Annotated in this window: 92 protein-coding genes and 3 tRNA genes (2 of these 95 running past the window's edge); 19 read left to right on the plus strand and 76 right to left on the minus strand. The window is 52.1% G+C overall.

The genetic code is table 11. The features are described from left to right. Window positions 1-602: the 5' portion of an aspartate--tRNA ligase gene (aspS, locus tag HMPREF0733_RS09630; RefSeq protein WP_013399132.1), read on the minus strand. It extends 1,171 nt beyond the left edge of the window; 602 of the gene's 1,773 nt are visible here — the first part of the coding sequence; its start codon is at window positions 600-602; its stop codon lies off the left edge, out of view. 142 nt (window positions 603-744) lie between these two features. Continuing rightward, window positions 745-2,112 (minus strand): histidine--tRNA ligase, encoded by a 1,368-nt coding sequence (hisS, locus tag HMPREF0733_RS09635; RefSeq protein WP_013399133.1) that lies wholly within the window; start codon window positions 2,110-2,112, stop codon window positions 745-747. Between the two features lie 282 nt (window positions 2,113-2,394). Here hisS and HMPREF0733_RS09640 point away from each other — a divergent pair, with 282 nt between their 5' ends. Next, window positions 2,395-3,666 (plus strand): DUF349 domain-containing protein, encoded by a 1,272-nt coding sequence (locus HMPREF0733_RS09640; protein WP_238382381.1) that lies wholly within the window; start codon window positions 2,395-2,397, stop codon window positions 3,664-3,666. Window positions 3,667-3,813: 147 nt separating this feature from the next. Here the strand turns inward: HMPREF0733_RS09640 and HMPREF0733_RS09645 are convergent, their stop codons facing one another. The 14 genes from HMPREF0733_RS09645 to HMPREF0733_RS09710 form a co-directional block, all read right to left on the minus strand. Continuing rightward, window positions 3,814-6,219 (minus strand): RelA/SpoT family protein, encoded by a 2,406-nt coding sequence (locus HMPREF0733_RS09645; RefSeq protein WP_013399135.1) that lies wholly within the window; start codon window positions 6,217-6,219, stop codon window positions 3,814-3,816. A gap of 252 nt (window positions 6,220-6,471) precedes the next feature. After that, window positions 6,472-7,569 (minus strand): protein translocase subunit SecF, encoded by a 1,098-nt coding sequence (secF, locus tag HMPREF0733_RS09650; protein WP_004004751.1) that lies wholly within the window; start codon window positions 7,567-7,569, stop codon window positions 6,472-6,474. Between the two features lie 2 nt (window positions 7,570-7,571). Further along, window positions 7,572-9,266, minus strand: coding sequence for a protein translocase subunit SecD (secD, locus tag HMPREF0733_RS09655; RefSeq protein WP_013399136.1), 1,695 nt, complete (start codon window positions 9,264-9,266; stop codon window positions 7,572-7,574). Between the two features lie 89 nt (window positions 9,267-9,355). Then, on the minus strand, window positions 9,356-9,694 hold the full coding sequence (yajC, locus tag HMPREF0733_RS09660; RefSeq protein WP_013399137.1) for a preprotein translocase subunit YajC: 339 nt from the start codon (window positions 9,692-9,694) through the stop codon (window positions 9,356-9,358). 296 nt (window positions 9,695-9,990) lie between these two features. Then, window positions 9,991-10,977, minus strand: coding sequence for a Holliday junction branch migration DNA helicase RuvB (gene ruvB, locus HMPREF0733_RS09665; RefSeq protein ID WP_172461396.1), 987 nt, complete (start codon window positions 10,975-10,977; stop codon window positions 9,991-9,993). Window positions 10,978-11,115: 138 nt separating this feature from the next. Continuing rightward, window positions 11,116-11,736, minus strand: a complete 621-nt coding sequence (ruvA, locus tag HMPREF0733_RS09670) for a Holliday junction branch migration protein RuvA (RefSeq protein ID WP_013399138.1) — start codon at window positions 11,734-11,736, stop codon at window positions 11,116-11,118. Between the two features lie 123 nt (window positions 11,737-11,859). After that, window positions 11,860-12,525 (minus strand): crossover junction endodeoxyribonuclease RuvC, encoded by a 666-nt coding sequence (ruvC, locus tag HMPREF0733_RS09675; RefSeq protein WP_013399139.1) that lies wholly within the window; start codon window positions 12,523-12,525, stop codon window positions 11,860-11,862. Between the two features lie 115 nt (window positions 12,526-12,640). After that, window positions 12,641-13,399, minus strand: coding sequence for a YebC/PmpR family DNA-binding transcriptional regulator (locus tag HMPREF0733_RS09680; protein ID WP_041321796.1), 759 nt, complete (start codon window positions 13,397-13,399; stop codon window positions 12,641-12,643). A gap of 190 nt (window positions 13,400-13,589) precedes the next feature. Further along, window positions 13,590-14,351 (minus strand): type 1 glutamine amidotransferase, encoded by a 762-nt coding sequence (locus tag HMPREF0733_RS09685; protein ID WP_013399141.1) that lies wholly within the window; start codon window positions 14,349-14,351, stop codon window positions 13,590-13,592. Beyond that, window positions 14,351-15,637: a Mur ligase family protein gene (locus HMPREF0733_RS09690; RefSeq protein ID WP_013399142.1), complete on the minus strand. Its 1,287-nt coding sequence runs from the start codon at window positions 15,635-15,637 to the stop codon at window positions 14,351-14,353. The genes HMPREF0733_RS09685 and HMPREF0733_RS09690 overlap by 1 nt, the downstream gene beginning before the upstream one ends. 162 nt (window positions 15,638-15,799) lie before the next feature. After that, on the minus strand, window positions 15,800-16,840 hold the full coding sequence (locus tag HMPREF0733_RS09695; RefSeq protein WP_013399143.1) for a DUF2797 domain-containing protein: 1,041 nt from the start codon (window positions 16,838-16,840) through the stop codon (window positions 15,800-15,802). 57 nt (window positions 16,841-16,897) lie between these two features. After that, window positions 16,898-17,695, minus strand: coding sequence for a DUF6318 family protein (locus HMPREF0733_RS09700; protein WP_244864725.1), 798 nt, complete (start codon window positions 17,693-17,695; stop codon window positions 16,898-16,900). Between the two features lie 386 nt (window positions 17,696-18,081). Beyond that, complete coding sequence (locus HMPREF0733_RS09705) at window positions 18,082-18,651, minus strand: HIT family protein (RefSeq protein ID WP_013399145.1); 570 nt, start codon at window positions 18,649-18,651, stop codon at window positions 18,082-18,084. 48 nt (window positions 18,652-18,699) lie between these two features. Further along, window positions 18,700-19,719, minus strand: a complete 1,020-nt coding sequence (locus HMPREF0733_RS09710; RefSeq protein ID WP_013399146.1) for a potassium channel family protein — start codon at window positions 19,717-19,719, stop codon at window positions 18,700-18,702. A 222-nt stretch (window positions 19,720-19,941) separates the two neighbouring features. Between HMPREF0733_RS09710 and HMPREF0733_RS11475 the strand changes: the two genes are divergently transcribed. Next, on the plus strand, window positions 19,942-20,829 hold the full coding sequence (locus tag HMPREF0733_RS11475; RefSeq protein ID WP_013399147.1) for a DNA alkylation repair protein: 888 nt from the start codon (window positions 19,942-19,944) through the stop codon (window positions 20,827-20,829). Continuing rightward, window positions 20,771-21,538 (plus strand): heterodisulfide reductase-related iron-sulfur binding cluster, encoded by a 768-nt coding sequence (locus HMPREF0733_RS11075; protein WP_244864727.1) that lies wholly within the window; start codon window positions 20,771-20,773, stop codon window positions 21,536-21,538. Before HMPREF0733_RS11475 ends, HMPREF0733_RS11075 begins: the two co-directional genes overlap by 59 nt. A gap of 207 nt (window positions 21,539-21,745) precedes the next feature. Here HMPREF0733_RS11075 and HMPREF0733_RS09725 read toward each other — a convergent pair whose 3' ends face one another. The 4 genes from HMPREF0733_RS09725 to thrS form a co-directional block, all read right to left on the minus strand. Continuing rightward, window positions 21,746-22,201 carry a hypothetical protein gene (locus HMPREF0733_RS09725; RefSeq protein ID WP_041321797.1) on the minus strand — a complete coding sequence of 152 codons (456 nt, stop codon included), beginning with the start codon at window positions 22,199-22,201 and terminating at the stop codon, window positions 21,746-21,748. A 64-nt stretch (window positions 22,202-22,265) separates the two neighbouring features. Then, window positions 22,266-22,523, minus strand: a complete 258-nt coding sequence (locus HMPREF0733_RS09730; RefSeq protein WP_013399150.1) for a hypothetical protein — start codon at window positions 22,521-22,523, stop codon at window positions 22,266-22,268. Window positions 22,524-22,941: 418 nt separating this feature from the next. Beyond that, a complete protein-coding gene (locus HMPREF0733_RS09735) occupies window positions 22,942-24,153 on the minus strand; it encodes an STAS-like domain-containing protein (RefSeq protein WP_169310262.1) in 1,212 nt (403 codons plus the stop codon). 421 nt (window positions 24,154-24,574) lie between these two features. Further along, window positions 24,575-26,611, minus strand: coding sequence for a threonine--tRNA ligase (gene thrS, locus HMPREF0733_RS09740; RefSeq protein WP_013399152.1), 2,037 nt, complete (start codon window positions 26,609-26,611; stop codon window positions 24,575-24,577). A gap of 311 nt (window positions 26,612-26,922) precedes the next feature. On the opposite strand from thrS, the gene HMPREF0733_RS09745 reads away from it, so the two are divergent. Continuing rightward, on the plus strand, window positions 26,923-29,826 hold the full coding sequence (locus tag HMPREF0733_RS09745) for an FAD-binding and (Fe-S)-binding domain-containing protein (RefSeq protein WP_013399153.1): 2,904 nt from the start codon (window positions 26,923-26,925) through the stop codon (window positions 29,824-29,826). A gap of 491 nt (window positions 29,827-30,317) precedes the next feature. Here the strand turns inward: HMPREF0733_RS09745 and HMPREF0733_RS09750 are convergent, their stop codons facing one another. The 5 genes from HMPREF0733_RS09750 to HMPREF0733_RS09775 all read right to left on the minus strand — a co-directional run bounded on the left by HMPREF0733_RS09750 (window position 30,318) and on the right by HMPREF0733_RS09775 (window position 35,449). Further along, entirely contained in the window at window positions 30,318-31,421 is a 1,104-nt protein-coding gene (locus HMPREF0733_RS09750; RefSeq protein WP_174258204.1) for a hypothetical protein, read from the minus strand. 64 nt (window positions 31,422-31,485) lie between these two features. Beyond that, entirely contained in the window at window positions 31,486-32,238 is a 753-nt protein-coding gene (locus HMPREF0733_RS09755) for a DUF6318 family protein (RefSeq protein WP_041321798.1), read from the minus strand. Window positions 32,239-32,987: 749 nt separating this feature from the next. Then, window positions 32,988-33,311 (minus strand): ArsR/SmtB family transcription factor, encoded by a 324-nt coding sequence (locus tag HMPREF0733_RS09765; protein WP_244864729.1) that lies wholly within the window; start codon window positions 33,309-33,311, stop codon window positions 32,988-32,990. A 390-nt stretch (window positions 33,312-33,701) separates the two neighbouring features. Further along, window positions 33,702-34,592 (minus strand): fumarylacetoacetate hydrolase family protein, encoded by an 891-nt coding sequence (locus tag HMPREF0733_RS09770; protein ID WP_013399158.1) that lies wholly within the window; start codon window positions 34,590-34,592, stop codon window positions 33,702-33,704. 158 nt (window positions 34,593-34,750) lie between these two features. Next, window positions 34,751-35,449, minus strand: coding sequence for a lipoate--protein ligase family protein (locus HMPREF0733_RS09775; protein WP_041321800.1), 699 nt, complete (start codon window positions 35,447-35,449; stop codon window positions 34,751-34,753). A 252-nt stretch (window positions 35,450-35,701) separates the two neighbouring features. Between HMPREF0733_RS09775 and HMPREF0733_RS09780 the strand changes: the two genes are divergently transcribed. Further along, window positions 35,702-37,201, plus strand: a complete 1,500-nt coding sequence (locus tag HMPREF0733_RS09780; RefSeq protein ID WP_013399160.1) for an anion permease — start codon at window positions 35,702-35,704, stop codon at window positions 37,199-37,201. A 336-nt stretch (window positions 37,202-37,537) separates the two neighbouring features. Continuing rightward, entirely contained in the window at window positions 37,538-39,013 is a 1,476-nt protein-coding gene (locus HMPREF0733_RS09785) for a glycoside hydrolase family 1 protein (RefSeq protein ID WP_013399161.1), read from the plus strand. A 111-nt stretch (window positions 39,014-39,124) separates the two neighbouring features. Here the strand turns inward: HMPREF0733_RS09785 and HMPREF0733_RS09790 are convergent, their stop codons facing one another. Together HMPREF0733_RS09790 and uvrA are read right to left on the minus strand one after the other, a co-directional pair. Then, window positions 39,125-40,183 (minus strand): GNAT family N-acetyltransferase, encoded by a 1,059-nt coding sequence (locus HMPREF0733_RS09790; RefSeq protein WP_013399162.1) that lies wholly within the window; start codon window positions 40,181-40,183, stop codon window positions 39,125-39,127. Continuing rightward, window positions 40,180-43,068 (minus strand): excinuclease ABC subunit UvrA, encoded by a 2,889-nt coding sequence (uvrA, locus tag HMPREF0733_RS09795; RefSeq protein ID WP_013399163.1) that lies wholly within the window; start codon window positions 43,066-43,068, stop codon window positions 40,180-40,182. The genes HMPREF0733_RS09790 and uvrA overlap by 4 nt, the downstream gene beginning before the upstream one ends. A 177-nt stretch (window positions 43,069-43,245) precedes the next feature. Here uvrA and HMPREF0733_RS09800 point away from each other — a divergent pair, with 177 nt between their 5' ends. Next, window positions 43,246-44,019, plus strand: coding sequence for an MBL fold metallo-hydrolase (locus HMPREF0733_RS09800; RefSeq protein ID WP_013399164.1), 774 nt, complete (start codon window positions 43,246-43,248; stop codon window positions 44,017-44,019). Between the two features lie 611 nt (window positions 44,020-44,630). On the opposite strand, the gene HMPREF0733_RS09805 is transcribed toward HMPREF0733_RS09800, so the two are convergent. Together HMPREF0733_RS09805 and HMPREF0733_RS09810 are read right to left on the minus strand one after the other, a co-directional pair. Then, entirely contained in the window at window positions 44,631-46,343 is a 1,713-nt protein-coding gene (locus HMPREF0733_RS09805) for a formate--tetrahydrofolate ligase (RefSeq protein WP_041321801.1), read from the minus strand. A gap of 227 nt (window positions 46,344-46,570) precedes the next feature. Further along, the gene (locus HMPREF0733_RS09810) at window positions 46,571-47,611 is read right to left on the minus strand and encodes a zinc-dependent alcohol dehydrogenase family protein (protein WP_041321802.1); all 1,041 of its coding nucleotides are present in this window, start codon (window positions 47,609-47,611) and stop codon (window positions 46,571-46,573) included. 180 nt (window positions 47,612-47,791) lie between these two features. Here HMPREF0733_RS09810 and HMPREF0733_RS09815 point away from each other — a divergent pair, with 180 nt between their 5' ends. Next, on the plus strand, window positions 47,792-48,172 hold the full coding sequence (locus tag HMPREF0733_RS09815; protein ID WP_013399167.1) for a MerR family transcriptional regulator: 381 nt from the start codon (window positions 47,792-47,794) through the stop codon (window positions 48,170-48,172). Between the two features lie 181 nt (window positions 48,173-48,353). Here HMPREF0733_RS09815 and HMPREF0733_RS09820 read toward each other — a convergent pair whose 3' ends face one another. The 7 genes from HMPREF0733_RS09820 to HMPREF0733_RS09850 all read right to left on the minus strand — a co-directional run bounded on the left by HMPREF0733_RS09820 (window position 48,354) and on the right by HMPREF0733_RS09850 (window position 55,823). After that, complete coding sequence (locus HMPREF0733_RS09820; protein WP_238382356.1) at window positions 48,354-48,842, minus strand: CTP synthase; 489 nt, start codon at window positions 48,840-48,842, stop codon at window positions 48,354-48,356. A 229-nt stretch (window positions 48,843-49,071) separates the two neighbouring features. Next, window positions 49,072-50,049 carry a class 1b ribonucleoside-diphosphate reductase subunit beta gene (gene nrdF, locus HMPREF0733_RS09825; RefSeq protein ID WP_013399168.1) on the minus strand — a complete coding sequence of 326 codons (978 nt, stop codon included), beginning with the start codon at window positions 50,047-50,049 and terminating at the stop codon, window positions 49,072-49,074. A 126-nt stretch (window positions 50,050-50,175) separates the two neighbouring features. Further along, on the minus strand, window positions 50,176-52,356 hold the full coding sequence (nrdE, locus tag HMPREF0733_RS09830) for a class 1b ribonucleoside-diphosphate reductase subunit alpha (protein WP_013399169.1): 2,181 nt from the start codon (window positions 52,354-52,356) through the stop codon (window positions 50,176-50,178). Next, window positions 52,329-52,859 carry a class Ib ribonucleoside-diphosphate reductase assembly flavoprotein NrdI gene (gene nrdI, locus HMPREF0733_RS09835; RefSeq protein WP_013399170.1) on the minus strand — a complete coding sequence of 177 codons (531 nt, stop codon included), beginning with the start codon at window positions 52,857-52,859 and terminating at the stop codon, window positions 52,329-52,331. The genes nrdE and nrdI overlap by 28 nt, the downstream gene beginning before the upstream one ends. Window positions 52,860-52,928: 69 nt before the next feature. Then, window positions 52,929-53,156, minus strand: coding sequence for a glutaredoxin-like protein NrdH (gene nrdH, locus HMPREF0733_RS09840; protein WP_004004799.1), 228 nt, complete (start codon window positions 53,154-53,156; stop codon window positions 52,929-52,931). A gap of 799 nt (window positions 53,157-53,955) precedes the next feature. Continuing rightward, the gene (locus tag HMPREF0733_RS09845) at window positions 53,956-55,059 is read right to left on the minus strand and encodes an App1 family protein (RefSeq protein ID WP_013399171.1); all 1,104 of its coding nucleotides are present in this window, start codon (window positions 55,057-55,059) and stop codon (window positions 53,956-53,958) included. 272 nt (window positions 55,060-55,331) lie between these two features. Then, the gene (locus HMPREF0733_RS09850; RefSeq protein ID WP_013399172.1) at window positions 55,332-55,823 is read right to left on the minus strand and encodes a hypothetical protein; all 492 of its coding nucleotides are present in this window, start codon (window positions 55,821-55,823) and stop codon (window positions 55,332-55,334) included. A gap of 144 nt (window positions 55,824-55,967) precedes the next feature. Here HMPREF0733_RS09850 and HMPREF0733_RS09855 point away from each other — a divergent pair, with 144 nt between their 5' ends. Then, window positions 55,968-56,924, plus strand: a complete 957-nt coding sequence (locus HMPREF0733_RS09855) for a polysaccharide deacetylase family protein (protein WP_013399173.1) — start codon at window positions 55,968-55,970, stop codon at window positions 56,922-56,924. 211 nt (window positions 56,925-57,135) lie between these two features. Here HMPREF0733_RS09855 and HMPREF0733_RS09860 read toward each other — a convergent pair whose 3' ends face one another. The 5 genes from HMPREF0733_RS09860 to HMPREF0733_RS09880 all read right to left on the minus strand — a co-directional run bounded on the left by HMPREF0733_RS09860 (window position 57,136) and on the right by HMPREF0733_RS09880 (window position 61,478). Then, a complete protein-coding gene (locus HMPREF0733_RS09860) occupies window positions 57,136-57,777 on the minus strand; it encodes a DsbA family oxidoreductase (RefSeq protein ID WP_013399174.1) in 642 nt (213 codons plus the stop codon). 69 nt (window positions 57,778-57,846) lie between these two features. Further along, a complete protein-coding gene (locus tag HMPREF0733_RS09865; RefSeq protein WP_013399175.1) occupies window positions 57,847-58,752 on the minus strand; it encodes a polysaccharide deacetylase family protein in 906 nt (301 codons plus the stop codon). Window positions 58,753-58,861: 109 nt separating this feature from the next. Beyond that, window positions 58,862-59,440: an excalibur calcium-binding domain-containing protein gene (locus HMPREF0733_RS09870; protein WP_013399176.1), complete on the minus strand. Its 579-nt coding sequence runs from the start codon at window positions 59,438-59,440 to the stop codon at window positions 58,862-58,864. 269 nt (window positions 59,441-59,709) lie between these two features. After that, a complete protein-coding gene (locus tag HMPREF0733_RS09875; RefSeq protein ID WP_004004809.1) occupies window positions 59,710-60,177 on the minus strand; it encodes a P-loop NTPase family protein in 468 nt (155 codons plus the stop codon). A gap of 23 nt (window positions 60,178-60,200) precedes the next feature. Beyond that, on the minus strand, window positions 60,201-61,478 hold the full coding sequence (locus HMPREF0733_RS09880) for a glutaminase (RefSeq protein WP_013399177.1): 1,278 nt from the start codon (window positions 61,476-61,478) through the stop codon (window positions 60,201-60,203). Between the two features lie 306 nt (window positions 61,479-61,784). On the opposite strand from HMPREF0733_RS09880, the gene HMPREF0733_RS09885 reads away from it, so the two are divergent. Further along, entirely contained in the window at window positions 61,785-62,558 is a 774-nt protein-coding gene (locus tag HMPREF0733_RS09885) for an SDR family NAD(P)-dependent oxidoreductase (RefSeq protein ID WP_013399178.1), read from the plus strand. A 244-nt stretch (window positions 62,559-62,802) separates the two neighbouring features. On the opposite strand, the gene HMPREF0733_RS09890 is transcribed toward HMPREF0733_RS09885, so the two are convergent. From HMPREF0733_RS09890 to HMPREF0733_RS09935, 10 genes are all read right to left on the minus strand, one after another. Continuing rightward, window positions 62,803-62,875, minus strand: a tRNA-Ala gene (locus HMPREF0733_RS09890). A 161-nt stretch (window positions 62,876-63,036) separates the two neighbouring features. Next, the gene (rsfS, locus tag HMPREF0733_RS09895; RefSeq protein WP_013399179.1) at window positions 63,037-63,468 is read right to left on the minus strand and encodes a ribosome silencing factor; all 432 of its coding nucleotides are present in this window, start codon (window positions 63,466-63,468) and stop codon (window positions 63,037-63,039) included. A gap of 71 nt (window positions 63,469-63,539) precedes the next feature. Beyond that, window positions 63,540-65,498 (minus strand): hypothetical protein, encoded by a 1,959-nt coding sequence (locus tag HMPREF0733_RS10820; RefSeq protein ID WP_013399180.1) that lies wholly within the window; start codon window positions 65,496-65,498, stop codon window positions 63,540-63,542. Beyond that, window positions 65,491-66,240 (minus strand): nicotinate-nucleotide adenylyltransferase, encoded by a 750-nt coding sequence (gene nadD / locus HMPREF0733_RS09905; RefSeq protein WP_013399181.1) that lies wholly within the window; start codon window positions 66,238-66,240, stop codon window positions 65,491-65,493. The genes HMPREF0733_RS10820 and nadD overlap by 8 nt, the downstream gene beginning before the upstream one ends. A 17-nt stretch (window positions 66,241-66,257) precedes the next feature. Then, window positions 66,258-66,488, minus strand: coding sequence for a hypothetical protein (locus HMPREF0733_RS09910; protein WP_004004816.1), 231 nt, complete (start codon window positions 66,486-66,488; stop codon window positions 66,258-66,260). A 142-nt stretch (window positions 66,489-66,630) separates the two neighbouring features. Further along, window positions 66,631-68,229 (minus strand): GTPase ObgE, encoded by a 1,599-nt coding sequence (gene obgE / locus HMPREF0733_RS09915; protein ID WP_013399182.1) that lies wholly within the window; start codon window positions 68,227-68,229, stop codon window positions 66,631-66,633. Window positions 68,230-68,387: 158 nt separating this feature from the next. Further along, on the minus strand, window positions 68,388-68,645 hold the full coding sequence (gene rpmA, locus HMPREF0733_RS09920) for a 50S ribosomal protein L27 (RefSeq protein ID WP_004004819.1): 258 nt from the start codon (window positions 68,643-68,645) through the stop codon (window positions 68,388-68,390). A gap of 40 nt (window positions 68,646-68,685) precedes the next feature. Continuing rightward, window positions 68,686-68,997, minus strand: coding sequence for a 50S ribosomal protein L21 (gene rplU / locus HMPREF0733_RS09925; protein ID WP_006887214.1), 312 nt, complete (start codon window positions 68,995-68,997; stop codon window positions 68,686-68,688). A 405-nt stretch (window positions 68,998-69,402) separates the two neighbouring features. Then, window positions 69,403-73,017: an Rne/Rng family ribonuclease gene (locus tag HMPREF0733_RS09930; RefSeq protein ID WP_013399184.1), complete on the minus strand. Its 3,615-nt coding sequence runs from the start codon at window positions 73,015-73,017 to the stop codon at window positions 69,403-69,405. A 470-nt stretch (window positions 73,018-73,487) separates the two neighbouring features. Further along, a complete protein-coding gene (locus HMPREF0733_RS09935) occupies window positions 73,488-73,727 on the minus strand; it encodes a nucleoside-diphosphate sugar epimerase (protein ID WP_238382412.1) in 240 nt (79 codons plus the stop codon). 159 nt (window positions 73,728-73,886) lie between these two features. Here HMPREF0733_RS09935 and ndk point away from each other — a divergent pair, with 159 nt between their 5' ends. Further along, on the plus strand, window positions 73,887-74,300 hold the full coding sequence (gene ndk, locus HMPREF0733_RS09940) for a nucleoside-diphosphate kinase (RefSeq protein ID WP_013399187.1): 414 nt from the start codon (window positions 73,887-73,889) through the stop codon (window positions 74,298-74,300). An 87-nt stretch (window positions 74,301-74,387) separates the two neighbouring features. Here ndk and HMPREF0733_RS09945 read toward each other — a convergent pair whose 3' ends face one another. From HMPREF0733_RS09945 to ileS, 4 genes are all read right to left on the minus strand, one after another. Continuing rightward, the gene (locus tag HMPREF0733_RS09945; RefSeq protein WP_013399188.1) at window positions 74,388-75,062 is read right to left on the minus strand and encodes a vitamin K epoxide reductase family protein; all 675 of its coding nucleotides are present in this window, start codon (window positions 75,060-75,062) and stop codon (window positions 74,388-74,390) included. Between the two features lie 200 nt (window positions 75,063-75,262). Beyond that, window positions 75,263-75,703, minus strand: coding sequence for a DUF4233 domain-containing protein (locus HMPREF0733_RS09950; protein WP_239653040.1), 441 nt, complete (start codon window positions 75,701-75,703; stop codon window positions 75,263-75,265). Between the two features lie 24 nt (window positions 75,704-75,727). Then, a complete protein-coding gene (locus HMPREF0733_RS09955; RefSeq protein WP_013399190.1) occupies window positions 75,728-77,296 on the minus strand; it encodes a bifunctional folylpolyglutamate synthase/dihydrofolate synthase in 1,569 nt (522 codons plus the stop codon). Window positions 77,297-77,487: 191 nt separating this feature from the next. After that, window positions 77,488-80,835, minus strand: coding sequence for an isoleucine--tRNA ligase (gene ileS / locus HMPREF0733_RS09960; protein ID WP_013399191.1), 3,348 nt, complete (start codon window positions 80,833-80,835; stop codon window positions 77,488-77,490). A 1,054-nt stretch (window positions 80,836-81,889) separates the two neighbouring features. Between ileS and HMPREF0733_RS09965 the strand changes: the two genes are divergently transcribed. Then, window positions 81,890-82,402, plus strand: a complete 513-nt coding sequence (locus HMPREF0733_RS09965) for a DUF3995 domain-containing protein (protein ID WP_244864731.1) — start codon at window positions 81,890-81,892, stop codon at window positions 82,400-82,402. Window positions 82,403-82,663: 261 nt separating this feature from the next. Here the strand turns inward: HMPREF0733_RS09965 and HMPREF0733_RS10825 are convergent, their stop codons facing one another. Beyond that, on the minus strand, window positions 82,664-83,467 hold the full coding sequence (locus HMPREF0733_RS10825) for a DUF6318 family protein (RefSeq protein ID WP_013399195.1): 804 nt from the start codon (window positions 83,465-83,467) through the stop codon (window positions 82,664-82,666). A gap of 135 nt (window positions 83,468-83,602) precedes the next feature. Then, window positions 83,603-83,944, minus strand: coding sequence for a nitrite reductase small subunit NirD (nirD, locus tag HMPREF0733_RS09975; RefSeq protein ID WP_004004830.1), 342 nt, complete (start codon window positions 83,942-83,944; stop codon window positions 83,603-83,605). Window positions 83,945-84,459: 515 nt separating this feature from the next. Between nirD and nirB the strand changes: the two genes are divergently transcribed. Continuing rightward, on the plus strand, window positions 84,460-87,147 hold the full coding sequence (gene nirB, locus HMPREF0733_RS09980; protein WP_013399197.1) for a nitrite reductase large subunit NirB: 2,688 nt from the start codon (window positions 84,460-84,462) through the stop codon (window positions 87,145-87,147). 10 nt (window positions 87,148-87,157) lie between these two features. Continuing rightward, on the plus strand, window positions 87,158-88,051 hold the full coding sequence (cobA, locus tag HMPREF0733_RS09985; RefSeq protein WP_013399198.1) for a uroporphyrinogen-III C-methyltransferase: 894 nt from the start codon (window positions 87,158-87,160) through the stop codon (window positions 88,049-88,051). A gap of 137 nt (window positions 88,052-88,188) precedes the next feature. Here the strand turns inward: cobA and HMPREF0733_RS09990 are convergent, their stop codons facing one another. From HMPREF0733_RS09990 to HMPREF0733_RS10005, 4 genes are all read right to left on the minus strand, one after another. Then, window positions 88,189-88,950: a sirohydrochlorin chelatase gene (locus HMPREF0733_RS09990; RefSeq protein ID WP_013399199.1), complete on the minus strand. Its 762-nt coding sequence runs from the start codon at window positions 88,948-88,950 to the stop codon at window positions 88,189-88,191. A 177-nt stretch (window positions 88,951-89,127) separates the two neighbouring features. Continuing rightward, complete coding sequence (locus tag HMPREF0733_RS09995; protein WP_013399200.1) at window positions 89,128-90,909, minus strand: LPXTG cell wall anchor domain-containing protein; 1,782 nt, start codon at window positions 90,907-90,909, stop codon at window positions 89,128-89,130. Window positions 90,910-91,248: 339 nt separating this feature from the next. Further along, window positions 91,249-92,046: an SDR family oxidoreductase gene (locus HMPREF0733_RS10000; protein ID WP_041322129.1), complete on the minus strand. Its 798-nt coding sequence runs from the start codon at window positions 92,044-92,046 to the stop codon at window positions 91,249-91,251. Between the two features lie 199 nt (window positions 92,047-92,245). Further along, window positions 92,246-92,542: a hypothetical protein gene (locus tag HMPREF0733_RS10005; RefSeq protein WP_037230985.1), complete on the minus strand. Its 297-nt coding sequence runs from the start codon at window positions 92,540-92,542 to the stop codon at window positions 92,246-92,248. A gap of 538 nt (window positions 92,543-93,080) precedes the next feature. Here HMPREF0733_RS10005 and valS point away from each other — a divergent pair. Both valS and HMPREF0733_RS10020 read left to right on the plus strand, forming a co-directional pair. Then, entirely contained in the window at window positions 93,081-95,813 is a 2,733-nt protein-coding gene (gene valS / locus HMPREF0733_RS10015) for a valine--tRNA ligase (protein ID WP_013399204.1), read from the plus strand. A 278-nt stretch (window positions 95,814-96,091) separates the two neighbouring features. Beyond that, complete coding sequence (locus HMPREF0733_RS10020) at window positions 96,092-97,549, plus strand: LssY C-terminal domain-containing protein (protein ID WP_244864894.1); 1,458 nt, start codon at window positions 96,092-96,094, stop codon at window positions 97,547-97,549. 77 nt (window positions 97,550-97,626) lie between these two features. Here HMPREF0733_RS10020 and HMPREF0733_RS10025 read toward each other — a convergent pair whose 3' ends face one another. From HMPREF0733_RS10025 to HMPREF0733_RS10065, 9 genes are all read right to left on the minus strand, one after another. Then, window positions 97,627-98,274: a mycothiol-dependent nitroreductase Rv2466c family protein gene (locus HMPREF0733_RS10025; RefSeq protein ID WP_013399206.1), complete on the minus strand. Its 648-nt coding sequence runs from the start codon at window positions 98,272-98,274 to the stop codon at window positions 97,627-97,629. A gap of 72 nt (window positions 98,275-98,346) precedes the next feature. After that, a complete protein-coding gene (gene clpX, locus HMPREF0733_RS10030; protein ID WP_041322136.1) occupies window positions 98,347-99,642 on the minus strand; it encodes an ATP-dependent Clp protease ATP-binding subunit ClpX in 1,296 nt (431 codons plus the stop codon). A gap of 333 nt (window positions 99,643-99,975) precedes the next feature. Then, entirely contained in the window at window positions 99,976-100,650 is a 675-nt protein-coding gene (locus tag HMPREF0733_RS10035; RefSeq protein WP_013399208.1) for an ATP-dependent Clp protease proteolytic subunit, read from the minus strand. Between the two features lie 17 nt (window positions 100,651-100,667). Continuing rightward, complete coding sequence (locus HMPREF0733_RS10040; protein WP_041321804.1) at window positions 100,668-101,306, minus strand: ATP-dependent Clp protease proteolytic subunit; 639 nt, start codon at window positions 101,304-101,306, stop codon at window positions 100,668-100,670. 276 nt (window positions 101,307-101,582) lie between these two features. Then, window positions 101,583-102,884 (minus strand): trigger factor, encoded by a 1,302-nt coding sequence (tig, locus tag HMPREF0733_RS10045; RefSeq protein WP_041321805.1) that lies wholly within the window; start codon window positions 102,882-102,884, stop codon window positions 101,583-101,585. Between the two features lie 96 nt (window positions 102,885-102,980). Then, window positions 102,981-103,055: transfer RNA gene (locus tag HMPREF0733_RS10050), tRNA-Pro, on the minus strand. Between the two features lie 490 nt (window positions 103,056-103,545). Further along, window positions 103,546-103,616, minus strand: a tRNA-Gly gene (locus HMPREF0733_RS10055). Window positions 103,617-103,697: 81 nt separating this feature from the next. Next, window positions 103,698-104,582, minus strand: coding sequence for an Fpg/Nei family DNA glycosylase (locus HMPREF0733_RS10060; RefSeq protein WP_013399211.1), 885 nt, complete (start codon window positions 104,580-104,582; stop codon window positions 103,698-103,700). A 227-nt stretch (window positions 104,583-104,809) separates the two neighbouring features. Next, on the minus strand, window positions 104,810-105,298 hold the full coding sequence (locus HMPREF0733_RS10065; RefSeq protein WP_041322138.1) for a ribose-5-phosphate isomerase: 489 nt from the start codon (window positions 105,296-105,298) through the stop codon (window positions 104,810-104,812). A gap of 446 nt (window positions 105,299-105,744) precedes the next feature. Here HMPREF0733_RS10065 and pepN point away from each other — a divergent pair, with 446 nt between their 5' ends. Continuing rightward, entirely contained in the window at window positions 105,745-108,294 is a 2,550-nt protein-coding gene (pepN, locus tag HMPREF0733_RS10070) for an aminopeptidase N (RefSeq protein ID WP_013399214.1), read from the plus strand. Between the two features lie 161 nt (window positions 108,295-108,455). On the opposite strand, the gene HMPREF0733_RS10075 is transcribed toward pepN, so the two are convergent. Genes HMPREF0733_RS10075 through HMPREF0733_RS10085 form a run of 3 tightly spaced genes read right to left on the minus strand, consistent with a single transcriptional unit; the run spans window position 108,456 to window position 110,328 of the window. Beyond that, window positions 108,456-108,941 carry a GNAT family N-acetyltransferase gene (locus HMPREF0733_RS10075; RefSeq protein ID WP_013399215.1) on the minus strand — a complete coding sequence of 162 codons (486 nt, stop codon included), beginning with the start codon at window positions 108,939-108,941 and terminating at the stop codon, window positions 108,456-108,458. Between the two features lie 47 nt (window positions 108,942-108,988). Further along, entirely contained in the window at window positions 108,989-109,456 is a 468-nt protein-coding gene (locus HMPREF0733_RS10080; protein ID WP_013399216.1) for a globin domain-containing protein, read from the minus strand. Next, window positions 109,453-110,328: a DUF8185 domain-containing protein gene (locus tag HMPREF0733_RS10085; protein ID WP_013399217.1), complete on the minus strand. Its 876-nt coding sequence runs from the start codon at window positions 110,326-110,328 to the stop codon at window positions 109,453-109,455. Before HMPREF0733_RS10085 ends, HMPREF0733_RS10080 begins: the two co-directional genes overlap by 4 nt. A 34-nt stretch (window positions 110,329-110,362) precedes the next feature. On the opposite strand from HMPREF0733_RS10085, the gene HMPREF0733_RS10090 reads away from it, so the two are divergent. Further along, window positions 110,363-111,259 (plus strand): acyl-CoA thioesterase, encoded by an 897-nt coding sequence (locus HMPREF0733_RS10090; protein ID WP_013399218.1) that lies wholly within the window; start codon window positions 110,363-110,365, stop codon window positions 111,257-111,259. Window positions 111,260-111,451: 192 nt separating this feature from the next. After that, window positions 111,452-111,745, plus strand: coding sequence for an antibiotic biosynthesis monooxygenase family protein (locus HMPREF0733_RS10095; protein ID WP_013399219.1), 294 nt, complete (start codon window positions 111,452-111,454; stop codon window positions 111,743-111,745). A 371-nt stretch (window positions 111,746-112,116) separates the two neighbouring features. Here the strand turns inward: HMPREF0733_RS10095 and cas4 are convergent, their stop codons facing one another. The 3 genes in view from cas4 to cas3g are tightly spaced (each overlapping or abutting the next) and all read right to left on the minus strand, a layout consistent with a single transcriptional unit that may run on beyond the window. Then, complete coding sequence (cas4, locus tag HMPREF0733_RS11565) at window positions 112,117-112,923, minus strand: CRISPR-associated protein Cas4 (RefSeq protein WP_013399220.1); 807 nt, start codon at window positions 112,921-112,923, stop codon at window positions 112,117-112,119. After that, window positions 112,920-113,969 carry a hypothetical protein gene (locus HMPREF0733_RS10100; protein ID WP_013399221.1) on the minus strand — a complete coding sequence of 350 codons (1,050 nt, stop codon included), beginning with the start codon at window positions 113,967-113,969 and terminating at the stop codon, window positions 112,920-112,922. The genes cas4 and HMPREF0733_RS10100 overlap by 4 nt, the downstream gene beginning before the upstream one ends. After that, window positions 113,969-115,343, minus strand: partial view of a type I-G CRISPR-associated helicase/endonuclease Cas3g gene (gene cas3g / locus HMPREF0733_RS10105; RefSeq protein WP_013399222.1) — the 3' end only. The gene runs 1,394 nt beyond the window's last position; only the last 1,375 of its 2,769 coding nucleotides appear in the window; its start codon lies beyond the right edge, outside the window — the gene reads right to left on this strand; it ends in the stop codon at window positions 113,969-113,971. The genes HMPREF0733_RS10100 and cas3g overlap by 1 nt, the downstream gene beginning before the upstream one ends.

Consider the following 115,343-nt stretch of genomic DNA (forward strand, 5'->3'; position numbering starts at 1 on the left):
ACCTGCAGGAGCTGTTTAAATAGCTGGGGTGACTGCGGCAACGCATACCAAGAACCAGGTGCCAAACGCGCAGGAACCAGGAAGTCACGGGCACCTTCGGGTGTTGATCGGGTAAGAGTGGGGGTTTCAACCTCTAGATAACCGTCATCAGCAAGCAGGTTGCGTGCCGCGCGGTTAGCGTCGGAACGCAGGCGCATGATGCGAGCGGGTTCGGGGCGGCGAAGATCGAGATAACGGTAGCGCAGACGCGCCTCTTCACCAACTTCAACATGCTCGTCAATCTGGAATGGAAGCGGTGCCGCAGTATTAAGAACCTCGACCGCAGAAACTTCAACCTCAATTTCGCCGGTTGCAAGATTCGGGTTTTCATTTCCCTCAGGGCGCTTGGTCACCTGACCGGTTACACGCAGAACGTACTCATTGCGTAGGTGCTCAAAATCATCTTCGTTATGGAACACGCATTGGGTAACGCCCGCGCGATCACGCAAATCGACGAAAGCTACGCCGCCGTGGTCACGACGACGAGCTACCCAGCCGGTGAGGGTTACGGTTTCTCCGATGTTGGCGGCGGTGAGCTCGCCATTGGTATGGGTGCGAAGCACTGCATTCCTTTCATTGCAGGCACCTCACGACTATAGACAGTAGCCGGGTGCATGCGCTTGATTTTTAAGATACGCACACTGCGTGCGCATTTTCCCATTGTAATGCCGCCACTCACTATAGTGTGGCGACACCCGCAATATTTTATGAGCCGATGCTCTCGGCAGGCACTACACGCACGTTCAGGTCTTCTTCTGGCGGCATCCAGATCGCGGGGTCCGCAGCAACTTGTTCCCCCGAACGAATATCCTTGACCTCGTGCGCCAGCTCGCCGTCATCCTCCGTCGAAATAAACCAGACGAAGGGAATACCGCGTTTTTCAGCATATTTGATTTGCTTACCAAATTTTGCTGCGTTCGCCGAAACTTCACAAGCGATACCGCGCGACCGGAGTGCATCGGCGACATCATTAGCGGCAGACCAGCCTTCATCATTAGTGAGGGCGATAAATACCGCAGAGGGAACCTTACGGGTAGCCTGCGCAAACCCCTGCGAGAGGATGCGCGCCACCAGGCGGGTTACCCCAATTGACAGCCCAACTCCGGGATAGGTTTTCTTCCCGTTCGAGGCTAGTGACTCGTACCGACCGCCCGAACAAATCGACCCTAACGATTCATGCCCCACAAGCACAGTCTCGTATACGGTACCGGTGTAATAATCCAGCCCGCGCGCGATAGAGAGATCAGCAAGAACTTTTCCGGGGGCACGGCGGGCAGCCTCATCAATAACTTCGGCAAGCTCGATAACACCCCGATCAAGAAGTTCATGCTCAACCTTGTACTGCTCAGCGAGTTCACGGACCTGAGCCGCAAAAGATGAATCCTCAGTACGAATCTGCGCAAGCTCTAGGGCTGCTTGAGCCTGCTCTTCAGAGGCACCAGCTTCACGCTGAAGTTCCTGCGCCACCGCATCCGCACCAATTTTTTCAAGTTTGTCAATGGAACGCAGCACCGCGGCTGTATCGGTAAGTCCTAGCCCACGATAAAAACCCTCCGCAAGTTTGCGATTGTTCACCCGAAGTTTGAAATCGGGAATAGGAAGTTTTGAGAGTGCATCCACGACAACGAGAGCGAGGGTCACGTCATAGCGGAAAGGCAGTTCACCATCACCCACAACATCAATATCAGCCTGGGTAAACTCGCGTGCACGCCCCTCCTGCGGGCGCTCGCCGCGCCAAACTTTCTGAATCTGGTAGCGAGAGAACGGGAAATTCAGGTACCCAGCGTTCTCAACCACGTACCGCGCGAAAGGCACGGTCAGATCGAAATGCAGAGCAAGTTTTTCTTTAGCTTTAGTGGCGTTATCATCCAGCAGGCGAGAGATCGAGTAAACTTCCTTATCAATATCACCCTTGCGAAGAAGCTGCTCAATAGTCTCAACCGAACGGGTCTCAATCGAAGAAAAACCGTGAAGCTCGAAGGTCTTACGCAGAGTGTCAAGAACATGGTTCTCAACAAGTCGTTCAGCCGGTAAATACTCCGGAAAACCAGACAGCGATGCCTTGCGAGCCATATGCTTCTCTCCTTGAAATCGTGGTATCAGATGTGCGCCATATTGTGTGACGCGCACAGCCTTTTAATCATAACAAGGATGCGCCCACAGCGAACCGCAAAACTTCGCGCCTATTCTGGCGCGTCACATGCCGCTATAGGATGTATAAACCGTATACACCCGCTATGCTGTATAGATGCGCTATATGTTTCGGACTATAGCCATGAGACGTTTCCCCGGCATGACATAGAGCCTATTCTTCCGATGGGTTTTTCATGCCCCTAGTGAATGAGAGTTATAGCGGTGACTATTAAATCCGACGACACCCAGGTAAACCTTGAGCAGGCACGTAAGTTTGGTCGTGTATCCGATGACGGTCATGTTTTTGTGATTGTTGAGGGTGAAGAGTACGCCGTAGGGCAGTTGCCCGGTGCATCCGAAGAAGAAGCCCTGGCATATTTCGCCCGCAAGTTCGAGAACGTTGAGGCACAGGTCTCTCTGCTCGAATCGCGTGTTGAGAATAATTCCCCGGCGGCAGATCTGCAAAAGGGTATCACCTCCATCGGTGCGCAAATTGGTGTGCGCAATATGGTGGGCGATTACGCAAGCTTGCAGGAGCGCCTGTCCGCATTGAACGAACGCATTATTAAGCTGGGCGAGGCTCAGCAGCAGGAACGTGCCGAGAACCGTGAACGTGCTCTGGCGGCGCGCGAAGAGATCGTTGCTGAGGCTGAGCAGATTGCGGCTCAGGATGTTGAGAAAATCCATTGGAAGAATTCTCATGCCCGTATGAACGAGCTCTTCGATGCGTGGAAACAAGCACAGCGTGAAATTCATTTGGCAAAATCAGTTGAAGACGAGCTGTGGAAACGATTCCGCGCCGCCCGCACCACCTTCGACCGCAACCGTCGGGCGCATTTCTCGCAGCTTGACGACCGTAACGCCCGCATCAAACGCGCGAAGGAAGAGTTGATCGCTCGCGCTGAACAGCTGTCTTCTTCAACCGATTGGTCTGAGACCTCACGTGAATACGGCAAGTTGATGCGTGCTTGGAAGGAAGTTCCGCGCGGTTCTCGCCGTGAGGACGATAAACTGTGGGCGCGTTTCCGTGCCGCTCAGGATGTCTTCTTTGATGCCCGCAACGCCGCCGAAGCACAACAGGACGAAGCATATGCCGAGAATCTCAAGGTTAAAGAGGCTCTCCTAGTTGAAGCTCGCGCCCTGTTGCCGGTAACCGACATTTCTGCCGCTAAAAAGGCTTTTGAGAAGATCCTTGATCGTTGGGATGCAGCCGGTCGAGTTCCGCGCGCAGATTTGCGCCGTATAGATTCTGAACTTCGTAAGATTCAGGATGAAATCAACGGTGCAGAAGCCGCTAAATGGAAGAAGAACGATCCCGCTAAGGCAGCCCGCGCAAACTCGCTGCTCACCCAGATCCAGGATTCGCTCGCCGAGCTTGAGTCTGAGCTACAGGCAGCACAGGCCTCCGGCGATGCTAAGAAGATCGCCAAGGCGCAGGAGGCTTTGGAGGCGCGCCGCGCCTGGGCAGCGACCCTTGAAGGTTTCAACGCCTAAAGCTTGTTCCTTCCTTTCTTACGAAGGTACAAAAATTCCGGGTGGTTCCCAATCGGGAGACCCCGGAATTTTTGTGTTTATCTGCCAAGCTATGCCCTGCTTACACGCTTTACACCCTGCGCAGATTTTCACGCACCTACTGTAAGACTATGCAGCCGCTGGCTTGGCACCGGTGAGACGATACGCCTTATAGACGCCCGCAACGTTGCGCACAACGTTCAAGACATGCTCCAGCATAAACCTGTCCCCTAGCTCAACCGCAAACCGGTCGATGACGGTACGATCCTCAGAGGTGTGCACGCGCGCATCCAGAATGCTTACTCCGGCCTCTGAAATAGCTCGGATGAGGTCGCTGAGCAGACCCTTACGGTCCAGGCCCTCCACCTGAATCTGCACGCGGTACATGGCGTCCGGGGATGAAGCCCACTCCACCGTGGTAATACGGGGCTCCTCATCGGCATTACGCATATTGGGGCAGTCGCGCCTATGTACTGAAATACCGTTATACCGAGTCACCATGCCAATGATGTCATCGGGCGGAACCGGTGTGCAGCATCGTGCAATCTTCGTCAGCACGCCCTCGGCACCTGGAACGACCACGCCGTTATCGCTGACGGCACGGTGAGTCTGCTTAAGCAGGGTCTCATCAAAGTCGCTAACCTCAACCTCAGATTCTTCAATCTGGTCGCCATTATAGAGCTCGACAAGAGAGTCAATCACCTGCTTTGGCGATATTTCGTTCTCACCAATTGCTCGGTACAGCGTTGCAACGTCATTCTTGTGCAGCTGTTGAGCTACCTGCGTCATGAGCTCTGGGCTCATCATCTTCTGCAGCGGCAGCTCATTATTGCGCATGCTCTTAGTGAGAGCTTCACGCCCGCGATCCAGAGCCTCAAGACGGCGTTCTTTTGCGAAATGCTGACGAATCTTTGTTCGCGCTCGCGATGAACGCACGAATTTGAGCCAGTCCTCGCTAGGGCCAGCGTCCTCATTTTTGGTGGTCGTAATTTCGACTGTTGAACCCGTGGGCAGCACTGTATGAAGTGGCACTAGGCGCCCATTCACCTTAGCGCCAACGGTACGATCCCCCACTTCAGAGTGAATAGCGTAAGCAAAATCTACGGGGGTTGACCCGGCGGGAAGAGCGATTGCTTCACCGTCGGGGGTGAGCACCACGATCTCATCGGTATCGAGAGTTTCCGCCAGAGACTCGTAGAATTTATCTGACTCAGGGTTGGAATTAGAGATTTCGGCAATAGACTGCAAAATCCCCACATTCATGGCAGAGGTATGCGCTCCCGGCTCGTGTTTCTGCTGGGTTATTTTCTCACCCCGCGAAGCCGCTTTATATCGCCAGTGCGCGGCAACACCGTATTCCGCTTCCTCATGCATCTTATAGGTGCGGATTTGAATTTCCAACGGTAAATTACCCGGCCCATAAACCGTCAAATGTAATGATTGATAATTGTTATTTTTAGGATTCTTAATATAATCTTTGAAACGCCCCGGCATAGCAGGCCAGAGTGAAAGTATATGCCCTAAAACGGTGTAACATTGTTCATCCGTTTCGACCATAATGCGCACCGCGAGAATATCGTTAATCTCGTCAAAACTACGCCCTTTGGTTTTCATTTTTTGATGAATGGAATAGTAATGCTTCGGGCGGCCCGTCACCGTAGCCTCAAGCCCCACCGAGTCTAAACGCTCTGTAATCTTGCTACGTGATTCATCAAGAAATTTTTCAAGTTTAGGAGTACGCTCCCCCACCATACGCACAATTTCGGCATATATTTCGGGGCTCATCGCGGCAAATGACAGGTCCTCAAGCTCCCACTTGATGGTGTTGAGTCCCAAGCGATGGGCCAGCGGAGCATAAATTTTAAGAGTTTCTTCAGCTTTCCGCGCCGCCGACCCTGCAGCCACAAAACGCCAAGTACGTGCATTGTGCAGACGATCGGCAAGTTTGATAAGAAGCACGCGAATATCTTTACTCATCGATAGCACGAGTTTGCGAATAGTCTCGATGGATGCGTGCTCGCCATAAGTCATTTTGTCGAGCTTTGTCACACCATCAACAAGGTAAGCAACCTCTTCGCCGAACTCCTCTGTGAGCTCTTCCATGGTGTATTCGGTGTCTTCGACTGTGTCATGCAGAAGCCCCGCTGCCAAGACAGGACCGGTCGCGCCCATTTCAGCAAGAATCGCGGTCACGGCAACGGGGTGGGTAATATACGGATCGCCACTTTTACGCTTTTGACCTTCGTGATATTTATTCGCTATTTCAAAGGCACGCTGCAGAACTTGAATATCTTCATCGGGGTGATATTTCCGCACGGCGCGTACAACAGGCGCTAAAAGCGGTGAGAAACGTACGGACGCGCTTTCGTTGGCTCCCCCAGATGTTGAAAGCATGCGGCGACCAAAAACCAAACGGTTAGGCACACGTCCGGATGCCGCCATCACACGGTGAGAGCCACGCACAATTTTCTTAGGCGGCTGCGTCTGCATGCCGCCTTCGTTATCGGGGATTACGGGAGATCCTGCTGCGCTCATCTTTCTGCCTTCTTCCTCGTGCCCTCCACGTATTGAGAATCATCGTCGACCCACGCATCACCATAAAACCTGCGATATCACGATATCTTGAGTGAGACTCTCATGTGTTTATTTATCCTACTCACTGTTGTGCAAGTGCGGCAAACTCATGTAGTGAAACTTTCAAGATTTATTGTAGGTGTTACATAAACCATAAGGGGCGCTCTTGTGAGAACGCCCCCTATGATTATTCACTTATATGCCCCAGTCAAGTTATTGGTCTGCGTTTATAACGTTGACTTCAAAACTCGGTTTACGGCGTTTACGCGGTTTATCATCGTCATCCTCAGATGCGGCATCCGCCTCTGCCTGACCACTCGCGCGGTATTCCTCAACCTTACGTGTGTGGGCGAGAATCTTCCGCTCGCCCAAACGTAGGGTTCCATAAAGCGGCGCCGATACGAAGAGTGTACCGACCATGCCGACCAGAATACCGACGAACAATGACAGCGAGAGATCTTGCAGAGTACCGGCGCCCAGCATAAACGCGCCGATAAAGAGGATCGAACCCACCGGAAGAACACCAACAATAGCGGTGTTAATTGAACGTACCAACGTCTGGTTCACCGCAAGGTTAATGTCTTCCGCAAATGTCCTGTCTTTACGGGAGAAAGCATCCTCGGTGTTCTCACGGATCTTATCGAAAACCACCACCGAGTCGTACAGTGAGTAGCTCAAAATCGTCAAGAAACCGATGATCGCACTCGGGGTAATCTCGAATCCGAGAGCCGCGTAAATTCCTACCGTAACAACCACGGTAAAAAGCAACCCAGCTATAGAGGCCAGCGACATCTTCCACGTGCGGAAATAGAACGCCATGCCGATCAGGGCAAGGATCACGAACACGATCAACCCGAAGAACGCCTGGCGAGTTACATCTTCGCCCCAGGTAGGACCAACATAAGAAGAGGTTACGTCATTCTCGCTCACGCCATAAGCATCTTGCAGAGCTTTCTTAACACTGAGGGTTTCGTTATCAGAGAGCTTGCTCATTTGAGCGCGGATAGTTCCAGGGGCGATATTTGTAACACGCACATCCGATGCCGAGGGCGCATGCTCTTTCACGGCGTTTTCGCCCTCAGATACCTCAGTATGAGTGGTTCGAGATACCACAAATTCCGAGCCACCACGGAAATCAATACCCAGGTTAAATCCACCGCTTACAAGCGGTATGGCAACAGATACCGCCATCAGTAGAACCGCAAGTAAGAGCCAAAGGCGGCGCTTGCCGATGAAAGGATAAGACCGGGCACCCGAGTGCAGGTCATTACCGAAGCGCGCAAAAACATTAGGCTTAACTTCAGCAGCCATAATTACGCCTCCTTCTCATCATTTGTTGCTTCTTCAGCAGTGGCGGCGCGCTCAGCACGTCGACGCTCCGCAATACTGAGTGTAGATTCCTTTGACGAGCGGAAACGACCGGCGCCTCGGTATAGGGGTGCTGCCCCCAAGGATTCCGGTGAAAGCCCGGAATGGCGGTGCCCCTCGCCAAAGTATCGTGTATTTGCAAGCAGAGTAAGCGCGGGGTGGGTGAAGAGATACACCACAACCAAGTCGGCGATCGCGGTAAGACCCAAGGTAAATGCGAAGCCCTTCACCGAACCGACTGAGACAACGTACAGCACTACTGCCGCCAGAAGGTTCACAGCCTTAGAAGCCAGGATAGTTCGGGACGCGCGCTTCCACCCGTGACTGACAGCCGCCGGTATTGTACGTCCGGCCCGAATCTCATCACGAATACGCTCGAAGTACACAATGAAGGAGTCTGCCGTCGCACCAATTGCCACAATCAAACCGGCAACACCCGCCAGGGAGAGGCGATAGTTTAGGGCCCATCCCAAAAGCACAATGGCTTCATACGAGATAATGCCCGCGACCACCAGAGAAGCCATGGTCACAAACCCGAGCAGACGGTACTGGAACAGTGAGTACACGAAGACCAAAAGCAGACCAATCAGACCGGTCAGAATACCCACTTTAAGCTGTTCTGCACCCAAAGTTGCAGAGATCTGCTGCTCTGATTGAATAGAGAAGCTAATCGGGAGAGCACCGTACTTCAGCTGATCGGCAAGATTCTTAGCTTCCTGCTCTGAGAAGTTACCGGTAATCTGCGGCTTGCCGTCTGCAATAACCGCCTGCGAGACTGGCGATGACAAAACCTTACCGTCGAGCATAATAGCAAAGCGGCTGCGGGGATCGTTCGGGCTCTGACCGCGAATAGCGTTCAGACGAGTCGTCACTTTCTTAAAAGTTTCACGGGCCGAGTCGTTGAACTCAATATTCACGGTCCAGCGACCGGTGTTAATGCCCTGCCCGCTAGTTTCTTGCGAGTGACTTGCCGTCGAAATATCGTTACCGTTGAGTTCTACCGGGCCCAAAATGAATTTCTCGTTGCCATCGGTAGAGCACGCCACGATAGCTTTCTTGGGGTCTGCCGCTTCCGCATCTTCATTATTGCCCGCGGAGCAATCTTTAGCCTCAAACTCTTTATAAAGCTCGGGAGTAATCCAGTTGGTATCTGAACCGTTATCCTCCTGTGGCTCTGCGGTAGGCTTTGGGAGTTTATCGTCAGGAGTGCGTGATTCCTCAGGTACTGCTGTACCGGGCGATGAGGATTGCAGCACCGCGCGGAAGGTCATGTTGGCGGATGCCTGAATAAGCTCACGGGTTTCTGGGCTGATATTTCCAGGAACCGAAACCACAACGTTGTTTCCGGAGCCGAAAGACGTTGTAACTTCTGCTTCCGAAACGCCCGCACCGTCAACGCGCTGACGAATAATTTCAACGGCCTGTTTCAGCTGCTCCTGGCTAACGTTGGTGTCGTTCGACCCGTTCACTTTGGGTGAGAGGATCATCTGGGTACCACCAGATAAATCAAGTGCTAGTTTTGCTCCCCACGACCCACCGGCTTGCGTGGTACCGAAAATACCAGCGGCCATAAGGATCATGAGCAAAACCATCGAGACGAGGGCGCCTCGCGCGGCTGCAAGCGGTGAACGCCTAGCCATATGTGCCCCTTACTAGTTCTATGTTCTAGATATTCTTATGTGCATGAGATAAGGAGCTCCCCCTTTTAGCGGCGAAACTCCTTGACCAGTTATTCTTTGGTCTCTGAAACGTCAGAGCTTGTTTCTTCGGATGCGCCAGCACCTTCGACAGAATCTTCAGCAGCCGTAATAACCTGCGCAATCGAGTGTGGGTTAATGGTGATGACGGTGCCTTGAGCAATCTCAAGTTTGGCTTTCTGCGCCTCAGCATCAACGGAGACAATTTTGCCGTACAGACCCCCACGTGTCATGACTTCGTCCCCGGGTTTAAGCGAAGCGATCATATCCCGCAGCGCTTGGAACTGACGCTTCTGCCGCCTAAAACTGCTGTAAATCAAAAACCCAGCAAAGACGACGACAAGAATCATCATAAGCGAATTGACGTCCATGTGTTTCCTCTCCGTAGGCGCAAGCCCACCGCCGCAGGTTGGTAATTCCTACGGATATTTTGACGTTTTATCTGTGCACTACCTATCCATCCTACGCGAGAGGGCTGTGTTTCCCTACTCGTTTCATGATCTGCGTGTAGGTTTTCTCAAGCATTATTCGCCGCTTTGGCGATACTCAGGCATCTTTTATGCGGATAGCTAACGCACCATTTTTAGCTCATAACCCACACAAAGGTATATCCCGACAAAGACAGTGCCTGTACCTAGTCTCCGATCTCGCTGAGCAACAGCGAGTACTAGAGGTTAATTTCAGGTGCCTCAAGCCCCAAGTGTTCCCAAGCCGCAGGCAGTGCTACGCGCCCGCGCGGAGTGCGACCGATCAAACCCTCACGCACCAGATAAGGTTCAGCGACAGTTTCTACAGTCTCGGTTTCTTCCCCCACCGCAATAGCAAGAGTTGAAAGACCCACTGGTCCCCCACCAAATTTGTGGATAAGAGACTCTAAAACAGCGCGATCTAGACGGTCGAGGCCGCGCGCATCCACCTCATACATATCAAGGGCGGTCGCGGCGTCATGAGAGTTGATATCGTGAACATCATTGACGAGCGCCCAGTCTCGCACACGGCGCAGCAAGCGGTTTGCGATACGCGGGGTTCCGCGCGAACGACCGGCGATCTCGGCATATCCTTCACTTGTGATACGCATATCCATCAAACCGGCGCTTCGGCGAAGTACAAGTTCTAACTCAGGCACAGAATAGAACTCAAGGTGCCCGGTAAAACCAAAACGGTCACGCAGCGGACCGGGAAGCAGACCTGCCCGGGTTGTGGCACCTACCAACGTAAATTGAGGAAGCTCAAGCGGAATCGAAGTTGCTCCGGCACCTTTGCCAACCACAATATCCACACGGAAATCTTCCATCGCCATATAGAGCATTTCTTCTGCTGGGCGGCTCATACGGTGTATTTCGTCAAGAAAAAGTACCTCGCCCGGTGTGAGCGAAGACAGAATCGCAGCCAAATCTCCCGAATGTTGAATTGCTGGCCCGGAGGTAATACGAAGCGGTGCCTCCATCTCAGCGGCAATAATCATTGCTAGGGTGGTTTTGCCCAGCCCGGGAGGGCCGGAAAGCAATACATGGTCGGCACTGCGCCCACGCATTTTTGAGGCTTCGAGCACGAGAGAAAGCTGTTGACGCACACGCTTTTGCCCTACAAAGTCGTCAAGCGACTTAGGGCGCAGTGCCGCCTCAATCATTTTCTCCTCAGGTTCTTCTTCCATTGCAACCAGACGTTGCCCAGGAACCTGCCCTGGCGCGTATCCGCCGGATGTAGCGTTATCGTATGGATTCTGAGTCACAATATCGTCCTTTATGGAAGAGAACACCAAGTCTTCTTAGCCTACGGTACTGGCGTACCGCTAATGCCGCCCCACCGTATTCTGTGCCCCCAGAGAGGCAAGTACCCCTCGCAGGGCAGCACTAACGGCTTCCTTTTCTGCATCTGGGTTATGCTGCACGTAAGCGTCGATTGCGGCATCTGCGTCTTTTTCGCTCCACCCTAAAGAGGTGAGCGCATCCATAACCTGGGGCTTCCATGCGATGCCTTGGGCGGGAGCGTTTTCTTCGGCCTGATCTTTACTCAAAATGAGTTTACCAGCCAGTTCTAGCACAATGCGCCGCGCACTTTTCGGCCCGATCCCCGGAACTTTGGTAAAGGCTTTATCATCGCCGGTTGCAACGGCTCGCTCAACCTCGGTGGCAGTATGCACGCTCAAGACGGCAAGGGCGATACGCGGGCCAATCCCCGAAACCGAGAGCATCATTTCAAAGACCTCTCGCTCTGCAGGTTCTGCAAACCCATAGAGAGTCATGGAGTCTTCGCGCACGATCATAGAGGTCAACAAGGTTGCAGTGGATCCCGTGCGCAGATTTGAGAGGGTGCGTGCTGTGGCCCGAACGAGCATACCAAACCCATTGACATCAAGAATTGCGCTCTCTAGCCCTACATGGGTTACATGCCCCGTTAACGACGCAATCATCTTTTCCCTCTCTTGTTACCTTGCGGACCCTGCCAACGTGGGTGCCATCATCCAGTATATTAGAATATTTTTCTGAATGTACAGTTTATAGCAATCTTTATCGAAAATATTTCCGATATAAGTTTAGCGTCGTGTCTTTGCCTCAGCTTCAAGCCAGATTCGCTGTGCCGGCGTCAGCTTTGCATGCTGTGCGCGCACGGGGCGTGATCCCTGGTGAGTCTGCGTATTCGCTGACATATTAATGCCAGAACCAATGCCGCCACCGCGCCAACCATGACAGATTGCGATCGCTAAGGCGTCTGCTGCATCAGCGGGTTTAGGAATTTTTTCCAGCCCCAAAATCTTGGTAACCATACGACCGACTGAGGCTTTATCTGCACGCCCCGAGCCGGTAACGGCGGCTTTCACTTCAGAAGGTGTATGAAAGAAGACCGGAATGCCGCGTACTGCTGCGGCAGAAATAACCGCCCCAGAGGCATGGGCCGTACCAATCACCGTATTGACCTGCTCCTGCGCAAAAATGCGTTCAATAGCAAGAGCATCAGGTTGATAGGTATCAAGCCAGGTTTGCGTCACGGTAAAAATCCGCAGAATGCGCTCGTCAAGAGGCTCAGCGGCGGCGGTTCCCGCGATCCCCACGTTGATGAAGCTGGCTTTGCGGTTGGCGGTCATGTCAATCATGCTAAGCCCGCAGCGGGTAAGCCCCGGATCTACACCCATAATGCGGGTGGCGCCAGCAGAGCGCGGCTCATTACGAAGAGGATGGTTTTCTTGCGTAGATGCGTTCATTGTCCTCTTTCGTTGTTGCGCTGGTGGGGCTGTATATAGTTCATGCCCGAGTGGCTGCGATGCCGGTGTTTGGTACCGTATCGTAACCGTGCTCGGGCATGAGATTAAAAGGCTTTTACTCTGCCTCTAGCTGTTCCATGACGTCAGCAGAGACGTTGGCGTTGGAGTATACGTTCTGCACGTCGTCGAGTTCTTCGATGGCGTCTGCAAGTTTGAGGAATTTCTTGGCGCCTTCGAGGTCGAGGTCTACCTGCATGGTAGGGCGGAATACGGGGTCGTCGTTGTTGTAATCAAGTTCCGCTTCATCCAGCGCTTTGCGGATTTCGGGCAGATCAGTGGGGGCGGATACAACCGTGAAGACATCGCCTTCATCGAGTACTTCTTCGGCGCCTGCGTCAAGCACAGCCATAAGAACATCGTCTTCGGTCAGACCGTCGGTCTTGGTAACTTCGGCAACACCCTTGCGTTCAAAGAGGAAGGCGACCGAACCCTGATCTGCCATGGTGCCGCCGTTACGGGTGACTGCCAGGCGAACATCTGACGCCGCGCGGTTACGGTTGTCGGTAAGGCACTCTATGTAGAGTGCGGTGCCCTGAGGCCCGCGAGCTTCGTACAGGATCTCGGTGTAATCGATGGTTTCACCAGTGAGCCCAGCGCCACGCTTAATAGCACGGTCAATGTTGTCGTTGGGTACAGAGTTTTTCTTTGCCTTGGAGACGGCTAGGTCGAGTGCGGGGTTACCAGAAATATCTGCGCCGCCCATACGAGCCGCAACTTCAATAGCTTTAATGAATTTTGCGAAAGCCTTCGCGCGCTTAGCGTCAATTGCGGCTTTCTTATGCTTTGTAGTGGCCCATTTAGAGTGACCCGACATTCGTATCTCCCTTGTCTCTTCTTCGCCCGTGGCGGCGTACTTGCCCTGTTGCCACGTCACAATACTTTTACACTATACCGGTTTCGCGCGGTTCTCGGATAGTTTCATACCTGCGTTTCGCGGGGTGCATACCGTCAAAGTTTTGGTGTGCACCCCGCGGTTTGTTTGGATGTTGTGGCGAGTATCTGTTCTAGCGGGGGCGTTTCATAGCGGATGCGCGCGCTTTTTCGACCATCGAGTCATCAATTTTTTCAGGGGTGAACTCCCCATATTTGCGTTGTGCTGCCGCCTCAATCAGATAGTCCGAAATCTTCGGGTTCTTCGGCAGAAGCGAACCGTGCAGGTAAGTACCTACCACGTTGTGCACGCGAGCGCCTTCATGATGATCTGTCGAGTTGTTCCCTACGCCTTTGGTCACGGTTGCCAGGGGCTCGCATCCTGCGCCGAGGTAGGTTAGTCCCGAGTGGTTTTCAAATCCCACGATGGTGCCGAATTCTTGTGAATCTTCAACGATGTTGCCAATCAGACGTTCGTTGCCGCCGACCGTGTAGGCATCAAAGATGTTGATACCTTTGAGGGTTTCGCCTTCGTGGGTGCGGAATTCTTTGCCGAAAAGCTGGTAGAGCCCGCAGATCACGAGCATGGGCATGCCGTCTTCTGCGTTTTTTTTGAGTTTTGCCCCTATGGCGTGCAGGTCTTCTTGAATTACGGTTTGTCCGGAGTCTTGGCCGCCGCCTCCGATAATAATATCGACATCGTCGGGGAAGGTATCTCCGGGGTTGTAGTCGAGAATTTCAACGTCGAACCCGTGGGCGTGTGCGCGGCGTGCCAGGGCTAGGGTGTTTCCCCAGTCCCCGTAGATGTTCATGTCTTTGGGGTATAGCTGAAGGATGCGCAGGGTTTTGCCGTTATTGGGGCTTGAAACCGGTTCTCCTGCAATGGTGTGGGTCATTACGAAACCCTTTCGACGTCGGTGAATTTGGTGAGCTCTTCGCGTAGGGCGAGCATTGCGGTGTAGGTGCAGAAGATTCGCATGGGTGCGTCGCCGCTGGTGGTGATGAATTTCCTGAGGGCTTCGCTGAGGTTTTCGTTGACGTCATCCACTCGTACACCGTCGTGTTCAAGGCGCAGCGCCATATCCCAGGCGCGTACCCCTGAGACCATGTCTACACCGGTGTCGCTCAGCGAGTCGAAGTCTACGTCCCATAGCCAGGAGACATCACGGCCGTCTGCGTATTGGTCATTGATGGTGATCATGGTGGCGTAGTCGTCTGCGCTGGCGCTGGCGAGTGAGAGGCGGAATCCGCTGGGATTCTTAACAAGCAGAAGCTGCAGCGGGCGGCCATTGATGTTGAGGGTTTCGCCGCGACCGAATGCCGGGGTGATTTTAGCGAGTTCGTCAATAAGGGCTTGTTTGTTGAGTTTTTCACCCAGAACCGCACGGGTGAGGGCAATGGCACCGGCGGCATTGTAGATATTGTAAATACCGTAGAGGTTGATGTTTCCTTTGCAGGTTTCACCGGCGAGATCGAAGGTTGCGCTGGTACCTGAGAACGCGGTGAGGGTAACGTCTGCGGAGGGAAGTTCACCGCGGTTGTTATTGATTCCGGCGCGCATTTCGTCGTCCGAGGGGAAGAAGGAACGCAGCGTTTCGTTGAGCCCAAAGTAGCTGATGTTTGTTCCGGTTTTTACTGATTGCGCAAGCGAGAGGATGCGCGGGTCTTCCCGGTTAAGCACCACAGTATCAGTGGTGGCTTCAGCTACAGTGGAGAGCATGCGGCGGGTTGTGTCAATTTCGCCGAATCGGTCGAGCTGGTCTCGCAGTACGTTCAGCAACAATGCGTAGTTTGGTTTGACGGCTTTGACGAAGTGCACAGCATGGGCTTCGTCAAGTTCCAGTACGGCAATGTCTGCGTCGAGTTTGCCGCTAAGGTCCATGGCTCCGAGCAGTGCCGCCGCCACACCGCGCACGAAGTTTGATCCAGTGCGGTTGGTGAAGACTTTGAGTCCCTGTGCTTCGAGGAGCTGCACAGCCATTTTGGTGGTGGTTGTTTTGCCGTTGGTTCCCGAAACGACGACGACGCCATAGGGCAGTTTGGCGAGTTCTTCGGCAACAAATCGTGGGTGTAGTTTTTCCATCACGAGACCGGGGAATGCTGATCCGCCGCCGCGCAGCGTGCTGGCGTAGCGAATGCCCTGTCCGAGAAGGCGAATTAGGGGTTTTGACATGTTCACCATTCTATACCGTTTGTGGTGTATTCCTGTGCGAGGGTTCTTCGCAACGCAGCACCGGCTATACACCGGGCTGGATACCGCCTCCCTACTATAAGGGCTAAGTACGCTACGATATTCCCCTGTGTGAGATCCCCTCAGAGAGCTTTGAACACGACGACCTAGAAACTAGAAAAGCGAGGTCTGTACCGTGACGGCGCTGAGAGTATCCGTCGGTTCCACCACATAGTTAGCGAGTTCTGCGGTGTTGATCAGCACGGCGGCATCCGGGTCTCCAACGTGAGCAGTCACGAATTTTCCTGCGGCTCCGGTGCAGAAGAAACCTGCTTCGCGAGTTTTGAGGATGCTGGGGAATGCGTCGAGTGGTTCCGGGTTTTGCGCACGCAACGCCGCGTAAGGGCGGTTCATTGCCACGGAGGGAACCCAGGATTCATCTAGGGCGGTAAGCTGCGTTAATAGCCCGGATTCGGTAAGTGCTTTATGTGCGCGCTCCACTGTGTTTTGATGCGCCGCCCGCAGTTGAGCCCCGGGCAGCGGCTCAGTCCAGGCTCGGTATTTACTCGCTACCTGTTTGACCTGCGGAATATTGGCGATGCGAGTTACCGCATCCTCAGCTTCACGAATCAGCAACCCATCGGGCGCCTGGGCTATATAGGTTGCGGTGGCGACGGCCTGCTCATCCAGACGACGCGGTGTTGAGTGTTGCGAGCTGGTGCCGACTTTAGAGCTTCCGTCAGGAAAAGTGGCGATATAAAGCCTGTGGGGTTGCTGTGCGTAGGCGCGCATTCCGGGTGTCAGCGTTCCCGTGTAAAGATGCGCGGTATGCAGAGCCGTGAACTCGTCATGCGCAGCGCAATATTCGCATTGTTTCCCGCTCTCTAGGTGGTTTCCCTGTGGGCACGCTACACGCTGTATCTGTCCGGTTTCTGTATTGCCGCGTGTGTATCCGGCGCAGAACTTTTGGAGGTTCCCAGCGCCGTCCAGCGCGAGCCGCAACCCAAGAAACGCACCCGGAGTCACGGGAACGCTCATAACATCGCCGCTGGGTTTTATGCTTGTGCCGCCTGAGGCATCCGCCAACACCACGGGTTCAAGGCGCAGAAAAGGCTGCCTTTCACGCCACTGCACATCACGCCAGATAAGGGCATGTTCGTGTTCGACTGCTGTGGAAACATCAAAAATTGAGTCCAGCAGGTTGGGGTACCTCATACGTTCAGTGTAACCCTGCCTTTCAGACGCGAATAGAGCTGCCGTTTTCCTCTGAGGCTAATACTCCTCATTCTTGAAGAATTCGTCGCTGCTGAGCGAGACGGAGAGCTTTTTCAAAACTTCGAGTTCTTTAATTTTCCAGCCTTCGCCCTTCACATAGACAAATGTGGCTTTCATTTCTCGGTTCATACCGCGGTTGCGATAGATTTTGTTGTTTTGCAGGCTTTCCTCGTTATACCAGGCGTAGCGGTTGCGTTTGTAGGAATACGTCACCACCCATTCGGCAGAGTCCCCGGAACCGACTTTTTCCGAGCTTAGAATCTCTACCTTATAGAGCGGGTTCACAGGCCAATATCCCGCCAAGGTCATATCGTCAAACTTCATGGACTCTTCGGGCGTATCCCCGCGGTCTTCGGGGGTGCGGGTGTCAAACGTCGAAGGACGCTCAGTAAATTTATAGTCTTTGGTGAAGAATTGCAGCGACTCTTCATCAGTCATTTCGTGATTCGTAAGAATCTCATATTCATGGAATTTTGCAAGACGTTTAAGCAACGTTTCTGGTCCTTCAATACCCTGCTCTTTGACTTTAGGGTCGAATTCAGGCTCGTGAACGTTATACGCGGGGTGCTCTTCGGTAGCGGCGACAAATTCTCCATTGTCATAACGGTTCTGTTCACTGGGTGTCAGAGGTGCTTGTGCGCCGCTGGGCAAGAGTGCAGGCCCGCTGGGTTTGATCTTAGCGGGGGAAGGTTCTGCTGTTGGCGTCGGGTTGCCGCTGGCGTCGTCATAGGAGTTTCGGTTGTCCTCAGAGGCCGTGGAATTTCCGCCGCTGTGGCTCATAGGGGAAGATGCCACGCATCCAGGCGTAGCTAGAATGCAGCCCGTGAGAGCGAGAGATAAAAGGGTACGCTTGTACCCAGCGGCGGATGTTGTCATCAACAAACCAGCTTTCGAGAGTGGTTGGTATGCGGTTAATGTTGAAGCCGGAAGAGCGCTTCAAGCGGTGATGTTGCTATCTCTATCCTGCCACATGCACACGCTAAAAGCATTAATGTACCAGATCATGGTTTAGTGTGGAGGATTTCAAGAGCAATTTTGCGATTAAAGATCAGGTCACGAGCGTATTTTTACGTCGCATTAAGACTTCGGAACACTCATGAAGTATACCTGCATACGCGGTTTAACGTGAATGTTTCATGACCCCTCAAAGTAACATAACTGTCGGAAACGTTCAGGCGGGGCTATGAGGGCATGCGAGCGAACCCGTCAGCGATAATCTGGCGCATGTCATCAAGGGTTCGAGACATGGTTTTCGTGTGGGCAATAATGGGCAGAAAATTGGTGTCACCGCTCCAGCGAGGAAGAATATGCTGATGTAGGTGATCAGCTATACCCGCGCCCCCAACTTTGCCCTGATTCATGCCGATATTGAACCCGTCATTATGGGAAACTTCGCGCAAAACCCGCATCGCACGCTGAGTCAGGCGTGCCATTTCGAGAGTTTCTTCCTCATTCGCCTGATCGTATAGAGGAATATGGCGGTACGGGCAGATGAGCAGATGCCCCGGGTTATAGGGGTACAGGTTGAGCAGAGCGAAGGCGTGCTCTCCACGATAAACAATGAGCGATTCTTCATCGCTGCGCGAAGGAGCCGTGCAGAATGGGCAGGTTTTCTCAGTATGGTCCTGCTGCCCACCGCTCACATAAGCGGTACGATGCGGTGTCCAGAGCCGCTGGAACGCATCGGGCACACCGGGCAGCTCGAAGTCATCGGTGACGTTCGTATTCTGGGCATTCTGGTTTTCGCTCATACCCCTATTAAACCGTATATTTAACTCCGCGAGCGGCTCACGTGCGCTCTAATCTGAATCACGCCCCAGGCGCACCGCGATCTTCTGACGAATCACCGTGAGCGTCTGCTTAGTCTCTTCCAGCAGTTCCATTGGTTGTTCGGGCTCGTGGTTGTCTTCTTCGTTATCAGCATCATGATTGCGGTGGGAGGCGAGAAATTCCTGGGTGAGTTCTTCGGGTGGATGGTGTACCGTGCCGTCTCCCATGCGGATGGCGAGCATCGCCTTCAGCTCGGCGATTTCGGCGTGAAGTGTCTCAATATCGGCCTTCGTTGCGGCGTGGTCTTCTTCGGTGACTCCGCTAATTTTTTCGATCACCCAGGTAGCAAGCGCACCGGTAATCACGCCGAACAGGCCAACCCCGTAAATCATGACAACCACGGCAATAACCCTGCCGGGTACGGTCACGGGGTATACGTCGCCATAGCCCACGGTCGCCAGTGTTGCGAGAGTCCACCAATACGCCGTCCAGATATCTTTGATGAGGGCACCTGGGGCGCCTTGCTCAATGGAAAAGATAGCGAGAGCCGCCATGATCACGAAGATCAGTGTGTATCCAAAGAGTTTAACGGCCAGTTCTGAGAGCAGTTTGTACTGGCGGTTGGCGGTCATGTGGAGCATCGCCAAGAAACTCACAATACGCCAGGCTGGCAGAAGCACAATGGCGAGGTTCATCAGGTTGTGCGTGAAGAAGTAGATGCGCCGGGGCGCCAGATAGAGACGCACACAATAATCGACCGCGAAAAGCGCCCACAGTATCATCTGAAAAATATTGAGGATGCCGTCAAGTGGTGCGCTAATGCGTGTGCTCACAATGGGTGCGGCGTAAGCGACAAGGTATAGGAGCGAGGCAATAAAAAGCGGTTTATCGGTGCGGCGCTCCCATTCGGTGAGTCCTTCTTCGCCGCGGGTAATCTTAGTGCGGCGCTCATTGTGTGGGCGGTCAACTGCGGTATCGGTGAAAACGGTGTTTTCAGGCTCGGGTACAGTACGGGTGTGTGGTGTTTCTGTACCGTTTGCCTCTGCCATACTGCCCAGTCCTTACATGCTCTTCGTTGAAGCAGGTCTGCCGTGAATTGTCGGTTCACGTGCAAACCTTTCTACAGCCATCATATCGGTTTTCTGCAGGTATCTGTGGATGCTCCTTACCTCACGTGGGGACACTCGCCGCTCGGGAACGTTGGTTTGTTTCGGGTGTTTGGCCCAGACCAATACGTTATAGAGAATAGCCGCATCTGAGAGACTAGAATCATGAGTTCTTCAATCTCACAGGCAATCCGTGAGCTTGCCGAACCAAAGCTGGCGGAGTTCACGGAGAAGCTGATTCCTACGGTTGATCCCGAGCGGATTTTAGGCGTGCGTATGCCCGCACTGCGCAAGCTCGCTAAGAAGCTGCTGCGTGAACATCCGCAGGAAGTCACGGAGTTTAAGGCGGCGGTTCCGCATGATTTTCAGGAAGAAGACCTGCTGCATGTGCTGCTTCTGAACGAGGAGCGCGACTTCGCGGCCTGGCATGCGGAAGTTACCGATTTCTTGCCATATATGACGAACTGGACTCTTACGGATGCCGTCTCCCCAGCCTGTGTGAAGGGCCGCAATGCAGCCAACCTGCCGAAGCTGGAGCGGGCCTGCCTCAACTGGATGCTTGATGATCGCGTGTATGTGCAACGTCTAGGCGTGGTAGTGCTCATGTCTCTGTTGGGCACCGAGTATTTCTCACCGGAGCATCTGCGCAAGGAGTACGAATACAACGGCATTGAGACCTGCGCCGTGGACGGCATGTGCCAGACCCGCTGCCCCGTGAACATTAACACTGGTGACCTGATTCGCCGCCTGCGTTCTGAGAACCAGGACAAGCTGGCTGCTACCGGCTGGAAGGTTGCCGCACAGCAGTGGGGCATCATGGATAAGGTCGCCGGCAAGGCCCTCACCGTGGCGCAGAAGCTGCCGTTCCCCGTGGTTCACGGCACCACCAACATTGCCCGTAAGGTCATGGGTGATGACATGGTGCCTTCCTACAAGAAGGGCCTGCCGGTCGGTGGCCCGGCACGTAAGCCGCACAAGGACGCAACCGCTGAGATTGTGTTCTTCCCCCGCCTGCGTGAACTCCATGTTCGGCGGCGTGGACGGCGACGGTAAGCATGACCCGGTCAACGCAACTCAGGCGTTCATCCGCCTGTGTGAGCGTGCCGGCGTGAAGTACCGCATCCCGGACAATATTGGCGAGATGTGCTGTGCTACCCCGTGGAAGTCGAAGGGCTTCACCAACGGCTACTCGATCATGAGCGACCGTGTACTGAAGTCCCTGTGGGAGGCTACTGACGGTGGCCGCCTGCCGGTCGTGTGCGACGCTTCGTCCTGTACTGAGGGTCTTGAGGTGATGCGCAAGAAGGTTATTGAGGCGCTTGAGCACAAGATTGTGAACGGTCTGAAGCCGGGCGAGCCGGACTTCTCGCGTCTGCGCATGTACGACGCGGTTCAGTTCGCCGCGCACAACATGCTGGATAAGCTGACCGTATCTGCTCCCCTGCCGTCGATTGCACTGCACCCGACCTGCTCCATGACTCACCTGGGTACTCAGCCTGCGTTTGAGAAGATTGCGAACGCGATGAGTGCCGACGTGTACGTACCGAAGCACTGGGGTTGCTGTGGTTACGCGGGTGACCGCGGTATGCTGCACCCCGAGCTGACGGCGAGCGCTACGGAGGCGGAGGCTGCGGAGCTGAGCGAGCAGAAGCAGTTCGCCGCATACATTTCGGCGAACCGCACCTGCGAGCAGGGTATGACGGAGGCGACCGGCCACACCTACCAGAACGTGCTGCAACTACTGGAACGCACCACCCGCTAAAGGGGCTGAGCGCGTAGCAACGGTATAAAGAAGGGACCCGGCGGGCTATCTGATGGATAGTCCGCCGGGTCCCTTGCTAATCATTTATTTTTGAACGACCACATTCCGCTAAATATCGCAATAAATACAAGTGGTATATACACTACATAAACCCCTATATAGAATATCAGCACAATCATGCTCTCCAATACTTCAGAACGCGACTTCTTATCCCGTAAACATATCGGATTCTGCTCTGAAAAAGATAAAGCCGCCAGAAAAATTAAAGAAAAAAATCCCCAAAAAATTAAAAGCATGAAAATCCCACAGTACAAACACCCATAGCGTAAAGGCTACAATCTGCAGCCCTCCGCTCCTAATCTGCTTCATGAAAATAGCACTAACAAGCATGCATATCCATCCCACAATACAAATTATATTCTGCGACCCGGACAAGGGTTCTTGCTGAAGGAAAGTAGCAACATCGGCAAATGGCTTGGCTAGAGCATCAAAATGAACCCATTCAAGAAAATTTGAAATACCCATGAGGCCGCTCAGTTCTGTATGGTTCCATAGAGAGTAAATTACCGACATAGAGTACGCAGATACGAAAACACAGAAAGCTTTCGAGAAAAGATCTTTGTCTACGATATATTTTACTGTGGATTCCATATTGATAGCCAACCAAATTCTCCTCAATATACAGAATAATAGAAATTCTTGAACTATAGCGCAGATATTTATATATCTACATTGAAGAGGCGGGCGTAAAGCTCCCGTTAGCCTCAGTCACGATAATGACCGGACTGCCGCCCGCAATCTTGTATGCGCGGTGGAGCACTTCAGCATCATCTTCGCCGGGAGCAACCGGGATAACATGACACTCCCCTCCCGCCTGCTGCGCAGCGAGCGCAACAAGCGCCCTGTGTTCCGGGTTTCGGCGAGCAGACAGGTTGAAACAACCCGCAATACGAGCCCGCTCCTTCATCACCTCGACGCTTGCCATATCTCAACCCTTTCAAATGCGCCTTCTTACGATAAAGGCTATTGCTTCTTCGTAAGTGGCGTTGCTTTCCATAATACTATTCAGGGATCGATTCTCTTCGACTACGGAACAGTCACTGCGGTACTTGTAGCGGTGGTAGTGGAAGTTCCGATGGGAGGAACAGCCACGAATTACCTACCAGTATTTATCCTGCTCCTTTTTCGTCACTGCTGGATAGGGCAATGTTGAAGTTGTACGCCATGTCTCGAGCCGGATCGAGATACATATAGGAAAGGTCCTGGTAGAGGCTATCCAGTTGGATAGCCTCTACCAGGACCTTTCCTATAAATTAATAACTTATCATGCCTATAATCAAGGATGGGGATAACAATTTTCCAGTTTTATCCATAAAGAAAATTTATAAACAAGAAACATCTAACTAAATTTTCTTACGGTCATTACGCGCATACTTGAGCACAAGATCAATATCATCATTTTGATTCATAAAAAATATTTTACGATGATACAATATTTCAGCTTTAATTATCTCGTCAGCAAAACTTGATGATATAACATCAATTGACTCAAAGTCTAAAACGACATATTCTGCACCATCATTTACTAAATTTCCAATAATATTAGAAATTTTGGTTCCGCCATTTCTGGTCGCCACATTAGCTGCATATTGATGCATATGAATAACATGCCCCTGAAGATCTTCATCATAATATTCATCTGTCTCATCCGAAATATAGTCAATATTTAGAATACTGCTCATGCGCACAGGTTTAGAGACATCCAGACTCCAATTGACACATGTTAAATACTTAACATCATCATTATCTCTATTCTTAAATTCAATCGGTGATTTTCCAAAATTATAAGTATCGATGGGCTCATCTTTTGCCTTATTATTCTCATAGGCACCTTTACCGGAGTCAATCATGAACGTACCACCATTTCGCCTAACAGATTCAGTTAGGCCATAAAGACCCATGCCTTTATTTCTGTTGCCTTTAGAAGTAACTCCCTTATTCACTGCATATTTAATGATTTTCCCATACTCACCCTTGCTGAAATAATCCATAAAAATACCGGAATCAACCTTGGAATCAGCTACCCCAACCCCCTCACTCATACTCCTAATAATTCCTTTTCCAATATCCGTAACTGCTATATTCAACCTCTTTGAGCTAACATGATACTGCATAGAAACATATCCATAGTCAGCCCCGCTGTGCTGAAAAACATTATCCATGACCTCGTATAGACTCCACGCAAATGTCTGTAGCAACCCCTCTTCCAGAACAATATTGGACATTATCCAATTTTTATACTTATCAACAATAAGGCTAATGTTTTCCTCTGTATATTTAAATACAGTATAAAGAGAACTGTGCATTTTTATAGATATATCATTAACTACCACAGGATTATTGATTGAAGCCCCCATCTTCACAGCCTCAGGATTGGCGAGTATAACATCCAGACCAAATTCACTCTTATAATAATCAGAAATGGCTGCCAGCCAAGTTGCCCTGTCTTGAAATACAGGAGCTCCTTTTGCAATAGTTATCTCAACACTAGAATCATCAGAAGATTCGATTCTTTTGACAATTCTTCCAAATTCTTTCATTCTCTTTGATTCCATATATATTTCCATAAGAACCTCCAAAGTTGTAAAATTTTTTGGTCAAATTCGAAAAATAAGAATTATTTATATGCAACACAATCTTATGTAAGTTTGTTAATCACCTCCACATTAGAAACCGTGGGCCAGCACATCCCGCAGGGACAGCAAATACAGTGCTTACCTGCCGCTCAGACGTCCTTATCCGAATCGTACAATTACCGGCACCTCCGAACGGCAACGAACGTAAGTACCATCATTCACATTAGCACGAAGACACCCGCCCGGACTAGGAAAAACTCCCGCGCAACACAACTTTCTGCACCCCACCGTACTCCCCCACCCGCGCCTCCTCAAGGCATATAAAAACCACCCCCTCCGCAGCTTGTCACCGCAAAGGGGGTGGTTTTCTATATAGCTAGGTTAGAAGCCTAAACCCTTATTACTCAGCAGCCTCGGTGCTGGGCTTGGGGTCTTCGTTCACGCGGTTGCGGATATGCTCCACAATACGTGCCACAGCCTCATCAACGGGCACACCGTTTTCCTGTTTGTTGCCGCGGAAGCGGAATGAGACTGCGCCAGCCTCCGCATCCTCGCCGCCAGCAATCAGAATAAACGGCACCTTCTCGGTAGAAGCGGTACGAATCTTCTTCGTAAACCGGTCCGAACCGTAATCAACCTCAACGCGCACGCCCTGCTCACGCAGCTTATCCGCAATCTCGGTCATATAGTCGTTAAAAGCCTCCGCCACAGGCACACAAATCACCTGCACTGGCGAGAGCCACGCCGGGAACGCGCCCGCGTAGTGCTCAGTCAGCACGCCCAGGAAACGCTCAATCGAACCGAACTTGGCCGAGTGAATCATCACCGGCTCCTGAATTGAACCGTCCGCAGCCTGGTACTCCAAACCAAACCTGCTGGGCTGGTTGAAGTCATACTGCACGGTGGACATCTGCCAGGTGCGGCCAATCGCGTCCTTCGCCTGCACCGAAATCTTCGGGCCATAGAACGCGGCCCCACCCGGGTCAGGCACCAGTTCAAGGCCGGTCTCTTGCGCCACCTGCTCCAGCACGGCGGTAGCCTGCTCCCACTGCTCATCGGTGCCGATAAACTTATCCTTCTTATCGCCCTCAGTGTCGCGGGTTGAAAGCTCAAGGTAGAAGTCCGTCATACCGAAATCTTCCAGCAGGCTCAGCATGAAATTCAGCAGGTGCCGCACCTCATCGGGTGCCTGCTCCTTCGTTACATACGAGTGGGAATCGTCCTGCGTAATCATGCGCACACGGGTCAAACCCTGCAGCACGCCCGACTTCTCGTCACGGTACACGGTGCCGAACTCGAAGAAACGCAGCGGCAGCTCACGGTACGAACGCCCACGCGAACGGTAAATCTCGTTATGCATGGGGCAGTTCATGGCCTTCAAACGGTAGTTGCCATTATCGAGCACCATCGCAGGGAACATGCCGTCCGCGTAATACGGCAGGTGCCCGGACGTGTAGAACAGGTCTTCCTTTGAGATGTGCGGGGTGCTCACGTACTGGAAGCCCTCAGCAATATGGCGGGCGCGCACATAATCTTCCATCTCACGCTTAATCACGCCGCCCTTAGGATGAATCACCGGCAGGCCGGGGCCAATATTCTTGGGGAACGAGAACAGGTCAAGCTCCTTGCCCAGGCGGCGGTGATCGCGGCGCTCAGCTTCGGCAATACGGTGCTTATACTCCACCAGCTCATCCTTCGTGGGCCAAGCGGTACCGTAAATACGCTGAAGCATGGGGTTCTTCTCAGAACCGCGCCAATACGCGCCACCGGCACGCATGAGCGCGTAACCGTTAGCAATCAGCTTGGTATTCGGCAGGTGCGGACCGCGGCACAGGTCATTCCACAACACCTCACCGGTTTTCGGGTGCACATTGTCATAAATTGTAATCTCGCCCGCGCCAACCTCAACCGAGGCACCCTCTGCGGCATCAGCACCCGAACCGGGGCCTTGGCTAAGCGAAAGCAGTTCGAGCTTATATGGCTCGTTCTTCATCTCTTCAACCGCTTCATCGTGGGTGACCACGCGGCGGCGGAACAGCTGTCCCGACTTGATGATCTTAATCATCGACTTCTCGATCTTCTTCAGATCCTCGGGGGTGAAGGGCTCAGCCACATCAAAATCAAAATAGAAGCCATCCGTAATATAGGGGCCAATGCCCAGCTTGGCATCTTTGCGGTACTCCTGCACCGCCTGCGCCATCACGTGCGCCGCAGAATGGCGCAGCACATTCAAGCCATCAGGTTCGTCAATGAAAACGGGCTCAACGGTATCGCCCTCAGACAGCTTGTGAGAAAGGTCGACCAGCGTGCCATTCACGCGGGCAACCACAATCTTCGCGTTATCCGCAAAGAGTTCAGCGGCGGTGGCGGCAGTAACCTCGCGCTCCTCACCGGATACGCTGATCTTAATAGGTGCTGACAGTTCAGCGGCAGACATGTGTCTCCTTTAGGTTAGGCACGGGGCCTACTCCCCCAGAGTACGGGGCCAGGATAGGCGCAGCCGTGCAGACTAATCCGCACTGTACAGGTGCACGGACATCACTATTCTACGGCGTTCACAGCAAATTTTCAGGTAATGGCTCAGGGTGGACACAATATCAACGATAGTTTCCCTTCATAATGCCTCAGTAAAACGTGTATTTCGGCGTGTAAGCCTAGCCAAAGCTAAGCAGACATAACGTGTGCAAAAGCACATACTGGAAGGATAGGAAGAGAACTATGCCTACACCGGTAAGGAGATTAAGGCCCATGACAGTTGTATCCAATACATCCGAAGCTCTGAACTCCCCCTACGCCAAAGCCCTTGAGCATATGCTCGCCGAAACCCGCGCGCACGCCCTCGATTCCAGTGTTAAAGAAATTGACAGGCTCGCTATCTCGCACGATGCTTCGCATTACCTGCTGGTACCCGCTGGAATCGTACGCCCCGATTCAGCGGAGGCGGTTGCCGATATTTTCCGTGCTGCCAGCGCCTTCAACCTGCCGCTCACCTTCAGGTCGGGCGGCACCTCTCTATCAGGGCAGGCAAGCGGCGATGGGCTGATGGTCGATACCCGCCGTAACTTCAAGAAAATTGAGGTGCTTGACGGCGGCAAGAGGGCGCGCGTTCAGCCCGGCGCCACGGTGATGGCGGTCAATAATATGCTGGCGCCCTACGGGTACAAGCTCGGGCCTGACCCGGCCTCATGGTCGGCATGCACTATCGGCGGGGTGGTTGCCAATAACTCCTCGGGCATGTCTTCCGGCACCGAATTCAACACCTACAACACGCTGGAATCTATGGTATTCGTGCTCCCTAGCGGAACCGTTATTGATACTTCTGCGCCCGATGCCGATGACCGCCTGCGCGCTCTCGAACCCGAAATTCACGAAGGGCTGCTGCGTCTGCGCAAGCGCGTGGTCGAAAACCCGGAATCGGTAGCGCGCATTCGCCAACAGTACTCCATGAAGAACACCATGGGCTACGGCGTAAACTCCCTGCTGGATTACAGCACGCCGATTGATATTCTGCAGCACCTTCTGATCGGTTCCGAAGGAACACTCGGGTTCGTGGCGTCTGCAACCTACCGCACCTTGCCCATTCATAAATTCGTTTCAACCGGTCTGCTCGTGTTCGATAACCTCTTAGACGCAACCCGTTCCGTGCCCGAGCTTGTGGCTAACCACCTGGCGACGGTTGAGCTCATGGATGCCACCAGTATTCGTGTGGCGCAGCGCACCGGGCAGGCAGCGGAGGCTCTTGCTGCTATTGATGTGCGCGAGCATGCGGCTCTGCTTGTGGAATTTCAGGGAAACTCTGAGCAGGAGCTCACCGATCTTGCCGCTTCCGCCGCACCTATGTTTGATGCTCTCCCGGTGGTGTCGCCGGTCGAAATGACCAGCAAACTTTCTGAGCGTAATGCGCTCTGGGCTGCGCGGCGCGGGCTGTACACCACGGTCGCGGGCAACCGCCCCACCGGCACGAATGCGCTGCTTGAGGATGTGGTGGTCCCGGTGGACGTGCTCGGTACTACCTGTCGCGATCTGACCGCGCTCTTTGACGCCCACGGCTACCAGGACTCGGTCATTTTCGGGCACGCAAAAGACGGCAATATTCACTTCATGCTCAACGAGCAGTTCCGCGACGCCAAACAGCTTGTGCGGTACCGCGACTTCACCGAAGAAATGGTGCAGCTCATTCTGGAGGCTGACGGCTCGCTCAAGGCAGAGCACGGAACCGGGCGTATTATGGCACCGTTTGTGCGCCGTCAATTCGGTGACGAGCTCTTCGAGGTCATGCGCGAGATTAAACGCCTGATCGACCCGAAGGGTTTCTTGAACCCGGGTGTGGTTCTTGCCGAGGAAGACACCGATTACGCCACCGACCTGAAAGTTGCCGAAACCGTTGAAGAAGAAGTCGATCGGTGTGTGGAATGCGGGTACTGCGAACCGGTGTGCCCGTCTAAAGATTTGACGTTGACCCCGCGCCAGCGCATTGTGCTGCGCCGCGAAATTGCTGCGGCAGAAGCTAATGGTGATACTAAACTTGCCGAACGCCTACGCCAAGAATACGAATACTACGGTGTGGATACCTGCGCGGTAGATGGCATGTGCGTTACGCGCTGCCCGGTGCAGATCAACACGGGTGATTTGGTGCGCCGTCTGCGTGCCGAGAACCAGGATGCCCTCGGTGCCGCCGGGTGGAAATTCGCCTCGAAACACTGGGGTGCGGTCGATAAAGTGGCGGGTAAGGCTCTCACGGTCGCAAAAATGCTGCCGTTCCCGGTGGTACGCGGAGCCACCGATATTGGTCGTAAACTCTTCGGTGACGATATGGTGCCCGCCTATAAGAAGGGGCTGTCTGCCGGTGGGGCGCCGCGCGTTCCTCATGCGGAAGCGAATCCCGATATCGTGTTCTTCCCTGCCTGTGTGAATGCCATGTTCGGCGGTGTTGATGGTGAAGGTAAGCACGACCCGGTGAATGCGACTCAGGCGTTTATTCGCCTCTGTGAACGTGCGGGCGTGAAATACCGGGTTCCCGAAGGTATCGACCAAATGTGCTGTGGCACGCCGTGGAAGTCCAAGGGGTATACAGACGGCTACTCGATTATGAGCGACCGCGTGCTCAAAGCGCTGTGGCAGGCGACCGACGGCGGGCGCATCCCGATTGTGTGCGATGCTTCCTCGTGCACTGAGGGCCTTGAGGTGATGCGTGCGAAAGTTGCAGCTGCCGTAGAGCATAAAATCACGCAGGGTCTGGGGGCAGGCGAAGCCGATTACGCTCAGTTGAAACTTATTGACTCGGTGCAGTTCGCCGCCGATACGCTGCTGCCTAAGCTCACGGTATCGGCTCCCCTACCATCGCTGGCGCTGCACCCTACCTGCTCGATGACTCACTTGGGCGTGCAGCCAGCGTTCGAGAAGATTGCAAACGCCATGAGTGAGCAGGTATACGTTCCCAAGAATTGGGGATGCTGTGGTTACGCGGGTGACCGCGGTATGCTGCATCCTGAGCTTACGCAGAGCGCTACCCGTGCCGAGACCGCTGAGCTAAACGAGCACGAGTTCGCCGCATATGCGTCCTCAAACCGAACCTGTGAGCAGGGTATGACCGAAGCAACCGGACATACCTTCCAGAACGTACTGCAGCTTCTAGAGCGGGCCACTCGGTAAAGCTTTGCTCCGTTAAAACTGTAGGGCTGTGGGTGCAGCATCTTGCGATGCTGTACCCACAGCCCTATGTTTGTAATGCTTCTTATTTCGACAGCTCAGAAGGCCAGTTTATATTCTGCCTCCCCCCGGATATACAAAAACGCTATGTCCTGTTTCTAGCGTCAGAGCTAAATCTTCAGGACATAGCGTTTTTAGCGAAATCGCTAATAATCGTGTTGTGCGGTGCGATATAAGAGCAACCCGGAAGTCTTGTTGCCCAAGGTAACCCTTCAGAACTACCTCACTTCTAACATTAGCCTTATCTGTAAGCGAACTTCAAAGATATTCGGAAATTGTAACCAAATCTTTATGTTTAGCGAAAAGTTCAACCTTTTATCAACATTTTGGTAGTGTCATACTAATTTTCACGACAGGGGTATGTGAGACTTTCTCCTGTACAATAAAACAGTTTTTATATGTGAGGTATTACTCTTTATATACTGACAATCTGTTTACATGTTGGGCCAGGTCGGGTGCAACCGACCCTCACTATCCCCCACCCCCACATCATCCAAATGCCACCGCTGACCCGTATACACATCCACCTTACGCAACTGCGGATTCGGATTCCCAACATCAGGCTCATCCGCATGCCCTGGACACCCCTTCGCCCCCGGATCCTCAGTACAAGTCTTACCCACCGAATGCACCTCAGACTCCCACACCCGCACCAGCACCGGCTCACTAACACGAGACACCTCGGTTCCGAAAAACTGCCACGGCCCACCATCAATACTGTACTGACCCGCATACGTCACCGTGACATAGGCATGAAAATTCCCCACCTGCGGATACGCATAACTCGTCGACGTCTCCTTCACCCCCGAAGAGGAGGAAGTGGTGGTACTACTGCTGCTGCTTCGGGGTGTACCAGCTTGATGAGTTCTCAGCTCCTGCCCGTCTCCGTACTCATACCGGTACGCCACCGGTACCGCCCGAATCCTGGTACGTCCAATCGGTAAGTCCCCTTCAAATAAGTTGGAACTGCCTTCTAGAGTGGTGTAGAAATTCGTTTCCTCACCCTTGCTCGTGTGTGGCGGATGCGCACTATCCAGGGTCAGGTGCGGATGTGCCGGGATCAGCTCCAGCAAATGGGTGCGCATCTCGGTGATAATCCGCTCATACTCACCCTGGGCTTGCTGTGCTGCTTCCGGGTCGTTCAGGGTGCAGGTATCACCGAACAGATGATTCGTAATCGTCTCCCCGACAGGTTTAGCCTGACCATCATCAGTAAATTCTTTATACTGGCCCACACGCCCATCCCGACTAACACAGTACGAACCATCATTTGCAACATCAAATCTAAATGACTTATGAGCACCACTTTTATCTTGAGCGAACCCAAGATTCCCATGATGATGCTCCCGATACCATCTCGTCCACTCATCTTGCCGACGTTCATTATTTTCCTGAGACGTGTGCAGATCGGCATTTGGATACTGTCCTATATTTTGCTCTGGCGCTTGTCCCCCGCCGCGCCACTGTTGACTTTGAGATATCTCCTGCTCTGAACACCATAGTGAAGCATCCGAATTACCGCAGAGAGGATCACCCATAACCGGAACACTTTGAAAAAGTGAGGCACATACCAATGATGCAATCATTAGGCATGGAAGAGCTCTATTCTTCATTCTTCTCACCCTTCATATCCAAGAACTCAACGCTATCGATAAGCCACCGATTCCCATCATGGTGAAGAGTCATCATATACCAGTTATTCTCGTAATCTTTATTAACAACTTCCTTATAGTGCTCTCCATCAGCCTCAATATAGATGAGATGTGGCCAAGCCATGAAGAACTTCCACTTATATTTACCACCACCGTGGTTAATAGGCTCACCATGGAACTCGTAGCCATGCACATCTCCGCCTACAATCCACCCACCCTTTTTATAAAGACGAGTATCAAAATCATAGGTCTTCTGTTCATCTGTGAAGTTCTTACTGATAAATTTATAGGCCTCTTTGAAGTCCCCAGTCTGAAGCCCGTAGTTACGCCATTCCGTCCAGGCTTTTACCGACTTAGTCATCCCTTCTAAGGAAGCGTTCGTATACCCCTCCTCCGTCTTCGGTTTCGGGACATTCTGCGCAGGACCATACACATCAGCGGCGCGGAATTCTCCATCTGGTGCTTTCGAGTTCCCCGAATAATGCTGTGGCGCACTCGACGACGGCGACGGATTCTCACTTGAGGAAACAGAAGCAGAACTGGAAGCATCAGCACTTTCCGCACTAGAAGAACTCGGGCTCTCAACAGACGTTCCAGCTGGTTTTGCATCTTCCCCACACGCAGATAACAACACAGCAAACCCAGAAACGCCCAAAGCACTCATAAGGGCACGACGAGACAAAACAGGGATACGAGTATTCATCGATGAACAACACATCCTCAAAATAATTGTGGCTGGGTGAATAAGATAAGACCAATTCTGAAAACCACACGTTCCATGCGCCATTCCTCCAATGGAACAGCTTATTCGCACGTACTAAATGGAATCAGAAGAAGTCATATCTATTACTCTACGATGATTCAAAATATTTAGCGATTTACCCTCGACATATATAACCATTTATTAATAAACAACTCTGTGGATTTTATTCAAAACATTAAAGATATTAGACTTTCGAGTTTACATTTAAAAACTCAACTTCCACACAGAACTACCCCTAAGAATTGCACCTATACATTTTGAATAGAACAGAGACCCTTATACAAAACCCGCCCGGCGTCTCCTCATAGAGTACGCCGGGCGGGTTTATAGTCTAAAAATTGCTTATGCTGCGTGCTGGCATGTGGGGCATGCGCAGTCATCACATGCGCAGTTGGCGCAAGAATCATTGCAGTGTGCGCATTCGCAAACCGCATGGTTACAGGTCGGGCAGGTGCAGTTATCACAGGTGCAGTTTACGCACAGGTCAGAGCAGTTGCCGCAGGAGCATGCGTTGCACTCATCGTAGTGTCCTTCGTGCTCGCGGTGTGCGTGCCCGTCATGCAGGTAGTCTACGTGATCTAAGTGAATGACTGCCTGGTGACCACATGTAGGTCCGTGGGTATGTGCATGGCTTTCGGAATGACGGTGGGGTGCAACGGTGGTCATGATCTCTCCTCAGATAAACCGAGCTAATCGCCGGTGTGTTTCGTGTGTTCGTGCACATCCTTCACAATGTGACTGATGTGGTGGTCTAACAATTTGTAGATAGTGGTTCTGCCGTGCTGCTCCCCTTCAACAACATGCGCCTCTCGAAGGATGCGCAAATGATGCGAGGCGAGCGGCTGCGAAATACCCAAGCAGGTATGCAGTTCGCTCACACTATGTGGACGCTCCACCAAATGGTGTGCAATCGCAAGTCTTAACGGATTGGCGAGTGCTGAGAAAATTGCTACGGATGCACCGAATTCTTGTTCCCAGTCTCGTGGTTCCGTCTGACCTGAACCCTTATCCATAAACATAATTTTATATAAACGCCTTTTTATAGGTCAATACGCTACAAACTTCTCACCAAATTGTGACATTAACGTACTGACTAGGCGTTTTCCTCCTTTACATGAAATATGGACTGCCCAAAACCTCACAGTCCTCTTAGACTATGCGAGCCCCATCGTTTCCGTTTATTCTCACTCTAGCAGGCTCCCTTCTCCGTCAAACCTTAGGTTACGTTTCCTAACACCCCCTTATCGCGCACAAAGGTTCAGGTCAACAAAAGTACCTGCATCCTCTCCTTTACATGGGTGAGGATGCAGGTACTTTAAATACAAAGCGGGGAACGAACGCGCAGACCATACGGTACTGCACTTTTTTGCAGCGTTTACCCAACCATCTGAATAAACCTTGTCTTATCCGCTATAAGGCCGCGAGCACCTGTTACTGATAGCGCCAATTCCTTCAATGCGGGTTACTAGAGTCTGCCCAGGCTTAAGCCAGTTCCGTGGGTGCAGTGAAAGCCCTACTCCGGCGGGAGTTCCGGTAGCGATGAGGTCGCCGGGTTCTAGGGTCATGAACTGCGAGATATATGAGATAAGCTGTGCAGAAGTAAAAATCATGTCAGAGGTATTACCGTGCTGACGTATCTCGCCGTCAACTTCGCAGGTAAGATCAAGTCCGCAGGTAGGGTCAAGCTCGTCCGTCGCCACAATATAGGGACCAAACGGTGTCATGCTATCCCAGTTTTTACCCTGGAACCATTCGCTGGTACGTCCCTGCCAGTCGCGCACCGAAACATCGTTGAAAATGGTGTACCCCAGCAGTCCAGCGAGCGCTTCTTCTTCGTCTACCCGGCGCATCTTTTGCCCAATAACAAGGCAAAGTTCGACCTCCCAGTCTATTTTTGTGCTTCCGGTTTCGTTTGCAGAAGGCATCTGAATTTCTTCGTTGGGGCCGATGAGTGCGTTTGGATATTTCGTGAAGATGGTGGGATACTTCGGGATTTCGAGTCCCATTTCTTCGGCGTGATCGCGGTAGTTGAGCCCGGCACAAAGGACTTTTCCAGGGCGATCCAGCGGTCGTACGAAGCGTAGGGTATTCCAGAGTTCTTCGCCGTGTCCTAGTGTTGTAGCACCGTTTTCACGGAGGATACTCGCCGCGTTGGCAGGGTCGCCGAAGTTGGTGCGGTAACGGCTGTAGAACTGGAGTAGGGGTGAGAGTTTTGCGGGGAGTTCATAGATGGTTTTTTCGTGCATGCAGACGGCGCGGCGGCCTTTGTCGTCTTGAATTTGTCCCCAGCGCATATGCTCTCCTTGAGGTGTGAGGGCGGTCGTATTACCAGTCTACGGTGAACTTATCTTTATTGTCTTGCTAGGGGTGCCGTGCAGCTGCATGGATTATGTGGGAACCGCCGATAGTTTTAGCGGACATAAGGCGGGAACGCTGCCTTGGCGCATAATGGCTATTTGAAGCCGTTCTGTGCATAAATCTCTAAAATCGCGTCTTCGAGGTCTTCCATGAGCAAAGCGGGGTTTGCGTCTTCGGCGGCACCTACAGTTGCAGGGTTCAGGGGCATGCCTAGAGCATCGTATACCCGCGAAATAACCTCGCGTAGAGATACCGAATTGTATACAACGATTCCCGTGCTGAACCACCAGCCGCCCTGAATAACGCGCTGTGCGGTCCCCACGAGTTTGATGCGCTCCCCAGCATGTTCGCCGCCTAGTCGGGCGTATACGGAGTATTCTCCGGGGCAGTATTCTTGGGGGATTTCGCCGACCGCCGCATCCACCCCGACGAGTTGCAGGGCTTGGGCGTACATTTCTCCGAAAAGTTTGTAACGCAGGTTGTTTCCGGTTTTTGCGTCTTCGGCGGGCTGAAAATGATCGATGACGAGGCAGCCGGTGTGGTAGGCGGCCGCGTGACCGCCTACTTTACGCACGAGTATGTCGTATCCGAGATCACGGCACGCCTGGGCGGCGGCGGTAAATCCTGGATTGAGCTCATCGCGACGGCCGAAGGCGACGGTAGGGTTCGGCTGATAGATGCGCAGGGTTGCGGGGCGTTTTCCCGCTGCGACCTCGCGCAGCATTGCCACGGTATCGTCGTGGTGCATTAGGAGTTCACCGGATTTTGGGCCTTGTTCACGAAGGATTTCCACGGATTTTATTCTACCGGGTTGGCGCATCATTCCCGACTGTTCAGCGAAAGTAAGGGAAACCAAGGAAGCCCTGTGTTTTTGCGGGCAAACCCTTTTCTGAAAGGTGATTCTAGACGTAAACTTAAAACGTCTGAAGGGTATTCCCACATAAACCATCAGATACCAACACATTCACAGCATAAGAACGCTGACGAAACCGTATGCACACTGCACGTGTGCGCCTATCAAGTTTCGTTTCAAAGGAGTACGGACATGAGCCAATCGTCCTCGACATCCGAACCCGATGCCACCGCTCGCAATGAGCAATCGCAACCTCCCGAAAAACCCAAGCAGGCTAATACTGCTCTCATCGTCAAAGTTGCGGTGATTCTCGCGGTTACTGTAGCCATCTGGTTTATTCCCGTACCCCCGGGGGTGGAACCACGTGGAATGCATATGCTCGCTATCTTTGCCGGTACTATCCTAGGTCTTATCTTCCAGCCGCTGCCGACCCCATCAGTGGCGCTTATTGGTCTCGGCGCTGCAATGATCACCGGTACCATGAACGCTAAAGAAGAAGCGCTTAAAGGCTTCGGCAACGACTCAATCTGGATTATTGTTGCCGCGTTCTTTATCGCCGATGGGTTCCTCATTACCGGGTTAGGAAAACGCATCGCCCTATTGTTTGTGCGCATGCTCGGTAAGTCTTCCCTCGGGCTTTCTTACGGCATGGCGATCACAGACCTCGTGCTTGCACCGGCGACTCCTTCAAATACGGCTCGCGCGGGTGGCGTGATTTACCCAATTATTCGCTCTCTTGCTGAGGTGAATGGCTCTACCAACGAGACCCCCGAGAAACGCCGCAAGCTGGGCTCTTATCTGCTCATGACTGAGGCGCAGGTCAATACCATCACTGCCGCAATGTTCGTGACAGCAATGGCTGGTAACCCGCTGGCTCAAAAATTTGCTCAAGAAAAAGGACTGCATCTGGACTGGGGCACCTGGGCGCTTGCCGCGTTAGCTCCCGGCCTGATTGCCCTTGCTGTTATGCCTTGGTTTATCTCGAAGGTATACCCGCCGACTATCAAGCACACCCCTGATGCTCCCGACCATGCACGCAAAGAGCTTGCCGAGATGGGCCCCTTAAGCGTGTCGGAATGGATTATGCTCGGTACCTTCGTACTGCTGTTAGCCCTATGGATTGGCGGCACATCCTGGGGTATTAGCGCGACCAGTGCAGCCTTCTTCGGCATCGCAATTCTTCTTGTGACTAAAGTGCTCACCTGGAAAGATATGGCGAATAACTCCAGCGCTTGGTCCACCCTCATTTTTTTCGCGGTGCTTGTGGGCATGGCGGATCAGCTCAAGAAGCTCAAGGTTGTTGATTGGGTAGGTGACCGCGCTGCACACAGCGTTGCGGGTATGTCCTGGCCGCTCGCCTTTGGCATTCTGATTCTGGTGTACTTCTACATTCACTACATGTTTGCTTCTAACACCGCGCAGATTGTCGCCCTCTATGCTGTGTTCCTGGGGGCAGCAATTTCGGCGGGTACTCCCCCAATGTTCGCCGCACTTTTCCTCGGCTTTACCGGCAACCTTATCGGCGGTATCACTCACTATGCCTCTGGACCGGCAGGGGTGTACTACGGATCGGGGTATTTCAGTGTGGGCGAATGGTTCAAGCTGGGCTTCCTGTCTTCGCTCGTAAATATTATTATTTGGGGTGCTGTGGGCACCGCGTGGCTATTCGCTCTCGGATACGCTACTCCCTAGTGAGCGCTCGCTAAGCTCTTCCGATTCTATTCAGCCCAATAATCTCCGGGCGCTGAATCTTTTTCTAAGATACAGTGCCCGGAGCTTTTTATTTCTGCCGACATTCTGCATGCTGCCCACACCCATAAGCACTCGATACAGCGTGGCGCAGCAAAGCGATGCACCAAGGTTCTAGCGCTGAAACTTAAGCCATCTTCCGTAATCTTACTGCGCATCCCTGCAAGAATATGCGCTAAAACTGTTAGGGTTGTTGTAAAACAACGGCGATGTGTTCTATCCGCCATATACGTATTCCCCATCTAAGCATTAACTGTCCGCCATCTACGGGAGAGTCCCATGCATCAAGACCAGCATTTCACGCATGACACCCAATCGCTGCCCATCATCAAACCCCACCTGCACGGCGCGTTTCCCCCAAATTTTCTATGGGGCGGCGCTTCCGCAGCCAACCAATGTGAAGGTGCCTGGGATGAAGACGGTAAGGGTCCTAGTATTCAGGATGTGCTTCCTCACGGAGGGCTGAACCCACGAAGTGCCGCGCCCACGCCCGATAACCTCAAACTTGAGGGCACCGATTTCTACCACCGCTACCCCGAAGACATCGCTCTCCTTGCGGAAATGGGGTTCAAAGTATTCCGGTTCTCCATCGCTTGGTCACGTGTCTTCCCAAACGGTGATGAAACAGAACCGAATGAGGAAGGTCTCGCCTTCTACGACCGTGTGCTTGATGAACTTGAAAAATACGGCATCGAACCGCTTATCGCTATCAGCCACTACGAAACACCGCTCTACCTTGCAGAACAATACAACGGCTGGGTAAGCCGCGATCTTATCGACTTCTACGAACGATACTGCCGGGTACTCTTTGAACGCTACGGCCACCGGGTAAAATACTGGCTCACTTTCAATGAAATCAATTCGGTACTGCATCTACCGTTTATGTCTGGCGGTATTAACACCCCCAAAGAACAGCTGAGTGAGCAAGACCTCTACCAAGCAATTCATCATGAGCTTGTCGCCTCAGCGCGCGCTACCCGTGCTGCCCGCGAGCTCGCACCTCAAGCCCAGATTGGCTGCATGATTTTAGCAATGCCAACCTATCCGCTCACACCATCACCCCAGGATGCGCTCGCCGCCCTACACGCCGAACACGCTAACTTTGCCTTTGGCGACGTGCACGTTCGTGGAACCTATCCCGGATATTTCCTACGCATACTCCACGAAAAAGGTATCGAGCTCAACATTACCGAACGAGATCGGGAAGACCTCAAAAATACAGTCGATTTTGTCTCGTTCAGCTACTACATGTCCACCTGTGCCAGCAGCGACCCAAGCCGCAGCGAAAGCAACGAAGGGAATATTCTCGGTGGAGTATCTAACCCAACATTGACCGCTTCCGAATGGGGATGGCAGATCGATCCTGTTGGGCTGCGTATTGTACTCAACCAGTACTGGGACCGCTGGCAGAAACCGCTCTTCATCGTCGAGAACGGCTTAGGCGCACGCGACGAACTTGTTGAGGTCGATGGTGAAATGACCGTGATCGACGATTACCGTATCGATTATCTGCGGGCACACCTGGAACAGGTGCGCGAAGCTATTGCCGATGGCGTGCAGCTACTCGGTTACACTACGTGGGGCTGTATCGACATGGTTTCGGCGTCTACAGCGCAGATGTCGAAACGCTACGGTTTCGTCTATGTAGATCGTCATGACGACGGCTCGGGGTCACTCTCCCGTTACCGTAAGAAGTCTTTTGATTGGTACCGTCGAGTGATCACATCTAACGGTGCGGAGCTTGAGAACTCCTAGTAAATCTTGTGAGAAATGCGAGGTTGGTCTTCGGGTAAGTTTTCGAAAGACCAATCCTGTGTTGTGCGCGCTCACTGAAATTCTCTGACTCTCACCAAAAATTTACGAACCTTACGATACTTCATCGAGCGGCATATCGTGCATGCTCGTTGAGACAAACTCCCACCATGTAGGGATGAATCCGGCTGCCAAAGCCACACGCTGTGAGAGCACATGTGAAGGACTGGTTCCATAAAATGGAACACGCCCATCGGCAAGAACCATTCGGGAAAGTTCATATACAAGACGCGCAGCAAGCCCGCGTTGTCGCACCTGTGGCAGCACATCAATACCAATTTGACGCATCAGTGGCGAATCGTCACTTGCACCCGCCATTGCTAAAGGATCTGCCAAAGCAGTGGCGGCGTCAGGGTCAAATGCTGCAAGGACCGTAATATCGGGGCGACGTTTGCTAAACCCTAAAGCGTTCGAATACCGTGGATCGCCACGAAAACGCTCGTACTGCTCGGGGTGAAGGAGCTCTATTCGCACCGAGAATTCCGAAACCGCCGTATCATCTTCATCTGCCTCTAAAGCATCTGCCGAAGCGTTCGGTACTTTCGTCACCGTGCGAAGACCGCAAATATGTTGCCGTAAGGATTCTCGAAGAACGCCGCTGTCTACCCGGCGCATCATACCGATTCCGGGTACCGCACATTTAACCTCTTGCGCCGGAGCATCCGGCGGAACCACAGATTCAAGCAGGTTGCGTGAAGGCGTGTAATATACGCTTGTTCCGCTCACCTGCTGGCTGTAAGGGGTCAAGAGTTCATTCAGCTGGCGTAACGGTGCATAATCGCCCAGCCAATTTGAGAGATCCCCACGCATATACTCAGTGGCCGTTTTCAAAACCCGGGGATACTTTGCGCAAAGCAACCCCACGCCCAGATAGTTACCTACCCGAAGTTCCCAGGTATCAGCGTTGCGGCGGCGGGATGCGCTCATCTCTTCCGTTGGAAGCTGCAGTGCGCTCAGGACCTCAGCACCCAGATTCTGTGCTTGAGAGATAGCTCCCGCAGGTAAACAGAAATCTGCCTCTAACTGAGCAGCAAGAATATGGCGTACTCTGTCGAGAGTTGTTACAGCACCGCGTATTTGCGCTCGCGGATGATTACCTGAAATATGACTCACACCAAAAGTTCCTTGATGAAACGTCCGGTATGAGACTCCTCAACCTGTGCGACGTCTTCAGGCGTTCCTTCGGCGATTACGGTGCCTCCGCCGTCGCCACCTTCCGGACCCATATCAATAATCCAGTCGGCACATTTAATGACATCAAGGTTGTGTTCAATCGTGATAACGGTATTGCCCTTATCAACGAGAGACTGAAGCACAGTTAAGAGCTTACGGATATCCTCAAAATGCAGACCCGTTGTAGGCTCATCAAGCACATAGATCGAACGACCGTTAGAACGCTTCTGCAGCTCTGCGGCAAGTTTCACGCGCTGCGCCTCACCACCTGAAAGCGTGGTTGCGGGCTGCCCTAGACGAATGTAGCCAAGCCCCACATCAACCAGCGTGTTTAAGTGCCGAGCGATCGGGGTGAAGGCCGCAAAAAATTCTGCAGCTTCTTCAACCGGCATTTCAAGCACATCAGAAATAGTCTTACCTTTGTAATGCACTTCGAGGGTTTCGCGATTATAGCGTTTTCCCTGGCAGGTTTCGCAAGGCACGTAAACATCCGGCAAAAAGTTCATCTCAATCTTGAGGGTGCCGTCACCCGAGCATGCTTCGCATCGACCGCCTTTAACGTTGAACGAGAACCGCCCGGGCGTATATCCGCGCACTTTAGCCTCATTCGTCTCGGCAAAGAGCTTACGAATATGGTCGAATACACCGGTGTACGTCGCGGGATTTGACCGCGGGGTACGCCCAATAGGCGATTGGTCAACGTGAATAACCTTATCCAGATGTTCCAGACCGTCTACCTTCTTGTGCCGTCCTGGAACCTGTTTTGCACCGTTGAGTTTATTCGCCAGTGAGGTATAGAGAATATCGTTCACGAGGGTTGATTTACCCGATCCCGATACGCCTGTGATCGCGGTAAAAACACCTAGGGGGAAGGTAACATCAACATTTTTGAGGTTGTTCTCGCGAGCTCCATAGACCTTTAACACACGTTTACGGTCATGTGGGCGGCGTTTCTTTGGAACTTCAATAGAGCGCCGACCCGCCATATAATCACCGGTTATCGACTTTTTATTGGACAAAAGTTCCTTGTAAGTGCCCGAATGGACGATTTCACCGCCGTGTTCGCCCGCACCTGGACCAACATCGACAATCCAGTCGGCTTCCCGCATCGTGTCTTCGTCATGTTCCACTACGATGAGGGTATTTCCCATATCACGTAGCTTTGTCAAGGTATCGATTAGACGTCGGTTGTCGCGCTGGTGCAAACCTATAGAGGGCTCATCCAACACATAAAGCACACCAACGAGCCCGGAACCAATCTGGGTTGCCAGTCGTATGCGCTGGGCCTCCCCGCCCGAAAGCGTGCCAGCAGAGCGTGATAACGTCAGGTAATCGAGTCCTACGTCCAAGAGGAATTGCAGGCGTGCATCTAGTTCCTTGAGAACCTGGTCGGCGATCTTAGCCTCGCGAGGGGTCAGCTTTAGGGCGCGCATAAAATCTAAGGCGGCACGAAGCGGCATAGCGGTTACATCCGCAATGGATTTACCCTCAATTTTGACGCTGAGAATAGTAGGGTTAAGCCGCGCACCGTGACATACCGGGCATGCAACTTGACGCATATATTGTTCGTAGCGATCACGCGCAAAATCAGATTCAGTTTCTTGATGTTTACGCATGATATTGGCTTTAACACCCTCAAACCCGGAGGTATAGCGGCGTTCGCGTCCAAAACGGTTGCGGTACGAGACCTCAACTTTAAAATCTTTGCCCTCCAGAATTGCTTTGCGAACCTTGGCAGGAAGATCTTTCCACGGAGTGTTAAGGTCAAATCCGAGTTCTTCGCCGAGACCTGCAAGAAGACGCAGCCAATACTCGGTGGTAGATTTTCCCTGCGACCACGGAGCAATAGCGCCTTCACCCAGAGTCATATCTGGGTTGGGTACTAAAAGATCCTCATCAACTTCAAGCCTGGAACCAATACCATCGCAAGCCTGGCATGCGCCAAAGGGCGAGTTGAAGGAGAAGGCACGTGGCTCAATAGTGTCCACCTGCAGGGGGTGATTGTTGGGGCAGGCAAGGTTTTCACTAAATGTTCGAGTACGTTCGGGTGAATCTGCCTGTACATCTACGAATTCGATGAGCAAGCGGCCGTCGGCTAGTCTGAGTGCGGTCTCCACGGAATCGGTCAGTCGCTGGTGGATGCTCTCCTTGATTACGATGCGATCTACCACAACGTCAATGGTGTGTTTGTATTGTTTCGCTAGTTTAGGAGGATCCGAAAGTTGAACTGTTTTTCCGTCCACCCGGGCACGCGAATAGCCCTGTGTCACCAGGTCTTTGAACAGATCAACAAACTCACCTTTGCGAGCTGATACCACGGGGGCAAGAACCTGCAAACGCGTACGCTCGGGGTATTCCAGCAGTGCATCGACAATCTGCTGCGGGGTTTGCTTGGTAATTTCTTCACCGCACACTGGGCAGTGCGCACGTCCTACACGGGCCCACAGCAGGCGCATATAATCGTAAATCTCGGTGATGGTGCCTACCGTCGACCGCGGGTTTTTTGAAGTAGATTTCTGGTCGATAGAGACCGCTGGCGATAGCCCCTCAATAAAATCAACATCAGGCTTATCTACCTGCCCAAGGAACATACGCGCGTAGGAAGATAGTGATTCAACGTACCTGCGCTGTCCCTCTGCGAAGATAGTGTCGAAAGCAAGTGAAGATTTACCCGATCCCGATAGACCCGTAAAAACCACCATTGCGTCACGTGGAATCGTAAGATCAACGTTCTTGAGGTTGTTTTCGCGAGCACCCTGCACACGAATGCTGCTCAAGTCGTTTGACTGCAAAGGGGCGGTTGCTGATCCAGCGCGGGGAGGCATCGAAAATCCTTTCGTCTATCTTCGAATCTACATTCTACGCTCTTTCGGCGGGGATAGCATGCTTTATGATGCAGGTTTGACTCGTGGCGAACTTTTTCCTGGCAACTTTCGTTCCCGTTACCCCTTTATATCTTGCCGCTAGAAACGGGATATACACCGCATCAGTACACTGGATATATGGCTACTTATCCCGAATCAACTCTTATCTTCGAAAATCCGGAATTTACGGTACGTGCCCTAAGCGTCTCAGACATGGATAACAGCGTCTACCTGATCACGATTCGCCATACTGGTGAGCAAATGCTGATCGATCCCGCTTATGATGCGGAAGCACTGTATACCTTCACGCTTGAGGCAATCATGCAGGACTGCCCAAACCTAGCCCTTACAGAAGAAAACGACCGCCGAGTGCGCATTCTCGAATCTGAAGAAGATTTCGAGCCTATCCCCCGCCGTGCTCTTGGCGTGACGGGCATCATGGTCACCCATGGGCATTGGGATCACATTCGTGCTCTGCGCGAGCTTGAATCTCTCACCGGTGCCATTACTTATGCAGGATCCGCGGACGCCGAGGCCATTCGTGCGCAAGAAAATTTCACGATTGAAAACGAGTTAAACGGCGGCGAAGTTTTTGATTTTTACGATACAGAGCTGCAGGTGCGCGCTATTTCCGTTCCCGGGCATACTCCCGGATCCATCGTATATTCTGTACAGACCACATGGGAAGATGGCTCCCCCGCTACCCTGCTTTTCACCGGCGATGCGCTCTTCCCCGGCGGCGTAGGCAAGACCGATTCATCCGCGCAGTTTGGCGAACTTTTCTCAAACGTTCTTGAAAAACTCTTTGGAAACTTTGATGATGAAGCGATTGTGCTTCCGGGCCACGGGCGTTCCACAACATTAGGCACCGAGCGTCCATACCTTGAAGAGTGGGGTTCACGGGGCTGGTAGTCCAGTACATCTTGTAGGCTTTCTAGCAGCACAAGTCTGGTTAAACAAAACGACCGCGCTACCATAGCGCGGTCGTTTTATGACACCCGGGGGTATCTATCACTCACTCAAACACAAGCAACTCGAGGACAATTCATGAAACCTTCGATCACTTGATAACTCAAGTTTAGCCTACTTTTGGGTCGGTTTTCTACATGGTTTTTGCTCCCCAAACACCTTAGATAAGCTGAGCGCATATTTGTAACCATTCTGTTATTTTTACCCCGCATGAAAGCAGGGCATTTAAATACCAATTGAGATTTTATTGATTTTTATATGGCATAAATCACTAAAACTTTTTTCTGGAAGTTCCGCGTCATACAGCCATTTTTCAAGGTACACCTCTAAATAACAGTATTGTTAAACCCGCGTAATCATGCGGATTCTATACACCAATTGGTCTGTTTGAATGGTTTTTCGCAACACACGCGAAATCGGTGAAAACTACCCCTCGGTACAGCCCACGAAGACACAGAAAAGGTGCCGTGCGCATCCCAACATAACGAGGATGCCCACGGCACCTTATCAAGCTTGCCTTCGCCTTTTATGGGCGAAATATGGCACAGAAAGCACTACGAAAGACCGATCATCGTACCGTTTTCATCAAAACCAATACGCTCTGCAGCAGGGCTCTTGCTCAGACCGGGCATGGTGCGCATCGTGCCGCAAATAGCGTAAACATAACCGGCACCTGCGGCAAGACGAACCTCGCGCACAGGCAAAGTCCAACCGGTAGGTGCACCCTTGAGGGAAGCATCAGAAGAGATCGACAGGTGGGTCTTTGCAATCACCACAGGTAGATGCGAATATCCCAGATCAGCAAAACGCTTAAGCTGCTTTGCCGCTGCGGGAGCAATCGAGATGCCGTCTGCCCCGTAAACCTTAGTAGCAACCTTCTCAAGCTTAGTTTCGAGAGAATCCTCAAGATCATAGGTGTACTCCAGGTTCGAAACGTCGTCGCAAGCCTCAGCAACCACATTTGCCAGGTCAATCGTACCCTTGCCACCCTCAGCAACACCATGATGGATAGCTACACGAGCGCCAGCCTCTTCGGCAATACGGCGAATAGCTTCATGCTCAGAATCGAAATCGGTGGGGAACGCGTTAATAGCTACCACCGGCTGCACACCGAAGTCACGCACAATCTCAATGTGCTTCTTCAGGTTAGTAGCCCCTGCTTCAACGTCGGCAGGGTTCTCTTCAAGCATGCCTTCAGGCAGCGGCTTGCCCGGCACGATCTTGTACAACCCCGAGTGCGACTTGAGAGAACGTACGGTGACAACCAGCACAGCAGCATCAGGCTTCAGCCCTGAGATGCGGCATTTGACGTTGAAGAAACGCTCAGCACCCATATCTGCCCCGAAGCCTGCCTCAGTAATCACGTAGTCGGAGTATTCCAAGCCAACGTAGTCAGCGACAACTGAGGAGTTACCGGTAGCGATGTTTCCGAAGGGGCCCGCGTGAATAAGTGCCGGGGTGTGTTCGAGAGTCTGAAGCAGGTTGGGGTTAATGGCATCCGCCAGAATAACAGCCATTGCGCCGTCAGCCTTCAAATCGGCGGCGGTGACTGCCTCACCATCGTAGTTCAGACCGATAACAATCTTTGCCAAACGTTTGCGCAGGTCCTCAAAGGAGGTTGCCAGCGAAAGAATCACCATGATTTCAGAGGCACTGGTAATATCAAACCCGGTCTGTCGGGGCACGCCATCAATACGCTCACCCAGACCGACTACGATGTTGCGCAGGGAGCGGTCGTTCATGTCGATAACGCGGCGCCACTCGATGGCACGGGGGTCGAGGCGCAGGTCATTACCCTGGTGCAGGTGGTTATCGATCATGGCGGCCAGTAGGTTGTGGGCTGCGGTAACGGCGTGGAAATCACCGGTCAGATGCAGATTTAGCTTCTCCATGGGAACGATCTGCGAGTAACCGCCGCCAGCGGCACCGCCCTTAATACCGAAGGTTGGTCCCATGGCAGGCTGGCGAAGCGCCAGCGCAGCTTTACGGCCGGTCTGGGCGAATCCCTGTGCTAGCGAGACAGAGGTTGCGGTCTTACCTTCGCCGAGCGGTGTGGGAGTTACAGCGGTAACGACAATGTACTTGGAACCGCGCTTTTGGGCGGTTTCTGCGTTGGTGCTTTCGTCGAGCAGGACCTTGGCAACATATTTACCGTAGGGCTCCAAACGATCTTCGCTGATGCCGTTCTCGGCGGCTATTTCGGTGATGGGCTTAAGCTCAGCAGCGAGAGCAATTTCGAGGTCGGAAGGGAAAGGCTTGTTCGTCATCATTGTCCTTAACAAGTAGAAACCAACAGTTCCATATCCCATTCTATGCTCTAGCTCACGGATTGTCGCCTAAATTTATATGTGAGATATACGGCGAGGAAAATATGCCATCTTGCGGAAGGTCTCTTGACACAATGTTCCCAGGTCAAAGACGAAGCAACTCCCACGCTCATGATTCAGTAGTTCATGCTCGCAGGAGTTTCTTCGCTCTAAAGTAAATATAGTTACTACATAGTCAGCAGCACCTTGGTCGCGGTACGCTGATCCATTACCTCATAGCCCTTGGGAGCTTCGTCGATGGGCAATACTAGGTCGAAGACCTTACCGGGTTCAATCTCACCCTTGTAAATCAGGTCAATCAGGGTCGGCAGGTATTTACGGACCGGCGCGGGGCCTCCTTCAAGATGAACTTGCTTGCCGAAGAGCACATCGGTACCGATCGAGCTGTCGTGGGGCACGCCTACGAAACCGATGTAGCCGCCGTGGCGTACGCATCCGAGGGCTTGGTCAAAGGCCTGCTGAGTACCCACAGCCTCCACAACACCGTGCGCTCCCACCCCGTCAGTAAGCTCTAGAACCTTGGCGATGCCTTCTTCACCGCGTTCTTCCACTACATGGGTTGCTCCGAACTGCTTAGCTAACGCCTGACGCTCGGGGTTGCGAGACATTATGATGATCTTTTCAGCACCCAGCTGCTTAGCCCCAATAACTGCGCCCAGACCAACAGCGCCATCGCCTACCACAGCAATGGTCTTACCTGGGCCAGCCTTGGCGGCGTCGGCTGCATACCAGCCAGTACCCAGCACATCGGATGCCGCCATCAGATGCGGAATCTGCTCTGCGGTAGGGTATGCGGGAGTCTTAACCAAAGTGCCGTCTGCGAAAGGAATACGGGCGTATTCCGCCTGGGTACCGTTCGAGCGCATACCAATGAAACCATCGCCCGCAGCAATGGCATTAAGGCACCGTGACGGGTAACCATCCTGGCAGGTTGCGCACTCACCGCATGAGATGCAGAAAGAACCAACGACAAAGTCACCAGGCTTGACGGTCTTAACATCGTCGCCAACTTCGATAACCTCACCGATATATTCATGACCCATCTGCTGATGGTCTACAGGCTGCGCGCCACGGTAGGGCCACAGATCAGAACCGCAGATGCAGGATGCGGCAAGTTTAATAACGGCATCCGTGGGTTCCAGGAGGGTGGGCATGGGGCGGTCTTCTACGACGACCTTACCGGGTTCTTCCATAATGACTGAACGCATTAGCTGTACTCACTTTCATGTAGATGCTTTAAGTTTTAACCAGTCGTTGTATTAGAGTACGCCCTTCGAGTTACTCGAAAGCAAGCGCTATGGAAGATAAAAGGTATGTTATTCCACGTGTATTTTTGAGAATAAAACTTAGTATCTTATACCTTTGGAGTGCCGTGAGATACTGGAATTATGAGTTACAGCGTCAAAGAAATCTCAGAAAAGCTTGACATAAGCCCGCATACGGTACGGTATTACAGCGACAAAGGCCTTATTCCCACTGTGCAACGAGATGAACATGGACGGCGTGTTTTCACCGAAGAATGCGTGGGGTGGTTTGAAACGATTCACTGCTTACGTGCATGCGGTATGAGCATTAACGATGTCAAAGCCTATGTAGACCTCTGCCGTCGTGGCGTGTCTACAGCATCGGAGCGTTTACACATTATCGAACATTACGCACACGTTGCCCGTCAGCAGCTACTTGATGCCCAGCGAAGGATTGATTTTGTGGACCGAAAAATTGCGTACTACCAAGATTTAATGGCGCAAGAGAATAAGAAGCATGCATAACCTAGCGCTCAATTTATTAGTGAATATCGAATATAAATCGGGGTACCCCACACCATATAGGTGAGGTACCCCGATCATTATCCCTCTCAGAGAGTATGTGTGAAAGACCCGTCTACCCAAGCTATCTTTTGATACTCTCTAGCATTGGATCTCGCCACCTTACACAGGCTGGATCTTCTTCTTATTCATGAAGGGTTACCTGCGATGCAGGAAGCTGCTGCACCTTCAAGGACGATGCAGGAGCATTGGTGTAAACCCTTACCTTAACGGTGCGCCCTTCCATGGTGCACTTATCGGGCGCTCCAAGCACGGAGCCCTCAACAGTGGCCACGTGGAGAGTACCGTTACTTTCAGCAGCTTCGGCACGTACATCAAAACAAGTTGCGGTACCGGTCGGTACGCTAAAGGTAATCTCGTGATCACCCGTCACCTCATAATCCGACCAGTTAACAACATGTTCATGTTCCAAGGGGACGGAGTTCGAATCATGTACTGCCGGAGCTGAGATACCTGCATCCGAGCTAGTTGCCGGAGGAATGACCGGAACGAACGCCTGCACATATGCAGAAGCTGCGGGGGCGGACAGCATCGAAGCGCCCAACGCGAGAGAGACGGCGCCGACCCCGACCAGGGTGGCACGCCGAACGGCTGACAGCGTAGTCTTAAACATGAGCATCGCTCCTTTGCTCGACAATTGCTTGCACCTCCACCCTATAAGTTTTTAAATCTCAAGTGAAGAGTTACATAAAGATGACACACCCAAGATTTAAAAAATTTTTACGAGTCTCCTAGACTCCCCTGAATTTGACGCACAAAACCCGTATATTCCCTACGTTTTCAAGGAAATATACGGGTTTCTTAAAGTTATATCTTCCTGATCTCAGAATCAGTTTTTGAGACTAAAAATCCCAGTCCTCATCCTCAGTGTTCACGGCTTTACCGATCACATAAGATGAGCCAGATCCCGAGAAGAAGTCGTGGTTCTCGTCGGCGTTGGGCGAAAGAGCCGATAAAATAGCAGGCGAAACATTGGTCACGCTCGCCGGGAACATCGCTTCATACCCCAGGTTCATGAGAGCCTTATTCGCGTTGTAGTGCAGGAACTTCTTGACGTCTTCGCTCCAGCCCACACCGTCATAGAGTGAATGCGTGTAGGATACCTCATTCTCATACAATTCGTACAGCAGGTTGAAGGTGTACTCCTTAAGTTCTGCCTGCCGTTCCGGGCTCTCTTTTGCTAAACCACGTTGGAATTTATAGCCAATGTAGTAGCCGTGAACAGCCTCGTCACGAATAATCAGACGAATCAGATCGGCGGTATTCGTCAGTTTAGCGTGCGCCGACCAGTACATGGGCAGGTAAAACCCTGAGTAGAACAGGAAGGACTCCAGCAGCGTAGAGGCAACCTTCTTCTTGAGCGGATCATCCCCCGTGTAGTATGCGAGAATAATCTTCGCCTTCTTCTGCAGGTGCTCATTTTCGGAGGCCCAACGGAAGGCATCATCAATCTCTTTAGTCGAACTCAGAGTCGAGAAAATCGAAGAATACGACTTAGCGTGCACCGACTCCATGAAGGCAATATTGGTGTATACAGCTTCTTCGTGCGCAGTGACTGCATCCGGCAAAAGAGACACAGCACCAACGGTGCCCTGAATAGTATCCAGCAGAGTCAGCCCCGTAAAAACACGCATGGTCAACTCTTTTTCTTCCGCCGTCAAGGTCTTCCATGAGGGAACATCATTGCTCAGCGGAACCTTTTCAGGCAACCAAAAGTTACCGGTCAAACGGTCCCATACCTCAAGGTCTTTATCATCTTCAAGGCGGTTCCAGTTAATAGCCTCAATCGGGTGGTCGACGAGGTGCACTTTTTCACTCATGTGTATCTCCCAGATTGGATGTCACGCCCACACAGGCATGTAATGTTTTCTAAGTTACTAATCGAGTCTGTTTCGGGGTGCAAGAAGAACCTCTTGCACCCCGAAACCCGTAAGATGCTGATTCATTTACAGCATGCAGGATACGCAGCCCTCAACTTCGGTGCCTTCAAGAGCCATCTGACGCAGACGAATGTAGTAAATAGTCTTGATACCCTTACGCCATGCGTAAATCTGGGCACGGTTAATATCGCGAGTGGTCGCAGTATCCCGGAAGAAGAGAGTCAAAGACAGACCTTGATCCACGTGCTGAGTTGCCACGGCATAGGTATCTATGATTTTCTCGTACCCAATTTCGTAGGAGTCTTGGAAGTATTCCAGGTTATCGTTCGTCATGAACGGTGCCGGGTAGTAGACTCGCCCCAGCTTGCCTTCCTTACGAATCTCAATCTTAGAAGCAATCGGGTGGATCGAAGAAGTCGAACCGTTGATGTACGAGATAGATCCGGTGGGCGGAACGGCCTGCAAGTTCTGGTTGTACATGCCGTATTGGGCTACATCGGCGGCAAGCTGAATCCAGTCTTCGCGGGTCGGAATATGATGCTTAGCAAACAGCTCACGTACCCGTTCGGTCTGCGGTTCCCATTCCTTCTCAATGTACTTGGCGAAGAACTCACCGTTAGCGTACTTTGAACTCTCAAACCCTTCAAAGGTCACGCCGCGCTCCTTGGCGATCTCCATGGAAGCGCGAATAGCATGGTACGTCACCGTGTAGAAGTAAATATTGGTGAAGTCCAGACCTTCTTCGGAACCGTAGTAAACGTGCTCACGCGCCAGGTACCCGTGCAGGTTCATCTGCCCCAGACCGACCGCGTGGCTCATATCGTTACCGCGTTCGATAGACGGCACGGAACGAATATCGGATTGGTCGGAAACTGCGGTAAGCGAACGAATAGCGGTTTCAACGGTTTTCCCTAGGTCGTCACCGTCCATGGTCATTGCGATGTTGAGAGACCCAAGGTTGCACGAAATATCTTTCCCAATTTCGGCGTAGCTCAAATCGTCGTGGTAAATCGACGGCTTTGAAACCTGCAGAATCTCCGAGCAAAGGTTAGACATGATGATCTTGCCTTCAATCGGGTTAGACCGGTTAACCGTATCCTCAAACATCACGTAGGGATACCCGGACTCGAACTGCACCTCAGCAATGGTCTGGAAGAACTCGCGCGCGTTGATCTTGGTCTTGCGAATCCGCGAGTCATCCACCATTTCGTAGTACTTCTCAGAAACGTTGATATCTGAGAAAGCTACTCCGTAGATACGTTCTACATCGTAGGGCGAGAACAGATACATATCTTCGTTACGCTTTGCCAGCTCGAAGGTAATATCAGGAATCACAACGCCCAAAGACAGGGTCTTAATGCGCACCTTCTCGTCTGCGTTTTCACGCTTAGTATCTAAGAAAGCATAAATATCGGGGTGATGCGCGTGCAGGTAAACCGCGCCTGCACCCTGACGAGCCCCCAACTGATTTGCATATGAGAATGCATCCTCAAGGAGCTTCATCACAGGGATAACACCGGATGATTGGTTCTCAATCTTCTTGATGGGAGCCCCAGACTCACGTAGGTTCGTGAGGGCGAACGCGACACCGCCTCCACGTTTTGAAAGCTGCAGGGCAGAGTTGATGGAACGGCCAATCGACTCCATATTGTCCTCAATACGCAGCAGGAAGCAGGAAACGAGCTCACCGCGCTGCCTCTTACCAGCGTTCAGGAAGGTCGGGGTTGCGGGCTGAAAACGACCGGAAATGATCTCATCTACGATCTCTTCTGCAAGTTTTCCATTGCCTTCAGCAAGAAGCAGAGCCACCATGCATACACGATCCTCGAAACGCTCCAGGTAACGCTGACCGTCGAAGGTCTTGAGCGCGTAGGAAGTGTAGAACTTGAAGGCGCCTAGGAAGGTGGGAAAACGGAACTTGGCCGCATAGGCACGTTTGAAAAGAGACTTCACAAAGTCAAAACTGTACCGGTCGAAGAGTTCCGGCTCGTAGTACTGATTCTCAATCAGGTACTCGATTTTTTCTTCGAGATCGTGGAAGAAAACCGTGTTGTTATTAACATGCTGAAGAAAATACTGACGTGCGGCTTGACGGTCGGCGTCAAATTGGATCATGCCGTTTTCATCGTAGAGATTCAGCAAAGCGTTCAGCTCGTGGTAACTCATACCTTTGAATTTGTCAGGTACCGCTTTGGAGCTGTGTCCGGCACCGAGAGTCTCTAGCGCTGAAGGCAGTTTTGCGTCCAAAATTCTTCCAATCCTTTGTTTACTTTTTCGACATCTGAGGGGGTTCCCATAAGCTCGAACTTGAAGAGCAAGGGAACATCGCATTTCTTCGCCACAATATCTGCTGCGATTCCGAAGAGAGATCCGAAGTTTGTATTTCCCGATCCGATAACACCGCGAAGCTGGCGACGGTTCTCTTCGTCATTCAGGAATTTGACGACCTGCGGGGGAACATTGCCTGCCCCTTCTGGTTTCCCGTATGTGGGTACGCACAGCACATAGGGTTCGTGCATAACGGGAGTCTCATCCTTAGTTCGCAGAGGAAGGCGCACGTTTCGTGCCTGTAGTTTCTCAACGAACTTGTGTGTGTTGCCTGAAATTGAGGAGAAGTAGACAACGAGCGGCAAATCCTTACCCAACGAGCTTTGAGTCGCTCGGCCCTCAGCAGCATCACGTGCCTGAAGAATAATCTTCTGAATCTCAGCGTTCTCATGCGTAGGATTTTGTGCGAGGGGGGTGCTCATATTTCTCCTTACTCCACGATCAAATACCCACGGAAATTCTGTGGGTTGAGTCGTGCTTGACGCTGCCGCCTATGCTAATGCAAGCGCGTTAATCTTGTCAGGCTGGAATCCTGACCAATGCTCTTCACCGGCGATGACGACCGGTGCCTGCATGTATCCGAGGGACTTAACCATCTCTAGCGCCCGGGAATCTTCCGTAATGTCTACTTTGTCGTAGTTGATGCCCTTGGCGTCTAGCGCCCGGTAGGTCATGTTGCACTGAACGCACTGCGGTTTGGTGTACACGGTCACTACCATCGGTTTTCTCCTTGTCAGCCCCAAGGCGGAGCGTAATTGCGTGAATACTTTGTGTGCAAGGCAGAGGATTCTTGTGCTTGATGAGACTTCCTTTAGCTCTAGAAGACTGGAAGCATTTCGTCATCGACCGCGCAAAGAATCGAGCCGGGTATTAATACTACATGTTGTGTCTGAAAATTTCTCTGGCACAAGATGCTGTGGTGAAGTGTGGATGTTTTGTTCGAGAAACCCACACGCGAGCACAAGGACATTCAGTTTATCCACACCTCAGGAGAGTGTAATTCCGCTAATTATTGCGGACAATACAGAGTTATCCACATATCGGCTCTGTGAGCGGAACGCGCATCGCTCTTTTAAACTGAAAATCTGTTCTGTTTTTTCAGGGCGAACAGGTCTTTATGTGAGATTTCTGGCATTGTTTCCCTCTTGATTTTTAAGCTTTTATACCCATTCCTTGATTCTCTGCGGAACGAGACTGAAAAACTCGACTGGATTCCACCTACATGCGTCGTGTTGGAAGGTTTTTATGGCTTTTGAGAGTATGGCAAAGATGTGATTAAGAAATTTTTGAAACATTCAGATGATCGGCGTGTTGTTGGGTTTTTGTGAGAGAAATCGTCAAACCCATTAAAACCCACATCTCGTATGAGGTCGGTACAGTTCGCCTGTGGATAAGCGTAATGATCTACTGTCTCAATAGTTGATCTTCCCCTGCCAGCCCTCAAGATGAGGTCATCTCTTCCCCACACCACAGAGAACAGCCATACAGATGTACAACCTAATACGTGCTAATACGTGTTTAGAGAAGTCCTCGCTCACGAAGCAGTCGGCTCAACGTATGCCCATCATTCGCCTCCATCCACAATGGAGAATTTGTCATTTTTTGCGCTCTCTGATCGCTCCAGACCCGCCCAGAGGCGAGAACGCTCTCCCCCACCGTGAGGTTACGAATCATAATAGCGGCGACGTTCTGCGGGTAGCGCACCGCAAATCCGTTGTATATATCCGGGTCACGCTGTCCGTCGTCGCCGATAAGAATCCACTGCATCTGGGGAAATTCTTGGGCAAGTCGTTTTAGAGAGTTCACTTTGTGTTGGGACCCCGACCTAAACCAGCGGTCAGGAGTTGGCCCCCAGTCTGTTAATAGGAAGGTTCCACGCGGGTAGCCATTGCGGGTCAGAAAGCGACGCAGTGTCGGTGTGATATTCCAAGCGCCAGTGGAAAGATACATAAAAGGTGCCTGAGGATGTGCTCGATGAATGCGGTCCATGAGCACCGCCATGCCCGGGGTCGGAATGCGCGCGTGCTCATCCAGTACAAAGGAGTTCCACGCAGCGACAAGAGGACGCGGCAACATAGTCACCATAACGGTATCATCGACGTCTACGATAACCCCGATTTTCTGGGATTCCGGGACGATATAAACATTAGTTTCAACGGCGCGGGAACCCGGTACATACATGATGACCTTATGCATTCCGGCCGGTAAGTCTAGGTCAAGGCGCACATCCAGCACTCCACCACGGTCGGTTTGTACCTCAAACGTATGGCCCGCAATAAGAATAGTCACGTACACATCCGACATGGCAACGGTGGTAAAAGCCCGCCACCCGCGCGTCGGGTTATCGGTATCTTCGGTGCCTTCCACCACGTGTAGGAGTTTTTCAAAGGCAGCCGTTTTATAGAGGGCACGCCCAAGAATACGCACCCACCCGGATTCAGTATCTGTGGCTACCCGTCCATATCCTTCAGATGGCACCACAATAGGCTCACGCCCGTGAGCCACAGCTCGCTGTTCACGCCAACGATGCACGGCATCGCCCATACGATACCCTAGGTTAACGGCTTCACCGGCAACTTCGGTGACCACGCTGCGCAATTCTTGTGGGCCTAGATTCTCCATGCTTTCTAGTTTTCCATATCTTGCAATAAAACACCCTATTTTCAAGTTCGACCTCTAAAGCGTCCTCATCAATTAGTTTCTTAGCCGCTTAATCTTCTTCTCAGGGGGGGTATTCAAACGGGTTTAAAGAGAAAAGGATCTCGGTTCCCCTCTACTGTGGAGACCGAGTCCTTCTCTTTCGTCGTTAGGGCTGCTACGGATTTAGTGTGTGCGATAGATCAGATACTCTCAGCCGATGAAGGAACAAGTATCAGTTCAGTGCTCACCACTTTCTAGTGATGCTCAGACTGCCCGGATTCTTCAGTATGCAGCTGGAATGGGCCTGAGCTGAGTTTTACCTGGCAGTACGCCGCGCCTTTACCTTCTGCCTGTTCTACGTGGTGCACAGGCTCTTCTTCGCCGGTAACTTTGATACCGCATTTCACTACGTCATTAGGGTTATCCGCATAAACAGCCACCTGAATAACCTTGCCAGCCAACTCATGGTTATCAGCCGAAGTCAGCCGATAGTAGTTAGTTTTCGCTTCTAGACTCTGCTCGGCAGAATTGATTTCTTGACCGTCTTGAAAGATCCGAAGCTTTCCAGTTTGAGCCTTATAACCATTATGTTCACTGCCGTTTAGGACCTCGGCGGAGACGGTAATATCGCCGCGATTTCCATAGTCTGGAGCGGAATTCAGAGACAAACCGGGCACAACTTCTGCGGAGCACCCGGTGAGTAACGCAACCGAAGCGGCCGCAACGAGAGTAATTTTCTTGACCATATGTCCATGGTAACAGTAGGCTACAGGCGAAAACGCTAGATGATGCAAGGTTTCAGCGTTGTACCCGTACTAGTTAAAATCTGACACTTTCGCAAAAGCGTCGATTGTCATCTCTTGAGCTAACCGCACGTTATCCTTAAGAGTATGCCGCACTCTCCTTCACGCCGTCTGCTTCTCGCTGGTTCTCTCGGTGCATTAGCACCGATTATTTTTGCCTCCACGCCCAAGACTATTAATGCGACTACTAGCGATTTTTCCTCTACCGCTCATGAAACACAGGATAATGTTCCTGAGTCGCTCACGTTCTCTCCCGCAGCGCCGCCAAAGCCGAATGCAGGTTTCAACGTAGCAACTATTGCGAAACAGCCATGGTCTGCCCCTATGACCCGCCTGCCGGGTGAAGGACGTTATATCGCGTGGACCGTTGACGATGGAGTCAGCCCAGAAACAATTCGAGCCTACGCAGAATTTGCTGCGCGTACCGGTGTGCGCCTAACCTTCTTTGTCAATATGACCTATGTGGGGTTCACTCAAAATGTTGATGTGCTTAAGCCGCTAGTGCAAACCGGACAGCTTCAAATTGCAAACCACACCTTTAGTCACCCCGATTTAAAAACTCTCAAAGATGATCAGATTAAGCACGAACTAGAGAAGAACGAGGCTGAGATTCAAAGAGTTTTTGGGGTCTCGGCAAAGCCCTATTTTCGTCCCCCCTACGGCAGCTATGATGCGCGAGTGCTCAAAGTAGCCGCTAGCGTAGGATACACGCGCCCGGTGCTGTGGGAAGGAACTCTCGGAGATGAGGCCAAAACCTCAGCGCGTGTTATCTATATGCGATCGCTCAAATACGTTCTGCCGCAACGAATCCTGTTAGGGCATCTGAATTTCACGACCATTATTCCGCTTCTTGATCGTCTTGCTGGGCTAGTCGCCGAGCGTAAGCTCATCACGGTCACACTCAACGACTATTTTGAGGGGCTAACCGAGGAAGAACGTAAGGCCTCCGAACCAAAACCCGAAGATAAGAAGGACGAAAAGAAAGAAGAACCAGCTTCCCCAGCTCCGGCCGCGGGATCTGGTCTTGGCACCACCGGAAATTAGAAACATACAGGATTTTAAGAAATATGTGCATCTTTGACCGTAGGTACAGCAAACAGTTAAAGAGGCACATGTTTTGATCTAGCATCATTTGCTTTGGTTGCCATAGGAACAGCCATGCCCACCGAATCCGCAGGTTGTTCCTTCCGCTCTCCCCTTGGAGGCATTAGAGCTTTGAAGCCGTGTTCGGTCTTACAGGGCTCATAATTTAGGGCTAGTGAGTTTCAGTCCAAACCCGGTTGAGCCCTTCCAAAATTGCCGCGGACGGTTGAGCTCCGTTAATAACCCACTGCGCTTCAATCAAAAAGAAAGGAACGCTCGTGATGCCCAATTCCTGTGCCACGCGTTCGTCAGCGCGCACATCCTCAGCATAGTGGTCGCCAGCGAGTATTTCATCAACCTGACGTGAATCGAGACCGATTTCAGCGGCAATCTTCCGAATGGACTCGTGTTTTTCAATGGAGCGTCCCTGCGTAAAATATGCTTTTTTGAAAGCCTCTTGAGCCTCTGCTGCTTTCCCCTGTGCAGTTGCGTGATGAATAATACGGTGAGCATCAAAACTATTGCCGTACTTTGCGATGCGCCAGTTAAAATCCAAGCCCACTTCTTGGGCACGTTCTGCTATTCCTTCTTGGGTAGCAATAGATTCCTCTAGGTTGAGAGAATATTTCGCGGCAATACGTTCAGCAAGCGGCAAAGCATTATCTTCCCGGGCATTTTGGTCGAGCTCAAAGCTATGCCAACGAACCTCTACCTCATCACGGTGCTCAAATTGGGCGAGAGCTATTTCAAAATTCCTCTTACCTAAATAGCAGAAAGGGCAAACAATATCTGACCAAATATCTACGCGCATCATGTACCTTTCAAGAGACTAACGATTACGCCGGTAAAACTCGCACAGCACTAATTTATTCCAGCGTACGTTCTACCCGTAATAGTCACGCAAGGTTACGGGGGTAAGATTCCGTTCGTCCAAAAGCATTTTGATCTTATCGAGCACTTCAATAACTCCGGGGTAGTTCAAATGGCCAATGAGAATAGTCTGCGAGTTCGCATATTTTTTGGAATATGCGTATATTTCTTCGGCAGGTATGGGTGAAGAATCAGCTAAAGACCCGTACCAGAGAACCGCCCTGTCGAATCCTGCACCTGCTGCAGCCTCAAGCACACGAGAATCATAGTATCCGTATGGTGGGCGGTAATATGGTTTAGAAGACACGCCGAAAAGTCGCTGTATCTCTTCGTCATTTTTCGTTAATTCTTCGGCAATTCCTGCATCATCTAGCGTAGTCAGCGCCGCATGCGACCACGTATGATTGCCGATTTGAATCTGCCCTGATTCTACCAACGGTTTAAGAACGTCTAGGTTCGGTTCAAAAGCGTTATATGACCCGTTGATAAAGAAGGTAAGCCGGGTTCCCGTTCGGGCGGCAAAATCTGCGTAGGCGCGCACAACATCAGGGCTTTTCCCGTCATCAACGGTCCAAGCAATATAGTTCCCTGTACCTTCCAAAGCGGTTTGCGGTTCATCCCACGGGTGCGCCACCTCTATGGGATTTATCGACTCCGGCAAGGCCACTTTCTGCTGGTCATCCTCTTCTGAGGAATCTAACGCTGGCGCCGAAGATGCAGAGGACGAATCTACCCATGATGCTGATTCCTCAATGCCCGCGACCTTTTCATCTCGTGTTACGGCGTAAGGCACGCCTGCACCCAAAAGCGGGGTGAGCATACCTAAAACAGCCGCTCGGCGTGGTATACGGGTGAAACGATCCGCCGATTTACGATGTGGGGTTTCGTTGCTTGGACTCTGGTGTTTATATGGGTACATATACTTCTACCCTATCGTGCTCTCGTGTAGAGGCATAGTGCTTTTACATAACTTATAAAGTTGGGCGGGAACGTTCCCACCCAACTTTATATAACGTAACTATTAGGATTTATTTCTTTTTAGGTTCGCAAGCGATACCATCACCATCTGAATCAAGATGAGTTCCATACCCCGGCTGTCCGCGGTATAAAGGCGCAGCCCCTGCCGCCCGTGCAGCAGCACAATTTTTGTAATAGACACCACCACCGTTATTTACAGGCGCAGGCTGTTCTGGAACCGGGGCAATATGCCGCTGCTGCGCCGAAGTCTGCGCAGGCACGGGTGCAACAGGTTGCTGCTGCACGGGATCCTGTTGCTGTTGAACCGGAGAAGGTTGTTGAGCTGCCTCGGGCTGAGGGGCAGAAGTAGAGGCGTCATCAAGAGGTACCTCGACAACATCCTCATGCTGTTCAGCGTCAGCAGTGGCAGCTGGTTCTGGCGTTACTTCAGAAATAGTGGGAGAGGTAGTTGGAGTAGGGGTTGGTGACGGAGTTATGGAAGCCGTAGGGCTTGCAAAGGTGCTCGTAGAGGCCGTCGCAGAGATTGATGGGGATGAAGAAGGGGTTTGTTCTTTGCGGGCATTATTGCCGGAGCATCCGGTAAACAACACAGCACCAATAAGCGCCACCGCGACAATGTGGTTTCTCATATACAATTATTCCTCATGAATGAGTGGTGAATAAATCCTCATGGAGAGCTACCGTAGCTCTCTGTACTAGTTTAGCCTAAACTTATGGTCTCTAATACTCCGTGTTTTTATATTTGAGAAATTCCCAATGGAGTCGTATCTTGACATATGTTTCTTAGAACAGGTTCATCATTATGAAGTTTTTATCTCTGATGTTATAACGAATGTCTTCTCCAGAAGATCATCAGATTTTCCCTAGAAGCCTCACAAAATTCAGCATAATATTCTTGCTATCGAAGGTTTTCGAGAAAATTATCGAGCTCGGCAGGAGCACAGAACCGGTATATATGTGCTTGTACTTCTGGATGCGCGCATGCCGCCATAATACGCGGCAAGCTGTCGCGCCTATAGCGCAGAATCCATTTCCAAAATTCTAGGTTCTCCGGGGAGCGCCGTAACGCACGCATACCGCATACGCGAGCGCTAAAGTCTAAGAGAATAACCGTATCTGCCGCCTTGAGCCGTTCTAGTAGTTTGGTATCATATACGCCTAAATCACCGTCTATAATCCATTCAGGCTCAGAGATGATCTGCTGATGAATAACATTCCACTGATCTACTGGAGTAGGTGTAAGGTCTTCATCCCAGAAATACTGGTCTAGCTCGAAAATAGGTAGTTTATAGCGGGTAGCAAGATAGGAAGCCAGGGTACTTTTACCGGCACCGCCGCGGCCTAAAATAGCAATACGTTTCATCATGACACCTTATAAATTCTCAAAGACTAGTAGTATTCGAGTTCGTCAATGCTGCCCAATACGGCAACATCCATAGTTCTCAGGGCCTCAAGATTTGTAATAGTGTCATCTTGATCAATCAGATATACAGTGTATCCCTCGTGTCTCATTCTTCTCATAATTTCTAGAAGCATATGCTGGGCAACCTCGTCCACAGAATAAACTCGGGTAACATCGAGCGCTATTCGTGTTCCCATGTAGTGTGTATCAACAATTTCACGGATAACTCGCTCTGCACCGGCAAATCTAATTCTGCCCTGCAGTTGAATTACCTGGGTTATTTTCTCACCGGAGCCTATTCGGTAGTTAGCTCGTATTGCGGACCGAGCAACAGTGGGTATGTTCATAACGTGCATGCCCATATCTGAGGAGAATCGTTCGAAGAGAGATACACCGCGCACGCTGTTGCCGTGTACATCTAGGCGTGGTGAAAATGTTGCTAGTCCCAGCTGGCCCGGTACGGCGCCAATAATTCCCCCGCCTACCCCACTTTTAGCGGGAATTCCGACCTGCGTTGCCCAGTCCCCTGCAGCGTTGTACATACCGCAGGTGAACATAACACTCAGTACCTGACGCACCACTGTCTTAGGTACTACCTGTTCCCCGGTAACGGGTTGAATTCCGTAGTTTGCCAGAGTTGCCGCCATCATCGCCAAATCCTGCACGGTTACCAGCAAAGAGCATTGACGGGTGTAGCCTTCGACCACGCCGGCGGGGTTCTCCGTGAGAATGTCGTGACTGCGAAGCATATGAGCGATCGCTAGATTACGATGCGCGTGCTCGATTTCAGATGAGTACACCGCTTCATCAACGTCAAGGGAACGACCAGCGAAGGCAGAGAGCCCAGAAATCACACGTTCCATACGCTCTGCCGGATTCATTGTTTCTGTACCGACTAAAGAATGCGTGGTAATTGCGCCAGCGTTAATCATGGGGTTTAGCGGACGACCAGAGCTGTCTTCAAGGGAGATCTCGTTGAAGGGTTCCCCGGACGGTTCAACTCCCACTTTGTCTAAGACTTTCTCAAACCCGCGATCAGCAAGGGCTAAAGCATACACGAAAGGCTTTGAGATGGATTGAATGGTAAATAGCGAATCAGTATCGCCGGAAGCATAGAGTTCCCCATCGACCATAGCTATAGAGGCGCCAAGACGTTCAGGATCAACCTCGGCAAGTTCAGGAATATAATTCGCAAGTACACCCGTTCTATCGGCCGCAACGCTTTGGAGGACTTCGTCAAGGTAGCTCGGTATCGGTGAATGCATGAGTTCCCTCCTGACGGACGATATTTTCCTAGTACACGGCGTGAGGTTCTTGGGCGTAGAAACTTCATGCGTCTTCGCTGTGGCAAGATTCCGCCTATGTCCCAGCTTCTTGAAGTTTAGCTTTTAAGCCTTAAATACTCCAAATATGGCTTAACTATTCCATCTGTTCGTAGGTGTATTCCCCTTTCCTCTTCCCAGTGGCTAGGGCAAATTCTGCTTTCAGGTAGTTTTTCGTGTCCTGCAGGTCTTTAGCACGACCGTATATTGTAGCTTTGACATTGATACGAAAATTACGAAAGGAGAATCATGTCCACGTTAATTACTGGTGCGTCTTCGGGGATCGGCGAGGAGTTCGCACACCGTTATGCCGCTCAGAAACACGACCTCGTCTTAGTAGCGCGAACCGAAAGTAAACTCCAGGATCTAGCCGAAAAGCTGCGCGCCGAGCACGGTATTACAGTAACGGTAATTCCTTGTGACCTATCCGAACCCGATGCGGCTGAGCGGCTCTGGGAAGAAACGAACCGTGCTGAGCTAGAGATTGATGTACTTGTCAATAATGCAGGGTTTGGAACCTCCGGTGACGTCGCTGATGAGAGCCCTGAGCGTCTGGAACAAGAAGTACGCCTTAACTGCCTCACATTAACAGGTCTGACGGCTCGGTATCTGCCCGCCATGCGTGAACGCAAAAACGGAACCATCATCAACGTTGCTTCGACTGCTGCCTTTCAGCCACTGCCCCATATGGCGGTGTACGGCGCAACCAAAGCATTCGTACTTTCCTTTACTGAAGCGCTCTGGTCCGAAACCCGAAAAGACGGCATCCGCGTACTTGCGGTCTGTCCCGGCCCCACCGATACCTCATTCTTTGAAATCGCCGGTGAATCTGCAACAGTCGGAAAAATGCGCTCTGTCCATCAGCTGCTAGACAACACGTTGCGTACTCTAAAAACCACGAAACCCAGTTTTGTGGATGGAGTGGGGAACGCCATTGTGGCGCGATTTGTAACCCGTGTGGTGCCTAAGCGCTTCGTCATGACAATAGTCGATCGTGCGCTCCAACATAGGAGCTCTCAATAGGATGCATACCCTTCTCTTCCCTGGATGAAGGAGCATATTCTTTAAACTCTTTTTAGAATCTTAGCTAGGTTTTTAAATGTATTGTTCGGGGTAATCGCCATACCCCTCTTATCTCTTCGCACTATTATTTCGTGTAAGGGACAAATACTATTACGCGCCAAAGGTACATTCATGTGAAAGCACCATGTACTGTTAGAAAAATAATAAAATACCGCCCAGTCCTTTCGGACCAGACGGTAAATAGTGGAGATAAGGGGACTCGAACCCCTGACCCCCTGCATGCCATGCAGGTGCGCTACCAGCTGCGCCATATCCCCTCATATAGTTTTGCGTTGCCTTAGCAACAGAAAACATAATACACATCTTTCTGCCACGCATGCAAGTTCTCGCACTGGTACAGACATAAAATACGGGGCACCGCCGAAGATACCAAATTCTGGTATGCCTCAGCGGTGCCCCACATGATGCAACAAAATTTTTACTCGTCAGCAGGAACGGCCCGAGATGCTTCCTCTTCGCTTTCGCCTTCTAGATCAAACGGAACTTCATGGGTAACACCTAGTTCAATACGCGGAGCCTGCGCCCACAAACGATCCAGAGCATAGAACTCGCGATCTTCTTCATGCTGAACATGCACTACGATGTCCCCAAAATCTAGGAGAATCCAACGACCAGATGCACGTCCTTCTCGGCGTACCGGCTTCAAATCAGCCTGTTCTCGAAGCGCATCCTCAATTTCATCAGCAACCGCATTGACGAGGCGCTCATTATGTGCCGAAACTACCAAGAAACCGTCAATCAGCCCCATAGCGTCAGAAGCATCTACCGCAAACAGCTGGGTTCCTTGTTTTTCTTCCGCCGCTCGGGCGGCAATGCGCAGAGCCTCACAAGAGGACTGTGCAGCAGTCATTTTTTCCTTTCTTGCCGCCAGGTTTCTCTGACAGACAGGCGCCAAAGCAAGCAAACGTTTAATGCCAATCGTTACCTTTGATTGGAAATAAACATGTACACACCCAGAATAGCTAGGATAATGCACCCGATAATTACGATCCAGGACAGCAGGGACAAGGACTTATTTTCGCTTGTCTCAATGGATTCGTACTTTGACACTGTTTCATCCGTATTCGTTGCAGGAACCTGTTTCATACTTGCAGTATTTCCAAGCCTACGAGGAGACTTAGCAGCGTTAACCTTCGCAATTGAGGAGGTCATCGCCTTTTCTGTACGTGCAGACACACGCTGTGCGAGTTCAGTTGCTTGGTCTGACGTCAGGTTCTTGCCATCGTTTAGAGCTTTATCAAAGCCTGGCTTATTCTTCGAAGGTGCAACAGGCTTTGCATCCTTATTCTGAGGCGATGGCTTAACAGCAGAGGTAGAACCCGTTGCCGGAGATTTAGCGGGTGTAGAATCAGACTTCTTCACCTGCGAGAGCGAACCAGTACGCGCGTTTACCTTCGGGGTGGCGCCTGTACGCTCGGAAACCTTCGGGGTCGAACCGGTACGATCCGAGACCTTCGACATCGAACCGGTGCGAGTAGGTACCTTAGGCACAGACCCAGTACGCGAAGAAGACACCTGCGAGACGGAACCTGTACGGGTGTTCACCTTCGGTGTGGCGCCTGTACGCTCGGAAACCTTCGGGGTCGAACCAGTACGATCCGAAACCTTCGACATCGAACCGGTACGAGTAGGTACCTTAGGCACAGACCCAGTACGCGAAGAAGACACCCGCGATACAGACCCGGTACGCGGTGAGACCTTGGGGGTTGATCCGGTACGATCGGACGCCTGCGATGGTGAATCTGCGCCCATCGGATTCTGTAAACGGACAGTATTCCAGGGGTTTACAACCTTCGGAGCTGCGTCTTTCTGCTCAGAAACCTTGGGGGTTGATCCGGTACGATCCGAGACCTTCGGCATAGATCCAGTACGGGCAGGAATCTTAGGAACGGTACCGGTTGCCGACGGTTTCCGTTTAGCAGAACCGTTCTTTGCCGCTTTCTGCGCAGGAAGAGCACCAGTCTGAGCACGCTGTACTGGGCTCTTTACAGGGGCATCGCTTTGCGCCTTAGATGCCGAATCAGCTTGAGCAGATGCGCTATCTTGCTGAGATTTCTCGTCCAGAACCGACAGGTCAAGTCCCTGAGCATCCATCGCGCGGATGGGTGAAGGAAGATTCAACGGCACAGGAGCAACATTAATGCGGTTCTCATCGGCTTCACTCTGCGCATCAGCTGTATGACGGCTTTGCTGAGCTTTAGAGTCACTGGGCTTTACTGTAGGCTGCGGTGCAGTTGCCGGGCGAGCCTGCGAGGAAACAGTTTGCTCCTCGGTCTCAACGATCTCAGTATCTTCACCCTCGACAACAGGCTCATCGCGCACCATGTACTGGTGCATCTTCGGGGAATTATCAGGAGAAATAATCGGAATTGACGAGGTGAACGTCAAATCGTCTGCCTCCACATGGAGGGAATCCTGAAGCAGGGAATCTTCCGGCTGTGGCTGAGGAGCAGGCGCCGGAGGCGCGGCAGGTGCAGCAGCTGGCGCAGGCTTATTAGCTTTAACCTCTTCCGGGCGAAGAGCACGCATAGTGCTGGTTAGCGGCTCAGGTTCATGCAGTTTCTCTTCATCATTCGCATTCAGCTTAATAGACCCCTGAGTAGCGAGTGCAGCAAAACGACGCTGTACTGCAAGAACGCGCGGATCTATATCGTGGGTATTTGCCAAAGACCCCATATTCTCAACAGGGTTAGGACGCTCGCCACGACCCATAGCGCGCAGATAGTTCGCCACGTCTTCGCGATAACGTGCTAGACGGCGCGGACCCATCACACGGGTGGGAGGCGGCACCTCAATGCCGTCCTCAGTCACGTATGTTTCGTAGAGGTACGCGTCTCCCTCGCTGTAGGGCTTCTCTTCTTTGCCCTTAGCTTCAGCCATGTAAAACCTCTTGTTCCATTACTTTGTCTTCACTAGTTGGTTGAATATCTGTTGAGTCTTTCTGGCGAGGCAGCCCGCCGCCGTAGTGCGTGGCAGCATCCTCAGGAGAATACAACCGATACTTATTGATGTACTGCACCACGCCATCAGGAACCAAATACCAGATAGGGGCACCCTTAGAGGCGCGTTGGCGAATATCGGTTGACGATATTGCCATCGCGGGAATTTCAAGTGTGGTAATCTGCCGTCCTTCGCCTAACGGAGGATCAAGCTCGTGTCCCGGACGGGTCACTCCCACAAAGTTAGCCAACTCCCACAGCTTATGAGCATTACGCCACGTCATGATCTGGCTAATCGCGTCTGCACCGGTGATGAAGAAAAGATCTGCATCGGGTCGCAGAGCACGTAGTTCATTAAGGGTATCAAAGGTATACGTTGCGCCGCCACGATCTATATCTATCCGGCTTACCGTAAATCGTGGATTAGATGCAGTCGCAATCACCGTCATAAGATAACGATGCTCAGGATCACTCACGTGCCTCTCCCCCGTCTTTTGCCACGGCTGACCAGTCGGTACGAATACTACTTCGTCAAGATCAAACACCGCCGCAACCTCGCTGGCGGCTACTAAATGCCCGTGGTGAATAGGGTCAAAGGTGCCGCCCATAACTCCTAGACGTACACGCCCAGGAGTTCGCGACGGAATCGACTCAAGGCTGAGCCGCAGAGCTTGAAAAGTCACGATACTTTCCTTAGCGACTAGCGGTTATGCTTCTCGCTATAGCTACGCAATGCCTGTGCTTCGTCACCCTCCATGAGCTCCGGTGTGTGATCGGGCCGTACAATACCGCGTCCGCTGTACGAGAGAGTAACAAGCAGCAGAACGGTAAATACGACGGCAGCAACGATGCCGTAAACATAGGTCGGGATGCCGTTAAGCATTCCCGCAGTGTGCTCAGCACCGTGAGCTGCTAGGACAACCGAGTTCATGTGTGTGCTTCCTTTCGATGGTTAAGCTACTCTCTATGCTACCGGTTAGGGGCGAAAATACGCGAAACGACGGGCCTATATATGCGTGATAGTTGAGACATCTTCCACGTCGTCAGGCTGCCTAATTCCCCGACTTACCGGGCTACTGCTTGGCCTCAGGCATATCAATACCTTCAGCTTTACCTTTTTCCTTGAGCTTACGGCGATATTCCACCGATTCAGTCCACACACCCGCAACGCGCTCTTGCTCAAGCTCAGCGCGAGCCTCTGCTTTTGCATCCATGCGTTCCTTATATTCCTCACGTTTTTGGGCTCGGGTGGGGCGAATAATCTCTTCGAGGCGAGAGTCAGTACCACGAGGGGAAGACAGAAGTTCAGCGCCGCCTACCATAGTGGGTTCCCAGTCAAAGACCACGGAGTTATCATTTTCACCGATAACCACGGCATCTCCGGCACGGGCACCGGATTTAAAGAGTTCGTCCTCAACCCCCAGTTTTGCCAGGCGATCCGCCAGGTAACCAACAGCTTCATCATTATTGAAATCGGTCTGCTGAATCCAACGCTCCGGTTTCTCCCCAATAACCCGAAAGAGCGGCTCCAAATTACGTTCTTCGCGGCGAATAATAAATTCTTGTTTTTTCTTGGAGCGGAAGCCCTGGGGGCGAATAACTGGGGCTTCAATCGTAGAATTATCTTCTTGAGTAACACGCTTCTGACGGTCTTCTTCCACAAGGTTTGCCATTGCAAAGATGAGCGGTTTAAGCCCTTCATGGGACGCCGTCGAAATTTCAAAAACTTTGTACCCCATGTTCTCAAATTCAGGTCGCACGAAATCGGCAAGTTCACGCGCTTCAGGCACATCAATTTTATTGAGAACAATAATCTGGGGACGATCATTGAGCGGCACAGTTACCCCAGCAGTGGGGTCTACCGCATAGTTTTCAAGCTCACCACGAATAACTTCAAAGTCGCTGATAGGGTCACGCCCGGGTTCTAAAGTGGCACAGTCAATCACATGCACTAGTGCGGAGGAACGTTCAACGTGACGTAAGAAGCGGTGGCCAAGCCCTTTACCCTCGGAAGCTCCCTCAATCAGACCGGGAACATCCGCAACAGTGTACCGAACATCACCTGCCTGCACAACACCCAAGTTTGGGATAAGAGTGGTAAAAGGATAGTCAGCGATTTTAGGCCGAGCCGCAGAGATAGCAGCAATCAGTGAAGATTTACCAGCTGATGGGTATCCAACAAGCGCAATATCGGCAATAGATTTGAGTTCTAGGACAATATCGGTTTCTTCCCCCGGAATACCGAGGAGTGCGAAGCCAGGTGCTTTACGTTTGGTGGATGCCAACGCAGCGTTTCCGAGACCGCCCTGGCCCCCTCGTGCAGCAGTATATTTGTCACCCACATGCAGCAGGTCAGCAAGCACGTTGCCGTCACGATCTTTGACGACGGTTCCCTGAGGTACGGTAAGCACTAGGTCTTCGCCGTTGTAGCCGTGGTGCATATCACCGCGGCCGATATCTCCATTGGGAGCGTGTTGGTGCGGGCTGTGATGATACTCCAATAGTGTGGTGGTTTGGTTATCAACACGCAAAATCACGTCCCCGCCGTTACCGCCGTTACCGCCATTGGGGCCGCCGAGAGGCTTGAATTTTTCTCGACGTACAGAGACACATCCGTTGCCTCCGTGACCACCGGATATATGCAGGACCACGCGGTCCACGAATTCTGCCACGGGTGTTCTCCTTCTGGTAAATTCCTGGTTCGCACAAGCCTGAAATACACGAGGTTGCTTGAGCTTGGCGAGGGGCGCATCCTCAAGTAGATGCGGAAAATCTTATGGTAAGAGGGGGTAGACTTTCGCCTACCCCCTCTTCCTAGCGTGAGCGAGTTTTACTCAGCTGCTGCCAGGATGTTAACGACCTTGCGGCCCTTGCGGGTACCGAATTCGACGGTGCCTGCTGCCAAAGCAAACAGAGTATCGTCGCCACCGCGACCAACATTCAGGCCGGGGTGGAAATGGGTGCCGCGCTGACGAACAAGGATCTCGCCTGCATTGACGGTCTGACCGCCGAAGCGCTTAACACCGAGGTACTGGGGGTTCGAGTCACGACCGTTGCGGGTGGAGCTTGCGCCCTTCTTATGTGCCATTCTGTTTTCCTACCTTAAGGTTTGTATCCGGTGGTTAAGATTACGCGTTGATTGCGGTGATCTTAACGGTGGTCAGCTCAGCGCGGAAGCCCTGACGCTTCTTGTAACCGGTCTTGTTCTTGTACTTCTGAATAACGATCTTCGGACCGCGCAGGTCTTCAATCTTTTCAGCAGTTACCTTGGCGGAAGCCAGGGACTTTGCGTCAGCGGTGATCTTGTCACCGTCAACGAGCAGCAGTACGGGCAGCTCGATGGTGCTACCGGGCTCACCTGCAACACGGTCAAGGGTAATTTTGTCTCCGACAGAGACTTTTTCCTGGCGGCCGCCAGCGCGTACAATCGCGTATGCCACTTTGGGACTCACTTTTCTCGACATCTTGCTTCTTCGTATCTCACACGTGCAGACAGCCTGCGCTTTCATTGCTGTGCGCTCCACGGGTATCTTATCTCTCTTGGTGAGTAATAAGGAGTGGATGCGACCCGCGCTCCTTGTGGGATTGCCCAGTTGGATGCGCGCTCGGTCTGCCGGTGGTGTCTTCCGGAAGTCCTCACTATGGGAAAAACCAGAAGCGGTATCTCCCGCTGACCCTGCGTCGATAGGGCTTCACTGAGATAAATACCAATCGTTAAGGATACTGTATGCGCGGGGTCATGCGCAATTGTATCCCTAAAACTATAAAATAACGTTGGCAATACAGCCTCTAGTCCTGCATTGCCAACGTTATATTCATCATCTGCGGCAAGGAATCATATGCGGTTAGTCTTCCTTACCAACCCGCTTAATATCTGCAGCAGAAACACCGATACCGAAAAGAGTCGGAGCCTCAGATTCGACGGGTGCTTTCGCATCTGCCACAGAAGCCGAAGCCACGACCGAACCGTGAGCCGACTCGGTGGCGTCCACTGTCACGACCTTCGACTGTACGCCCGCCGACGAAGCGGCTCGACGGGAGCGACGTTTACGCGGTGCAGATGAAGCAGCTGGCGCAGCTATCTTCTGCTGAGAACCATCTTTATCATTCTGAGTATCAACCGAGTTAGAGGCAGACCCGCCGGGGGTAATCACACCGGACACACGCGGCGCACCGCCAATAACACCGCTTACACGGGGGGTCGAAGCTGACTCTTCCGCACGTTGCTCCTGCCCTCGACCTGAACGCTCCTTCTCAGAGGAACGGCGCGAACGGCGGCGCTTACGTGGGCTCTCGTGCACATCTTCAACCTGCAGATTCTCACGCTCGGCGCGAGGCGACTTCTGCTCTGCTGAAGACTGGTCACCTTGATTTGACTTAAATCCACCGCTCTCGCTGCGGGTAATGCGGCCAGCCTTCTGTGAGGCACGAGCCTTCGCCTCTCCAGCGCGGATAGCCTCCGAACGGGAAGACTCGCGGGTAAACCGAGCATCATGTTCTGGGTTCAAATCACGATCGAATGCCCCAGCAAGCTGTTCCAATGTGAAGTCACCCTGCTCACCAATCCAATCGGTCTCGGTTACCTCAGCAACCTTGTCCTCACGGGATGAGACTTCGCGGTGTGCCTTCGCTCCCGCTTTGATGCCTTGAATCTCCTGCTCCAGCGAAAGCTCGGCAGTTTCGGTACGACGAGAGCGCTTACGACGTTTACGCTTCTTACGGTTTGCTTGGTCCTCAGCTTCAAGCTCGTCAGCCGAGTGCGAGGCTGCAGCAATAGAGGCCATAGCGTTGCGGCGCTCTGCCTTCTTCTCGTCCTTCTCTGAGTCCACGCCATCAGCGGCATCACGGGTATTATTGCGCGAAGCCGCTCGTGAACGCTTACGTTCGGTGCGCTCTTGACGGTGAATGAAATCGGAGGCACCGCCGGAACGTCCGCTTAACGGCTGATCGTGCACCAGCAAACCGCGGCCACCGCATGAGTCACATTGCTCAGAGAAGACCTCAAGAAGACCTGTTCCCAAACGTTTACGGGTCATCTGCACAAGACCCAGCGAGGTTACTTCAGCAACCTGGTGCTTAGTGCGGTCACGCCCCAGGCACTCGATCAGACGACGCAGCACAAGATCACGGTTTGATTCAAGCACCATATCAATAAAGTCGATAACAATAATGCCGCCAATATCACGCAGACGCAGCTGACGCACGATCTCCTCTGCCGCCTCCAAGTTATTCTTGGTGACGGTCTCTTCAAGGTTACCGCCGCTACCGGTAAATTTACCGGTGTTAACATCTACCACGGTCATAGCTTCGGTACGGTCGATTACCAGGGAACCCCCCGAAGGAAGATATACCTTGCGGTCTAGTGCTTTCGCCAGCTGCTCATTAATGCGGTAATGGTCGAAAAGATCATCTTCGTCTTCCCACTTCTGCAGGCGTGAGAGCAGATCAGGGGCAACATAGGTCACGTAGGCCTCAATAGAGTCCCATGCGCTCTGGCCTTGCACGATCATAGAGGTGAAATCCTCGTTGAAGACATCGCGCACGGTCTTAATCATCAGGTCGGGTTCCTGATAAAGCATTTCAGGGGCAAGCACCTTGCGGGAATTCGCTTTTTCCTGAATCTCTTCCCACTGCGCGCGCAAGCGATTAATATCGTGGGTCAGCTCTTCTTCGGATGCGCCTTCCGCTGCAGTACGCACAATCACGCCTGCGCCATCGGGCAGCTTATCCTTCAAAATCTTTTTGAGACGTGCACGCTCAGTATCGGGGAGCTTACGTGAAATACCGGTCATTGAGCCACCGGGCACATACACCAAGAAGCGACCGGGAAGCGAAACCTGACTCGTCAAACGCGCGCCCTTATGACCGATTGGGTCTTTGGTCACCTGCACCAGCACGGAATCGCCCGGTTTAAGTGCATTCTCGATCTTGCGGGGTGCACCGTCAAGACCGGTAACATCCCAGTTCACTTCACCCGCATAGAGAACAGCGTTACGACCACGCCCAATATCGACGAATGCTGCCTCCATGGACGGAAGAACATTCTGCACTTTGCCAAGGTAAACGTTCCCAATCAAGGAATCCTGCTGGGTTTTAGAGACAAAGTGCTCTGCCAGCACGCCGTCTTCGAGAACTCCAATCTGAATGCGCCCCTCTTTTTGGCGCACAAGCATCTGACGATCTACTGACTCGCGACGCGCCAAAAACTCTGCCTCGGTCACGATGTGACGACGGCGACCCAGCGACCGGGACTCGCGGCGGCGCGCACGTTTAGCTTCAAGACGGGTAGAACCACGCACGCCAGTCACGGTGTCAGAAGCATGAGAATCTGCAAGGCGAGGAGTGCGGACCTTGGTAACGGTCTCAACCTCATCGTCGGCGTTACCTTCAATTTCTATATCTTCGGTTCCACGACGGCGACGGCGACGGCGGTGACTCGTCACCTCAGCTTCAGCTGCTGCCTCTTCACGACGGCGCTCCATACGGTCGCGGCGCTCTTGTTCCAAACGCTCGGCACGCAAACGCTCACGCTCCACAGCAACCGCAGAAGCAAGCTCAGAAAGCTCAGTAGGTTCGGGCGAATAGAATAGAGGCATAGCGCCCGGGCGCACCGATTCGCGCAACTGCGCAATCTTCTCATTCTGTACGTCACGCAAAGTTTTTGCTGGCTCCGCCGTTTCCTCTTCGTCTGACTCTTCATCTTCGAATGTGCTGGCAGCGCTCTCTTCGTCTGTCGGCTCAGAAGTCTCAGCTTCATCCTCTTCAACGTCGTAGGTCGCTTGAGGCTCAGAGTCTTCATCGTTCTCTGCCACTAATTCCTCTGACTGGATGGTATGAGGTTCGTCAGCATCTTCGGTGTTTTCTTCCGAAGATATCATGGCTGTCTTATCTTCTTGAGCAGCTTCTTCAGTCTGGGCTTCTTCACGGTTATCAGAGACAGGCTCTGCTACCTCAGCCTGTTCGGCAAGTTCGGACACCTCAGTGTCCACCTCGGGAGAAGCAAGGTTTTCGGCAGAAGAATCGCGGATTTCAGTTTTCTGAGATTCGGGTTGGGGCATAGTTTCATCAGCTGATGCTGCAGGCTCGGCGGCTTGGGTAAAAAGAGTATCAAGAGTGTTCGCTACTTCTTCGGCAGAGGCCGCAGCCACAGTCTTCCTTGGTGCAGGGGCATGCTTAGCCTTCTGATTGCGTAAATCCGTTAATCCAGCCGCAACAGCGTCTTCGGGCGTGGGTTCAGCAACTTTCTTAGCGCGCGATGAGTTTTTACGACGCGGTGCTGCTAATACTGCAGATTCACTATCCTTCAGGGAATCTGTCTGCTTTTCAACCCGGGTATTATTTTTTTCCTGATGAGTTCTCATCGTCTCGCCGGAGACATCCTGTTTATCAGCGAGAGAGATCATGTCAGCAAGAACATCCATATTCATGCTAGATTGATGGGCGTTCTTTTCGTCAGCCATTCTTTTCTTTCTTCTTCCTTCAAGAATTTTACGCCGCATCGTAAAACTCTCTGCATCAACGCGTTAGCGTGTCATAAGCCTAATTACCAAGAAATACGTGGCTCAAGCCTGCTCTTTGTGTCTGCCTTCGTTTGCTTCCGGGCGTACAAGACGGCGAGCACGAAGTCGGCTTACTCCGCAAATACGGCGGATGCGTTTCTTCATGATGTTCTCGGCCAGTATGTTTAACCGAGATGTCACTAAGATGCCAATGCCTGGGGTCATCATCCGATAACGTCTTATCTGAACTTTTGCTATGACGGATGCGCGTGCACGTTCTCTCGGCCAATATACTGGGTATCTTTTATGCGTGCGGGGCATAAAAACGTACCGCTCATCATTATACCGTGTGCAATCCAGAACACCCTATACATGCATAAAAAGCGCAACGTTGGTGTGACCAACATTGCGCTTATCACGAGAGTAAAAACCTAGCCGAGACCTAGTTCAGCATCACGTTTTTCGCGTGCTTTCTGCGCCAGTTTTGGGTTACTAGGCAGATACTCTGGCCCGGAACCTGTGGCAAAGGGAATACCAAGGATGAAAGCGAAAGGAGCTGCGATCAGTAAAATAACCCACACCATCGAGAACTTTCCTGCGGTCAGAAAGAGTAGCGCCGCCAAAAAAATTACTGCTGACGCCAGCATCAATGTTGTGCCAAAGCCTTTCACGGATTCTCCTCGGTGATTGAACAATAACGCTACGATTATACGCCTCTTCTTAAAAATTTCGATGGCGTAGCTTGACAGAAGCACACATGTCGGCGCCTCTTTCCCCTATGATATTGAACAACCGCCACAGAATGAACGCAAACAAGATAGAGGAAAATTATGACCGAAAAGACCCTAATTCTGGTAAAGCCTGACGGTGTTGAACGCGGGCTTATTGGCGAGATTTTGAGCCGCTTTGAGACTAAGGGTTACGTGATTGAAGGACTGAAAATGCTTCAGCCCACCGAAGAACTTCTCGCCCAGCACTATGCTGAGCACGCAGGCAAGCCTTTCTATCGTTCCCTCGTGGATTTCATGGTTTCTGGTCCCGTAGTCGCCGCTGTTCTCAGCGGAGATCGTGTAATCGAGGGTGTACGTACAATGCTGGGAACCTCAGACCCGACAAAGGCAGCACCGGGAACAATTCGTGGAGATTACGGACGTGATTGGGGCGAAGGTGTGCAAAAGAACCTGGTGCATGCCTCAGACTCCCCCGAATCTGCAGCCCGTGAGATTGCTCTTTGGATGTCTTAGAGTTGAAACCATATAACAGTGAGGGTGGGTCTTCCCTAATCTTCTGGAAAACCCACCCTCACTGTGTTTACATAGTTTACATAAAAATTAGCGCATCATATTCATGATTACGTCGAAGAAGCGGATCACAATAATCCCAAAGATGAGAATGAGCACCAAGGTGATAGTAAACCAGCTCCACGTACCGATACTCTCACGAATATTTTCAGGGGCAGGAATAACGCTATGAGAAATATTGCGTACCGTCACCTTTACAAACATAGTAATCGTCATAACCCACACAATCATGCAGAAAAGACATAGTGCGTTAATGTGGAAGGTAGTCTCAAACCAGAGCCAGAAGACAAACGCTGTCGCGAGCGCTAAGCCGATGTTGGTGGCTACCCAGAACCAATTTTTGAAGGTAGCTCCTGCAAGCATGGCGGCGGCTATCGTCATAACGATGGAGAACCCTATGAGTCCGATGAAGGGGTTGGGGAATCCAAAGGCTTCAGCTTGCGGGGTACGCATCACGGTGCCGCAGTTAAGAAGGGCGTTGATGTCGCAGACTGAGGTATGCCCCGCATCCACGAAAATCTGAAGACGCTCAAAAACAAGGGTTGCCGATGAAGCTAGGGCTATAGCTCCCGTCATAAAGAGCCAGATCGCTAAGGAACGCTCCGATCCTTCTGCCGTATCTCGCTCACGAGAGGAAACCTGGGAGTCTATAACATCTTCAGATAGTAGATCGTCGGTTTCCGATGTTTGCTCAACGGCACCCATGTGCTGCTCCTTTACATATACCTGTTTATCGGTGATAAGTGACGCATCATACCGCAGCCGCAGTATGATGCGTTAAACCCTTTGTAGCTATCCTAACGTGTTCGGCGCCTAGGGTTAAGTTTCTCGTCATAAAGACAGGGATTTTTATACCTATATCTTGGTGTTGCCAGCGATCATGGCATAATCGCCTGTATCGTTGCTTACTCACTCTCATGTAAGTTTTTACGCTCCCATTCTTCTTGTTCGGCGGCGCGTATTTCGTTTTCGGCATCGATGCGGGTACCGGCGTGTAGCGCATACCACCAGCAGGCAACAAACGGGATTGTTACCACGAGCGAGAAGGGTAACGCAATGACTGAGGCAAGAAGCATGGTGCCTTGAAGCACCCAACCAGCCGAGTATCCCCACGGTTTCATCAGCTTAGCGGGTAGGAATATACACGCACCGGCAAGAACCAAACCTGCAACCCAGATTATGATTTTTACAGTGCTCGGATCGTTGAAATGTAGTCCGAAAACGGCTAGTGTGCCGAAGAAAATCGTGAATGCTTCGAGTACCAAAATGGTGGAAGCAAACATGACTTTCGTAGAACGTGGTTTCTTAACCGTCCCGGGCTTCCATTCCCGTTGAGCACGTGTCATAAACTGCTTTTTTGCCATATGGTCTTAGCTTTCCTCAGAATTATCGGTGCCGTCTGCCAGAGGCAGTCCCAATGAATCTTCTAACGGGATTTCACGAGGCTCCTCCCCCGCCACTTCAGCCATAATCTCGTCAAATAGTTCATCGGAATCGGTCTCTGCGGCCTCAGCGAGTTCTTCGGGCTCGGCGCCGTGCTGCACAGTGGATTCTTGGGCGGGTTGGGCCAGCAGGGTACGCGCCTCCCCAATGACCGTGACCGATCCTGTGACCAACACACCAGCAGACTCCTGCTCAAAGAGGGCGTTCTCCATGGCGGTGGCAAGCGCCTCATCCAAGTGGTCACATACCGTAATAATGTTTTCATCGAACCCGGCGTCGAGGGCAATCTCTTGAAGTTCTTCCGGGGCAATGGCTCGGGAAGAATCTGAGGCAGAAAGATACAACCGGAATGTGGCATCGGTTGAGTCTACGTATTCTTTACGAAGCACTTCAAAAATACCGAGAGCGTCTTTTTCGCCTAGAATACCGACGACTGCATGCACATGGGACAGTTCAAATGCCTCTTTAAAAGCCGTAGATGCGGCGCGCACCCCATGCGGGTTATGAGCGGCATCAAGCACCACCAAAGGCTCGCTACGAATCATCTCAAGTCGCCCTGGCGAACGTACCTGAGCAAATCCGGCGAGTACTACATCTCGCGCAAGGGCACGATCCCCACCGAAAAATACCTCGACTGCGGCAAGAGCTAATGATGCGTTCTGCCCCTGGTGCTCACCGTGTAGGGGGAGCTCAATATCAGGGTATTCTCCTGCTAAACCTCGGAGAGTCAAAAGCTGCCCGCCGACCGCGCGGTCACGCTCAACCACACCAAATTCAACACCTTCGAAGGCGTACTTGGCGTTTTGCTTACGAGCAGTATCAAGAAGTATGGTCGCTACTTCAGGGTCTTGCGCCGCAGAAATAAGGTATCCGTCGGGTTTAATAATCCCGGCTTTTTCCGTTGCAATCTCAGCCAGGGTATCCCCCAGCATATCGGTATGATCAAGGCCAACGGGTGCCACGACAGAGACAATACCGTCGGCTACATTCGTAGAATCCCATGAACCGCCGATCCCGACTTCTAGAATCACCACGTCCACGGGCTCATCGGCAAAAATAGCGAAAGCAAGCACAGTGATGGACTCAAAGAACGTAAGTTTTGGTTCTCCGCGTGCAGCAAATTCTTCGTCCACAAGAGTGAGGTATGGCAAAATTTCATCCCAAACGCGCACGAACGTGGCATCAGGCACCGGTTCACCGTTAATGCTGATGCGCTCGGTAACGCTTTCGAGATGCGGGCTCGTAAAACGCCCGGTGCGCAGATCATGAGCCAACAAAAGCGATTCAATCATGCGGGCGGTACTGGTTTTACCGTTAGTTCCGGTGATGTGGATGACCGGGGCGGCGCGGTGCACATCCCCGAGGATTTCAACGGCTCGGCGAACCGCATCCAGCCGGGGAGCCATCTTATTTTCGGGGGCGCGTGCCAGCAATTCACCGTAGACGCGTTCAACCCCTTCGGGGTCTGGGATTGCCGGGTAGCTCATCTCGCTCATAGTGTTCTTTCTTTGGATGGTATCAAGCTGTGCGGCACAGCGTCTTTACCAGGATTCTGCCTTATGTACAGATATATGTTTGGGTGTATAGCCGCCCCAGCATGGTACATACCGCGGTGTGTTATATGTGCTGGGGCGGCTTAGCGGCTATATTGTCCCTACTCTATGCTGTCGTCACAGGAGAACAGGTATTATGCCGCCTTCGCGACCGTAATGTTCAGGCTCTCGCCCTCCGTGAGGTCCAGGGAAACCGCCAGGGTCTCGCCAGTGACCAGTTCCTCGTGGGTGCGCAGAGCCTCCAGGGTGTCCTGCGGGGCACTCACCGTTAGGTCAATGCGGTCAGAGACATTCAGCCCGGCATCCTTACGGGCTTGCTGAATAGCGCGAATAGTATCGCGGGCAATACCTTCCGCCACAAGTTCATCGGTTAATTCGATGTTCAGCACTAGGAAACCGCCGGGCAGCACAGCTGCCGCTTCACGCTCGGTACCGTCATCCGAAGAAGCTACCACGGTTACCAGCTCATATTCGCCGTCAACTAGTGCAAGTCCGCCGTCGATGGTGTTGAAAGCAACGGTCACGGTACCGTCTTCGGCGATTGTCCAATCGCCAGATTTCGATGCCTTAATGGCTGTCTGAACCTGTTTACCAAGGCGAGGACCTGCAGCACGGGCATTCACCTTCAGCTGTTGCGAGATACCGTAGTCGGCAGGGTTAGCGTCTTGTGCATTCACGAGGATAACCTCACGCAGGTTCAGCTCGTCCTTCACAATCTTGGCGAAGTAATCGGCACCCTTAGCACCGAATGCGGTTTCCAGCTGTGCGAACTGCTCGTTGGCAATGGCCGCCGTGAGCGATTGCAGAGGCTGACGCACACGGATCTTCTTCTCTTTACGCAGAGAAGACCCTACAGAGCATACCGCCCGCACGGTTTCCATGAGCAAGAGCAGCTCAGATTCATCAGCAAAGTCTTCAGCGGCAGGCCAGTCGGCAAGATGTACCGAACGCTCGCCGGTCAGACCACGGTAGATTTCTTCGGTCGTGAGCGGCAGAAGTGACGCCGCTACCTTTGATACCGTCACCAAAGCGGTGTACAGGGTATCGAAGGCATCGGGGTCTTCGTCAAAGAAACGTTCACGTGAGCGGCGCACATACCAGTTGGTAAGAGCATCAGCGTAAAGACGCAGATGCTCGCAGGCGCTCCAGATATCGTAAGAGTCCATGTCCGCGGTAACCTGCTGTATCAGCTCCCGGGTTTTACCCAAAATAAAGCGATCCATCACATGCTGCGAATCGTACTTCACCTGTGCCGTATATCCCGCGCCTTTGTTGGCGGCATTCGCATAGAGAGCGAAGAAGTGATAGACGTTCCACAGCGGAAGCATCACCTGTCGTACCCCTTCACGAATCCCCTGCTCGGTCACAATCAGGTTGCCACCGCGCAGAATCGGAGATGACATGAGGAACCAGCGCATAGCGTCCGAGCCGTCGCGGTCAAGAACTTCAGAGACATCCGGGTAGTTGCGCAACGACTTTGACATTTTCTGCCCGTCAGAACCAAGCACGATGCCGTGGCTGACAACATTCTTGAAGGCAGGGCGGTCAAATAATGCGGTCGCCAAAATATGCAAAGTGTAGAACCAGCCGCGGGTCTGACCAATATACTCAACGATGAAGTCCGCCGGATAGTGGTTCTCGAACCAGTCCTTATTCTCGAAGGGATAGTGAACCTGCGCATAGGGCATCGACCCGGAGTCAAACCATACGTCCAGCACGTCTTCGACGCGGCGCATCGTAGACTTACCCGTTGGATCATCAGGGTTTGGACGCGTCAGCTCATCAATATAGGGACGGTGCAGATCTGGCTTCCCCTCCTTGTTCAGCGGCAGACGACCGAAGTCAGCTTTGAGTTCTTCGAGCGATCCGTAAACATCAACACGAGGATAATTTGGATCGTCCGAAACCCAAACGGGAATAGGAGAACCCCAGAAACGGTTGCGCGAAATCGACCAGTCGCGAGCGTTCTCAACCCACTTACCAAACTGCCCGTACTTGACATTTTCGGGAATCCAGTTGATCTGCTCGTTCAGCTCAGACATGCGGTCTTTGAACTCGGTCACCTTCACATACCAAGAGGTAATGGCGCGGTAGATAAGAGGATTACGGCAGCGCCAGCAGTGTGGGTAGGAGTGCACATAGGATTTCTCCACGATGAGCGCACCATCTGCCTTGAGAGCATTAATAATGGTGCGGTTTGCCTCGAAAACCTGAACTCCGGCGATACCCGCAAGCGCGGTAGACCCCGAAGGGCTAGGCTGTCCGAATAGGGGAAGGAACTTGGCGCCTTCATCTACCGAAAGCACCACGGGAATATCGTAGGATTCACAAACTTTCTGGTCGTCTTCACCATAGGCGGGTGCCTGATGAACGATACCGGTACCATCGGTGGTACTTACGTAATCGGCAACGAGAATCTGCCATGAGGTTCCTGTGCCCCATTTCTCGGCATCGGCAAAGTAATCCCATAGTGGAGTGTAACGCACACCTTCGAGCTGGGAGCCGGTGTAGCGCGCTGTGATGGCGGCTGCCGCATCCTCGGCAGAGTTCTCCCCTGCATACCCAAGATCTTTTGCGTAGGCTCCCAGCAGATCAGCAGCGATCAGGAAGCGTCGTCCATTGAAATCCCCGGCACCGGGAACTACGACGTATTCAATGTCGGGTCCGACGGCGAGCGCCTGGTTGGTGGGTAAGGTCCAGGGGGTGGTGGTCCAGGCAAGCGCCTCAACGCCTGCCAGTTCAGCGACAACGTTTTTATTGGCAGCGAGCGAGTCGTCCGCGGTGAGAGCGAAAGCTACCGTGACGGTCTGATCTTGACGATCCTGATAGACGTCGTCATCCATGCGCAGCTCGTGGTTCGATAACGGGGTTTCGTCTTTCCAGCAGTACGGCAGAACACGGAACCCTTGGTACGTGAGTCCTTTATCGTAGAGACGCTTGAACGCCCAGATCACAGATTCCATGTACTCAACGTTGAGGGTCTTATAGTCGTTCTCGAAGTCCACCCAACGCGCCTGCCTGGTAACGTATTGTTCCCATTCGTTGGTGTATTTGAGCACGGAGGCGCGTGCGGCATCGTTGAAATTATCGATGCCCATCTCTAGGATTTCTTGTTTATCGGTCATGCCGAGCTGTTTCATAGCTTCAAGCTCGGCAGGCAGACCATGAGTATCCCAGCCGAAGCGGCGTTCTACTTTATGCCCGCGCTGAGTTTGGTAACGTGCTACAAGGTCTTTCGCGTAACCTGTGAGCAGGTGCCCGTAGTGCGGCAGACCATTTGCAAATGGAGGGCCATCGTAGAAGACGAATTCGTTATCGCCGTGGGGCCCGGCTTCGCGGTTATCGATAGATGCTTGGAAGGTTCCGTCTTTCTTCCAATAGTCGAGTACAGCTTCTTCGAGCTTAGGGAATTTAGGTGATGCGCTTACACCGTAGCCTGAGGCTTCAAACGCGCTCACCTTGGGGTAGATATTTTCTGACATGCAGTGCGCCCTATTTCTGTTCAGATTCCCGCCATTGGGTACGTGAACCGCACCCTTTGCCGAGGATGGACAAACGGGTGCAAGGACGCCTTCATCGTGCGCCCCTCATGGAGCGTATATGCTGGCGCGGTACCACCTTGCTTACTGATACAGACAAACGCACCGACCTCCCCCGGGGCTATGAACTGTTCATCAGGAACGTTCTTATGCCCCCGGAGAGCGGCGCGTTGAGCGAGTATCAGTCGCTTATTAACAGCTGTATCGGGCTTAACCGTCCGGGTCTACTAAGACTGCATCTGTTCCGCTAAGGCGCCCCTCGCCGCAGCGAAAAGGTGGGGTCCCGCAGGTGCGGTCTGTTCTTCCGAATTGCTCGCCGGTGATCGCCGGGTCTTTGCAAACATCTACATTCTATGGGGTTTGCAGCTACGGGTGCAAGCTACAAAAAACCCAATTTTTACCCGCCTTCAGAACCTCTGTGACGCATCTCGGGCGTGTCGTAAATGCATGTTTTTACAGATATACTCAATGTTTTCATGCACTTTCAATTGAATATTAACCCTCGACACTAGATATTGGGGTCATTCTTGCCAGCATCCACTAAATATGCATTTTTACGTGCTCTGTCAACGAAAAAATTTTCGTTTATCTAGCGTTTATACAGCACATGGGACGTCCTGTTTCTCTGAAGAACACGCCCAGAATGCTGTGGGAAAGTTCACGGGTCTCCCCACATCGACTTCCTTCCTCAATGATGCACTTCTGACCTTCCGCACCAGTTCGGCGCCCCCTCTGAAATAAGGGGTTATTGAGTCTGAATAACATAATTTTTTTAACAGAAGTCCCTAGCCCCTGAATGCTCTGCTCGGGTAAGTGTAGCTCGCGTTCTTCATGTGCACGGCAAGCAGAATCGTCTCGGTTGCTAATTCGGGAAGCCCCAGAATCTCGGAATTCTCCATAGAAAGCAATCCGTTATGTTCTATTAGTAATACTTTTGGGGCTATAGAACAAAAATCATTTTTGTGACAATATTTACGCTTCCTGCTAGCAGGAACAAGTGACGACTTCTAAACTGGAGGGCATGAAGAAAACCCGCACGCAACCTCCCGGCACACCACTATTTATTGGAGCCGCCATCGCAGGTTTATTGCACGCCGCTCCCAGCTTTTACTGGATGTGCGGCGGGATGTGGCTGTTAGATACCGTGGGGCCGATGGCTGTCGAACTACAGCAAGAGGGTAACGTTCCGGTGCGGTTTTTACTGGCTGCCGTGTTTATCGCCAAAGTTACGGGCGCACTTGTGCCGCTTATAGACCATCTACGACCACCTGCGCACGCATGGGTTCGCATTATTTCTTGGGTTGGCGTTTTAGTGCTTATAGGCTGGGGCGGCCGTGGGACTTTTGCGGGGTGGCAGCGTGTAGTAACTGGTCAAGCTTCCCTAAGCAACCCGCTCATAGCCGGGCATACCTACCTATGGAGTCCCCTTTTCCTCATTTGGGGACTGCTGCTGTGTGGGGCGTTATTCGTCTCGCGCGCTCGCCGCCAGAAAGTGCCGTCAACAGGCTAAAGACCACTCGGCATATGACGTTAAGAGATGTTGAAGGCATCTGCCACATCGCTACTACATATAACGTTTTGGGTAGAAATGGAGGATTAAATTCCCTCGGCAGAAAGCTTCTTAATGTATCCGGTTAGTTCAAGGAATGTACAGTCGAGGATTTTTACATAATTATTATCTTCTGGCTCCCCGAAAGTATTCGGGGAGCCAGAAGAATTTTTGAAAATTACTTTAGAGAGTTCTGCGGCTAAAACCGTAAGAGTAATGTAGCTAGGTAGCGGAGGAAGAACTGTTGCCACTTTCAACAAGCTGAGGATATTTTTGCTTCAGATAGGTATTGGTGACGTACTTCCAGGACCCACCATCGTAGATGGTCACCATGTAGATGTTATCCGCTGTATCTGCTGGCTGGTCTGCCACTTCTTCCTTACTAAGGTGTGCTTTATAGGCTTCAAATTTTTCACCATAATTCCAAGCAACAGCCACGATATCGGATTCGAACACTACCGTAGGCCTTTTATCAAGAATCCAACACTTGAGGTCGTACCCTTCCATCCAGCCACCACCGTTATAAATGTCGCGATACAAGTCAAATTGTGGTCGAAGATTCGGATCATCTTCATGGCTAAGTTTCTTCGCATATTCAGAATTTCCGGTAAGAACCGCGTACAGGAATGATGCCTCATAGGCGGCAAGAGCCTTATATGAGCCTTCCAGGGTCTTCTGGCGTATGGCATTCTCGTCAATATCAGGTTCGGGAACGTTCTTTGCAGGCTCGGTGTTGGTTGCGGGAGTATAACCGCCTTTATCTTTAGTCGGAAGTTTTATGTCTCCCACATATTTATTCCAGTCAGCAACGAACTTTGCGTACTCTTCCGGTGAGGTCGAGTCGCTGGGTGAACTTGTTGACGAAGCGCTAGAGCTTGAAGAGGATGAGCTGTTGCTCGGCGAGTTTTGAACACTCTTGACGGAGGGAGCGCATCCGGCGAGGGTTGCAATCCCAAAAGCCCCAAAACCAATAAGAGTAGCGCGACGTGAAGGAGTAGAGGTGAAAGTGGTGTATGGCGAATTCATTGGTTTTCTCTTTTCAGTATGCGTATGTTTTTGAGTGATTACTCTGCACCGTAACAACCGCGTCTGAAAAGACCCTGAACTTTCGTACCCACAACCTGAGAGTAGCCTAAAAGTTACAGAACAAAACTCTAAGAATTAGACCTGTAGGTAAATATCGCCGTCTCGCACTTCTAGAGGGTACACACCAATCGTATAGTCAGCCCCTGAGACACACTCACCCGTAGTGAGATCGTATACCTCTTTATAAAGAGGCGAGGCGATAGTTGAGTGCCCGTCTTTCTCTCCAACAATGCCGCGAGCAATCACAAGAGACTGACTATTAGGGTCACGATGATCGCATGCATAGTACCCATGCTTAGTTTTAAAGATTGCATACTGCTGACCTTTGACGAGGGCAACCTCGCCCCAATTTTCTTCGAGTTCACTTTCGGGACAGATGCGAACCCAGGAAGATGCTACGGCGGCATTTTCAGTCATACGGCTCTACCTTTCGACAGGTGCTATCTATGCAACCGGTCACAGTCAAGAGCTACATATCAAATCAGCATAGACAGAAGGCGGCATACGAGAGCACAAGTATTTCTTGTGTGTTCTATTTGGAGTCTACCCTATAAAAACCACAGATAAAAATATGACATACCTAAGCTACTAAAGGTCTGAAAAACCCTTAAAAACACAGCACTTTAGGGAGTTTAGGCTTACCTAAAACAACAATCCTTAGGGTCAAAAACACCCATTAATCCCTAGATATTTCAAGGAATTTCCTTAAAATTTTTCTCAAAAATACCGATTTTGGCACTTTCGTCGTATAGCCTCTGTGTAAGATAAAAACAGCGACTTTTTACAAGCAAGAATCTGCGTATAAAACAACATAATCCCACACTCTTGTTGTTCTGGCTCAAGGTTTGTTCCCGGTTTTCCTGCATTGCCGGTTCCTAGAGACAGGTCATTCTTTGCTGAAGTCGGTATACACATAACTAGGAAGGACAAATATGTCTCAGAACGGCCCTGGGAACACCGCCCGTAATATTCTGGTCGTCGGTGCAGGACCCGCAGCATGGCGTTTTGTACGCGCTTATCATGAAGGTGCCCAAGACGCTGGACGCGCCTCTGACACCATTACCGTTCTCAATGATGAACCGTATATTCCGTACGACCGCGTTGCTATCGAACAGCTTTTCAAAGATACCGACAAAGACCTTACCCTTGGCGACCCAGCGCTCTGGGACGAGTCCACGATCAACCTGGTTAACAATACCCGTGGCGAATCACTCAACCGTGACTCGCGCGTTGTTAAAGGTTCAGACGGCGTAGATTACCCCTACGATGTGCTTGTATTCGCTACCGGTTCAAGTGCGGTGCGCATTCCGATTCCTAACGCAGATTGCGCCCATGTATTCCGCACCGCAGATGATGTTAAAAACATGGTCTCCGAAGTTGAACGGTTGCAGACTAAACTTGGGCGCGCACCGCGCGGTATTGTTGTCGGCGGAGGCCTTCTCGGGCTGGAAGCCGCAGAAGGTCTCAAAGACCTTGGTGCCGAACCCACCATCCTTGATGTTGCCCCGTGGCTTCTCTCCGTGGAGGTCGATCAGGGTGGCGGTTATGCGGTCAACGCCCAGATCAAAGCAACCGGGATCGACATCGAAACCGGTGCGTTCATATCCGCTATCAACAAAGATGCCTCAGGCGAGGTTATTTCGGTCTCCGTAGCAGATTCCACCTCGGACGAAGCCGTTATTCACCAGATTGATGCAGACCTCGTGGTCTTCGCTGCAGGTATTCGCCCCAACGATGAGCTGGCACGCGCCGCTGGACTAGAGACTGGCGAACGCGGTGGTATTCTCGTCAATAATGCATGCCACACAAGCGACGAGTATATCTGGGCTATCGGCGAAGTAGCCTGCGTACTTGGACGAACCTGGGGTCTGGTTGCCCCCGCCAACGCAATGGCGGATGCGGTCGCCAAGAATCTGCTCAACGGCAACGAAGATGCTCAGGTCGAAGAATTCGATATCGCCACGAAACTCAAATTCTCAGGCGTACAGGTTGCAGGCTTCGGTGACCGCCGCGGCACCACGGAAGGCTGCCTCGAAATTCTCTTCGCAGACCCCGCGCGCGGCATGTACCAGAAGATCGTGACTAGCGGCGACGCCAAGACTCTCCTCGGCGGCGTTTTCGTGGGAGACACCGCTCCTTTCGATTCCCTCAAGCCGCTGCTGGGACGAGAACTCCCGGCAGAGCCCAATGTGTATCTCACGGCGGCAGGTGGCGGCGACGGTATTCCCGATACAGAGCTGCCCGACGATGCCATTCTCTGCTCGTGCAACAACATTAGCTTCGGCGAAGTCCGTCAGGCAGTGGTTGACGGCAACCACGACGTACCCGCCCTAAAGGCATGTACCACGGCTGGCACCCAGTGCGGCTCCTGTGTGCCCATGCTACAGAAAACCCTCGAACAGCAGATGAAAAAGATGGGTATGACCGTCTCTAAGGCGCTGTGCGAACACTTCGATTTCTCCCGCGCAGAGCTTGCAGAAGCGGTACGCCTTACTAACCTCGACGACTTCGATTCGGTCATTGCACGCTTTGGGCACGGCGACGACGGCTGTGCCATCTGCAAACCAACGGTCGCATCCATTCTTTCATCTTTCCGCAACTCCTACGTGCTCGATGCCGGTCGCGGCGGCCTACAGGAAACCAACGATCGTGCTCTGGCAAACATGCAGAAGAATGGCACCTATTCGGTTGTGCCGCGCATCCCTGCAGGCGAAATTCCCGCTAAGAAACTGGCCGTCATTGCTGCCGTTGCGGATGAGTTCAACCTCTACGTCAAGATCACCGGTGCGCAACGTATCGGTATGTTTGGCGCCCGACTGGAGCAGCTGCCCTACATTTGGGAGCGGCTGGTTGATGCTGGATTCGAATCCGGTCAGGCATACGGCAAGTCACTGCGTAACGTTAAATCCTGCCTTGGCTCAACCTGGTGCCGCTACGGTGTTCAAGACTCGGTGGGTATGGCCGTCGAGTTGGAGAATCGCTACCGCGGTCTGCGTTCACCCCACAAGTTCAAGTTTGGTGTCTCCGGCTGTAACCGTGAATGTGCTGAAGCACAGGGCAAAGACGTGGGCCTGATCGCCACCACCAACGGCTGGAACCTATACCTTGGTGGTAACGGCGGCGCGAACCCGGCGCATGGGCGCTTGTTCGTCAAGGATGCCTCCAGTGAAGAAGTTGTTCGTTACATCGACCGCTACCTCATGTACTACATCCGCACAGCGGATAAGCTACAACGCACTGCCCGATGGCTTGAAGACCTTGACGAAGAGCACGGTGATGGTTTGGCCCATCTGCAATCCGTACTCATCGAAGATTCTTTGGGAGTCTGCGAGGATCTGGAACAAGATATGCAGCGTCACGTGGATTCTTACCAGGACGAATGGGCTGCCACCCTCAAAGACGAACGCCGTCTGCGCCGCTTCCGCGCCTTCATCAACGAGTCCGATGGCAGCGATGAAGCAGCGCATCTGTTTGTTCTTGAACGTGAGCAGATTCGCCCAGCAACGCCCGAGGAAATTGCTGCCGCAGAGAAGGGTGAAGGCAATACCGTGCTGGTGACGGGAGCGAAAATCCCAGTCGGCCCACCCAGCGCGCATAATCCTGTTCCAGCGAACGCATAAGGACCCGCCCATGTCACCTAAAATTCCGCCGTTTCCACCGCGCGAATTTGCGACGATAGATGAGGTTCTAGCCAATATTCCGGCGGGTGTTGCTCAAGACGCGCCTTTAGTTCCAAGCTCCCGGGCAGATGTACCCGGTAAGGTGTACATCGCCGGGGGCGGTCCCGGTGCTCTCGATTTGCTGACTCTACGTGCTGTTCGAGCGCTCGGTGAAGCCGATGTCGTGCTGCTAGATCATTTAGCTCCACAAGAGCTTGCCGAATACGCTCCAAACGCCCTGATCATTGACGTAGGCAAAGTACCCGGTAAGCATGCGGTGCCGCAGTCACGCATCCAGCAACTCATGATTGACTATGCACTCGCAGGCAAAACCGTGGTGCGGCTCAAAGGCGGCGATCCATATGTATACGGTCGCGGTGCTGAGGAGCTAGATGCTTGTTTTGCAGCCGGACTGGATGCTGAGGTTATTCCGGGCATTACTAGCGCTATTGCGGTGCCCGCCCAAGCTTCTATCCCCGTGACTCTGCGTAAAGTATCGTCGATCTTTACTGTCGTTTCGGGCCATTCTGGGCTTGATGAAACCGATATACAAGCTGTTGTTTCAACGTTGCGCGCTCATGGTACCGTGGTGCTTCTGATGGGCGTGCGTACTCTGCCGGATACTATCGAGCAGATAATGTTGCGCGGTGTTGAAAGCGATATGCCGTTGGCCACTATTGAGAGGGGGTTCACGGACCAAGAGCGCGTTATCGTCACGACCTTGCAGCAAGCTCTTCAGGACTGCCGAGACGTTAAATCACCTGCTATTACAGTCATTGGTGAGGTCGTCTATTATGCACGCGACGATCGGCATCAGTTCATCAGTCATGTACATGAACGGCTGCGTGAGCAATCCACGTCTTGAGTTCTCTGCCGCTCAGAAACTTGCTCCATAGCGGATTGATTATCCGCTAATTCTGGCGCATACAACGTGGCTTCCGTCTTCGTTTTCCTAGTTGTCGAAGGCGGAAGCCATTTTATATGCTTTACCGTATTTGAGTATTACTCGGTAGCGGCGACCAACGCCTCGTCAAGACGAGATAGAGCGCACTGAGCAATAATGCGTGCGGAGGCAATATCGTGAGAGGATACCAACGGTGCAGCCACTATAGTTGAAGCGCTAACCGCCTCGATATCACGTCTCATCTTTTTGGCAAAAAATCCATCTGCAAGCAGGTACGGGGACGCGAACCTTGGTTGCTCTTGACGAGCTATATCAATTATTGTCGGCTCAATTGCTGCGATAAAAGCATTTCTGGTAGGTGTGTGAAGAACTTCTGCGAGCAAATCGGCGGCGCGCTGCATATCTGCTCGCCCATCTTGGCGGGATGAGCCCGCAGCCCCTTGAACAATCGGTGGTGCGGCAGAACCGGCAGCTATTTTTTCATGCCATCCAACTTCCTCAAGCCGAGTTCGCTGAAGATGGGCAAGTCGCGCATCCGGCCCCAGAGAGGCAGCAATATGAATATCTTTAACTCCGCTGGTACGGGCAGCGCGCCTTAGATCAACCTGGGTGTGAAATCCTGTGGACAGTAGAACCGGCACAATAACACAAGGCTCGCCATCTGGTAAGGCTTGAGCGGCTTCATCTACACTCGGTGTCTGCACGTCTACATAAGCTTCGTGAACTTTATATTCTCGCCCATCAGACGTGCTTCGTTCATGAAGTAGCTTTTGAAGCTCGGCGCGCACGAGGGCAATCGCTTGGTGCCCTTCTGAAGAGTCAGTACCGTGAGAGGTCGCAAGAATATTGAGAACAGACATAGCTCAAGTGTACGCGTCTGAAGAACCCGACTCACCTATAAAGGTAATTACCACCTTATAGAAGGGCATAAAGGATGGGTACCCGTACGATGCGGGTACCCATCCTTGTACCTATTCACAACACACGGAATTCGTGTGCTTCCCTATGTGATAACCTGCGGACTACCGCAGAGGTTCTTATGCGTTGTCTTTCTTACGACGACGAGCCGCAACGAGAGCGGTACCTGCCACCAGCGTTGAGCCGCCAAGCGTCGTGAAGAGTACAACGCCGTCAGCACCGGTACGAGCCAGGTTACGCTTATTAGCTGAGGTCGTAGCTGCAGAGCTCAAGTTACTGTGCGCATTACCAGTATTGGCGTCCGGTTCAGCTTGTACTGCATCGCCTTCTGCGGATCCGTTCAGAGCAGCTGCACCGCCTTGTCCGCCGTTGTTGTGTCCAGCCTTCTTAGCGCCGGGGCGGGTTGCGGCGACGTTGGCATTGTTATCCTCACCACCGGGTGCCGGGTGCGAGTCATCAGAAACCATCGCTACTGTGTATGCCTGTACATGTTCTTCACCCTTGGGATTGCTAATCGCAACGATACCGTATGAGTACCCTGGACGCAGCTTTGCAGCTTCGACTTCCAGCTGTGCAGTGAACGAACCATCAACAATTTCTGAGGGTTTCACAAAGACGCTCTTGATGGCTTCGCCTTGTGCTTTACCTTCGCTGTCCAATTCGAAGATAGTAACTTCAACGCCTTCTGAGACGTGTTCGCCGGTAAAACCAGTACCCCGGACTACAACGACGTTAGTTGCTGCATCTCCAGAGAAGTGTGCGCTATCGACACGCAGCGAAGCCTTATTCGCTACATCCATTGTGGTGTCTTCTGCAGGCGATGCAGGGGCAGGAGCTGAAGGAGTTGCGGAGGGGTTAGCAGATGCGGTCTCTGAAGCTTCAGCAGATGCACTGGAGGGGGCTGCACTAGCTGATTCAGAGGCGCTGGGAGCCTCGCTCTTCGCTGTATCAGTGGATGCGCTCGGTGTGGGAGCCGCGGACTCTTGGGGTTTGGGAGTTACTGTCTCTGTAGGCTTAGGCGCCTGGGTATTCTCGGTTTGCGCCGGTGCGGCAGTCGAGGCGTCCTTCTTACTAGATTCCTGAGGAGCCGGGGCCTCACTCGTTACAGTATGAGCAACGCGGCGCTGCTTGAGCTCAACGATGGTACCTGCTACAAGGTGATCTTTACCGCCGGGGTTACTGACAGCAACAATTGCATAGCTCTTATTGCCTTTCAGTCTGCTTGAGCTGACGTTCACAGTGGCGGTAGCAGTACCATCAATGAGTTCTTGGGCAGAGACACGACCGGTTGCAAGAGGGGCGCCTACAGGGCGGCCTTGGGCATTTACTTCCTGAATGCGAACCTCTATAGAGCTACCAACGCGCGGACCGTAGAAACCACTGACACGCACGGTGAAAGGGCTAAATTCGTTATCGGTGTAGATAGTGGCGGAATCAACAGAAACCTTAGGAGCGTTCTGGCGCCCCTCTGAGGTTTCATCACCCTCATTCTCAACCCCGATCACCTTTGCGCCGGGAGTAGCCTTTGAGGTTTTCTCGGTCTGTTCTGGGACGGCAGGGGTTTCAGACGGCTTAGCTTCAGGGGTTGAGGCTGAAGCAGTCTCAGAGGCGTTCGGAGATTCGGATTTTACCGGTTTTTCCTGTTCAGGCACCTGTGTAGAGGCCGCAGAAGCGGTTTCCTGAGTACCTGCCGGTTGAGCAGATGCGTTGGATTTTGCCCAAGGGATAGTCTGAAGCGGCAATGAGGAATTCTCATGTGTTGATTCAGTAGCGGAGGTATCTGAACCGGTCGAGTTGCCTGCTTCAGATGCAAAAGTAGCAGGAACATAGCTTAACGTTCCTGCTGTAATAACGGTCGCGGCGGCGAGTGCGTAGACACGGGTTGACTTCTTTGGAGCCATGTTTCCCTCTTTGAAGTTATGTGAGTTGAGCTACTGCATATTTCTGTGATGTGAGTGCCAGATTCAGTTACTCATTGACCCATCTCAATTTATCGGTGACGCCCTAACACTAGCATTCGTGAGGGGCTTGCAATGAGAAACTGTACCACCACCCCAAAAGTGTTACCAAATATTTATTTTTACCATTACTTAATCCACGTTAAAATCAGACCAATAGCGCATATATTACGAATATTGGGAGTAAACCTCAGGTTTCTCTTGAAGGAGTAATAAGAACGCCAGATACCGCGTGCGAAACCTTAGTTTTGCACGCGGTATCTGTAATACCTCTTTAAATATCTACGAAGACCGGATGACCTTGAACTGGCTTGCCTGAGCAAGCGGGCGCAAAGTCACATGATCAAGATTGATATGGTGAGGGATATTCAATGCGAAAACTACTGTCTGAGCAACGTCCTCTGCCACCAGAGGGTTCCGTACCCCGGCATATACCTTTTCGGCAGCTTCCACAGACCCCAAGCGGTTCAATGAAAATTCTTCTGTATGCACCATACCCGGGCGAATCTCAATGACGCGCACATTGTGATCAGCTTCCTCAAGGCGCAGAGCCTCGGTAAGTCCCCGAGCACCGAATTTCGCGGCGTTATACCCTGCACCTCCTTCATAACCGCCTTCGGCTGCTGTGGAGGTCAGGTTCAGAATGCTCCCCTGACCGTGAGCCCTCAGTGCGGGAGCAAAGGCACGCACCGTATGTAGAATTCCGAGCACATTCAGGCGGTACATCGCAAGGTAGTCTTCCGGATCTCCATCAGCAACACGATCAAGACCAATCGCTCCCCCAGCGATATTAACCAGCGCCTCAAGCTGTGAGTGCTCCGTCATGATCTGCTTTGCAGCTGCGTTTACTGCCGATTCATCAGTAACGTCACAGGTTATAGGATGCGCTCCGGTCTCTGCTTCAAGTGTGCGAAGACGTTCGGTACGGCGAGCAAGCGCATAAACCGTCCATCCGGTAGCCGTTAGCTGTTCAACTGTTGCACGACCGATGCCGCTGGAGGCACCTGTTACAACGGCAACTTTGCCTTCACAAGCGTTGGGGGCAAACGGGTTGGCAGGAATACGAGTATTGTTTAGCATCATGAACTTACCTTTCCGCGTCGGTGGTGAAAGTCTTGTTCATCTATGATGCCATACACAAAATTATCGTATAGGAAGATAGGCAATACGCGCTGACAGAGTCACACGCGCATCGCACATCTGCGGGATAGTAGATAGCATTATCGATTCTTCCCGCTCTCATGAACCCTTGCCTTTAAAGGTGCACAACGCAGTATTTTTAGCGTTTCCGCTGGGGAAACCCCCATTTAGAACGTTTACCGTCGCGAAAACCCAGACGATGCTCAAAATGGCGAGAGCTGCTGCCCGTCTTCGTAGTATCGGGAGGAACGGTTCCTGCTTTTGCTGACATGAGGTATAAAATCCCCGCTCCCGGCAAGAAAAGCACAAGCGGAAGTATCATATGCAGACGCTCTTCGTTGTATCCGGTTCGCGTTGTTAAATGCCAAACGCAAACCGCAACGATCGCGAGATGAAGAGCAAGTACCGTCATAACAGGAGCTGATATCTCAAACATGGAAGTCCCTTAAAAAGTTTTCCTGTGTGATATTCACCAGTCTACTCTTATGCGGTATCTTGTGATAGGGAATCGAGAGGTAACACACGATGAATAGATAAATACCTCACATAAGGCACGAAAACTACAGATATACCTATGGATTTTTTAGCATTTCGCTCTCGCAGCGCACAATGCGATGCTCTCTATACCCGCCGCGAGCAGCTTCGTGCTCGGGCCGAGCAAATCCGTGCAAGAACGCATCGCCCTTGGAGCTCCGACCTACATTTCTCTTCGGGCAAACCTACCGGGACCCAAAGTTCTATCATCATTTTTCGCATCTTCCACGCCGGGAACAGCGCCGTTTTCTCTCCTCGCAACGCGAGCTTATTGCACGAGTTGAGCGTGCATTAGCAGAATACGAAACACAGGCATATGGTGCGTGATAACCGATATTTCTGCGCTACACAGGAATCTATACACTTACTCAACGTAAAGGCGCCAACCTACGCTATGCGATACACCGCCACAGCCCATAAAGTATGAGAAAATAGCCCCTATGGCTGAAAATACTCAGGGCTCAGACTCGCCCGCACAGATTAACGTTCCTGATCGTCCCGCGCTCGAAGGCCTCGAAGACAAACTCTCCGAGCGCTGGGCACAGCAGAAAACCTACGCCTTCGACGAGAACACGACGCGCGAACATGTCTATTCGATTGATACCCCACCGCCGACCGCATCCGGCTCGCTCCATGTGGGGCACATGTTCTCCTACACTCAAACCGACGTCATCGCCCGCTACCAGCGTATGAGCGGCAAGAACGTCTTCTATCCTTTGGGCTGGGATGATAACGGTCTGCCCACCGAACGTCGCGTACAAAACTACTACGGTGTACTGTGCGACCCTTCCGTTCCCGATAACCCAGATTTTCGCCAGCTGATTCCGCTCAAGGCCGATGGCTCACCCAAACCCGACCGCAGCCAAGCAAAGTGGCCACGTATTTCACGCAATAACTTCATTGAGCTATGTGAAGAACTCGCTGTTGAAGACGAGAAAGTTTTCGAGCATCTTTTCACAACCCTGGGGCTTTCCGTCGACTGGTCCCATACCTACCGCACCATAGATGCGCATTCACGCAAAGTCTCACAGCTTGCATTCCTCAAAGACCTTGAGGCTGGTAATGCTTATATGGCGGAGGCACCGACCATGTGGGATGTTACCTTCCGAACTGCCGTAGCGCAGGCCGAGCTTGAAGATAAGGAACGCGACGGAGCCTACCACCGTATCAGCTTCCACCGCGAAAATGGCGAAAAAGTCTGGATTGAGACTACCCGCCCCGAGCTGTTGCCCTCCTGCGTGGCATTGGTGGCGCATCCCGATGATGAACGGTATCAGCCGCTCTTCGGAACGAAAGTGACTTCTCCTCTATTCGGCGTTGAGGTCGAGGTGATGGCGCATCCGCTGGCTCAGCCTGATAAGGGAGCCGGCATCGCTATGATCTGTACCTTTGGTGATACCACCGACGTTACCTGGTGGCGCGAATTGCAGCTTCCGACCCGAGCCCTCATCGGGCGTGACGGCCGTTTCTCCCGCGAGACTCCCGAATGGATTACCTCTGCCGAAGGCCGCGAACGCTACGAGCGCATGGCGGGCACCACCGTCTTTACCGGTCAGAAGACCGTAGTTGAAATGCTTGTTGAAACTGGCGAGATGGAGGGTGAGCCGAAAAAGATTAAACACCCCGTCAAGTTCTATGAGAAGGGCGATAAGCCTCTTGAGATCGTGGCTTCACGCCAGTGGTATATTCGCAACGGTGGTCGCGACGCCGAGCGCCGCGAAAAGCTTATTGAGCGCGGACGCGAAATCAACTGGGTTCCCTCCTTTATGCGCAGCCGCTACGAAAACTGGGTGGAAGGCCTTAACGGCGACTGGCTGATTTCCCGTCAGCGTTTCTTCGGCGTTCCGTTCCCGCTCTGGTACCCGCTTGATGCCGAGGGTGATCCGGATTATGAAAACCCGATTCTGCCGGCTGAGGATATGCTTCCGGTGGATCCGGCCTCGCAGGCTGCCCCCGGATATTCGGAAGACCAGCGTGGTGTACCTGGCGGATTTATTGCCGATCCAGATGTTCTCGATACCTGGGCTACTTCTTCACTCACCCCGCAAATTGCAACCGGCTGGGCTACAGATCCTGAGCTGCATGCGAAGACCTTCCCGATGGATCTTCGCCCGCAGGGACACGATATTATTCGTACCTGGCTCTTCTCCACCGCTGTGCGCGCCGAGACCCTTGCGTCCTCTGTACCTTGGTATAACACTGCGCTGTCGGGATGGATTCTTGACCCCGACCGCAAGAAAATGTCGAAGTCTAAGGGCAATGTTGTTGTCCCGCACGATGTACTCGATAAATACGGTTCGGATGCGGTACGCTACTGGGCGGCCTCGGCCCGATTAGGTGCCGATACCGCCTATGACGAAGGTCAGATGAAGATCGGCCGCCGCCTGGCAATTAAACTTCTCAACGCCTCAAAGTTCGTGCTGAATTTGGGTGCTACCGAGAAATCGGTGATTACCTCGCAGTCTCAGGGGCAGGTGCTTACCAACGCGCTGGATCGCTCCTTGCTTGTGCGTTTGGCGTACCTCATTGAGGAAGCAACTGCAGCTTTCGAGAAATACGAATACGCTCGTGCCCTCCAGATTGCAGAGAGTTTCTTCTGGTCTTTCACTGACGATTTCGTGGAACTCATTAAAGACCGCGCCTACGGCGCTCGTGGCGAGACCGAGCAGGCTTCTGTGCTGGCGGCTCTCGCCACCACTCTGGATGCGCTTCTGCGGCTCTTCGCGCCTTTCCTGCCGTTTGTGACCGAAGAGATTTGGTCGTGGTGGCGTGAGGGCAGCGTGCACCGCGCATCCTGGCCACAGGCTCTGCCGGTTCTTGAAGGTGCATTATTGGCGGAGTATGCAGCAAACAACCCAACTGCCGGTATTTCGGCACAGTGGGTACTTGCTGATGTGAATCCCGCCCAGATTGAGAACCTCAAGCAGGTTCTTCCCGATGTCGCAGAAGCACTTGGCGGTCTGCGTAAGGCGAAGAGCGATGCAAAGGTTAAGCAGCGTACCGAGGTCGAGTCTGCTACGATTGCCGCCTCTCAGGAGCAGCTGGAGCGCATCCAGTCTGGTCTTGAGGATTTACGGGCGGCAGGCAACGCTCGCGAGGTTTCTCTGGTGCCTTCGGAAGGCGAACTTGAAGTTCGTGATGTAGTGCTTGTTGTAGAAGAAGCTACCGAGTAGTCTCTCTAGAACAGCCACGTTCTCACGTTGTTTCTGGATATGCCGCATGGCATAGACTCCGTGCTGGAGCGAAGAATTAGGTTCTTCGCTCCAGCATTTTTTATATGGTGGGGAACGGTTCAGCGAAACGACGCCCTATTGCGCACCGCCCTATGGTAGCCTGTAGAATTCACATAAGCGCCGAACGCGCAAACGCACAGATTATGCAGGCAGAAGGAATCCCCATGTCACATAAACCTTCTGACATTATTGATGAGGGTGTAGCAGAAGAACATGTTATGGCGAGCAAACCTGTGACGGTCGCGCCTCCAACATCTCCTCCAGTGTATCGGGGCGACTTTGAGTCGCGCGGCGAGCATAAGGATATTATTCCGAGGACCTTCTGGGTTGGTATTTGGGATACGGCTTTTTTCACGCTAGCAGGTATAGCCTCTGTGGTGCTTACCGTTCTGATCCTGCTTAATACCGTGGGACATTCTTGGTGGGGCATTCCGATTGCACTTTCGTTCTGGGCAGTCACCGCTTATTTGACGCTCCCCCGATTTCACGCGATCATGACGCGCATCTATGTTCCCGACTATTTTATTGGGCGCACCCGCACCCCGGATGGATTATTAGGCGACCCCGTCAATATCGGTATTATCGGCTCAGAAGAGCAAATTCACCAGGTGATGCAGGATGCTGGCTGGACTCGCGCGGATGAAGTCACTTTGGGTTCCAGCTGGAAGATTATTGTTTCGACAATTACCCGAAAATCCTATAGTGAAGCACCGGTATCTCCTCTCAAGATTTTTGGGCGAGTACAGTCTTTTGCGTATCAGCAGGAGGTTGACGGGAACCCGGAGAAACGCCATCATGTGCGGTTTTGGCGAACTCCGGATGGCTGGCTGCTTCCCGGTGGCCATCGTGTCGATTGGCTGGCGGCAGGAACCTATGATTCAGGGGTCGGCTTTAGCTTTTTCACCCTGCAGGTGACGCATCGGATCGATGCCGATACGGATTTTGAGCGTGATTATATTGTCGAGTCTATTCAGTATGCGCATCCGAGCACACGGGTAGATATTATCGAAGATTTTTCGACCGGTTACCACTCTCGAAACGGTGGTGGAGATACAATTCGTACGGACGGCGCGCTGCCTATTATCACGCTGAGCAATGAGGGCGTTAAAGACCCGCGCCAGGTTAAAGACCTAAACTTGGCGAGCGCTCATGACCTAGCTTATGAGATGCCTGCGGGTCTGCTGATAGCCTCTGTGATGATGATTATTTCAACTCTCTTAGAGCTTGCTAACGCGGTTCTGACTGTAATTAATCATCAGGAATTACGCAGCACGGTACTCAGAAGCGATGCGAGTGAAGAAGTTACGGCCTTGCTTGCCGGGGAGCAGGGGCAAACATTTTTGACGGTGCTGAGCGGTGTGCTTCTTGCGGTAACTCTTGTCTTCTCTCTCGTACACCTATTTCTGCTCTGGAGTACGCTCCGGGGCTCGTCGAAGGCTCGTCGTCTGGTTCTCTTGCTCCTTGCGGTGAGTTTTACAGTAACCGCTGGCGGTGTTATCTGGGGGCACCAGCATATGCCATTGAGCGCGCTTTTCTTCCAGCTTGGAGTCAGTGTTTTTGCCATGCTGGGTTTCACCTCGGATGCGGCGGTCAGCTATACGGCTGCACGCACATTCCATATGCGCGATATTCGTTTGCGGCATCGGGGTTCTCGGCGAAAGCAAACGAGTAGCTAATTCAAATACGCATAGCTGAGCCGTTACGCCCCTCCAGAGAAAGCGTAACGGCTCAGCTATAGTACATAGTAAATCTACTACCCGTCTTCGCCGTGGAAGATAGGTCCCACGGTACGACTGCGCTTGAGCTCAAAGAACCCGGGATACGATGCCATTGCTACGGCACCGTCAAAGACCTTACCGGCTTCTTCACCATGCGGTGCGGGCGAGAGCACGGGACCGAAGAAAGCTACATCGTTAATCGCAAGAAGCGGCACGCCAACATCATCGCCGACCTTATCAAGCGCATCTGCTGTCGAGGCGCGTAACTGCGTATCGTATTCGTCGGTGGTAGCGTACTGAATCAGGTCCGCAGGCAAATTCGCTTCTTTGAGAGCTTCCTCAATAGCAGGCAAAAATTTGTCTCCTTCAGAGATGTTCTTCTGATGGTGGATCTGCTCGCCCAGAGCATCGTAGAGAGCCTTCAAAACGTCGTCACCGTGGAGTTCGCGGGCGGCAGCCACTACACGGGCGGGGCCCCAGGTGTTGTCGATCATAGCGCGGTATCCAGGATCAAGTTCGCGTCCTTCGTTCAGAACAGCGAGTGAGAATGGGCGCCAATGCACCTGAATATCACGCACCTTCTGCACCTCGCCAATCCAGCGCGAGGTAATCCAACACCACGGGCAGGTAGGGTCGAACCAAAAATCAACGGTTGTTGTCACGAGGGTATTTCCTTTCATCATTGTATAAGCTCAAACCTCATCGAGACCTCCAATATTCCGCCAGGTTCTCACCTTTCACCTTGCACGAATAACCTACGCGGCCTTCTTCTTGGCGCGAGTACGAGCACTCTTAGAGGACTTTTCATCAGCCTCAAGAACGTATACGGGTTCAGCACCAGTGCGCACGGTATCTTCTGTGATTACCACGGAGGTAACGTCCTGACGGTCAGGAACCTCAAACATAATCGGTTGCAGAATACCCTCCATCATGGAGCGCAGCCCGCGTGCCCCGGTCTTACGGGTTTCTGCAAGCTCGGCGACCGCGTGCAAAGCATCATCTTCAAAGATAAGCTCAACGCCATCAAGCGCAAAGAGATGCTTATACTGCTTCAGCAAAGCATTTTTAGGCTTCGTAAGAATCTGTTCAAGCTCTTCGGTGGTGAGTTCTTTCAACGTAGAGATCACAGGCAAACGACCGATTAGCTCAGGGATGATACCGTAGTGGGTCAGATCTTCGGGCATGATCTGCGAAAGCGTCTGATCAGTATCCGGTGCGGCGGTCAGCTCGGCCCCAAAGCCTATACTGGTTCGATCGGTGCGGGCTAGGATCCTGTCTTCCAGCCCATCGAAAGCACCAGCGACAATAAAGAGAATATTTGAGGTTTCAATCTCAAGATTGGTATGTGCCGGATGTTTACGTCCGCCCTCTGGAGGAACCGTTGCCAGAGTACCTTCAATAATCTTCAAAAGCGCCTGCTGCACGCCTTCCCCCGAGACATCGCGGGTAATAGATAGGTTTTCTCCGCCTTTGCGGGCAATCTTATCGATTTCGTCAATATAGATAATGCCGTGCTGCGCCTTCTCGACATCACCGTCGGCGGCATTAATGAGTCGAAGCAGAATATTCTCGACATCGTCGCCAACGTACCCAGCTTCGGTGAGCGTAGTAGCGTCGACAATGGCGAAAGGAACATCAAGCTTCTTTGCAAGAGACTGCGCAAGATAAGTTTTTCCGCTGCCGGTGGGACCAATCATCAGAATATTAGATTTTCCCAGGTCTACGGATTCACCCGCAGTTGCCGAAAGGGTTCGGGAGTGAAGTACCGGATTGTTTAAGTCATGGATGCGCTTGTAGTGGTTATAGACCGCCACCGCCAAGGTGCGTTTTGCAGAATCTTGACCGATCACATAATCATGCAGATAGCTGTAAATCTCGCGAGGAGTGGAGAGTTTCTTGATCTTTTTGGTCTGCGGCTTCTTTGTTTTTTGCCGTTCCTCATGCAAAATCTCGTTGCATAGTGCAATACATTCATCGCAAATGGAGACATGCGGACCGATCACAATCTTGAAAACCTGGGTACGCGTCTTAGAACAGAATGAGCAACGCATACCCGGAGCAACAGTCTTCTTGTTTTCTTCCGTACCACCGGTGTTGTCGGTGTTAGCCACGCGCCCTCTCCTTTCTACGAGTGTTTGCAAGCTATCACAAGGTGCTTGTTACCAGGCTACCCTAGTTTTTCGCTGAGGTGTGAAGACAGGCTGTCACTGTGATGCGGCGTGTCGTATTCTATGTAATTTGACAATTATGACGCTGTGTAACTTGAGGTTTTATGTACTTTTTGGGGTATAACGTATAGGTGCCGCATCCTCAATTTTGAGGATGCGGCACCTAATAGTAATCGTATATACGTTTAGACAACAGAAAGGACTACACTCATATTTCTAATCGTGCGACGTAGCAGTATTGGTAGCAGGCTTGTTAAGTTTACGCGAATCCAGTACCTTATCCACTAAACCGTATTCTTGAGCGGCAGCAGCAGTTAGAATATTATCGCGCTCGATCGAACGGTCAACTTCCTCATAGGTCTTGCCGGAGTGCAGAGCCAGGGTTTGTGCAGTCCACTCACGCATACGCATAACTTCGTTCGCGTGAATCTCAAGGTCAGATGCCTGTCCGCCTTGCTGTCCGCTTAGGGCGGGCTGGTGAATAAGCACGCGAGCATTCGGAAGAGCCAAACGCTTACCCGGGGTTCCAGCAGCCAAAAGCACTGCCGCAGCCGATGCAGCCTGACCCAAGCATACGGTCTGAATCTCGGGGCGAATAAACTGCATGGTGTCATAGATGGCGGTCATTGCCGTAAAAGAACCACCGGGAGAGTTGATGTACAGGGTAATATCGCGGTCGGGGTCTTGGGCCTCAAGCACGAGAAGCTGAGCCATAATATCATCTGCCGAAGCGTCATCAACCTGGGTACCCAAGAAAATAATGCGATCCTCAAATAGCTTGGCGTACGGATCTTGACGCTTATAACCGTAGGGGGTACGTTCCTCAAAGCTGGGGAGCACGTAACGGTTCGAGGGCATCTGCGGTGCAGAATCTTGAGGTAGGTAGTTCATATGTGTATTTCCCCTCTTTACTTACCCTCGGCGGTCAGATTACCGCCAGTGGATAGTGCGATGTGATCGAAGAAGCCGTATTCCAAGCCCTCTTCAGCGGTAAACCAGTTATCACGGTCATTGTCTTTCAGAATGGTCTCAAGGCTTTTACCGGTACGTTCAGCCGTGATCTCTGCCAGACGTTTTTTCATATCTAAGATGAGTTCTGCTTGAGTACGGATGTCAGATGCGGTACCACCAATACCACCAAGCGGCTGGTGCATCAGGATTCGGGCATTGGGGGTCGCATAACGTTTGCCCATGGCACCTGCTGTCAGAAGGAACTGTCCCATAGATGCAGCCATACCGGTTACTACGGTCACCACGTCATTCGGAATGAGCTGCATTGTGTCGTAAATAGCCATGCCAGCGGTCACCGAGCCACCGGGAGAGTTAATGTACAGGTAAATATCTGCCTCGGGATCTTCAGCCGATAGCAACAACATCTGTGAACAAATTAAGTTTGCGTTTGAGTCCCTTACTTCAGACCCCAGCCAAATAATACGTTCCTTAAGCAGGCGATTATAGACGTAATCTTCCTGCCCTGTGACGGGGTTAGCAGCCATAGTCGGGGTGTTATTCCCAGATCCAACAGGCAGAGGCATGTAGCTAGACATCTTCCCTCTTCTTCTCGATGGGTTTCACGCGCTCCCTACCATACGGGCCCGTGAAAATATTCATTGCTACTACAATACCGGGTCATGGCTGTATTCGGGCGGAGTTTCGCCGTAGTTCGCCAAAGGGCGAACGTCACTCAGCCCTCAGCACATCATATCCATTTCCGCTGTTGGAGCGTGTGCCAAAACTTAACACAACAATGCGGGCGTGCACCGCAGGATTCTTTCCTGCGCATGCACGCCCGCATCCGTTATAGGTATCTGCGGAGAGAAGGACTACTTCTCGTCTTCTTCACCTTCAGAGAGGAACTTGGAAAGGTCTACAGCCTTACCCTTAGTGTCTTTGACGACAGCCTTCTTAAGAACTTCGCCTAGAGCCTTGGAGCGGCGTACCTCGCCCACAAGCATTCCGGCCTGGCCGGAACCGTCAAGCATCTGTGCGAACTGGTTCGGATCCATGCCGTACTGCGAGCTCATGGTGATGATGTAGTTGATCATCTCATTCTGGTTTACTTCAACTTCTTCAGCATCAGCAATAGCATCAAGCACCATCTCATTCTTAAAGGCGGTCTCGGTGTTCTCACGAACTTCCTGACGGTGCTCTTCGGTATCGTGGTCTTCACCGGCTTCGGGGTTGTTGAAGTGCTGCTCCAGCTGTTCTTCAATAACCTTTTCAGGTACGGGAACCTCAATCATCTCAATGAGCTTAGCCAGCACCTTATCGCGTGCCTGTGCGCCCTGCTCGGAGACCTTGGCCTCGGCAACCTGGTTCTTCATGTCTGCTTTAAGCTCATCAACAGTATCGAACTCAGAAGCAAGCTGCGCGAACTCATCGTCAACCTCAGGAAGCTCACGCTCCTTAACGGCGGAGAGTTTCACCTTAATGGTTGCGTCCTCCCCCGCGTGATCGCCGCCGGAAAGCGTGGTCTCGAAAGTTGCATCTTCGCCTGCAGACAGACCGATCAGGGCCTCATCAATACCGTCCACCATGGTGCCGGAACCGATCTGGTAAGACAGGTCGTTTGCTGCGTCAATTTCCTGACCATCGATTTCAGCGGTGATGTCAATGGTGACAAAATCATTCTTGGCTGCGGGACGCTCAACGTTCTTCAAGGTACCAAAACGCTCACGCAGAGCTTCGAGAGCCTGCTCTTCGTCTTCTGCAGTAACCTTGATTTCGTCAACCTCAACCTCGATACCCTCATAGTTGGGAAGCTCGATTTCAGGACGAACAGTCACGGTGATGTTCAGCTTCACGTCTGCTTCACGGTCGTTCACCGTGGGCTGGCTCTGCACATCAAGTTCGGGCTGCGCCAGCGGGGAGAGCTCATTCTCACCCAATGCCTGTGAGTAGAAGTCGTTCAAGGCGTCGTTCAGAGATGCTTCGACAATGTAGTCGTAACCTGTGCGCTGCTCAATGAGCTGCTTAGGCAGCTTGCCCTTACGGAACCCAGGAACGTTAATCTGCTGAGCCAGGTTCTTGTAGGTGCGGTCCAGGTAGGACTTGAACTCTGCGAAGGGAACCTCGACCTCGATCTTCGCGAGGGTCGGGTTGAGCTTCTCGACGGCGGTCTTCACGTCCGTGTTCTCCTCATATAGTCGAATGCGGCACAAGCCTGTGAACCGCAGTTGGTTACTGGAAAAGGGCGCCGCATATGCGACGCCCGCTTCACGTCGGGGCGACAGGATTCGAACCTGCGATCTCCTGCTCCCAAAGCAGGCGCGTTAGCCAAGCTACGCCACGCCCCGTGAAACGCGAATGCTTTTAGGCATTCGGTTTTTAAGTTTACCGTGTACAAGGATAAATGCCTAACATTCGAATGTCTAATTTAGAACACGAAAACCTTAAGTCTTTCTGAGGAATGATCTGAGTACGCCCATCTATCATGCATGCTGGCTTATTCAGATGCTTCTGCACGTCCCAGTCTCATCGGATTGCCGCGTTAAATAGGCTCCTTGTATTCAGGAATTTTTCTAATTCAATACCAGGATGGATACAATCGGCTCTTTGGTGAGAGATTAAAAACCTGTAAGAGATCCCCGTTTTGGCCTCTCAGGAAAAACACCCCAGCGCGAAAACACTAAGAGTTTTTATTCCCGAGAGGGGATGACGAGCTGAAGGGTACAAATTCCGAGCAAACGAGGCACCAAATCCGTGCCCGTCAGCGATTCCCGTCTCAGATCCTCGGAATAAGGAAAACGCCCCAGTGCGAAGCACCAAGGCGTTTTATATATACCGAGGGGATGACGGGAATCGAACCCGCGTCATCAGTTTGGAAGACTGAGGCTTTACCATTAAGCTACATCCCCGCAAGAACTAGATAAGATTACCTGCCTGTGCTGGAGACTGTCAAGTTCGGCGCGCATCGTTTGCGGGGATAGCAGCTAACGCTATTTCTGGCATCCAGGGCACCAATAGAGTTTACGGCCCGCTATTTCCTCCATACGAATGGTGGTGCCGCATCGGGGGCAGGGTTCTCCGTGGTGCTGATAAACGTAGTTAGCATGCTCAGGCCAAGCTTCGGTTTCATGGATTCCCGGGCGGTCTTTCTGCTCGGTGGTAATGATGCGACCGACGCGCACACCGATGGTGAGCAGATGTCTGTTATCTTCCCAGAGTCTACTCAGCTCATCATCGGTGAGAGTTTTACCGGGGCGAAGAGGATCTATTTCTTGGCGGTAAAGCGATTCAGCGCGAAAAATATTGCCAACGCCTGAGATAGCGGCCTGATCCATGAGGATCACACCGATAGGCCTTGAGCTTTTGCGGGCTGCGGCATAAAAACGTTCGGGATTTGCATCGGTGTTGAGCGGATCCGGTCCAAGTTTGGCGCGTACTTGGGCAACTTCGTCTGGGTTTAAGGTTCGGCAGATAGTGGGACCAACGAGGTCAGCCCAACCGTGTTCTGAAACGATGCGGCACCGGGTAGTGCCTTTCGGCGCGGGCGGTCCGGTATATCCTTCGGCTTCCCCCGCCGTATATTCTTTTTCGCCGATCTTCCGGGGTGCGCCTATGCTGGATGCACCCGTAAAGGTTTCGTCCCCTCCAAAGCTCCAGTTTCCATAAATGCCAAGGTGCACGTTGAGGGTCAGCTCATTGTTGAAAGGCACGAAGAGGTGCTTACCGTGCGCATATGCGTTGAGAATGCTGGCTCCGTCAAGAAGGGCTGCACCATCCGTATAACGCCCCTGTGGACTTGAGACTCGCACGCTCTCCCCCGTGAAAACATCGTTGAGTTGACGGGCGATACGATGTATTGAGTGTCCTTCGGGCATGGGGATTCTCCTGCGAGTGCGTTTCTGTGGTTGTATTTTGGTGCATGCGTCTGGAGCCTAAACTTTAGAAGCCGCACCTTTAATACGGTACACCGCATATCATTCGGATGGCGCGTTGGGGTGTTTCATATACCTATAAACTAAACGGCGAATGCAGCGGCATTTATTATTCCCCGATGTTTCGGGGTACGCTGCTGCCGCAAATTGTGGTTTACTAACCTACGCTGCTATACGTCGATATGCTTGCCTTCAATCCGACCGGTTCGCTCGTATTCGGCAACCTGACCGATGCGGCGGGCGTGACGTTCTTCGTTCGTCCACGGGGTAGAGAGGAAAACCTTGATAATCTCTAGCGCCTCTTCGTTGCTGTGCTGACGACCACCGACCGCAATGACCTGGGCATTATTGTGTTGGCGGGCAAGGGCGGCGGTATCGTGATTCCAGGCAAGGGCGGCGCGAATTCCTTCTACTTTATTAGCGGCAATCTGCTCACCATTGCCAGAACCGCCTAGGACGATGCCCAGCGAGTCAAACCCCTGCTCACGGTCTCGTTTAACGGCAAGAGCAGCGTTAACGCAGAAACTTGGGTAGTCGTCCAGCGGGTCGTACTCTTGGGGCCCGTGATCAATCATGTCGTATCCTGCGGCGGTGAGCTGTTCGATCAGGTATTGACTCGTCTCAAGACCTGCATGGTCGGTGGCGATATGTACGCGCAAGGGGTTCTCCTGGTGATATTCCGTGGCGCTCACAGCATGGATATTTACCTGTGCAGTGAGTGGTGGACTGGCTTCCCGAAATGTGCACGGCGATAGTCGTCTCTATTCTGGGTGCCCTCAGCTGTTGTGTCTCTATAACTGTAGCGAATTTAAACTTATTCCTGTAACCGGTATCGGGGCAATGGCAGGTACTATTTCGGCACATATTTTCTGCCCACACCTACCCTTACCATCGGCACGTATTTTGCGCATGTGATGAGTAATAATGTGCTCTCAGACGGGATGCGTTAGACTGTGGTACTAGGCACTTTTTGTCGGGGCACATACACATATCTGAGTTTGTTTGATGCCCATATTCTTGAACTTAGTTTTGCGCTGTTTCTCCTGGTAGGTCCGCTGCAAAACACTACAGGAAGATTTATAAACACATATCGAGAAAGGGAATCATGCCCGGTCTAAATTTAACCCGCGATGAGGCGATTGAGCGTGCGGGAATTATTAAGCGGGTTCACACCTACCGTGTTGATCTCGACCTTCGCACAGACAAAGATGTTTTCTCGTCGATTGTTGAGATTCGGTTCGATGCTGAGCCTGGCGCATCCACGTTTATTGACGCTATTACCTCTCAGGTAAATTCGATTGAATTAAACGGCGAGCGGCTTGATCCTGCTCTTGCCGATGGGGAGCGCATTACTCTGCCGAATCTTGCAGCGCAGAATGTTCTGAAGATCGATGCAGAGATGTTCTATACAAATACCGGTGAAGGTTTGCATCGTTTTGTGGACCCGGCAGACGGTGAAATTTATCTGTACTCACAGTTCGAGGTTCCGGATTCTCGCCGTGTTTTCCCTGTATTTGAGCAGCCAGATTTGAAGGCCGAGTTTGAGTTCAGCGTGCGTGTTCCTTCGCACTGGGTTGTGGTTTCTAACCAGCCCGAGGTGAAGATTGAGCCCAAGGACTGCGGCTGCGGTCGGGCACAAACGTGGTATTTCAAGCCTACCCCGCGTATGTCTTCGTACATTACAGCCATCGTGACGGGCCCATACGAGAAGGTTACGAGCGAACTGACGAATTCTGAGGGGCGTGTTATTCCGCTGGGTGTTTACGCGCGTAAATCGCTGATGCCTTATGTAGATGCGGACGATATTTTTGAGCTGACTCGCCAGGGTTTCGAGTTTTATGAGGAGCAGTTCAAGACACCGTATCCTTTCGAGAAGTACGATCAGCTCTTTGTCCCCGAATTCAATGCGGGTGCTATGGAAAACGCAGGGTGCGTAACCTATCTTGAAACCTATGTGTTCCGTTCCAAGGTTGCAGAGGCGCTGCGTGAGCGCCGCGCCATTACGATACTTCACGAGCTTGCGCATATGTGGTTTGGTGATTTGGTCACCATGAAGTGGTGGAATGACCTGTGGCTGAATGAGTCATTTGCTGAGTTTATGTCTACACTGGCTGCGGCTGAGAATACCCGCTACGCTCAAGAGGCTTGGGCTACGTTCTCTGCTTCGGAGAAGACCTGGGCGTATAGGCAGGATCAGCTCTCCTCAACCCATCCAATTGTGGCTGAGATTCGTGACCTTCATGATGTTCAGGTGAACTTTGACGGCATTACCTACGCGAAGGGCGCATCGGTGCTGCGGCAGATGGTGGCGTGGGTTGGCCAGGAAAACTTCATGGCGGCTTTGAAGAAGTATTTTGACAAGCACGCTTGGGGTAACACGGTTCTTGACGACCTGCTGGTCGAGCTGGAAGAGACTTCCGGCCGTGATGTACGCGCGTGGAGCGCCAAGTGGCTTGAAACCGCAGGGGTAAACACGCTTACGGTCGAGGTCGCCGATGATGCCGAGGGCAATATTACTTCTCTGGGTATCCGCCAATCCTATGCTGCCGGTTATGAGACGCTGCGCCCGCATCGCGCAGTTATCGGTTTCTACGATCTGACAGACGGAAAGCTGACTCGCACCGACCGCATTGAGCTGGATATTGACGGCGAACTGACCGAGATTGCCGAGGCTGTCGGCAAGAAACGCCCCGACCTGATTCTGCTCAATGATGAAGATTTGGCGTTTGCCAAGGTTCGCCTGGATGAGCGTTCTATTGATACTGCGGTGAAGCATCTGGGCGACATCGACTCGTCGGTAGCTCGCGGCGTGGTCTGGGGTTCCCTCTGGGATACCGTGCGTGACGCCCAGATGCCCGCACGGCAGTATGTGGAATTTGTGCTCAATAACATCGGCAAAGAGACCAATTCAACTGCACTGCGAACCCAGCTGGGTAACCTCTCCATCGCTCTGCGTTCCTTTGTTAACCCTGAGTTTAGGGATGAAACTCGTGAACGCGCCGCCGATCGCCTGTGGTCGTTGGCTTGCGCCGCTCAGCCGGATTCAGACTCACAGCTGCAGCTGGTTCAGGCGTTTGTGAATCAGACCCGAACCGAGGCGCAGTATGAGAATGTGCAGAGGCTTTTTGAAGGCGATATTGTGCTGGACGGCTTGGAGATTGACACCGATTTGCGGTGGACCCTGATCTGCCGCCTGGCGACGGGTGGTCGTGTGAGCGCCGCGCAGATCGATGCTGAGGCGGCGAACGATAACACGGCAACCGGTCAACAGTATGCGGCTCAGGCATATGCGTCTCAGCCGAGTGAACAGGTGAAAGCCGAGTACTGGAACAAGATTATGGTAACCGGCGAGCTGTCTAATATGATTCAGCGCTACGCCATTTTCGGTTTCAAATCGGGCGAGCCCGAGCTCATTGCGCCGTACATTGAACCGTATTTTGAGCTAATTGAGGGCATTTGGCGTTCGCGGTCACACGAGATTTCGATGCAGATTATTGGCGGCATGTACCCTTCGGAACCGACCGCCGAACTGTTGGAACGCACCGAAGCCTATTTAGCGTCTTTGCCTGAGGATGCGGCGGCGCTGCGACGGCAGATTGCGGAGGCGCGCGACGGCGTGGCTCGTGCCTTGAAGGTTCAGGCGGCTGATATTTAGGGTAATAATCCCCTAGCCTGCCCCCAACCTATATAAAAAGGTTCTTGATGTGAAACAAACCGCGAAAATTACGCTTATTTCACATCAAGAACCTTTTTTAGCGCCCATGGGTTACATTGAGCCAGGTGGGTCTTGAGAATTATTGTTTTTGAGCAACAGTTCTATCCGCTAAGATCCTTGAAATACCGAGCAACGGGCCAGCGAACAAATCCTTCGGACTCATAGAGCGCTCGGGCCGGTGCGTGCCCCGAATCGCCGCCGGTTTCGACCATCACCATGCGCATCCCAGCGTCTTTAACCTGCGCAGAGGCATGATCCATAAGCCGCTGCCCCACGCCGCGCCGCTGGTACTCGGGATCGACAGCAATCACATAAATCTCACCCATCTGATCCTCAGGATGGATACGCGTGCAAACCCAAGCGACCGGGCACTCACCCTCAAGCGCAATAGACACATTCTGAGGCTCCTGATCGATCACTTCCTCTAAATCGCTGAGCTGCCGCTGCCGCCACCCTTGAGGGTAGAACGCATCATAAACGAACTCGGGGACGTCGTTGTGCATCCGCGGAAAAACAGGGCCCCAAGCGCGAAGTGAAATATCCAGAAGAGCTTCCCGATATATAGGGCTATAAGAAACAATACGCATTGTTACAACCTATAAAAGCAACGTCTGAAATGCAATGCTGTCTTGAACTATGCCCGGTTCTGCATGGCGCGTGCGGCACGCTCGAAATAGTCCCACATGGTCGCATCAATCATCATCGGAAGATCGAGGGTGTCCATCGCCTGCCGCATATACTTCAGCCAGGTATCGCGTTCCTTCGCACCGATCGGGTACGGGTTATGCCGGATGCGCAAACGCGGGTGACCTCGCTGCTCCTGGTAGGTGCTAGGCCCACCAAAGTACTGAATCAGGAACATTTTCAGCCGCCGCGCCGATGCATCGAAATGGTCAGTATCGTTCGCTTCAATCTCGGCGGTCTGTTCCTCTGTGAGGTGCTCAGGCGGAAACGGGTCAAAATCCGGGTACATGGCGGAAAACTCGGGGTCGGCCTTCACGAGCGCATAGAACCTGCGGGTGAGCTTATCGAAGGTTTCCTCGCCACCCACCTGGTCGTAAATGCTGACCTGCTCACCCGGCTGGTTCGCAGAATAACTCATGCGAGCGCTCCCGAGCCCGAACGCACTAGCACATGCCCGCCGGGGGCAGCGATGCGCACCCAGCCGTCGGAACCAGTAGGGGCGGCATATATGGCGAGCTCACCGGTGAAGGTTTCGGGAAGGAATCCGAAGACTTGCAGGGCGAAGGCTGCGCCTGTAGGTATAGGGGTTCGGTCAAACTCCGGTAGGTGCTCAAGCACCATGGGAGATGACCAGATGCGGGTTCGCACGGTGGTGAGCACTGCGGCACCGGGGTTTTCGGGGAGTGCTTTTTCGACGGCGGCAAGTCCTTCACGGCTGGCGCGGCGGAACTCGTCGGCGTCAATAGTTCCTAGTTTTTCCCATCCTTGCAGGGGTGCGGCTTTCCCAGCCCATTCAGTGTGTACGGTGACGGGCGGCAGATACAGCACCATCTCGGATTCTTTAATACGCGCCAGGCGTTCGAGCAGGGCGGCTGAATCTACCACAATATCAAGGGTTGATGGCTTTGCGAGGTTGAGGGCTCGCATCCCCAGAATGGTGGGGGTGTTATCCAGCATGGTTTCGGGGGCAAGGGAACATGCGAAAACGGCGAGCACGCTCCCGCGGGCGGTAAGTCGTATTGCCGCTTGGGTATCGAGGGAACGTGCGCGTGAAATATAGGTGCTGAGGTCGGCAGCGGCGGCTATACCTTGCTGGTTGTTGGGGAAGATAAGGTAGGGTTCGTCGATGCCTTCGTGCGGATTGTATTTGAGGTCTATACGCCGGGTGTTGGTTGTGGCTGAGCGTGGAGGTTCTTGCGGTTCCGGTTCTGGCAGAGATGCCGCGTCGGGTGTGTGCAGGTCATCGGTCATGTTTTGCCTCTCGCTCGCATATTTTCTTCGATAAATCATCCTCAACTTTACCCCTTCGTGTCAGAATTAAAGAATGACGAAGCCCACCCCCACCCAGAACTTGATGACCATGCTGAACCTGGCCCCCGCTGAGTCGGTGGGCGGTGACGACGCTTTTACCGCTGTGACGCTAACACGCGAGACCCCGCGCACTTATGGCGGGCAGGTGCTCGCTCAGGCCATTATGGCGGCTGATAATACTGTTAGCGATAAGGTGTTGCATTCGATTCATGCATATTTTTTGCATCCCGGTGATATTACGAAAGAGCTTATTTTTACCTCACAACGGCTCAATAATGGGCGTTCTTTTGCGACTCGCCGGGTTCAGGCGCTTCAGGACGATATTCCCATTTTCTCTGCGATTGCATCATTCCAGAAGCCCGGTCGCGGCCCCGAGCATACGGCTGTTGAGATGCCGCAGGTTCCCGATCCTGAGGGGCTGCCGAGCGTGAGCGACTACATTGGCGAGGTGGCGCATCCGGTAGCGCAGGCTGTTGCATGGGAACGCCCAATTGATATTCGGTATGTGAGCCCGCACCTGTATACGGCCCCGGATTCAAGCTCGCAGGAACCGGTTGCCACGGTGTGGTTTAAGACTTTTGATTCCCTAGTTGATGCTTCGGGCGCCCCGGTTTCGGATGCGGTACATCGGGCAGCGATTGCGTATGCTTCGGATTATCTTCCCCTAGAACCAGCGCTGCGCAGGCACGGCAAGTTTTGGCTTGAGCAGGGCATGAAGTCGGCCTCTTTGGACCATGCGATGTGGTTTCATCGTGAGGCACGTGCGGATGAGTGGCTGCTGTATGTGATGGACTCCCCCACAGCGCAGGGTGGTCGGATGCTCGCTCGGGGATCGATTTTTACGCGCGAAGGTAAGTTGGTGGCGACTGTCGCGCAGGAGATGATGTTCCGTTTGCCGGAGTATAGGTAATTGAGACGTATCGGCCGTAGTCAATATAGGGCGCGGATCACTGTTTGGCAGCACTTGCGATACTGCGAGACAGGCAAAATAACGTCATAAATAGTGCGCATCTATTATCGAGACGCGGTGTGCCCTATGCTAAAACTAAAGCATTCATCAGGCATCCCTAACTATAAGCCATAAAACCAACGGAGGATTAGCGTGGCAGTTGTCAAGATTAATAAGCTCAGCGTGCAGGAAGGCATGGGCGAGGAGCTGGAGCGCCGGTTCAAGAACAATAACGAAAAGCTCAATGAAGTTCCTGGGTTCCTGAGCTTTGAACTGCTGCGCCCCACCAGTGGCGGTACCGAATATTTTGCGATGACTCATTGGCAGGATGAAGAGTCGTTCCGCAATTGGATTGCAAACCGGCATGTGGTGCGCGATAAGCCGGTGGTGAGCGCATCCGAAGGAATTCTCGGGTTTGATGTAGTCGATTTCGACGCTATCGATTAGTATCTACCTTTACTGCAAAGATGCCCCGTCTCATGGGTGATGAGACGGGGCATCTTCTCTCTTTAGCGAAAGTCACCTGTTCTCACAGGTGAGACCTTTTCTTTGTGATGCCCATGAATTTCGGGTAGTCCCCTCAATGAAAGTCACCTGTTCTCACAGGTGAGACTGCCGGGCTGATCGCGGTTATAGTAATCCGGCCAATACCCTCAATGAAAGTCACCTGTTCTCACAGGTGAGACAACACCCGCATCCGAAAGGGCATCCGCAACTTTGGTCCCTCAATGAAAGTCACCTGTTCTCACAGGTGAGACATTTTTACCGCGTGCACGGAGTTTTGTTCGCGCTTTGCCCTCAATGAAAGTCACCTGTTCTCACAGGTGAGAGTTACGCCACATGAGTTCCCGTAATAGCGCAGATGAAATATCGATATTTCCATGAACTACTACACTGTGGATTCTCTCTAGGGGGATATCGCCAAGCTGTTCACCTTTTGACTGAACAATCAGTCTACCCTGTTTTATTGTGGCACGTGAACCTTGAACAGTTAGGTGAGCAACCTGACTGTCTGGTTTTGAAGGCACAATTTTCTGAGTCGATGCACGCCCAAAATGTTCATCCGGCAAACAAACACTGACATGCGAACACCAGCTACACTTTGGAGAATCCTCTAACGGTTTTGGCGCATGTTCAGATTCAACGATCTTATGCGTCTGTTCTACATAGTCTCGTGCTAGGGCAAAATCGTCTTCAGAGAGCTCAACCGCAATAGTTTTGTTATGATCGGTAAAATGTACCGAAAATTCGCTAACACTTTCCCCTGACTCTTCCAAGCAGATCCCTTGGAGGGCAAGCTGAACGCGATTCGCTTCAGTGATTTGAGGGTTCTTTCGCACAGGAGTTGATTTATATTCAACTACCCGAAGCGTTCCATCTTCCTCAAGCTCTATAGCGTCGCATTTACCACTCAGTCCTAAAGAATCCGAACGAATAAGAACAGAACGACGTTGTCTGCTTCGTGATGTTTTGGGGTCATCCACATTTTTATGTGCCAAATACCCATGCTGCATCTGAGAGGTATCTGTTTTCTCACCATTTGCTTCTAGCCATGCCCGGCGAGGACAGTACACTGTTTGAGCTACTAGGGAGATAGGTAAATAGCTCTCGTTTGTGGAGATCACAGTGGCACCAGTTTCCCTTCTTGGATATACCTATAAGCGTTTGATGCAGTTTTCACAGTTTTAACTGGGAACCTTACAACTGCATCCATGCCATGAGCTTTAAGCTGCTCCCTAGATCCATATGCTTTAAGGATTTCCCTAGTATCAGATACGCCTGTTTCAGATTCCTCATGGCATACGTAATTTACAATATCTGCGAATGTGTGACTGCGAAGAACAGTCCGCAGTCTAGCTGGTTTTATATTTTCGATACTTAAGGGAAGCACTAGATTCTCTGGAGCAACATCGTTAGAAGGCCATGCCCCAGGAGTAATACTTAAATGGTTTGCCATATGTATAACTGGAAACCATGACATCCCAGTCATGGCTAAGAGAGCCAGGCTGACATCAGTCTTTCGTGGAGTGGTAAATCCAGTTGCGGTTAATAGTTTCTCACCTCCTATAGGATCGTTTATCTCAGTTCCAATAATCCCATTAGTGATTTTTTCAGTGGACCATGTGACTACTTCTTCGCACATACGACGAAGACGATATCGTACAAATTCCCTGCCGCCTCCGCGATCCGCCATTTCCCAGCGAGATGCACCTAAACGCTGGTATTCTTTTGGTATTTTTTTATTTTTTTCAGGAAACCAATAAGAGGCTTCTCCTAATGATGAGATCCAACAAAGAGAAAGATAATCTTTTTCCTGAGTGAGTTTATCAATCATATCTTGCCGGATTTTTTGATGTCTCTTCCAATCTAAAGGAGATGAAATTTCGCCGACTCGTGGAGAAAATGGAGATACATTCATAGTTCCATAAGTATTGTTTATCTGACCCCAGCTCTCCGGTTCGCATAACTGTTTTGCCAACTCATGAATATAGCCAGCGAGCGTATATGCGTCTGCACCTTCTACGGTTAGCTGCGCTTTGGGTACCGCTTCGCGAGTCCATCCAAGAGTTACCCCTTGAGGATGGTGCTGTTCAGCCAATGAGGCTAAACCGTATTGGGCAAAATGGGTGAGCGCTGACGTGTAGTCACCCGCGAGTGTAATCGTAGACATCAGTGTCCTTCCCGTGAAATTTGAGCATCAGCGGCACGTTCTAGCGCCTCTAGATAAGCGGTAGCATAGGGGCCGTATTCCCTATCAGTGGTTTCCATAATTTCGTCCCAACGCCCAGTTAGAAAAAGCTCATGCGCCTGCTGCTGAAGCGTGTCTTGGTAGGAATGAACCGCACACTCCCCTAAGAGCGTTTGGTCGGTGTGCTGGAACGAGTTTCTACCGTGCCCGTGGCTGCACCCGATAATCCTCAACGCAAGATCTGAACATTCCAGTTCCCCTGCAGCTCGGCTGGTCGCTACCAGAGCAACAGACATCTGTTCGTGCCGCCATCCAGCGGGCATACCGCTGCGTTGGCGGGATACCCAGATCTCTTGGCGGGTTCGAACCGCACTTTTTGCAAGTGGCTTATCAGATTGTGCCCCACCCAGCATAGTTTGGAACCTGGAATCTGCTTTACCATCATCATGGTGCTCAGCTGCAAAGATAATATCCTGGGTGAATTCTTCCCGAAGTTCCACAGATTCGGCGATCTTTTTCGTTCGTTCAGCGACATCATGTTGATGATCTTCCAGATAGACCGCTCCTTGTGAGGGAGTCCATTCTTGTCGAACGTCAGAGTCATCATCTGTAGTATCTGTTTGCACCACGGCGTACCATGCGATTACGTCACTAGTACGGGGGTCAGTGTGAATAGAGCTAGACAGTACAACTTCTCCTGTTTCTCCTATTTCAGACTGCCAAAGTTCTGTAGCTTCGTCTGGAGTTAAACCGCAGAACTTTTTGAAGAATCCATGTTCATCATGCTCTATGTCATTATCAAAAATAAAGAACTTAATTCCCTCTGGAACAACAGCAGATGGCGCTTCAGAATCTTGAGCTTTGCCTAACTCCATGGCTACATCCTGGGTAGTGAAGACAAGGCCCTTGTCTATCACGAGCACATCGCCCGGTCGAAGGCGCATATCAGGAGAACAAATTTCGAGTTCACCTGCTCTGTACACGAAAGCTCTCCGTCGGATATTTGGGTTTTCCTTCTCTTGTTTTCTCCGTTCTTCATTCCCCAAGACGAGTTCTTTATACATATTCGTGAGAATCTTAATATTGGCAGGAAAGACTTCTTCGTTTACCGGTGGAAATGCTTTTAGAAGCTCCAGCGCTTCGGAATCATTTAATGGTAAATGTTCACGGACAACTACACCGCCCAACTCGATTTGCTCTTCTAAAGAATCGTGCAGCCACAGGTCGAAATCGGGTTCAGCATATGGTGTTTCAGAACTACGGGCAAACTCAAGAATATCTGCTAGTTCCGGGCGCTGGTACAGCAGTCTCTGAGGTGCCGTTGCTGGCGGAGTACAAGTCAGCATGGTTCCAGGG

The organism is Rothia dentocariosa ATCC 17931 (genome assembly GCF_000164695.2).
In the GTDB taxonomy this organism is placed as follows: Bacteria; Actinomycetota; Actinomycetes; order Actinomycetales; family Micrococcaceae; genus Rothia; species Rothia dentocariosa.

Bases quoted from the DNA above. Each gene is read 5' to 3' on its own strand.
- hisS (WP_013399133.1), bottom strand. From the start codon at position 2,112: ATGGCTCGCAAGGCATCGCTGTCTGGTTTTCCGGAGTATTTACCGGCT.
- HMPREF0733_RS09645 (WP_013399135.1), bottom strand. From the start codon at position 6,219: ATGAGCGCAGCAGGATCTCCCGTAATCCCCGATAACGAAGGCGGCATG.
- secF (WP_004004751.1), bottom strand. From the start codon at position 7,569: ATGGCTGCTGAAGTTAAGCCTAATGTTTTTGCGCGCTTCGGTAATGAC.
- secD (WP_013399136.1), bottom strand. From the start codon at position 9,266: ATGGCTAGGCGTTCACCGCTTGCAGCCGCGCGAGGCGCCCTCGTCTCG.
- yajC (WP_013399137.1), bottom strand. From the start codon at position 9,694: ATGGACGTCAATTCGCTTATGATGATTCTTGTCGTCGTCTTTGCTGGG.
- ruvB (WP_172461396.1), bottom strand. From the start codon at position 10,977: ATGGAAGAAGAACCTGAGGAGAAAATGATTGAGGCGGCACTGCGCCCT.
- ruvA (WP_013399138.1), bottom strand. From the start codon at position 11,736: ATGATTGCGTCGTTAACGGGGCATGTAACCCATGTAGGGCTAGAGAGC.
- ruvC (WP_013399139.1), bottom strand. From the start codon at position 12,525: ATGAACGCATCTACGCAAGAAAACCATCCTCTTCGTAATGAGCCGCGC.
- HMPREF0733_RS09680 (WP_041321796.1), bottom strand. From the start codon at position 13,399: ATGTCGGGTCACTCTAAATGGGCCACTACAAAGCATAAGAAAGCCGCA.
- HMPREF0733_RS09685 (WP_013399141.1), bottom strand. From the start codon at position 14,351: ATGACCCACACCATTGCAGGAGAACCGGTTTCAAGCCCCAATAACGGC.
- HMPREF0733_RS09690 (WP_013399142.1), bottom strand. From the start codon at position 15,637: ATGGTGAACATGTCAAAACCCCTAATTCGCCTTCTCGGACAGGGCATT.
- HMPREF0733_RS09695 (WP_013399143.1), bottom strand. From the start codon at position 16,840: ATGAGGTACCCCAACCTGCTGGACTCAATTTTTGATGTTTCCACAGCA.
- HMPREF0733_RS09705 (WP_013399145.1), bottom strand. From the start codon at position 18,651: ATGAGCGAAAACCAGAATGCCCAGAATACGAACGTCACCGATGACTTC.
- HMPREF0733_RS09710 (WP_013399146.1), bottom strand. From the start codon at position 19,719: ATGGCAGAGGCAAACGGTACAGAAACACCACACACCCGTACTGTACCC.
- HMPREF0733_RS11475 (WP_013399147.1), top strand. From the start codon at position 19,942: ATGAGTTCTTCAATCTCACAGGCAATCCGTGAGCTTGCCGAACCAAAG.
- HMPREF0733_RS09730 (WP_013399150.1), bottom strand. From the start codon at position 22,523: ATGGCAAGCGTCGAGGTGATGAAGGAGCGGGCTCGTATTGCGGGTTGT.
- HMPREF0733_RS09735 (WP_169310262.1), bottom strand. From the start codon at position 24,153: ATGGAATCAAAGAGAATGAAAGAATTTGGAAGAATTGTCAAAAGAATC.
- thrS (WP_013399152.1), bottom strand. From the start codon at position 26,611: ATGTCTGCCGCTGAACTGTCAGCACCTATTAAGATCAGCGTATCCGGT.
- HMPREF0733_RS09745 (WP_013399153.1), top strand. From the start codon at position 26,923: ATGACAGTTGTATCCAATACATCCGAAGCTCTGAACTCCCCCTACGCC.
- HMPREF0733_RS09750 (WP_174258204.1), bottom strand. From the start codon at position 31,421: ATGGGTGATCCTCTCTGCGGTAATTCGGATGCTTCACTATGGTGTTCA.
- HMPREF0733_RS09755 (WP_041321798.1), bottom strand. From the start codon at position 32,238: ATGAATACTCGTATCCCTGTTTTGTCTCGTCGTGCCCTTATGAGTGCT.
- HMPREF0733_RS09765 (WP_244864729.1), bottom strand. From the start codon at position 33,311: ATGGATAAGGGTTCAGGTCAGACGGAACCACGAGACTGGGAACAAGAA.
- HMPREF0733_RS09770 (WP_013399158.1), bottom strand. From the start codon at position 34,592: ATGCGCTGGGGACAAATTCAAGACGACAAAGGCCGCCGCGCCGTCTGC.
- HMPREF0733_RS09780 (WP_013399160.1), top strand. From the start codon at position 35,702: ATGAGCCAATCGTCCTCGACATCCGAACCCGATGCCACCGCTCGCAAT.
- HMPREF0733_RS09785 (WP_013399161.1), top strand. From the start codon at position 37,538: ATGCATCAAGACCAGCATTTCACGCATGACACCCAATCGCTGCCCATC.
- uvrA (WP_013399163.1), bottom strand. From the start codon at position 43,068: ATGCCTCCCCGCGCTGGATCAGCAACCGCCCCTTTGCAGTCAAACGAC.
- HMPREF0733_RS09800 (WP_013399164.1), top strand. From the start codon at position 43,246: ATGGCTACTTATCCCGAATCAACTCTTATCTTCGAAAATCCGGAATTT.
- HMPREF0733_RS09805 (WP_041321801.1), bottom strand. From the start codon at position 46,343: ATGACGAACAAGCCTTTCCCTTCCGACCTCGAAATTGCTCTCGCTGCT.
- HMPREF0733_RS09810 (WP_041321802.1), bottom strand. From the start codon at position 47,611: ATGCGTTCAGTCATTATGGAAGAACCCGGTAAGGTCGTCGTAGAAGAC.
- HMPREF0733_RS09815 (WP_013399167.1), top strand. From the start codon at position 47,792: ATGAGTTACAGCGTCAAAGAAATCTCAGAAAAGCTTGACATAAGCCCG.
- HMPREF0733_RS09820 (WP_238382356.1), bottom strand. From the start codon at position 48,842: ATGTTTAAGACTACGCTGTCAGCCGTTCGGCGTGCCACCCTGGTCGGG.
- nrdF (WP_013399168.1), bottom strand. From the start codon at position 50,049: ATGAGTGAAAAAGTGCACCTCGTCGACCACCCGATTGAGGCTATTAAC.
- nrdI (WP_013399170.1), bottom strand. From the start codon at position 52,859: ATGAGCACCCCCCTCGCACAAAATCCTACGCATGAGAACGCTGAGATT.
- nrdH (WP_004004799.1), bottom strand. From the start codon at position 53,156: ATGGTAGTGACCGTGTACACCAAACCGCAGTGCGTTCAGTGCAACATG.
- HMPREF0733_RS09845 (WP_013399171.1), bottom strand. From the start codon at position 55,059: ATGGAGAATCTAGGCCCACAAGAATTGCGCAGCGTGGTCACCGAAGTT.
- HMPREF0733_RS09850 (WP_013399172.1), bottom strand. From the start codon at position 55,823: ATGGTCAAGAAAATTACTCTCGTTGCGGCCGCTTCGGTTGCGTTACTC.
- HMPREF0733_RS09855 (WP_013399173.1), top strand. From the start codon at position 55,968: ATGCCGCACTCTCCTTCACGCCGTCTGCTTCTCGCTGGTTCTCTCGGT.
- HMPREF0733_RS09860 (WP_013399174.1), bottom strand. From the start codon at position 57,777: ATGATGCGCGTAGATATTTGGTCAGATATTGTTTGCCCTTTCTGCTAT.
- HMPREF0733_RS09865 (WP_013399175.1), bottom strand. From the start codon at position 58,752: ATGTACCCATATAAACACCAGAGTCCAAGCAACGAAACCCCACATCGT.
- HMPREF0733_RS09870 (WP_013399176.1), bottom strand. From the start codon at position 59,440: ATGAGAAACCACATTGTCGCGGTGGCGCTTATTGGTGCTGTGTTGTTT.
- HMPREF0733_RS09875 (WP_004004809.1), bottom strand. From the start codon at position 60,177: ATGATGAAACGTATTGCTATTTTAGGCCGCGGCGGTGCCGGTAAAAGT.
- HMPREF0733_RS09880 (WP_013399177.1), bottom strand. From the start codon at position 61,478: ATGCATTCACCGATACCGAGCTACCTTGACGAAGTCCTCCAAAGCGTT.
- HMPREF0733_RS09885 (WP_013399178.1), top strand. From the start codon at position 61,785: ATGTCCACGTTAATTACTGGTGCGTCTTCGGGGATCGGCGAGGAGTTC.
- rsfS (WP_013399179.1), bottom strand. From the start codon at position 63,468: ATGACTGCTGCACAGTCCTCTTGTGAGGCTCTGCGCATTGCCGCCCGA.
- HMPREF0733_RS10820 (WP_013399180.1), bottom strand. From the start codon at position 65,498: ATGGCTGAAGCTAAGGGCAAAGAAGAGAAGCCCTACAGCGAGGGAGAC.
- HMPREF0733_RS09910 (WP_004004816.1), bottom strand. From the start codon at position 66,488: ATGAACTCGGTTGTCCTAGCAGCTCACGGTGCTGAGCACACTGCGGGA.
- rpmA (WP_004004819.1), bottom strand. From the start codon at position 68,645: ATGGCACATAAGAAGGGCGCAAGCTCCACCCGCAACGGTCGTGACTCG.
- HMPREF0733_RS09930 (WP_013399184.1), bottom strand. From the start codon at position 73,017: ATGGCTGACGAAAAGAACGCCCATCAATCTAGCATGAATATGGATGTT.
- ndk (WP_013399187.1), top strand. From the start codon at position 73,887: ATGACCGAAAAGACCCTAATTCTGGTAAAGCCTGACGGTGTTGAACGC.
- HMPREF0733_RS09945 (WP_013399188.1), bottom strand. From the start codon at position 75,062: ATGGGTGCCGTTGAGCAAACATCGGAAACCGACGATCTACTATCTGAA.
- HMPREF0733_RS09950 (WP_239653040.1), bottom strand. From the start codon at position 75,703: ATGACACGTGCTCAACGGGAATGGAAGCCCGGGACGGTTAAGAAACCA.
- HMPREF0733_RS09955 (WP_013399190.1), bottom strand. From the start codon at position 77,296: ATGAGCGAGATGAGCTACCCGGCAATCCCAGACCCCGAAGGGGTTGAA.
- ileS (WP_013399191.1), bottom strand. From the start codon at position 80,835: ATGTCAGAAAATATCTACCCCAAGGTGAGCGCGTTTGAAGCCTCAGGC.
- HMPREF0733_RS10825 (WP_013399195.1), bottom strand. From the start codon at position 83,467: ATGAATTCGCCATACACCACTTTCACCTCTACTCCTTCACGTCGCGCT.
- nirD (WP_004004830.1), bottom strand. From the start codon at position 83,944: ATGACTGAAAATGCCGCCGTAGCATCTTCCTGGGTTCGCATCTGTCCC.
- nirB (WP_013399197.1), top strand. From the start codon at position 84,460: ATGTCTCAGAACGGCCCTGGGAACACCGCCCGTAATATTCTGGTCGTC.
- cobA (WP_013399198.1), top strand. From the start codon at position 87,158: ATGTCACCTAAAATTCCGCCGTTTCCACCGCGCGAATTTGCGACGATA.
- HMPREF0733_RS09990 (WP_013399199.1), bottom strand. From the start codon at position 88,950: ATGTCTGTTCTCAATATTCTTGCGACCTCTCACGGTACTGACTCTTCA.
- HMPREF0733_RS09995 (WP_013399200.1), bottom strand. From the start codon at position 90,909: ATGGCTCCAAAGAAGTCAACCCGTGTCTACGCACTCGCCGCCGCGACC.
- HMPREF0733_RS10000 (WP_041322129.1), bottom strand. From the start codon at position 92,046: ATGCTAAACAATACTCGTATTCCTGCCAACCCGTTTGCCCCCAACGCT.
- HMPREF0733_RS10005 (WP_037230985.1), bottom strand. From the start codon at position 92,542: ATGTTTGAGATATCAGCTCCTGTTATGACGGTACTTGCTCTTCATCTC.
- valS (WP_013399204.1), top strand. From the start codon at position 93,081: ATGGCTGAAAATACTCAGGGCTCAGACTCGCCCGCACAGATTAACGTT.
- HMPREF0733_RS10020 (WP_244864894.1), top strand. From the start codon at position 96,092: ATGGCGAGCAAACCTGTGACGGTCGCGCCTCCAACATCTCCTCCAGTG.
- HMPREF0733_RS10025 (WP_013399206.1), bottom strand. From the start codon at position 98,274: ATGATGAAAGGAAATACCCTCGTGACAACAACCGTTGATTTTTGGTTC.
- clpX (WP_041322136.1), bottom strand. From the start codon at position 99,642: ATGCGTTGCTCATTCTGTTCTAAGACGCGTACCCAGGTTTTCAAGATT.
- HMPREF0733_RS10035 (WP_013399208.1), bottom strand. From the start codon at position 100,650: ATGAACTACCTACCTCAAGATTCTGCACCGCAGATGCCCTCGAACCGT.
- HMPREF0733_RS10040 (WP_041321804.1), bottom strand. From the start codon at position 101,306: ATGTCTAGCTACATGCCTCTGCCTGTTGGATCTGGGAATAACACCCCG.
- HMPREF0733_RS10060 (WP_013399211.1), bottom strand. From the start codon at position 104,582: ATGCCCGAAGGACACTCAATACATCGTATCGCCCGTCAACTCAACGAT.
- pepN (WP_013399214.1), top strand. From the start codon at position 105,745: ATGCCCGGTCTAAATTTAACCCGCGATGAGGCGATTGAGCGTGCGGGA.
- HMPREF0733_RS10075 (WP_013399215.1), bottom strand. From the start codon at position 108,941: ATGCGTATTGTTTCTTATAGCCCTATATATCGGGAAGCTCTTCTGGAT.
- HMPREF0733_RS10080 (WP_013399216.1), bottom strand. From the start codon at position 109,456: ATGAGTTATTCTGCGAACCAGCCGGGTGAGCAGGTCAGCATTTACGAC.
- HMPREF0733_RS10085 (WP_013399217.1), bottom strand. From the start codon at position 110,328: ATGATTTATCGAAGAAAATATGCGAGCGAGAGGCAAAACATGACCGAT.
- HMPREF0733_RS10090 (WP_013399218.1), top strand. From the start codon at position 110,363: ATGACGAAGCCCACCCCCACCCAGAACTTGATGACCATGCTGAACCTG.
- HMPREF0733_RS10100 (WP_013399221.1), bottom strand. From the start codon at position 113,969: ATGTCTACGATTACACTCGCGGGTGACTACACGTCAGCGCTCACCCAT.